Origin of the sequence: Blautia sp. MSJ-36 (assembly GCF_018917985.1) — a bacterium.
In the GTDB taxonomy this organism is placed as follows: domain Bacteria; phylum Bacillota; class Clostridia; order Lachnospirales; family Lachnospiraceae; genus Blautia_A.
Map to the genome: position 1 here is coordinate 1 of NZ_JAHLPQ010000006.1, position 115,343 is coordinate 115,343.

Genomic DNA, 115,343 nt, shown 5'->3' on the forward strand with positions numbered 1-115,343 from the left:
GACCGCTGGTGGACCGGTTGGCTTGCCAAAGCCATGGCCGGGTAGCCAAGTCCGGAAGGGATAAACGCTGAAGGCATCTAAGCGTGAAGCCCCCCTCAAGATGAGATATCCCATTCTTATGAAGTAAACCCCCTTGAAGACGACGAGGTAGATAGGGCAGAGGTGGAAGTGTGGTAACACATGGAGCTGACTGTTACTAATCGGGTGAGGGCTTGACCAAGAAACGCAGGTTAAGAATTGATTCAAAGAGTTTGATTAACCATCAACAAGCATGTATGTAGTTTTTAAGGTACAAACCTTAAATTAAGTATTCCTCCTTAGCTCAGTCGGTAGAGCATGCGGCTGTTAACCGCAGTGTCGTTGGTTCGAGTCCAACAGGGGGAGCTTTTTTATTGCCTGTAAACGTGAAGTTTATGGGATTTTTTTATTTTATAAAAGAAATTGTAGATATATAAACAACGCCTGCGTATACAGAAAAATATTTGTATACACAGGCGTTACTTTTTTGGACAAGTTTCCGCTCAGTATTTGCTACTTTTGTACTTATACAGGAGCTTTACTTGTTGTAATCAAAGGAAAATGAGATCGCAATTTATCGAATGAAGTTTGTCATGATCTTCTGCTCTGTCTCAGGAGCCTCGATACCGGCCTTTTTACCGGCTTCAATGCATTTTAAGAGCCATGCCATATTATTGCCTACTGTACGCATGATCTGAAGGCCCTCGGCGTCTTTTCTGACGTCATCCGGAGTGTTGCCGTGAACCATTGGCCAGTAGTTTCCGGATACAACTGGCATCTGATGGTAGGTAAAGTATTTGATCAGTACATCCAGAGTTGCAGTAGTACCGGCACGTCTTGCGGAAGCAACTGCTGCAGCTGGTTTGTGGATCATGTCTTTTCCGGCTTTGGAAGCGAATTTATCCATAAATTCAATGATCTGGCCGGAAGGAGAAGCCCAGTAAACAGGAGAGCCAACAACAAGGGCATCAGCCTCTTTCATAATGGCAGCTGCGGCAGCAACGTTCTCAGGGTCAGGGTCGCCAGCCTGGAAGATCTCAGCCTCCACACCATTCTTCTTTAAGGTTTCTGCGATTTCTGTAAGTGCTGTATAAGTGCAGCCTTCTTTTCTCGGACTGCCGTTCAGTAATAAAACTTTCATTATTGAGTGTCATCCTTTCATATGAATTTTCGGCGACTGACTATGATAGAAGTCGCTGTATTTTCAATTATATACAGGGAAAAAATAATGTCAATGTTGGAAAAAAACAGAAAAAATTTTTTAGGATGATGCTTCGAAGAGTAACGGAGAACCCTCGAAAAGCCTTATTTTATAAGGGTTTTCGGCCTGTTTTACAGCTTTGTAAAAAAAATTGAAATTTTTCAAAAAAAAGCTTGCAATTATGAAAAAGGTATGGTATTATTTAACTCGTCGCTGAGGGAAATACGAAACAGCGAAAAACAAATACGAAATATGGCTCCATGGTCAAGCGGTTAAGACACCGCCCTTTCACGGCGGTAACAGGGGTTCAAATCCCCTTGGAGTCACTTAAAACTAAATTGGATATTCATTGACTCGATTCAACATTTGGTGTTAATACGCCGATGTGGCTCAATTGGCAGAGCAGCTGATTTGTAATCAGCAGGTTATCGGTTCGAGTCCGATCATCGGCTTTTTGGACCTTTAGCTCAGTTGGTTAGAGCAACCGGCTCATAACCGGTCGGTCCTGGGTTCGAGTCCCCGAAGGTCCATTTTATAAGTTTTATATTTTGCATGGCCCAGTGGCTCAGTTGGTTAGAGCGCCGCCCTGTCACGGCGGAGGTCGAGAGTTCGAGTCTCTTCTGGGTCGTTCATATTTGGGGTCTTAGCTCAGCTGGGAGAGCATCTGCCTTACAAGCAGAGGGTCATAGGTTCGAGCCCTATAGGCCCCATTTTTGAACAATTTAATTGAATATGCGGGTATGGTGGAATAGGCAGACACAAGAGACTTAAAATCTCTCGGGGGCAACTCCGTGCCGGTTCAAGTCCGGCTACCCGCAGTATCAGTAAGATTCCTTTTCAGGAATCTTTTTTTGTGTCATAAGATTTGTTTGCAGAAATAGGAAAATATTCCTAGTGTGTTGGTAGGGATATTGACAAGGTTATTTTCCCATGATAGAATCCTGACAGTTATAAAACGAATCAGACAGACATGGATAAAATCAGTCTGTTAACTGCAGAAATATATATGGAAAGAATATAAGGAGAAATCAGAAAATGCTGAATCAGTTTTCAAGAACAGAATTATTAATTGGAAAAGAAGGAATGGAAAAGCTGAAAAATTCCAGAGTTGCAGTATTCGGAATTGGCGGCGTTGGCGGATATACAGTGGAAGCACTGGTGAGAAGTGGTGTGGGAACCCTGGATCTGATCGATGATGACAAAGTATGCCTTACCAATATCAACCGCCAGATTTATGCAACAAGAAAAACGGTAGGAAAATATAAAGTTGATGTGGCCAGAGACCGTATCCTTGAAATCAATCCAGATGCAGTTGTAAATATCCATAAGACATTTTATGTGCCGGAGACAGCAGATTCCTTTGATTTCTCCCAGTATGATTATGTGGTCGATGCCATTGACACGGTAACTGGAAAACTGATGCTTGTAGAGCAGGCAAAAGCTTCAGGAACACCAATCATCAGCTCCATGGGCGCCGGAAATAAGATGGACCCTACCGGCTTTATGGTGACAGATATTTATAAGACATCTGTCTGCCCGCTGGCAAAGGTCATGCGTCGTGAGCTGAAAAAACGAGGGATCAAAAAACTGAAAGTTGTTTATTCACAGGAGAAACCGATGACTCCCATTGATGACATGGCGATCAGCTGCAAATCTCACTGCATCTGTCCTCCGGGAACGAAAAGAAAATGTACCCAGCGCCGTCAGGTACCGGGAAGCAACGCTTTTGTGCCATCAGTAGTGGGTCTGATTATTGCCGGCGAAGTTGTAAAAGATCTGATCAAATAAAATCTAAAATTTGGATATTCCGCAAGAACAGATATTGCAAGTTACTTATACTGTGCAGTATCTGTTTTTAATTGTCTCCGCAAAAACAGTTCTTTTTATAGAATGTTCAGATTTTTTATGATAAAATATTTTCTATAGATAATTCTGTAAATAAAAGAGAAGGACAGATAAAGTATGGGGATCGTTGAAAAATTTATAAAAGAGGGACAGCTGACAAAGGAAGAATATCCGGAACTTCTGCGGTTATATCAGGATGTAGATGCGGTTCGTCTGCTTCGGGAAGAAGCTGTCCGTATTCAGAAGAAATATTTTGGAAATAAAATCTATACAAGAGGTCTGATCGAATTTACCAATTATTGCAGAAATGACTGTTATTACTGCGGAATTCGCCGTTCTAACAAAAATGCCATCCGTTACCGTCTTACAAAGGAAGAAATCCTTAAGTGCTGTGAGAATGGTTATGAGTTGGGATTTCGGACATTTGTGCTCCAGGGCGGAGAAGATCCATGGTTTAACGATGACCGAATGGTGGATATCATCCAGTCCATCAAACAGGGATATCCGGACTGTGCCATTACGTTGTCCATTGGGGAGAAATCAAAAGAAAGTTATCAGAAGTTCAAAGAAGCCGGCGCAGACCGTTATTTACTCCGCCATGAGACAGCCAATGAGGAACATTACCGCTATCTCCATCCGGAGAATTTAAGCCTTACAAACCGGAAACAGTGTCTTTATGATCTGAAGGATCTTGGATATCAGATCGGAGCAGGTTTTATGGTAGGGGCCCCGGGACAGACCATGGAGCATCTGGCGGAGGATCTTGTTTTTCTGAAAGAGCTGAACCCGCATATGGTGGGGATCGGACCGTTTATCCCACATCATGATACGAAATTTGCAGAGGAACCTGCGGGAAGTGTGGATCTGACGCTGTTCCTTTTGTCTGTGATCCGGATTATGCTGCCACAGGTACTTCTTCCGGCGACCACAGCACTTGGAACCCTGGATCCCAGAGGTCGGGAAAAAGGTTTCCAGTCAGGCGCCAATGTGGTAATGCCAAATCTTTCTCCTGTGAAGAACCGGAAACAGTACGAACTTTATGATAACAAAATCTGTACGGGAGAGGAAGCGGCAGAGTGCAGAGGATGTCTTTCCAGACGTGTGGAGTCGGTAGGATATGAGATCGTCACAGACCGTGGAGATTCCCCGATGATGGCCTGATACTTCCCTGATTCGGTTAAATATTTTATATATCAATACTTTCTTTTTTGGGTAATTTACGGTAAAATACCAGTAAGATCAGATTGCTAAAAAATTAACAGCTGATCAGAAACAAGCGGAATTTTCCTGTATGCGGATAAAACAGGAAAAATTATGGAGTGCGTACAATATGGAAAAAACAGAAAATGCTGTGCGGAGCAGACTTCTGGAAGCTGGAATGGAAGAATTCAGAGACAGGGGATTTCTGAAGGCTTCTCTTCGGGCGATCTGCAAAAAAGCAGATGTGACTACGGGAGCGCTATATTTCTTTTTTGAAAGCAAGTCGGCTCTTTTTGAGGAGATCGTGGAAGAAACGGTGGAAAAGCTCAAAGAGATTACCGGGGATTTTTCCAATCAGGAAAAACAGTTGCAGCCAGAAGAAAATGACAGGATTCTTATGGAATTTATCTGGGAAAACCGGGATATCGCAAGAATCCTTATAGATGGGGCGGAAGGAACCAGATATGATAATTTCCGGGAAGATACCTGCACCAAAATGGAGCAGTTTCTTCAGGAAAATTTCAGGGAAAAATGTGGAAAAGAAGCAGATGGTGATCTGGTACATATTCTGGCAGAAACGAAATTGCAGGGATACAGTGAATTGCTCAGAGGTGATTATTCGAGAGAAAAGTTCCTGGAGATTTTCAGAATGTTAAAGATCTGTTCCAGCCAGAGTTTCCTTGCAGTTGCAGCGGAAATAAACAGGAATCAGTAAAGACCTGGCAGCTTTGGGCTGTCAGGCTTTTTTTCTGTGAAAACCATTGCTCATTTTCCGGAAGTATGCTATGATTAACTTGGTTAGTTTTAACAAACCGAGGGAGGTGTAAACAGCATGAGATCAAATGAATCATCGGAAGATTATCTGGAGACGATCCTGATTCTGGGAAATAAGAGTTCGCTTGTAAGAGCTGTGGATATTGCATCAGAAATGGGCTTTAAGAAACCAAGTGTCAGCGTTGCCATGAAGAATCTTCGCCAGAAAAATCTCATCACAGTAGCAGACAACGGAGATATCCGTCTGACAGAAGAAGGGCATAAGATCGCGGACAAGGTATACGAACGTCACCAGCTGATCTCTTCCTGGCTGATGATGCTGGGAGTACAGGAAAAGACAGCACTTCATGATGCCTGCAGGATTGAGCACATTATCAGTGAAGAGAGTTTCCAGGCACTGAAGAGAGCGGTACATGAGCTGAGAGAACAGCAGGAATCTGCAAAAGAGGATGCTGCAGATCAGGCTTAAGAGGATCTTTCACAGTGTCACAGAGTATATCAGGAATTGACAACTGAAAAAATAAGAATATAATGGAAATCCAGGTTATAAAATGGAGGATACCAAAAGATGAAATTACTTTTTATACGACATGGCGACCCGGATTACACAATAGATTCCCTGACCGAAAAGGGCTGGAAAGAGGCGGAATTCCTTTCCGAGAAGATCGCTGCTCTTGATGTCAGGGATTTTTATGTCTCACCACTTGGAAGAGCAAAGGATACTGCATCCTGCACATTGAAGAAAACCGGAAGAACAGCCACAGAATGTAAGTGGCTCAGAGAATTTGACGTAAAGATCAAAAGACCGGATATGAACGGGGAGAAGATCATTCCCTGGGACTGGCTCCCCCAGGACTGGACGAAGATTGAGAACTTCTACAGTTTTGACCGTTGGTGGGATAATGATATCCTGAGAGAAGGAAAAATGAAAGAAGAGTATGACTGGGTTACACAGAATTTTGATAAAGTTCTGGCAGAACATGGTTATGTGCGTGAGGGACATTACTACAGAGCGGAGAAAGCCAACGAGGATACCCTTGTGTTCTTCTGCCATTTCGGAGTAAGCTGTGTGTTGATCAGTTATCTTCTCAGCATTTCTCCACTGGTCATGCTGCAGAATTTCTGTGCGGCGCCGTCATCGGTGAGCACCATCGTAACGGAGGAGAGAAGAAAAGGAATCGCATCCTTCCGTATGAGTTCTTTTGGGGATATCTCACATCTGTATGCCCATCAGGAGCCACCGGCCTTTGCTGCCAGATTCTGTGAGACCTATGATAATAAAGAGCAGAGACATGATTAAAGAGAGAAAGAAAAGGCCGTAATATCCCGGGAATTTTCCGGAATACAACAGAAAATAAAGGTCAACAGGATTATTTTGGGAAATGGTTAGACTTCGTTAATAAAATTTATAAATTTATTAGAAATTGTACAAATTTCTCTCACATTTATCCTGTATGATATAAACATCTTAAGAGAACAGAAGCTCTTAAGAAAAACTCTTTCCTTTCCCTAAAATATGTATGAAGATAAACCACCGTTCCGTTGGCAAGACAGAGCCGACAGGACGGTGGTTTTGATTTACGGTCTTCTGTAACGGTTGAAACAGGAATAGATCTCCTGGATCCTTGGCATGGCATAACCACATGGAATATAGCTTCCCTCAGAGAAGAAATCCAGGCCCTGTTTTTTCAGCTGGGAATCCAGATAAGTGACGATCTCCGGCAGAGTACGTTTTCCGTCAATGAGATGTTCACAGGCATACTTCAGAAGCAATGCCAGAGAAGCTGTCTGCTCGGAGTCGATCAGTTGCTCCACATAGCGGAGGTCCACTTCCGTTTTTCCAATAGAGAAGCCGTCTTTGCCGTGAACTTTGGTTTTCAGTCTTTCCGGCTGGCCCGGGCGGCTGTGGCGGGATGGAGCTGCTTTGGCTCTGGTCATGACACGATGGCTTTCCGGCAGGCAAAACGCTGGTGTTTCAACGTCTGAGAGCGGATATTCCTGACAGAGTTTTCTGGTAACTGCTGTGATATCTACAGGATGATAATTATCCATCTGGATCACAGTATCCGCAATGTGGAAAAATGCTCCGGAGCTTCCGGCAACCAGAATGGTGGAGATCCCAGCCTTTTCATAGAGATCCCGTGCACGTTCCAGAAATGGAGTGATGGGCTCTTTTTCCCGGCAGATCACGCGCTGCATGAAGGAATCCCGCACCATAAAATTGGTGGCAGAAGTATCCTCGTCAAGAAGAAAAACTTTACTTCCGGCTTCCATACTTTCCACGATCCCGGCAGCCTGGGAAGTGCTGCCGCTGGCATCCTCTGTAGAAAAGCAGAGGGTGTCTTTTTTGTTTGGAAGATCGTTGATAAAAAGAGAAATATCTACATCTTTGATAAAACGGCCATCTTCAGAGCGGAGTTTCTGGGCAGAGGAATCGGTAATAACATATTCACGGCCATCACCGGAAATATGGTTGTAAATACCCAGTTCCAGTGCGTTAAGCAAGGTAGACTTGCCGTGGTAGCCGCCGCCTACGATCAATGTGATGCCGCAAGGAATGCCCATGCCTGTGATGGTTCCTCTGCGGGGCAGATCCATGGAAATCCGCAGGTTTTCCGGAGAAATAAAAGGAACGGAATTTTTCATCGGGCGGGAAGAGATGCCGCTTTCCCTGGGAAGGATGGCTCCATCGTTTACAAAAGCAGCCAGGGAACGCTTCGCAAGTTCCTGGCGGATATATTCCTGGTCTTCGGCGAGTTCGATGGCTTCTTTCAGACGGCTGGCGTCAAGGTTCCGGTAAAAGAACGCTTTATGCACGCAGACCGGGAGAAAATCGAAGAGGATTTTTTCCAGTTCGGGGGAGTTGATGGTTCTGCCATTGGCCGGGAAACCGATAAAAAACCGGGCAGTGATGCCTTTTTCCGTAATCTCGCAGGCAGTACGCGCAAGAACTTCCTGACCACAGTGACTGACGGAGATAAGGCCACTTTTTCCGGAGCCTTTTGCACGGAAGGTATAATGATTTACCTGCTGTTCAAACTGTCGGTTCAGGAAATCTCCCAGTGTGATACGGGTCAGGGAATCCTTGTAATATTCTCCCGGAAATCCGGTGTCACGGTGGGAAAGTTTCACGCTGATATGAGACGGAGATGCAAAAGGATCTCCCTGTACGTGGTCAATAGACAAAATGTAACGGTCAAACTGGTATGCACCCCGCAGGGACTTGTATGCGGGATAACTTTTGCGGTTGATGCTGTGAAGAAGCTCTTTTAACTGAGCAGATGATTGCATGTTGATTCCTCCTTTGCCCTGGTAAAGTCAGACAGGGCTAATTCTTAAGAACTACTATAACGAATCATAAAGATTTTGTAAAGAATGTCAATTGCGGTGGAAATTCATAAGTGTTTGACCTATAATAGTAGACAGATTGCAGATAATATGATGAGAAACGGTATCTGTCAGAAGTTATAAAGAAAGGTGGAACATGAAGATGGAAAGAAGAAATGCGTGGCTCTCCTACAAGGAAGCAGAAGAGACAGAAATGGAGAATCTTGCAAAAGCCTACAGAGAATTTCTGGATAAAGGAAAAACAGAGCGTGAATGCGTTACAGAGATCGTGAAGGAAGCAGAAGCTGCCGGATACGAATCCCTTGAGTCCAAGATCGAAAAAGGCGAGAAGATCAAAGCCGGTGACAAGGTTTATGCAGTAGGAATGAAGAAGATCGTTGCCCTGTTCCATGTAGGATGCGAAGAACTTTCCAGAGGCATGAGTATCCTCTGTGCACATATTGACTCACCGAGGCTGGATGTGAAGCAGAATCCACTGTATGAGGATACAGACCTTGCTTATCTGGATACCCATTATTACGGCGGTGTGAAAAAATATCAGTGGGTGACACTTCCACTTGCCATGCATGGTGTTGTTGCAAAGAAGGACGGCAGTGTTGTGGAGGTCAGCATTGGTGAGGATGAGGAAGATCCGGTACTTTACATCACAGATCTTCTGATCCACCTTTCCGGAAAACAGCTCCAGAAAAAGGCTGCTGAGGTTATTGAGGGTGAGAAGCTGGATATCCTGATCGGCAGCAGACCTCTTGCGGACCTTCCGGATGATAAGAAAAAAGATGCTGTAAAACAAAACGTTCTGAATATCCTGAATGAAAAATATGGTATTGAAGAGGAAGATTTTCTTTCCGCAGAGCTGGAGATCGTTCCGGCAGGAAAAGCCAGAGACTGTGGACTTGACCGCAGCATGATCGCGGCATATGGACAGGATGACCGTGTATGCGCCTATACTTCTCTTGCGGCAATGCTGGAGATGAAAGAGACACCGAAACGTACCGGATGCTGTCTCCTTGTAGATAAGGAAGAGATCGGAAGCGTTGGTGCCACCGGTATGCAGTCCAGATTTTTTGAGAACAGTGTGGCAGAGCTTCTGGATGGAATGGGTTGCTATTCCGAGCTTGCCTTAAGACGTGCACTTCGCAATTCCAGCATGCTTTCTTCTGACGTAAGCGCAGGTTATGATCCGGCTTATGCAGAGGCTTTTGAGAAAAAGAATGCGGCATATCTGGGACGCGGCATTGTTCTTAACAAGTTCACCGGAGCAAGAGGAAAATCCGGTTCCAACGATGCCAACGCAGAGTATGTGGCAAGAGTACGCAGGATCTTTGATGATCATGATGTTGCTTTCCAGACAGCGGAGCTTGGAAAAGTCGATTTTGGTGGCGGCGGAACCATCGCTTATATTGCGGCACTTTACGGAATGGAAGTCATTGACAGCGGTGTGGCTGTGCTGAGTATGCATGCTCCGTGGGAAGTTACCAGCAAGGCGGATGTGTATGAGGCATACAAAGCATATAAAGCATTTTTACTTGATGCATAAAAATGTGTCAGTTCTGAAGACATTCAGGTGATCTTTTCGTTACAGATTAATGAGCGGGGTTTTCCCGGAAATGACAGAGCAGTCTGCCTGCTGCTGCTTTGGTGCGGATTGTTCCGACCATAAACAGCAGTATCCCTTGCAGACTTCGCTCTGTATTTTTTAACCAAATCAAGTAAGTCCCCTGCGGGGTTGCGAAAAGTAATAAGCAGTGAGTGTGGCTTTCCTGAGTCTGGTTTACTTTAGAAGGAGTACTTTAATTATGGAAGAAGCATTGGTACGGGTAGTGGATCTGTGCAAGGTCTACAATCCCGGAGAAAATGAGGTGCGGGCGCTGGATCATGTGAACCTGGAGATCCATAAAGGTGAATTTGTGGCTATCATCGGACAGTCCGGATCCGGAAAATCTACATTTATGAACATGCTGGGCTGTCTGGATGTTCCCACCTCCGGGAAATATTATCTGAATGGAACAGACGTATCCACAATGAAAGATAATGATCTTTCGGTGGTACGAAATAAGGAGATCGGTTTTATCTTTCAGGGTTTTAACCTGATTGCAAATCTTACTGCAATAGAAAATGTGGAGCTTCCTCTGATCTATCGTGGGATTGACCGGAAAACAAGAAGAAAACTTGCTGTGGAATCCCTCAAAAAAGTCGGACTTGAGAAGCGTATGGATCATAAACCAAACGAAATGTCAGGAGGACAGCAGCAGCGTGTGGCCATTGCAAGAGCCATTGCTGCCAAGCCGCCGGTGATTCTGGCGGATGAACCAACCGGAAATCTGGACTCTGCATCCAGCCGGGAAATTATGGAAATTCTGAAGGGAATGCACAGATCCGGAGAAACTTTGATTCTGATCACCCATGATAATGGAATTGCGGCTCAGGCCAAACGAGTGGTCCGGATCATGGATGGAAAAATTGAATCAGATATGATTAATGAGGAATTCATCGAGGAGGCTTAACAGAAATGAAAAAAGGGAAGAAGATTGTAATTGGTGTGGCGGCAGTGGCTGTTGTAGCAGGTGGCGTTTACGCAGTAGCAGGAGGAAGCCGCGGTGAGGCACAGCTTCCTCAGGTTTCAGTTACAAAGGCAGAGACCGGAGATGTGGAAGAAATCGTAGATGCAACTGGAACGGTGGTCAGTGATGAACAGAAAACTTTTTATTCACCGGTAAACGCGCAGATAAAAAACGTATCTTTTGCAGAAGGTGATTCTGTCTCAAAGGGCACAAAACTTGTGGAATTTGAGTTGAAAGATCTGGAGAGAGATAATCAGAAGGCAGAACTGAATGTGAAATCCGGAGAGTATGATTACAAAAATTCCATCAATAAATCCGATGAGGCACAGCAGAAACAGAATGACGCCAAATCAAAAGTTTCCAGTCTGGAACAGCAGGTGAAAGATAAGCAGAACTATCTGGCATCACTGAAATCTCAGCTGGCATCTGTACAGGCGCAGGCAGCAGCAGACGCACAGGCCCAGGCTCAGGCGGAAGCCCAGGCAAAAGCCGATGCTCAGGCAGCCCAGGAGGCAGAAATCCAGAGAGCATATGCGGCAGCGCTTACTACATATCAGAATGAAACGCTTCCCCAGTATCAGAAAGAACTGGGCGAGCTGAATGCTTCCTATATTAAGGCTCAGGGCGAGTATAACCAGGCAGATAATAATTATCAGATGGCTTTTGCCCAGTGGCAGGCAGACCAGAGTGATGAGAACGCGCAGGCACTGGACGAAGCGGAGAACACAAGAAGCCAGGCCGAGATCAATTGCCAGGAGGCAAAAGAAGCTTACGAGGATAAAAAGGCGGCTCAGCCGAAAATGCCGGAATATTCGGATTACAGCAGTGCCGGAGGGGAAGATTTTGTTACAGACGGAACACAGGACGATGGACAGGATCTGACAGACCAGGGAAGTGCATCCGCTGCTTCCACAGGTGCATCTGTGGATACTTCAGGAATTGAGAATGCCATTGATCAGGCAAGTTCTGATCTGGCAGATCTTCAGTCCGATCTTGCCACACAGAAATCCATTGCAGAGGCAGATTCTACCAGCCTTACAAAGGAAGAAAAAGAGAAGCTGAGAGTCAGCAATAATCTTACAGAACTGGATGCCAAATCTGCAAAAGAACTTGTTGCGGAAGGAAAAAAAGGTATCACGGCAGATTTTAACGGCGTTATTTCCAAGTCTGCAGTGCAGCAGGGAGCAGCAGTGACACAGGGAATGGAGCTTTTTACCCTGCAGAACACAGATAAAGTCAGTGTGGACATCAATGTATCCAAGTATGATTATGCAAAGGTAAAAGAAGGCCAGACTGCGGATATTACCATCGGTGATAAGAAATATACCGGCAAGGTAACGAAGATCAGCCATATTGCTACAACAAACGAGAAGGGATCTACTCTGATCGCAGCTACTGTCAGTATTGATAAACCGGATAAAGATATTTTCCTCGGCGTTGACGCAAAGGTGAAGATCTATGCGGAAAAGGCTGAAAATGTAGTAACACTTCCGGCAGGAGTGGTAAATATTGGTAAAGATGGCTCTTTCTGTTATGTACTGAAAGACGGCATGATCACAAGAGCGGACATCACTACAGGAATCAGTTCTGAGGATTCTGTTGAGATCACAGATGGAATCAAAGCAGGCGATGAGGTCATCGAGGATCTGGGTTCTCTGGAAGAGGGAATGACGGCAGAAGCAGCACCTGCAGATGGTGACAGTGCAGCAGAGACAGGGGAGACTGCCAATGAGTAATATTTATGAATACATCAAAATGGCGATCCACAACATCATGGCAAATAAGGGAAGATCGTTTCTTACCATGCTGGGTATCATTATCGGTATTGCATCGGTGATCGCCATTGTTTCCATCGGTGAAGGAACCAAGAATCAGATGAACAGTGAGATCGATGATATCGGCGGCGGCCAGATTGCGGTGTACTGCAGCGATGATGCCACCGCAGATGATGTCTGGATCCAGCCTGAGGATATTGATGCGGTCCGGGATCTGGATGGTGTGGAAGGTGTTAATGTTTCAGATTCCTATACAGGAGAGACAGTAACCGGAAAAGGCGATTTTAATCTTACAGTAACCGGTGAGGCGCAGGACGCCAAACTGGTGGACAATGCTTCTGTGAAGTATGGAAGTTACTTCGGACAGAAAGAGGTTGAAGAGGGAAAAAATGTCTGTGTGATCTCAGATGCCGACGCGAAGCGGCTTTTTGGAACGGATGATGTCGTGGGAATGACACTGGATGTCACCTGTTATGATCTGACCAAGACATTTCGTATCTGCGGAGTTACCACGCAGAAGGAGAACGGTACTTTTGTCAGCTACACTTATGACGGTATGCCTGTGTCCATTAACGTGCCTTATACGGCCATGGACGATTTTACAGGAAGTACCGGTGAGTTCTATCAGATCACAGTTCAGGCAGACAAAAATCTGGATTCCCAGGTGGTGGCAGACCGGATCGTAAATCTTCTGGAAAGACGCCATCATTGTGCCGGAGACGATTATTTCCAGGTACAGAGTTTCCAAGATATCATGAAATCCATGAACCAGATGCTTGGAATGGTCACCGCATTTATTTCTTTTGTTGCGGGAATTTCCCTTCTGGTAGGCGGTATTGGTGTTATGAATATCATGCTGGTGTCCGTCACAGAGCGTACTAGGGAGATCGGCATCCGTAAATCCCTTGGGGCAAAGACTTCTTCCATTATGCTTCAGTTCCTTGCTGAGGCAGCGATCCTGACCATCATGGGTGGCCTGATCGGCATTGTGCTTGGCATCGCAGGGGGTCATGTGATCTGTGCGGTGATCGGAAACAGTATGGGAACCACCATCACACCAGGGATCAGTCTGGGAACTATCCTGGCGGCAACATTGTTCTCCTGTGCAGTAGGTGTATTCTTCGGAATCTACCCGGCAAAAAAAGCAGCCAAACTCAGCCCCATCGAGGCACTGAGAAGAAACTAGAAAACTGTTGCTTTTGCATCAAAAATAGCAATAAAAAATATTTTTGAAAAAAAATAAAAAAACTTTCAAAAAACCCTTGACATTTTATAGGTCTTAGAGTATCATACATATTGTTGCAGCGGTGATACGAAATATCACAAAGGAAAAGCAACAAAGATGTGCGTTTAGCTCAGCTGGATAGAGCGTTTGGCTACGGACCAAAAGGTCGGGGGTTCGAATCCTCTAACGCACGCTACGGTGAAAGGCTGGAAACCTTGAGAAATCAATGGCTTCCAGCTTTTTTTGTGCTTGTTAATTTGAGTTCGAACCTGCGACTTGGAAATTTCGGGTGAAATTAATTGGAAAATTATTGATACGGATTGAGGTGTAAAATTATACAGTTGGAAGATAATATATGATATACTGATATAAATTGTAAATTAGCAAAATATCAGCATTTGAAATAATATGCCAGATTATCCAAAGATTGGAGCAAAGACGAAACTGAGAGTGAACATAGAAGGGTAGTGAGGTATTATCATGACCATAGAAGAAATTCTTGCAGGAGAATCTAAGAATGTGGAGTTTAAGGAGAATCTGCCGGAGAAAAGCATTAAATATATGAAGTCGGTGGTTGCCTTTGCGAATGGAACCGGAGGGAAAATTATTTTTGGAATTGCTGATAAAACCAGAGAAGTTGTGGGTTTTGACAAGGAAGATGTGTTCAAGAAAATGGATGCGATCGCCAATGCTGTGTCGGACAGCTGTGAACCGGCGATTATTCCGGATATCAGCTTACAGACAATTGATGGCAAAACAGTCATTGTGGCGGAAATTTCTGAGGGAAGACAGCGGCCATATTATATCAAGGCTCTTGGCAGAGAAGGCGGTGTATATGTTCGAGTTGCGGGAACAACACGTCTGGCTGACGAGTATATGGTAAGAGAGCTGATGTTTGAGGGCAGCAATCGTTACTTTGACCAGGCTTTGTGCAGTGGTTTGACTATTACAGATGAAGAAGTCGATGCACTTTGCAAAGCCATGAAAGAACAGGCAGTCAAAAATGCACATACTGAAGGTCAGAAAGTATCTATCAAAGATGTTGGCAGGCAGCAGCTTCGTTCCTGGGGGATTTTAATTGAGTGTGATGGAAAAGATTATCCGTCCAATGCTTATGCCATTTTAACAGGGCATGGAGGACTTCATGTTGCAACGCAATGCGGTGTGTTCAAAGGAACAACGAAAGCGGTTTTTGTTGATCGACGGGAGTACACCGGACCGCTTTGGGAGCAAATAGAGGAAGCATTTCAGTTTGTTCTGCGGAATATTCATCTGGGTGCAACTATTGTCGGTATTTACCGTCAGGATATTTATGAGATTCCACCGGACGCGATACGTGAGTTGATCATAAATGCAATGGTGCATCGCAGCTATCTGGATCATGGTATGATTCAGGTTGCAGTGTATGATAACAGGTTGGAGATCACATCACCGGGAAAACTGCCGATGGGACAGACTTTGGAGCGTATGAAGGAAGGCTATTCCAAAATCAGAAATGAAGCACTTGCACATGCGTTTTCATATATGAATCTGATTGAACATTGGGGCAGTGGTATTCCTAGGATTATCGAGAAAGTAAAAGCTGCCGGACTGCGGGAACCGGAGTTTATTGGCGGCGAGGTTGATCTGCGTATCAATATCTATAGAGGTCAGGTTACTACAAAGGCGCCTAATGGCATTAATGATGCTGATAAAATGCCAGATAGTGCTGGTAAAGAACCGGATAGTGTCGATGAAGCGCCGGATACTACAGACAAAATGCCGGATAATGCCGATAAAATGCCGGATAATGGACAGGAGCATCAGATTTATAAATATGTATTGGAAAATGGCTTCATTACAACAGCTAAGGCAGTTGAGCTTTTAGGGGTAAAACACCGTAGAGCAAGGGCTGTTTTGTTGAATATGGTTGAAAGTGATTGGCTGAAAAAAGAAGGTGCGGCACGAAGTACAATTTATGTAAGAAATACGGAAGAGAGATAATGTAGTATAGCTATAGACAAAATAATACAAATCGTCCCCAACTTGGAGAAGATTTTAGACTGTAGACAAATTTGGTGTTGGGTGTTATGCCCAGCACCATTTTAATATAAGAAAAGCCCACAGCATCGCCATGGGCTTTGTCGAAAGTTTTATGCAGAGGTGTTGCCCCTGCATAAGTTGTTTGAAAAAATTACATTCTGTCTTGTGCAAGAATATTTTGTATTTTCTCTTTATTATAAAAAGGAAGAACATTTTTTAAAGTTCCGTCAAACATTGCAGCATTCTCAACAGAAAATAAATTTTTTGTTACCATCGGCTGTTTTTTACGATATATAGTATGAGTAGGAAATTTCCTTTCAAAATACATAAAACTTTGGAGGATAACTTGTAAATGAAAGACAATGAGATCATATCCTTATTTGAGCTAAGGGATGAGTATGCGATCCAGGCGTTAAGTGATAAATATCATCTTTACTGTTACAAGATTGCCTGGAATCTGCTTGCAAATAAAGAAGATTCGGAAGAATGCTTGAATGATACCTGGTTTTCGGTCTGGTCGGTGATCCCGCCGAAGAAACCGTCTGTGTTATCACATTTTTGCGGCAGGATTACGAGGAACTTAAGCATTGACCGTCTGCGTAAAAAATATGCCGACAGGCGACCAGATGTACATATGGTAGATGTTTTAGGTGAAATGGATCGTTTAAGTATTACTTATACCATTGAAGACCAGCTGGCAGAAAAAGAACTGCTGGAGATCATCAATGATTATCTGGGAAAAATGGATGCGGAAGACAGAGATATTTTTGTTAGAAGATACTGGTTTTTTGATTCGGTTTCGGTTATTGCCAAAAGACATGGCATGTCTGCCGGAAGTGTGAAAATGAACCTGTACCGGAGCAGAAAAAAATTGTTAAAGCTGTTGAAAAAGGAAGGAAAGCACTTATGAAAAAATTCGATTTTTCAAAAGAATTCGGCAATATTGATTCGAAATATATCAGTGAAGCAGAGGGCGAATGGAAAGGTAAGAAGAATATCCGGATATTATCTTTTGGGAGGAAACTGGCAGCTGCCTGTGTGGGATTGGCTTTGATCTCAGCTGTTTTATCAAATCCGAAAGTACAGGCTGCAATCAAAAATTTTGCTTTATCAATAGGAGAAACGTTAGGTTTTCAAAAAGAAATCGAGTCTTATACGGAGGGTTTAAACGTATCCCAAACGAATCAGGGGATCACTGCGAATTTAAAAGAAGTTGTTTTAGATGAGGGAGTTTTACTGTTTGAGGTACATGCAGAAATCGATAATGTGGAAGGGAATCAGCAGGGGAAAGCTGCTCATAGTTTATCGTTTGACAACATGGGGATCGATCTTGACAGGGAGAAAACTACAATAAATGGTGAAAAACTGGATATCTATGCTAATGGGGATTATCTTCCCTATTCCATAGAAGATATATTAGATGTAGATACAAGTGACAGGGAATATGACCGTGTACAGGAGTGCCGTTTTCATGCACCGACAGATCTCGGAGAAGCCCCGGAGATACACCTTGTACTCGAGGCTTTTGACTACGATGACTGGGAAAAATCAGTAGCGGAATTTACATTTGATTTTACGATTTCCCGTGAGAAAATCCTGAAACAGACAACTCATAAAAAGCTTGAGAATATTTCTGTCCGGACAGAAGACGGAAAAGTGGTACTGAAAGAACTATACATGAATAAGCTTCAGAGTATTATTTCAGCAGAAGTACCGCAAAAACTGTTCCAAAATTATGATGTTGAATTACGTGGAACGGACAGTAAGGGGAACAAAGTGCGATATCAACTGACAGATGATGCAAAAACGGAAGATACCATCAATAACTGGAAATTTAAGACAGATTTCTGGGTACTCTATCAGAAGGATGGAAATAAAGAAAGACTGGAACTGCCAGATCCGGACAGTAAATATCTGGATATGCAGCTTTATCTGAAATCCAATAATTTACCGGAAGATTCGACTGAAAGCAGCATTGTGAAGAAAACAGATACAGATGGTGACGTTTATATTGAAGAAGAAGGAAAAGCTTACGATATGAATGATGATTTTGGCTGGGAGGCTGTTGGAGAAAAGATACGGATTGATATCAGATAGGAAAATTGAATGACAGAAAACCGGGAGAAGGATATAGACGAACATAGTCAGGACGGTTATACTGTAGGAAAAAGATAAATGTGTAGGATGGAGGGAAGTGAACAGATGAAAAAAGTATTTACGTTTGTCTTGGCAATGGCAATATCCATAACAGTGCCAACTCAGACAATGGCGGGAACGGCTTCGCAAATGGATGGTAAAATGCAACCATCAGAACAGAATATTGAGCAGATCATTGAAAATATCACTTTAACACCTCATCCGATAAACTCAGATACAATCCAGAATGTAAAAGAATATATTATAAGATATTTCGATGATCTGGGATATGATGATATGGAATGTCAGAAGTTTGAATATAACGATGAAAATAACGAGAACGCAATACGGCGTTCATCTCAGGCGGAGATATTTCTGGCACCAACAGCTGAGAATGCAGTAGTTGACGGCACTGGTGAAAATATTATTGTGACAAAAAAGTCATCTACTGATACTTTGAAAAATCTGATCATAAGTGCCCATTATGACAGTGCAGAGGATTCTGAGGGGGCCAATGATAACGGTTCTGGAGTGACAGCAGTGCTGGAGCTGGCACGGATCTTAAAGGATGCAGAAATGCCATATAATATAAAATTTATCATGTTTTCCGGTGAAGAAAAATATATGCTGGGTTCAAGATGGTACGTTGGAAATCTGACGGAGGACGAACGGAATCAGATTATCGGAGTGATAAATATTGACACCATTGCCGAGAAAAGTGATCTTGGTTATATGGCGATGATCGAAGGAAATAAAAGACCAGAGGATGCGAAATATGATGATGAAGGCCTGAAAGAACTGGCTGAGTTAAATAAAAACAGTATGTCAGAGCTGTTTACATCCAGTGACAGATTTTACCTGACAATGGCATCCAACAGCGATCATTATCCGTTTGCGTTACTGGATATTCCGGCAGTGTCCATTGTTCAGGACTGGCAGGAAGGATTAAATGTAAATGACAGTTCCGATGTAAAAGAGAACCTGGACCTGAACAGGATTGTGGAAGTGATCGATCAGATTAAGAGCGTGCTTCCGGATATTGCTTGATTTTCTTGTATTGGGAAGCTGATTTTAGTGAGTTAAGGTCACAAAAATTGTGTTGACACAGGTAGTGGGCCAGAGTAGAATAAAAAAACAGAAAAGGAAAATTTTTGTAAAGCTGTTTGTTTGATACAAGCAGCTTTTTTTACCAAATCAAGTAAGTCCCCTGCGGGGTTGCGAAAAGCAATAAGCAGTGGGGGCTTGCTTGTATCAGGAGGAGAGCAAGCTCCTCCTGATAAACTACGGAGCAGTTATTTGGTGTAGAGCTACGTAGCGAAGCGGATTGCGAATATCCGCTTGACAAGGAAAAGTGAACAATAACAGAAATACAGAACACCTGAAACACAGGAGAATTTAGCAGGAGGAAAAAACAATGCCAGGATATCTGATCAAAGATACAACAAAAGAGGAACGTAAACAGATTGTGGAGGAATCTCTGGGAAATATTTCTGCGAACTGTGATGGATGTATGGCCAGACTTGCGGATATGTACCAGGATTATATTGACGGGAAGAAGGAAATCCGTGAGATCAATATGGAATTCAATGCCAGATATGTCCGTGGAGATATGGACAAAGAGGAGAAAAAAAGCTGCCCGATGTAGGAAATGGAGATTGACAGTACCATGGACCAAAATGAAGTAAAATATGATAAGCTGCTGAAGATCAAAACCACCGGTCGTGACGATTCCAGATCGGATCAGTACTGTTATCCATACGAGCCAACGCCGTACGGGGTGCTGGAACGGCTGGCTTATTGTGGATATCTGGGGAAAAAGAATCATCTGATCGACTATGGATGTGGAAAAGGCAGGGTGGATTTTTTTCTGGCATGGCAGGTCAGGTGCCGGACTACAGGTGTGGAGTACGATGAACGCATGATAAAAGCCGCAGAAGAAAACAGGCAGCGGGCTGTTTCCGGGGCAAAAACCACTTTTATACTGGAAAATGCAGCCCTTTTTCAGGTGCCGGAATCTGCTGATAGATTTTATTTTTTTAATCCGTTTTCTGTGGAAATACTGAGAAGTGTCATCGGACGCATCCGGGAATCCTGGTATGAAAAAACAAGAGAAATGCTGCTGTTTTTCTATTATCCATCTGACGAATATATTTCCTATCTGATGACTGTGGATGAACTGGAATTCCTGGACGAGATCGACTGCCAGGATCTTTTTGACGGAAAAAATCCTAGGGAGAGGATATTGGTATTTCAGATGGGAGAGGAGTAAAACAACATGATAAAACTAATCGCAACCGACGTAGACGGAACTCTGGTAAAAGATGGAACCATGACCATCAATCCGGAATATATGACGGTGATCCGGAAGCTGACCGAGATGGGCATTACCTTTGTAGTATGTTCGGGGCGGCAGTATGACAGTGAGAGGAAGCTGTTTGAACCGTTGAAGGATCTGGTGTATTTTGTTTCGGATGGAGGTACGGTGATCCGGAAGAATGATAAGATCCTGAAGGTGCACACACTTCCAGACGAGACCTGGAAAAGCATGCATCGCATGGTAAAAGAAAAAATGCCGGAATGTGACTGCTTTATTGCCACACCGGAGTGCTGTTATGCGGAGAATGAAAATGGAAGGATGTTCCGATGGCTCAGGGATTCCTATGGTTATGATATGAGAAAAGTGGACGATCTTTCTTCTCTTGAGGGAAAACAGGTGCTGAAGTTTTCCGTCTATCATCCGGAACGGTGTGAGGAACTTTGTGCCCCATATTTTACACCGGCGTGGAAAGATAAGGTGACACTGGCAGCTGCCGGAAAAGAATGGATGGACAGTACACCGCCGGAGGGCGAAAAAAGTACAGCTGTCGAATTTATCCAGCAACAGTTAGGAATTTCTCCGGAGGAAACCTGTACATTCGGAGATAACCTCAACGATATTGCCATGCTTCAGAAAGCGGGAAGGAGTTATGCGGTAGCTAACGCCAGAGCGGAAGTGCAGGCAGCAGCCAGGGAAGTATGTCCGTCATACAGTGAAGATGGAGTTTTACAGATCCTGAAAGGGATTGTTTCTGAAAGCGGAAAATAATAAAGATACATAAAATATGTGCTTTCGATAAAGAAAAGTCACCGGCCAGGGGTTGACTTTTAAAAACAATTCTGTTAAATTGAAAAAAATTGAAAATTTTAATTCCATGAGGGAGTAGTTCGCACGTAAGTGTGATTTGTCAACAGACCCGGTTTTTTCTGAAAAACCTGGCAAATCTTAAAGAATGAGACTCATGTATGCTTTGTTATATTTTATTGCAGCAGGGCATACATGGGTCTTTTTTATGTAACAAAAGAATGCCGGAAAGAAATTTTTCAGCAGGGCGGGCGACAATGAATCTCCAGGTTGTGGGAAATAAAAACAGAAAGTGAGAAGAAAAATGGAAAATCTGGTAAACAGTTCACCACTGATCCTTGTGTTAGTTTTTCTTGTGATCGGCTTTGTGTTCCTGATGAAGGGTGCGGATTTCTTTGTAGAAGGAAGCTCCAGTATCGCAAAAAGGCTGAAGGTGCCGCCGATCATCATCGGCCTTACTATTGTGGCAATGGGAACATCTCTTCCGGAAACCGCAGTCAGCGTTACAGCGTCACTGGTCAATAACAATGAGCTTGCGGTCAGCAATGTGGTAGGTTCCAATATTTTTAACCTGATGGTGGTTGTTGGAGTCTGTTCCATCCTGACACCGATCCTGGTACAGAAGGAAACCATCCGGAGGGATATTCCGTTTTCCATGATCTGTGCGCTCCTTCTTCTGGGGCTTGGGATCCTGGCAGCAGGAGATACGATCGGAATGAGACTTGGTCATCTGGATGGAATGATCCTGCTGGGATTTTTTGCAGGCTATATTGTGGTAATGATCCAAAGTGCCATGAAGGCCAGGGCAGCAGGAAAAAATGTGGACATGGAAGGAATGGAAGAACTGGAAGAAGAAATCGGCATCCTTTCCTGGCCGAAGAGCATCCTCTTTATTGTGGGAGGCGCACTTGCCATTGCCTTTGGCGGAGATCTTACGGTGGATGCTGCCAGCCGCATTGCCATTGATCTTGGAATGAGCCAGACACTGGTGGGACTGACCATTGTTTCTATCGGAACTTCCCTTCCGGAGCTGGTGACTTCCGTGGTTGCAGCCAGAAAGAACGAAGTGGATATGGCTGTGGGAAATGCGGTAGGCTCCAATATTTTTAATATCCTGATGGTTCTCGGAGTTGCATCTGCCATCAATCCGGTGGTACTGATCCGGGAAAATATTATTGATATTGTCATACTTATCGTGTTCTCGCTGATCGTGTGGATCTATGCGGCCACAAAGCAGAGAATCAGCCGGAAAGAGGGAATCTCCATGGTGTGTATGTACCTGATCTATGCGGGGTATATTATCTGGAGATAAAATACCGGAACGAGGATAAGAGAGAAAGACTGTACGGGAATTTTACAGAGGGTACAGAAGATAAGAATACACAAAATATAGAAAATACAGAAAAAGGAAGCTCTTTTTATCCGGAAGAGCTTCCTTTTTTGCGGGTATATTTATTTAATAGGAAGTCCATGCAAAGTGTTATGTGTGGAAGATGCGGTATAAAGGAGAACTTTTATGTGGAAAGTAACAGGTTATACAAAAACAGGAGAACGAAATCGAAAGAGCGGACTTAAGTGTCAGGACTGTGCGTGCTACATGGAAAATGAGGAGGAAGGAATCCATGTGATCACAACGATCCAGGGGGAACTTTACGATCTGTGTGAGAAATACAATGTAGGACTTGAAAAGCTCCATTCCACACTTATGGGACTTGCAGTAGATGCATAATTTTCTGCCAGGATTTGAGGACATTATTTATAACGGGACAAGTTACAGATGGGCGATGCAGCTGTGTATCATCAATATACTGAAAGAAGGGATGGGAGATCAATATGATTGACGGGTATGAATTTCTATGTCAGAATAAGTAAAAAAGCAGAGAGTACGTTTGGAAGGTGATATTGAAATGAATCAAAAAATCCTGGAAGTTTGTGTGGATTCTGTGGAGTCTGCACTTGCGGCAGAAAGAGGCGGAGCAGACCGGCTGGAACTTTGCCAGAATCTGGTGATCGGAGGAACAACGCCCAGCCCGAAATTATTTGAAACGATCCGGAGATACAGTAAAATTCCAATTCATGTTCTGCTGCGGCCGCGTTTCGGAGATTTCTGTTATACACAATATGAATTTGAAATGCTCCGTGAGGAAGTTACCATGTACCGGAAACTGGGAGCGGAAGGTGTGGTAATCGGTATGCTTTTGCCGGAGGGAACTCTTGATATCCGGCGTATGGAAAAACTGATGGAAGCGGCAGAAGGAATGTCAGTTACTCTTCACCGGGCATTTGATGTTTGCAAAGATCCGAAAGCGGCTCTTGAACAGGCCACGGAACTTGGTATTCAGACCATTCTTACATCCGGACAGCAGAACAGTGCGTTAAAAGGTGCGCCCTTGTTAAAAGAACTGAAAGAGCAGGCAGCCGGAAGAATTCAGATTCAGGCAGGCGGAGGAATCTGTGCGGAAGTAATCGAAAAACTTTATCCGCTCTGTGGAGTAACCGCATATCATATGTCCGGAAAAACAGAACTGGACAGCAAAATGGAGTACCGGAAAGAAGGAGTCAACATGGGGTTGCCTTCTCTCAGTGAATATACCATTTACAGAACCAGTGAAGCGGCTGTGCGGGCAGCAAGAAATGTTTTGGACAGATAATTTTGGGCAAAATCATTTCCCTCTGTGTTCCTTCCGGTATTCTCCGGGTGTCATACCATAAGTTTTCTTAAACAATCGCATAAAATGTTCCGGATTTTCGTATCCGGTCAGTTCGCAGATGGAGTTGATACTGAGCGAGGTCTCCCGCAGGGCGCGGCTGGCCTGGCTTAGTTTCAGCTCTTTTATGATGGTAAGGAAAGTACGGCCGGTGCCTTCCTTAATCAGGGTGCTGAAGTGCGAGGTACTGTATCCGAAATGGGCAGCGGTATCATGAAGGGTAGCGGTACGGTAATTCTGGCTGAGATAATTCAGGATTTCCGGAATACTGCTGTTGCCTGCGGTTTTGGTGAGGATGGATTCGATATCATTCTCGTGATAACGGAGCAGCTGTGCCCAGAGCATCATCAGTTCCGCATTGAGAAAGGCGGAACGATACCTGGCATGAAGCATATATTCAATGTAGAGATCTTCCAGGGTAGAAAGAATCCGTTTATCTTCACCGGCATGAAAGATCAGAAAATTTCCTTCTGTTTTCTGATACAGCACATGGGAGAAAAATTTCGCCAGAGCGCTGTCTGCGGCCATTGACTGAAAGAAAGTACTCTGGAAAGTGGAAGACCGGACAATAATATTAAAGGCCAGGCTGTCATCAAAAACGCCCAGGCTGTGGCGGGTATTTGGAGGGATAATACAGATATCTCCGGTGTGCAGGGTATGATGGATTCCCTGAATCTGATTGCTGACAGTTCCGTCATAGACACAGAGAATCTCAAAGAAGTCATGCTTATGAGTAAACTCCGGTGTGTAGCGGAAATGTTTGCTGATCACAATATTTTCCGGAATATTGGCAAAAACATCATTCTCACCCATAGATGGAAACCAGGGTTCCTCCCGGAGCTCCGGTACATACAGACGCCGGTTCTGAATATAAGCAGGGTCAAGATTTTTCAGATATTCCCGGAATGTTTCCGGATGTTCTGTTCTTTGAAGGTATGTATTTCTGTAAAAAATTTCATCTTCCGTATATTCTGAGAGATACCGATGAAAATCTTTTTTGGAGATCTGCATAAGGGTTTCCTTTCCAGTTAAAAAGTCTTTCCTTCAGTATATCATATCCAAATCCTGAGAACGAAAAAAATGTCAGTATTTTTCCGTAAAAATGACACTTGAAGAACAGGTGTCCGAAACGTTAAGATAAAAAGCAGAAAGAAACAAAGGCCCGATAACAGGGGGCTGAAAGAAATAGAAAACAGCAGATTATCAATGTGTGAGAGGAGAAAAAACATGGCAGAAGTAAGTATCGATTTAAATATGGTACGTGTTTCCAATGAAGAGTTTCTGAAAAAAGCAGCAGACTGTGCGCCACAGTTAAAAGAAACTCTGGTACGCCCGGTTGAAATTGTGGATATCCGTGAGACTGACGGTGTATATCCGGAGGTGTTTCACAGAGATTCTGTGGATAACCTGAAAAATTATCATATGAAAAAAGGCGATAAGCTTTGCCTGGATTTTGGAGATCATCAGGTTGGATATGTGACACTGAAACTTGCCTCTGTGGGAAGCCCGCAGGATGCACCGGCATTTTTTAAACTGAAATTCGGCGAGATCGCAAAAGAGATGACTGAGAAATCCGAGGATTATGATGGCTGGATCAGCCGTGGCTGGATTCAGGAGGAATGGTTCCACATTGATGTACTTCCTGCAACACTGGTACTTCCAAGAAGATATGCTTTCCGTTATCTGGAGATTGAAACCATTGATACTTCCATGAAATGGCAGCTGGTAGTAGAGGATGTTGTATGCCGCAGCGTTTCCTCTGTAAGCATGTCTGATGTAAAACCGGTTGAGACTGAGGATGAGATGGTGAAGAAACTGGACCGTGTCAGCCTTCGTACCCTTCATAACTGCATGCAGGATGTTTTTGAGGACGGACCGAAGAGAGATCGCCGTCTGTGGCTTGGAGATCTGAGACTGCAGGCTCTGGCAAACTATGAAACATTCAAAAACTATGACCTTGTAAAACGCTGCCTGTATCTGTTTGCAGGTCAGACAAAAGATAACGGACAGGTAAGCGCCTGCTTGTTTACAGAGCCAGAGGTCATTGCGGATGATACGTTCCTTCTGGATTATTCCATGTTCTTCGGAGCAACTCTGTATGACTATTATCAGGCATCCAAAGATATGGAAACGCTGAAAGAACTCAGCAGATGTGCGTATCGTCAGATGGAAGTTGCCGCAGAGCAGTTTGATGAGAAACACATTCTGAAAGAGCAGGATGGCTTCTGGGGATTCATCGACTGGACAGAAGGACTGGACAAACAGTGTGGAGTTCAGGGTGTTTATATTTACTGTGCAAAACGTGTAAAGAAAATTGCCGAGATCCTTGGAGATGAGGAAGAGGTATCCAGACTTTCCGAGGAAATCCGTCTGAAAACAGAAGCTTCCTGGAAGTATCTCTATGATGAGAAACAGGGACTTTTTGTAAGCGGAAAAGAGCGCCAGGTCAACTATGCAAATCAGGTATGGATGATCCTTGCCGAGGTTGCGGATGTGGATACATGCAGTGAAATTCTGGACAGAGTCATTGCGCTGAAGCCGGAAAAAGGCATGGTTTCTCCGTATATGAACCATCATTTTGTAGAAGCGCTTCTTCTTACAGGAAAGAAAGATCAGGCAATGGATTACATGAAATATTACTGGGGAGGAATGATCGGCCACGGTGCAGATACATTCTGGGAACTTTACAATCCGGAAAATCCGGCAGAGTCCCCATATGGTTCCAGCATTGTAAACAGTTACTGCCATGCATGGAGCTGTACACCGACTTATCTTCTGAGAAAATATTTCTGAGAACGAATCGTACCATAAATATATAGAAATAAAAAAGAAAGAAGTCCGTACCGGAACATCAGTGAAATGTCTGGTACGAACTTCTTTTATTTTTCTGAATTATCTGTGGAATGGTGTTTCGGGGACATATCATCGCTGTCTGTCATGAGATATTTCCGGACTGCAAAAAGAATGGCAATACCGAGAATACCGATCAGGGTCTGGGTGGGCTGAAGATGTTCTACTACCATCTGTCTTGCCGTGGCGAAAAGGAGAACTTCCACAACTGTCTGGGCGGAATGGCGGCAGAGCATTTTTACAAACTCAACACCGACTACAAGGGACAGTGCCTGGGCAAGAAAGTTTGTAAAAAAATCGGTGTCCATATGCATGACAGAAGTGCCGGCGGTTGTAAGAATCAGCCGGAGACCAGACAGGGCGATAACGATAAGAATTACAATGGACAAAACAACCTCAGTGTAACGAGCTACGTTATAGATCAGTTCATTAAAATGTTTGCGGATTTTATGGTTGACTGCGGATCGGTTATTCATGTGAGATTATCCTTTCTTTGGATGGTCGATAAAACGGGTTGAAAAATAGCCAAATGTACAGGCGATCACAAGCATACAGGGCAGGAACAGCCAGAAGCGCTGCTGACTTAAGGCATTGAACCATGGAGAACCAGCCTGAAGAGTCATGATAACGGGCATATGCCACAGATAGATTCCATACTGGTTTCTGGCCACAAAATACAGTGGACGGAAAAGCGGAAAGTCCATTTCCGGAAGTATGGAAAACCCGACAAGCAGAACAGAAAGGAGAACCGCCAGGATGGAATGGGAGGGATATCCCACTGCACTGGCACCATAAAGCCTGTGATTGCTGTAGTAAAAAATCCATATCAGAATCAGCACGATGCTGATAATGGAAGTAGGAAGACCAAGCTTCAGACGGTGTTCCTGGATCTTTTTTCCGGCATGCTTCCAAAATGCGGCAGCAGCCATTCCCAGGACAAAATTATCCAGAGAGGAGAATACCTGCCGTTCGTATACAAAATATATGGAAGTATCAGAAATCCCTCCTGCGCGGAGATACCGGACAATTAAGATTCTGCAGAAAACGGTAAACAGAATCGCCGCAATGGAAGAGATAAGCCAGTTTTTTTTGACTGCACGGTAGAGAAGCGGGGCAATCAGGTAAAACTGGAAGATTACGCCCATAGTCCATAGGGCACCGTTAATGGAACCATGTGTAACCGGGGAGAGATTTTCTGTAAAAGTATAGTAGGCAAAGAGATGCCGGAATCCATCACTGCCAATCAGACGGGTTGACATAAAGATCAGCAGCACGGTAACACAGACGTAATACTGGGGCATAATGCGGCGGCATCTTTTTTTCATAAAAGAACCCCAGTTTGGGAGGTGCCCTCTTTCCTCGGCAGAAGCCAGGGAAAGATAGATTCCATATCCACTGAGAAGGAAAAACAGAGTTACACCAACTTCTCCGCCAAAGGAAAGAAATGTATGGATGGCAGTGTGTGCATGCCAGGGCTTCCCGGACAGCGTATAACAGTGATACAGCATAATGTAGAGAATTGCTCCGGCCCGAAGCAGATCAATATTTTTGATTCGTTTCATGGTAATTCCTTTCAAAATAAATACGTCTGCCCCGCAATCTGACAGGACAGACAGAGATAAATTCAGTATATCATGAACCGGTGGGAATGCAAAGGGAAAACACCGGGTGGAAAGCAATTACGGCAAGGTTGCGGATATTTTTTTGGACTGATATAATCAGGTGGGAGGAAAAAACAATGATAAACTGTTTATTTGTGGGAATGGGAGGCTTTATAGGTTCTGTATGCAGATATCTTCTGGGATTACTGCCAGTGGAAAACAGTCAGGGCTTTCCGGTAAAAACATTGATTATAAATGTAACAGGCGCATTTGTAATTGGGATTATCGCTGCATCTGCGGCAAAAAATACATCGCTGAATCCAGGGCTTGTACTGTTTCTTAAAGTAGGAATCTGTGGCGGGTTTACCACATTTTCTACTTTTGCATATGAGACAGGGGCGATGATGGAAAAAGGCCAGATTGGATTGGCACTTCTTTATGTGATTTTAAGTGCTGTTTTCGGTGTGCTGGCTGTTTTTGCCGGACAGATGCTTGTGAGATAAGGATAAGATAAAAGTGTGAAATGAAAGATCAGGAGGAAAGGGAAAATATGGGAGAACCAAGAATTGACAAAACTATCTATACAGGAAGACCGGAAAATCCAGCGGGCCGTCTGGAGAAGGAGATCGCAGTGTACGATTTTCTGGACAGTCTGGGAGTGGAATATAAAAGGGCGGATCATGAGGCATTGATGACAATGGAGGCATGTGAGGCTGTGGATCAGCTTCTGGGAGCTCAGATATGCAAAAATCTGTTTCTCTGTAACCGTCAGAAAACGGATTTTTATCTTCTGCTGATGCCGGGGGAGAAACCGTTTAAAACGAAATTTCTGTCTAAGCAGATTGGAACAGCCAGGCTTTCCTTTGCAGAGGGAGAACAGATGGAGGACTATCTGAATATTACGCCAGGATCCTTAAGTCTGATGGGACTGATCTTTGACAAAGATAAGAAAGTACATCTGGTGATCGACAGAGAAGTTCTGGATGAAGAATACTTCGGATGCCATCCGTGTATCAATACTTCCACTTTGTTAATGAAAACCAGTGATGTAAAAGAAAAAATTCTGCCGGCGCTGGGCCACGAATATCAGGTGGTAGAGCTGCCGACAGAGTAAATAAAATTAACGGATGGGATTAAAGTCCTTTTTATTGGACTCTGATATAATGTAATGGGGACGGTGCTTGACTTCCATATAGGTTTTTGCTATGTACTGTCCCATGATGCCAAGGCAGAAAAGCTGCAGGCCGCCGATGAAAATAATCACGCAGATAGTGGAGGCCCATCCGTCGACCGGATCATCAAAGATCAGCTTACGCAGTACGATAACGATCAGGACTAGGAAGGAAACACCAGTCATGCTGGTTCCAAACCAGGAAGCAATGGTCAGTGGAGCCTGGGAGAAATTAATGATTCCGCTGATGGCATATTTAAACAGCTTCCAGAAATTCCACTTGGTTTCACCGGCAACACGTTCGATGTTTTTGTAGGGAAGCCAGAGGGTTTTGAAACCGATCCATCCGAAGATTCCCTTGGAGAAACGGTTGTATTCGCTCATAGAGATGATAGCGTCTACCATACTGCGTTTCATCAGACGGAAATCTCTGGCTCCGTCTACGATATCCGCATCGGAAATTCTGTTAATCAGCTGGTAAAATTTCCGGGCAAAAAAGCTGCGGATGGGAGGCTCCCCATCACGGCTGACACGTCTGGTGGCAACACTGTCATATTCTCCGGATTCCAGTTTCTGAAGCATTTCCGGAAGAAGGGCCGGCGGGTCCTGAAGATCAGCATCCATGACCGCAACATAGTCACCACGGGCATTACAGAAACCGGCATACATGGCTGCTTCCTTTCCGAAATTTCTGGAAAAGGAAAGATAGATGACGTGGGGATCTTTTTCTGAAAGTTCTTTTAAAATCTCAAGGGTTCTGTCTCTGGAACCGTCATTCACAAAAATCAGTTCATAATCGCAGTTCATTTCCTGGAGGACAGAAGTAACTTCCGGATAAAAAAGCGGAAGGGATTCTTCCTCATTGAAGCATGGTATAATTAAAGAAATCATTTTTTACCTCGTTTTCTAAGTACACGGTCATAAGGAGGACCGTTCAGGCAGAGAAGAAATTCCGCCTTGTCTTTATGTTACCTAAGGATAGGTATTATCATATCATATCTGACGGAAATCGGCTATAAAACCGCTTATATTTTTCTTGCAAGGGGAAGTTTTTGTGTTAAACTGATAGAAAGAATTGAAAAAAGAAGGATAAGAGGTGGAATATGCTGGGGAAATTTAACAGTTTTATTGAAAAATGGATGGCATTTGTAACGCCTGCCTGCCTCCTTATGGGCGTGCTGTTTCCGGATATCGCAAAACATGGCGTGCCTTATGTAACTTATGCGTTTGCTTTTATGACCTTTATAGGTGCGCTGAAATCCAGGTTCCGGGATGTTGCGGACGTATTTAAGAAGCCGCTTCCGCTGATTCTGATGCTGCTGGTTCTCCATGTACTGGTGCCGGTGATTGCCTGTGGCCTGGGACATCTTTTATTTCCACAGAATATGAATTATATCACAGGGATGGTTCTGGAATTTTCTGTGCCTACCGCAGTGATCAGTCTGATGTGGGTGTCTATTTATAATGGAAACAGCCCACTGTCACTTTCACTGGTTGTTATCGACACAATTCTGGCTCCGTTTCTGATTCCGGTGGCTCTGAAAATTCTGGTTGGTTCCAGCGTGAAGATGGATACCATGGGAATGATGAAAGAACTGGTTTTTATGATTGCACTTCCGGCAGTTCTGGCGATGTGTCTTAATGAGTTCAGTCATGGAAAAGTCATGGAGACCTGGCCAAAAAAACTCGCACCTTTTTCAAAGATATGTCTGATCTTCGTGGTGACCTCCAATTCTTCCAAGGTTTCTCCCTATATGAAACATCTTAACGGGGAGCGGCTGGAAGTAGCTGCGGTAATTCTGCTTCTGGCAGCAGGGGGATATGCCATTGGCTGGGTAATTGCCATTCTTACAAAGCAGAATAAGGAGGCTACGGTTTCCATGATTTACGGATCGGGAATGCGTAATATCAGTGCAGGAGCCGTAATTGCGGGAGCATATTTTCCGGCGGAGGTATTGTTTCCGGTTATGATCGGAACTTTGTTCCAGCAGATTCTGGCAGCTTTTTACGGCAGTATGGTCCGCCGTGTGCAGACGGCCCAGCGAAAGAGGGAAAAGGAGGAAAATTATGGAGTTTCAGCATGAACTGATCATTCCAAATGAGGGACTTCCCTTCAAACTTTTTCTCTTTGAAGGAAGAAACGGGAATTATGTCAGGGAAAAACACTGGCATACATCTATAGAGATCTTTACGGTAATGGAAGGAAGCCTTTTCTTCTATATTGATGAGGTAGAGTATCCTTTGAAGGCAGGAGAGTTTCTGATTATCAATTCCAATGAAGTTCATTCCATTCAGGCACCTGTGCGGAATGAGACTATTGTCTTACAGATCCCTCTGAAACAGTTTACAGATTATTTTACCGCACAGCGGTTTATTCGGTTTCACGGCAGAAATGCAAGGCAGAGAGAAGACGTTTATGCTCCTGTGGTATCAGAACCATCAGAGACGGATAAAAGAATGGTTTCTCTGATTCAGGATCTGTACAGGATTTATCTGTCGAAGGAGACTGGATATGAATTTCGGATCCGGGCTGTGTTTTATGAGATCCTTTATCTTATGGTTTCCACATACCGTGAGACGGAAGTGGAGGAGAGCGAACTGAAAAATAGCCGGAGATTGGATGCTTTGTCAAAAATCACCACTTATATGAGGGAACATTACAGGGAGGATCTGAAGCTTTCCGGCCTTGCAGCCATGTTTGGATATTCGGACGCCTATCTCTCCAGAATGTTCCGGAAGTACGCAAAGGTCAATTTTAAGACATATTTACAGGATATCCGCATGGCATACGCCTACAAGGAACTTCTGAATACAGACCATACCATCAGTTCCATTGCCCTTGATAACGGGTTTGCAAGCAGCAGGGCTTTTTCCAAGGAATTTGTGAAACGATATGGGATCCTGCCTGGGAAAGTAGAACGGCAGATAAAATAAAATGTCAAAAAAGTGCTATGAATGAGACAAGAAAAACGGCGAAAAGCATACCGCGATATGGTATGCTTTTTTCAATTCAAAACGAAGAAGTAAAGAAGCTGTGAAACAGAAATTCTGTAAGGAGGTTCAAAACGTGAAAATTCAGAAAGTAACAGATCCGGCTTTCCGAAAATACGGAAAAGTCCTGGAAGGATACAATTTCGGGCCGCTTCTGAAAGAAATGAAGCATACGCCGGTTCCGGAAGATGTGGTATATGTTCCGTCTGTTGAGGAACTGGAAGCTCTTGATGTGGAAAAAGATCTGAAAAACAGAGCGTTCGGTGGATTACCTATTGAGATCGGATACTGCAATGGCCACAATAAGAAGCTCAATGCTGTGGAGTATCATCGCAATTCCGAGATCAATGTGGCTGTGACAGATCTGGTTCTGCTCATTGGACATCAGCAGGATATTGAAGCCGATTTTACATACGACACAGCGAATATCGAAGCATTCCTTGTACCGGCAGGAACAGGAATTGAGGTTTATGCAACAACGCTTCACTATGCACCATGTCATGTGAATGAGAGTGGATTCCAGTGTGTGGTTGTTCTTCCAAGAGGAACTAACACGGAGATCGACTTCCCGATGCCAAAAGATGGCGAGGATGGACTGATGACGGCTAAAAATAAATGGCTCATCGCTCATGAGGATGCAAAGATCGAGGGCGCATTCAACGGCCTGAAAGGTGAGAACATCACACTTGACTGAGAAACATTCAGAGATGAGATCAGATAGAAGCAGATAACGGTCTGCCCGTTTGGAGCGCAGAAGATATTTTTTCAGAAAAGGAGAATAAGATTATGAACAACATGCCAGAAGTTAAAGTCGGAATCGTTGCAGTCAGCAGAGACTGTTTCCCGGAAAGCCTTTCCGTAAACAGAAGAAAAGCGCTTGTAGAAGCTTACACAAAGAAATACGATGCAAAAGATATCTATGAGTGTCCGGTCTGTATCGTAGAGAGCGAGATCCATATGGTCCAGGCTCTTGAAGATATCAAAAAAGCAGGATGTAATGCACTTTGCGTATATCTTGGAAACTTCGGACCGGAGATTTCCGAGACACTTCTTGCAAAACATTTCGAAGGACCGAAGATGTTCATCGCAGCAGCAGAGGAAACACAGGATAATCTTTGCCAGGGACGTGGAGATGCTTACTGCGGTATGCTGAACGCAAGCTACAACCTGCAGCTTCGTAACGTAAAAGCATATATTCCGGAGTATCCGGTAGGTGATGCAGAGGACTGTGCAGATATGATCCACGATTTCCTTCCGATCGCAAGAGCTATCGAGGGATTAAGCAACCTGAAGATCATCAGCTTCGGACCACGTCCTACAAACTTCCTTGCATGCAACGCACCGATCAAACAGCTTTACAATCTTGGAGTTGAGATTGAAGAGAACTCTGAACTGGATCTTTTTGAGGCGTTCAATAATCATGCAGGGGATGAGAGAATCCCTGAGATCGTAAAAGAGATGGAAGAAGAGCTTGGTGCAGGAAACAAGAAACCGGAGATCCTTCCGAAACTTGCACAGTATGAACTGACTCTGAAAGACTGGGTAAGAGATCACAAAGGATATCGTAAATATGTAACACTGACAGGAAAATGCTGGCCTGCATTCCAGACACAGTTCGGATTTGTTCCATGTTATGTAAATAGCCGTCTTACTGCACAGGGAATTCCGGTATCCTGCGAAGTTGATATCTACGGTACATTAAGTGAGTTTATCGGACAGGTAGTAAGTGATGATATCGTTACACTGCTGGATATCAACAACTCCGTACCGAAGGATATGTACAAAGAGTCCATCGAGGGCAAATTCAACTACACACTGAAAGATACTTTCATGGGATTCCACTGTGGAAACACAGCATCCAGCAAGCTGTCCTTCTGTGAGATGAAATACCAGATGATCATGGCAAGATCCCTTCCAATCGAAGTTACAAACGGAACTCTTGAGGGAGATATCAAACCAGGAGATATCACATTCTACCGTCTGCAGAGTACCGCGGACAACAAACTTCGTGCATACATCGCACACGGTGAAGTTCTTCCGGTTGCAACACGTTCCTTCGGAGCCATTGGTGTATTCGCAATTCCGGAAATGGGACGTTTTTACCGTCACGTGCTGATCGAGGGAGGATTCCCGCATCATGGTGCAGTAGCGTTCGGACATCACGGAAAAGCTCTCTTCGAGGTATTTAAATATATCGGTGTACCGGTTGAGGAGATCGGCTACAACCAGCCAGCAGGCGTAAGATATCCGACTGAGAATCCGTGGGGATGATTCGGTAACAGGTAAATAAATATGATTTGGAAACCGCGAGCTCTCAGGCGTGCAGACGCTGCGAACTGAGAGCCGCGGTTTTCCCGTTTACAGACATTTACAGGAGGAAAATTATTATGTATTATATTGGCGTTGATCTTGGAACTTCCGCTGTAAAACTTCTTCTTATGGAAGAATCCGGAAAGATCTGCAACATCGTATCCAAAGAATATCCGCTGTTCTTCCCCCATCCGGGCTGGTCTGAGCAGAACCCGGAAGACTGGTTTACTAAAAGCATGGAAGGCATCAAAGAACTCACAGAGGGAATCGACCGCAAGGAAGTAGCTGGAATCGGTTTTGGCGGCCAGATGCACGGCCTTGTAACCCTGGACAAAGATGATAACGTGATCCGTCCAGCGATCCTCTGGAATGACGGACGTACCGGTGAGGAGACGGAATATCTCAACACAGTTATCGGAAAAGACAAACTTTCTCAGTATACTGCAAACATCGCATTTGCAGGATTCACGGCACCGAAGATCCTCTGGATGCAGAAAAATGAGCCTGAGAATTTCAAAAAAGTTGTAAAGATCATGCTCCCGAAAGATTATCTTGCTTATCGCTTAAGCGGATCTTTCTGCACGGATGTATCCGATGCTTCCGGTATGCTTCTTCTGGATGTGAAGAACCGCTGCTGGTCAAAAGAAATGCTTGAAATCTGCCATATTACAGAAGAGCAGCTTCCGAAGCTGTATGAGAGCTGGCAGGTGGTCGGAACTCTGAAACCGGAGGTGGCAAATGAGCTTGGTTTCTCAGAGGATGTGAAAGTTGTGGCTGGTGCAGGTGACAATGCGGCAGCAGCTGTGGGAACCGGAACCGTTGGTGACGGACAGTGCAATATTTCCCTTGGAACATCCGGAACCATCTTTATCTCCAGCAAAGAGTTCGGCGTAGATGAGAACAATGCCCTTCATTCTTTTGACCATGCAGACGGAAGCTATCACCTTATGGGCTGTATGTTGAGTGCGGCTTCCTGCAACAAATGGTGGTCAGAAGAGATCCTTCAGACAAAAGATTTCGTGGCAGAGCAGGCGCCGATCCAGAAACTTGGTGAAAATCAGGTATTCTTCCTTCCGTATCTGATGGGAGAAAGATCTCCGCATAACAATCCGGATGCAAGAGGTGTATTCTTCGGAATGTCTATGGATACCACAAGAGCAGATATGACACAGGCAGTTCTGGAGGGTGTTGCTTTTGGTCTGCGTGATTCCCTGGAGGTTGCAAGAAGCCTTGGAATCAGTATTGAGCGCACCAAGATCTGCGGCGGCGGTGCCAAGAGCCCTCTCTGGAAAAAGATCATTGCCAATGTAATGAACCTGAAAGTGGATGTACCGGAGAACGAAGAAGGCCCGTCCATGGGTGGTGCCATGCTGGCAGCCGTAGGATGCGGTGCATATCCGGATGTGGAGACCATCTGCAAAAAAATGGTTAAAGTCGTAGATACCGTAGAACCGGATCCGAAGCTGGTTGCAAAATATGAAGAGAAGTATCAGAAATTCCGTAAGCTGTATCCGACGATGAAAGAGCTGTTCTGAATTTTATGAAATAAGAGTGATATTAAAAACAGGGGCATGTGAGAAAAAATCACAGCTCCTGTTTTTTTCTGTATTGTCTGGGCGTACAGCCTTTTATTTTTGTGAAAACTTTTGTGTAATAATTAGAGTCCGAAAAACCGGACAGTAATCCTGCTTCTGTAATGGAACAGGAAGAATTTTCCAGATAATCCAGACTTCTCTCGATCCGGTATTCCTGAATGTAGCCGAACAGTGTAATATTCATGCACTTTTTGAAAAGACGGCTGCATTCGCTGGGACTTAAGTGAATCAGGTTCGCAATGTCATCCAGGAGGATTTTTTCGGAATAATGATCTGCAATATAGGACATAATCCGGCGAATTCTGCGGTAATTTTCTTCATCCTGTACAGAAGGGGCAGCTGCCTGAGCAAGCGTATTGGAGCACAAAACTTTCCAGAAATGCTGCAGGCGGGCGATGATTTCAAATTCATACATAGGAGGATGCTGGCTGTCCAGACGGATCATCTGCCGGATATCTTCCACAGCGTCCTGGTGCCAGTCACAGGAAAAATCCAGGGGTACGGCAGAGAGAGAAAAACTGCGGAGTATGGGTTCCGTGTATTTCTGGAAGAGGGCACTTCCGGAAAACCCGTAGATCAGCTTCGGGTCAAAGGTTACGGGAATGTACTGGCAGTCCTGATTCTGGTACATATAACCTGCATGAAGGGCATTGGCATTGCCAAAAAGCGCCTGGCCTTCTTTCAGGTGAAAGGTGTTCTGATTGACCTTGTAAAGCATTTCGCCTTTTTTTACATAGGTAAGTTCGATTTCGGGATGCCAGTGCCACAGAAAGGAGCCGGTTTCATAGCCGGAAAGACGTTCATAACTTACCAGAAAAGGAAAGGCGTTGTCTCCGTGCTTTTTCAGTTCTTTGCCTGCGTTGTTGGTAATAATCTGCATGAAATATCTCCTTTCTTCCTTTTGAAATTTATTTTACCAGAAAGTGATTCATAAATCCATGCAGTGTGATGATTTGTGCATGGACAGTCGATGATAAATGGGATAAGATGATCCACGGTAAGAACAAAAAACAATATATGAGAATCATAATAAAGGAGAAATATATGAATCGATCACATTGGATCTGGTATCCTGGAGATTTTGAAATTTATCATGGAATGATGCAGAACTTCAGCAGAGAAGAGAGAGGCTTTATCTGGCCGGCTTATTACCATCTGGATGACTGCAGAAAACATGTACGTTTTACAAGAGAATATAATCTGGAAAAAGAAGAGACGGTTACGGTGTATGCCAACTGCCTTGGTTATTACCGCATCAATGATGTAAAAAAACGTTTCGGGGAACCAGTTGTGTGCGGACCTGGAAAACAGAAATTTGAGATTTACGCAGGGATGCCGTCCGGTGTACCATCTGTGCGGATTGAGGGAGAAACCATCACTTCCAATCGGGGATGGCTTGCAGATGATTTTGTCAGCGATCCGGTACCGGTGGGATACAATGAGATCTACACAGCAAGGGAACAGGATCCGTCCATATGGGTATACGATGAAAAAGAATATTTTCCATCTGAGATCCGTGAGGATGAATCCGGAGTCCTGTTTGTATTTGAGACAGAGCTTACAGCTATTCTGAAGGCAGAATTTCCAAAAGGATTCCGTGAAATGACACTGTGCTATGGCGAGTCTGAGACAGAAGCCAGAGATACGGTGAACTGTTATTACAGCCAGACGCTGCATACGCCGGAAGATGAGATTATCCGCAGGGCGTTTCGCTATGTGTTCATACCGGGCGTACATAAAGATGAGATCAGCATAAAGGCAGTTCACCAGTATGTGGATATTCCGGTTCGGGCGTCCTTTTCTTCTTCCGATGAGCTGGTGAATAAGATCTGGGACGTGGCAGTATGGACTTTCCAACTCTGCAGCGGAATCTTCTTTATTGATGGTGTGAAACGTGACCGCTGGATCTGGTCCGGGGATGCATATCAGAGTTATTTTGTGAATCAGTATCTGATGTTTGATGAGGATATCAACCGCAGAACGCTCTGGGCTCTGATCGGAAACAGCCCGATCCGCCAGCATATCAATACCATTGTGGATTATTCCATGTATTGGGTGATCGGAATCCTGAACCATTACCGCATGACCGGCGATGAGGAATTTGTAAAAGCGATTTATCCGAGAATGACTGCAATGATGGAGTTTCTGGGCGGACAGCTGGATGAGAACGGATTTATCGTAGGGCGCGAAGGCGACTGGATCTTTGTAGACTGGGCAGATATGGATAAAGAAGGAGCGATCTGTGCAGAGCAGATGCTTCTTGCCATGTGTTATCAGACGATGGCCCAGGCAGATGAGCTGGTTCTGGGAGATGGTTCTGCATGGGAGAAAAAATATCAGGCTCTTGCTTCTAAGATTGAGAAATTCTACTGGAATGAGGAGAAAGGTGCCTATATCGACAGCTTTTCATCCGGCAAAAACAATGTGACACGTCATGCCAATATTTTTGCCATTCTCTTTGGATTTGCGGATGATGCGAGAAAAGAACTTCTTATGAAGAATGTGATTGAAAATGACAAAATTCCACAGATCACAACGCCATACTTCAAATTTTATGAGCTTGAGGCCATGTGTGCAATGGGCCGGTTTGAGGATGTGAAAAAAATGATGGAAAGTTACTGGGGTGGTATGCTCTCCCAGGGCGCAGTAACATTCTGGGAGGAATTTGATCCGGAGAAAAAACCGGAAGAACAGTACGAAATGTACGGAGATCCCTTTGGAAAGAGTTTCTGCCATGCGTGGGCTGCAAGCCCGATTTATCTTCTTGGAAGATATTTTGCGGGAATTCAGCTTACAGATACTGCATATAAGAGTTTTACTGTGAAACCAGAGACAGATACTTTTGAGTCTGTGGACTGTACATTCCCGGTAAAAGGCGGAACGGTTCATGTAAAATGGGATGAAAAAATTCTGTCCGTAGAAAGTTCTGTTTCCGGCGGAACGCTGATCTACTGTGGAAAAGAATATCTCCTGGAGCCAGGAAAAACTGTGACGACCACAAAATAATACTGTTTTTACGCAAAATCTTTATGGACAGAAAAAAAAGAGCTGTTATAATAAAATTAAAGGATCAAGCATCCAGAAAATGTACGGAAATTTTGCAAAAACAGGAGGAAATGAAAATGGGAACAATTAAAATTCCGGCAGCAGATGTGCTGAAAAAAATCTACGGTGAGACAGAGGAGAGCAGTGCACGTTATACCAATCTTGCAGTAAATTTTGAGAAGAAATATCATCATGACAAGGCAGAATTCTTTACCGCTCCGGGACGTACCGAAATTATCGGCAATCATGTTGACCACAATGGTGGACAGATTATCGCCGCAAGTATCGACCTGGATACCATCGGTGCAGCTTACCCGAACGGCACCAATGTGATTCATATGATCAGTGAGGGCTACAGACAGGAAGTGGTTGTAGATCTCGACAAGCTGAGTACAGAGACCTATACCAAGGGTACCGATGCTCTTGTGGCAGGTATCATGGAATATATGAAGAAAAAAGGCTATGCAACTGGCGGTTTTGATGCATATGTTTCTACCAAGGTTATTGCGGCAGCCGGTGTAAGTTCTTCTGCTTCTTTTGAGATGCTTGTATGTGCGATCACCAATTACTTCTTTAATGAAGGAAAACTGGAGTACGGCGAGTATGCAAGAGCAGGACAGTACGCAGAGAATGTATACTGGAAAAAAGCTTCCGGCCTGATGGACCAGATGGCATGTGCTGCCGGCGGCCCGATCCTTCTGGATTTCTCTGATAAAGAGAATATCAGCTGTGAAAAGATTGCATTTTCTTTTGAAGAGATGGGATGCAGACTTGTGATTGTAAACACTGGCAAGGGCCATGCTGATCTCAGTGAAGAATATTCTTCCATTCCTATGGAGATGCGTGAGGCTGCAAAAGCTATGGGCGTGGAGCTTCTTTGTGAGTCCAATATGGAGAACCTTCTTGCTCATGTTAAGGATATCCCAAATGACCGTGCGGTTCTTCGTGCAATGCATTTCTATGAAGAAAACAGACGTGTTGCAGATGCTGTGAAGGCTGTTGAGAACAAAGATGGAGAGGGATTCTTACGTCTTCTTGAAGAATCCGGAAACTCTTCCTGGGAGTGGCTGCAGAACTGCTATTCTCTGCAGAACTGCAAGGAGCAGAAGATCACGTTGAGTCTGGCACTTACCAAGCTGTTCCTGAATAAGATCGGTGCTGGTATCTGCAGAGTTCATGGTGGTGGTTTTGCAGGGGTTATCATGTGCGTGCTTCCGATCGAGAATGCAGATGAGTATGTGGACTATATGGCTCAGTATGTTGGACGTGAAAATGTTTATCCGATGAATATCAGAAGCACAGGAGCTGTTCATGTTGGGTAATCTTTGATATTACGAACGGACACAAGTATAAAAAAGTTCGGAACCTGCGGCTGCGGCCGCATGGTCAGCCGAACTTTTTTTTAATCAAAATTTTATGGTTTGTTTCTGATTTGAGTTTGAGGGATATGGTATAATGGGGAAAATCTGATTATTTGTTTTCATTATACTTTATAAAGAGAGGTTTGATTATAGTTATGAGCAGAAGAGAATTTCTTGAGATTTTGCGGGGGCAGTTGTCTGGGCAGATGGCTCAGGGGAAGGCTGCGGCTCATGTGCGCTATTATGAAGATTATATTCAGTCGCAGGTCCGAAGTGGCCGCAGTGAGGCAGAAGTTCTGGCAGAGCTGGGAGATCCGAGGCTGATTGCCAAGACGTTGATTGATACGGATGACAGTACAGACGTTTATGATGAGTCTGGCTATACAGAGGAAAGCTATGGCTCAGATGAGTATGCTGGTAGTGGCAGCACAGGAAATACAACCGGTAAGACAAGAAGCTTCCGACTTGATTTAAGTACCTGGTATGGGAAGGCAATTGTAATTGCCATTGCAGTAATAATTGTGATACTTTTAGCAACAGTTTTGGTAGCAGTTGCTCCTTTTGTGATAACTTTTGGTATAGTTTTGTATTTGATATCATGGTTTAAGAAAAGAAGAGTATAAGCGTTCCATAACATTACAGTGTAAATATGAAAAACGAAATAATGGCATCGTGAGATTGTGAAAAAAATATTTATCTAATTTTGCTATAAAAATGCTTAAATGCACTTGAAATATGGTGAAAATTACGGTATAATGCTCGATAACAAGTAAAGAGTGTGTCTGAATTGTATAATCAGACGATGCCAATGAGAAGAGAGAACGGCAGAAAAAATGCATCAGTCGATGTATTATTTTCTGGCGTTTTTTTATTTGGCTTTACCAGGGAGGTGATCGATTTCAGATCGCCTTGTTAAAGCGTTTGCGATTATGAAAAATAAATAAAAAACAACGTAGATAGCAATGAATAATTATCAAAAAGTAATAAAAAAATATCAAAAAATCAAATTTAACTGTTGATTATATGTAAAAAATGTGGTATCATTTGGCTAAAAGTTGGTGAAGATGACAAGCGCAATAAAATGGAGGAGGGTAGAAAGAGGGCATTTTGAGCACAAACTATTAAAAGGTTTGGGTTCATGTATTGGGTGATGTACGGAGAGTATAACGGAAGTACTTTCCGGCAGAACGTGTAATGGGCAACATGGTCGGAGGAGCTGTAGATGTTTGAGAAGAGCGGGCGGCACTGAAGATCAGAAGACACAAATTTATGAAAAGCAGGTGATATACAATGAAAAGTAAAAAATCTTTTTTCAGGACAGTGGAGCCTTATCTCTATCTGGTTCCTGTAATGATCCTTTTTATACTGTTTGTATTCTGGCCGTTCGTTAAGACGATCCAGCTGAGCTTTGCCAGAACCACACCTCTTGGTCAGGTGGCACAGTATGTAGGACTTGACAACTATACGAATATTTTCACAGACGGAACGTTCCTTAACAGCTTGGTGACAACACTGAAGTTTTCTGTTATGCGAGTTATCCTTTCTATTGTGATCGGTTTTATACTGGCGATCATCAGTACAGAGAAGATCAGGGCAAAGGGATTTTTCCGTACTGTATATGCACTTCCGATGGCTATTTCCGCAGCTGCGGCATCTGTAGTGTTCATGTTTATCTTCCACAGTTCTCTGGGTATTCTGAATAAGGCTCTCGGAACTCATATCGGATGGCTGACAGATAAGAAATATGCACTGATCGCAGTTACGATCGTTAGTGTATGGATGGCGATCGGTATGAACTTCATTTACCTTACTGCAGCGATCCAGAGTGTACCGTCTGAGCTTTACGAGAGCGTTGCCCTGGATGGAGCGAATTTCTTCCAGAAGCACCGCCATGTAACGATTCCGTCAATCTCTCCGACACTGTTCTTCCTTCTCATCATCAATGTTATCAACTCCGTACAGGCATACGCAGAGTTCAAGATGATGACCCAGGGTGGACCGGCAGAGAGTACCAACGTTATCGTGTATGAGATTTACCAGGAGGCATTTATCAACAGCCGTTTCGGTGTGGCCTGTTCAGAATCCGTAATTCTGTTTGTTATTTTGATCATCCTGACTGCACTGCAGTTTAGACTGGAAAAGAAGGTGACCTACTGATGAAAGAAAAACCATATGTAAAAGTGGCGATGTATGCGCTGAATATTATTTTTGCAATTATTATTATCGTTCCTGTTATCTACTGTTTCAATGTTAGTATGATGGATCTGAAAGAGATCTACGGCGGAAAGTTCTGGCCGTCCCATCTGACCATTGAGAACTACACAAGAGCATTCCAGCTGGCACCGTTCTTTACTTTCATTAAGAACTCACTGATTGTATCCGGTGTTATCACATTTGCTCAGGTTGTTACAGGCGCTCTTGCAGCTTATGCTTTTGCCATGATGGAGTTCAAGGGCAAAAAAGTCCTGTTCTATATCATGCTGGCAACCATGATGATTCCGAGCCAGGCGATCATCATCGCAAACTACCTGACAATCGCTGACTGGGGTATCCGTAATACATACGCAGCTCTGATCCTTCCGAACGCAGCAGCAGCGTTTGCGGTATTTAACATGCGTCAGGCATTCCTGACACTGCCGAAAGAGATTCATGAGGCAGCTGAAATTGATGGATGTACAAACTTCAAGTTCTTATATACCATTGGTGTTCCGCTTATCAAACCATCACTTGGTGCTCTGATTATCTACGTATTCCTTCAGAGCTGGAACTACTATCTGTGGCCACTGCTTGTAACAGACAGTGTAAATATGAGAACGGTTCAGATCGGTCTTGGTATGCTTCAGGGTGCTGAGGCAACAGACTTCCGACCGGTTATGGCTGGCGCCATGGTTATCCTGATTCCTTCAATTCTTGTATTCATCATTGGTCAGAAACAGATGATCAGTGGTCTGACAGCTGGTGCTGTTAAGGGTTGATCCAATTATATAAGAGTAAATAGTAAAAACGTTAATTTATCCGGCCTGTATTGGGGCAGGCCGGACCAATATAAAAGGAGGGTTTCTATATGAAAAACAAAAAATGGATGGCGATTCTTTTAGGAGGAATCATGGCTGCATCTCTCGCAGCTCCGTGCTCAGTAAGTGCGGCTGACAAAACTACCATCACATTCTGGCATGCAATGGGTGGTACAAACGGTGAAGTGCTTCAGCAGATCGTAGATGATTTCAACGCATCTCAGGATGAGATTGAAGTTAAAGCTGAGTATCAGGGAACTTATGATGACACCATCACAAAACTGAAAGCAGCTATGCAGAGTGATTCTGGTCTTCCGGATGTCTGCCAGATGTATGATGTTGGAACAAAATTCATGTATGACAGTGGTTCTGTCATCCCTGTAGAGGACAAATTCGAGTCCACAGGTTATGATAAGAGTTCCGTTATGGACGTTATCAGCAGCTACTATACAGTAGATGGCAAACAGTATGCAATGCCATTCAACGTATCCACACCTATGCTGTATTACAACAAAGATGTATTTGAGGCAGCAGGTCTTGATCCTGAGACACCGCCTACAACTTATGATGAGGTTCTTGAAGATTCCAAGAAGATCGTAGAGAGCGGAGCAGCTCCGGTTGGTTATTCACAGGCTATTTACGGATGGTTCTTTGAGCAGCAGCTTGCAGGACTTGGATTAACATATGGAAACAATGACAATGGACGTACAGAGGCAGTTACAGCTGTTGATTTTGATTCCAACGGCGGCGGCCTGAAAGTATTTGATATGTGGAAAAAACTGTATGATTCCGGATATTTCGAAGATTACGGAACAACAACAGCAGATACCCAGACAGCGTTCTTCTCCGGACAGGTTGGTATGATCATCGAGTCTACTGCTATCCTGAAAAATGCAGTTGATTCTTCTCCGTTCGAAGTTGGTACAGGATATCTTCCGAGGATCGAGCAGAATGATGAAGGCGGCGTTATCATCGGTGGTGGTTCCCTGTGGCTTACAGATACAGGCAACGAGACAAACGAGGATGCAGCTTGGAAATTCATCGAGTACATCACAACTCCTGACGTACAGGCTAAATGGTCCATGGGTACAGGATACTTCGCAATCAACGAGAAAGCTTATGAGACAGATGATATGAAAGCTTACCTTGAAGAGAATCCGAACTTCGAGACAGCTATCAACCAGCTGAAAGATTCTCCTGTAAACGCAAATACAGCAGGTGTTCTCTCTGGTGTACAGACAGAAGCCCGTCTTACATTCAACGAGATCATGCCTCAGGTATATGATGGCAAGCTCACAACTCAGGACGCTGTTGATCAGCTTGCAGCTTCTGTAAACAAAGCGATCGAGAACTATAACGAGTCTATTAAATAATCAGAATGCCCTCTGATCAGTAGATAGAGCAACAGATAGGGATACCGCCGCCAGGCGTCGGTATCCCTGCTGTTTTACATGCTGTGAGGTTACGGGTAATATATCCGGGCACAGGATCATATGAAAAACTGCGTAGTGAGACGGACGGAGCGAGTCCGGCTGACTAGACAGCTTTCAAGTGCAGGGAGTGTGGCCTGCGGCGTTCATGCAGGGCAAAATGGAATGATACGTTGTTGGCGTTATCACCGGCAGAAAATAATGATACAACAGGAAAGGGGCAGATTTATGGGAGGAATTCTCGGAGCATGTAATGCAATATCGGATTATTTGCACACTTTAAATATGGGATCGACGCTGTTTCGGCTGATCCTTGCGATGTTTCTTGGATGTCTGATCGGTATTGACCGTGGAATGAAGAAGCGTGTGGCAGGTGTAAAAACACATATGATCGTCTGTATGGGGGCAACTCTGGTTATGATGACGGGCGATTTTATCCATGTATATTCTAATGGGGCAGGAATCGGAGATACTGCACGACTTGGTGCACAGGTTGTCAGCGGAATCGGTTTTCTTGGAGTGGGAACCATCATCGTGACCGGACAGAGACATGTATCCGGTCTTACGACAGCAGCCAGTCTTTGGACTTCCGCGTGCATCGGACTTGCTGTGGGGATCGGCTTTTACAGCGGTGCGATCTTTACCACGCTGGGGCTTATTCTGGTGTTCAAATATGCGAAATATATAGAGGTTTATGTGGAAGAGCATTCCAATACCTATGACGTATATATGGAGTTTGAAAATGAAGATAAGATGAGTATGGCCATAAAGAAGCTTCGGGAAGAGGACATCCTGATCTCCAACGTAGTTATCATCAAAAAGAGATCCAAAACACAGAGTGTGGTGATCCAGGCAACAATGGAGGCTGCCAAATGGAAAGCGCGCCATACTGTATTTCGCGAGGTAAGGCAGCAGGAAGGAGTTATTTCTGTAGAGGAAATATGATCGGGAATCGGGAATACAATGAAACTTATCATGTTTTTGGGAAAGTTAAGAGTATGTTAAAGAAAAAACGATGTATTTTACGAGAAATGTACTTGAAATATGAAAAACAGTCTGATACAATGAATACAAAGTGAAGAAGGAATCTGATTCAGCTTGCTGAATACAGAGAATGCCATTGAGAACAGAGACCGGCATGAAGACACATGGATAAGTGTGTTTTTATGTCGGCTATTTTTATGCACAAATGTTAATATTTCAAAAGGATTACAAGGGTTACAAAGGGTTACAGCATAAAATAACGGCATATTCACTTGAAAGATTGCTGTTCGTAAGCAGTACTCCTCGCAGAATATTTACCTGCGGACGGCAATGCTTGTGTTGCAACGGATATTCTGCTGTTTCCGGCGCAGAGAAAGCCGGGGACAGTTCAGAAGATCCGCAAACAGGAAAGGAGAAACAAATCTATGTATGATGTGATCATTATCGGAGCAGGAGTTTCCGGAGCGGCAGCGGCGAGAGAGCTTTCAAGATATCGGCTGAAAATCTGCGTTCTGGAGCGAGAAGAGGATGTATGCTGTGGAACTTCCAAGGCAAACAGCGGAATCGCTCATTCCGGTTATGATGCAGAACCGGGAAGCCTTATGGCGGAACTGAATGTGAAGGGCAGCAATATGATGGGACAGCTTTCGAAGGAACTGGATTTTCCTTTTAAACAGACTGGTTCACTGACTGTCTGTACAACTGAGAATGGAATTGCCATGCTGCATAAGCTGCGTGAAAGAGGAATAAAAAACGGAGTAGAGGGACTGAGGATCCTTGACAGAGAAGAGGCACTTGCCATGGAGCCGAATCTGTCTGATCAGGTGCTGGCAGCACTGTATGCACCGACAGCCGGAATTGTCTGTCCCTTTGAGCTGAACATTGCAATGGCAGAAAATGCATATAATAATGGCGTGGAATTTAAATTTGACACAGAAGTAAAGAACATCCGAAAACAGGAAAAAGGTTTTGTTGTGGAAACCTCAAAAGGTGATTTTGAGACAGGCTGTATCGTCAATGCTGCCGGTGTCTATGCGGATGTTTTTCATAATATGGTAAGTGAGAAAAAACTGCATATCACTCCTCGTAAGGGAGAGTATATGCTTCTTGATAAAAGTGCAGGAGCACATGTGAATCATACGATCTTTGCACTTCCAAATAAGAGCGGAAAAGGAGTTCTGATAACACAGACTGTTCACGGTAATCTTCTTGTCGGCCCTACTGCTACGGATCTGGAGGACCGGGAGGGAACAGCCACTACTGCAGAGGGTCTGGAGGCTGTAAGCGTCAAATCCGGCAGAACAGTAAAGGATATTCCTCTGCGAAAGGTGATCACGAGCTTTGCGGGACTTCGTGCTATCGAGGACGGTATGGATTTTGTGATCGAAGAGGTGGAGGATGCACCCGGATTTATTGATTGTGCAGGAATCGCATCACCGGGACTTACCAGCTCGCCGGCAATCGGCTGTATGGTCGCTGACATCGTAAAAGAAAAATTACATCCGGAAGTAAATCCGGATTTTGATCCGGTGAGAAAAGGGATTCTGGATCCGTCAGAGCTTTCTCTGGAAGAAAGAAATGAGCTGATCAAAAGATCACCGGAATATGGAAATATCATCTGCAGATGTGAGATGATCTCTGAGGGAGAGATCCTGGATGCGATCCGAAGACCTCTGGGAGCGAAATCCCTGGACGGAGTAAAGCGCCGTACAAGAGCGGGAATGGGAAGATGCCAGTCAGGTTTCTGTTCTCCAAGAACAATGGAGATCCTCAGCCGAGAGCTTGGTATTTCCATGGAGGAGATCACAAAAACAGGCGGAGCTTCCAGACTGATCGAAGGAACCAACAAGAAAATTGCAGAGGAGGGCGAGAACCATGAATGATAAGATTATGGTGAAGAGAGATATCGTGATCATAGGCGGAGGCCCTGCAGGACTGGCAGCAGCCCTGGCTGCAAAGAAAGAGGGAGCAGAGAGTATCCTGATCCTGGAACGTGACAAGGAACTGGGTGGGATCCTGAATCAGTGTATCCATAATGGATTTGGCCTTCATACATTTCAGGAGGAACTGACAGGACCGGAATATGCGGCACGCTTTATCCGGATGGTAAAAGAACAGCGGATCGAGTACCGGCTGAATACCATGGTCATGGATATCAGTCAGGATAAGGTGATCACTGCCATGAGCCGTCAGGATGGAATGTATCAGATCCGGGCGAAAGCCGTGATCCTTGCCATGGGCTGCAGAGAGAGACCGCGAGGCGCACTGAACATTCCGGGATATCGTCCGGCAGGCATTTATTCAGCAGGAACAGCACAGCGTCTTGTAAACATGGAAGGCTTTATGCCGGGAAAAAAGGTAGTGATCCTGGGATCCGGTGATATCGGACTGATCATGGCCAGACGTATGACTTTGGAAGGTGCGGAGGTTAAGGCTGTGGCAGAGCTGATGCCATATTCCGGAGGCCTGAAGCGAAATATCGTGCAGTGCCTGGATGACTTCGGAATCCCGTTGAAGCTTAGCCATACAGTGGTTGACATAAAAGGAAAAGAACGTGTGGAAGGAATCACTCTTGCAGAGGTAGATGAAAACAGACGTCCGATTCCTGGCACAGAGGAATTTTTTGAATGCGATACGCTTCTTCTTTCTGTTGGCCTGATCCCGGAGAATGAGCTTTCCGGACAGGCAGGCGTGGAGCTGAGCAATGTGACTTCCGGACCGGTGGTAAACGAAAGTCTGGAGACAAACATAGAGGGTATTTTTGCCTGCGGAAATGTTCTTCATGTTCATGATCTGGTGGATTTTGTTTCAGAGGAAGCAGGTAATGCAGGAAGAAATGCGGCTCTCTATATACACAACAATGGCGAGGAAGAAATACCGGAAGAGATAAAGATCACACTTTCTCCCAAAAACGGAGTCCGCTATACAGTGCCGTCTGAGATTCGTATCGGTCATATGGCGGAGGAGCAGCTGGTCCGCTTCCGTGTGGGAAATGTATATAAAAATTGTTATATCCGGGCATATCTGGATGGAGAACGGATCTTTTCCAGAAAAAAACAGGTGGCAGCGCCTGGAGAGATGGAACAGATCAAACTGAAAAAAGAGCAGCTTCTTTCCATTCTGGAAGGAAAACAGAAACAGGATAAACATGAACTTGTGATCCAGGTGGAGGAGTGATGAAAATGGAAAAAAGGAATCTTACTTGTATCGGATGCCCCATGGGATGCGCCCTTCTGGTGGAAATGGACGGAAAAGAGATCGTTTCCGTCACAGGAAATACCTGTAAAAAAGGTGCGGAATATGCAGTGAAGGAAGTGACAGATCCAACCAGGATCGTGACAACGACTGTGCGTGTGAAAAATGGAAGTATGCCGGTGGTGTCAGTAAAGACAGCGCGGGATATTCCGAAAGGAAAGATTTTTAACTGTGTGGATGCATTGAGGGACGTATGTGTGGAAGCACCGGTTCAGATCGGAGATGTGATCCTGGAGAATGCAGCAGGTACAGGCGTGGATATCGTGGCTACAGGAAATGTGAAGCAGATCATACAGTGATCTGCAAAGGATATATATGGCAAACTGTATGCTTATAATATGTCAGCCCTCCGGCAGACAAAGCGAATAAAATAAACCTAAAAAGGCTTTTTTATCGCTTTGTTTGCTATGAAATAAAATATACAAAATGCACAAAAAATAATAACGAGAAAAAGAGTAATTAATTAAAAAATAACAAAAAATATAAAAAATACAGACGGAAAATGTTGAAAATAAATAAAAGCTATGATATAATCTGAAATATGAATTAGCAAAAATGCTCACAACGATGTAATGCATTGAATGGAGGATGATTAGAATGAAAGTATTTGGACATCGTGGTTTCAGCGGAGAATATCCGGAGAATACAATGCTGGCGTTTCAGAAAGCCGTGGAGGCTGGATGCGAGGGAATTGAGCTTGATGTACAGCTGACCAAGGATCTGGTTCCGGTGATCATGCACGATGAGAAGGTTGACCGTACCACGGATGGAAGCGGATATATCTATGATCTTACATATGCTGAGCTGTGTAAACTGGATTGCAGCTATCCGGATAAATTTGCCGGAAAATTCGGCAGACTTCAGATCCCGACTCTGAGAGAGTATTTGGAATGGATGGCTGAGGAAGAAGATCTGATCACCAACATTGAACTGAAGAACAGTGTTTATTATTATGGTGGTATGGAAGAGAAAGTGATCGACATGATCTGTGAATACGGACTGGAGGATCGGATAATTCTTTCTTCCTTTAATAATGCTTCCATCGTACTGTGCAGACAGAGCGATGAAACCATTGCAGGTGGTTTTCTGGTAGATAAATATGTGGACAATGCAGGCGTTTATGCAAGAACCTGTGATGTGCAGTATTATCATCCGAATCTGGAATACCTGAAGGAAGAACATGTACGCAGCTGTTCCCAGAACGGGATTGGGGTGAATGTCTGGACTGTAAACGAGGAAGAGGATATGAGAAGGATGAAGAAATGGGGAGTAAACTCCATCATTACCAATTATCCGGACAGAGGAAGAGCAGTGGCAGACGAGGATTGAAACTGTAATGCAAAGACGCTTTCTGTAAGGTACATACAGGAGGCAGGCTAAATTTGAAATCTCCGGCAGGAGGGGGTCCTGCTGCAGATCTATATAAGTAAAATAAAAAAAACTATAATAATGTATATGGAGGATTTTTACAATGGAGAAAGAAACAAGACCTTTTATTCCCTGGCAGCTCGCAGATGATTTTATGACAGCTGTATTTGAAAAAGTAGGAGTTCCGGAAGCAGACGCAAGACTTTGCTCTGATGTACTTCTTGAGAGTGACAGACGTGGAATTGAGAGCCATGGTTGCAACCGTTTCAAACCGATCTACATTGATCGTATCAAAGCCGGAATCTTAAACCCGGTAACCAAGATCGATATTATCAAAGAGACACCAACAACTGCAGTTATTGATGCCAACGATGGTATGGGAATGGTAGCCAGCAAGAAAGCTATGGATATGTGTATTGAGAAAGCACATAAGTATGGCATGGGTATGGTTGCAGTTCGTAATTCTTCTCACTATGGAATCGCAGGATACTGGACAGGTCTCGCAACAAAAGAGAACATGATCGGTATCAGTGGTACAAACGCAAGACCGTCCGTTGCACCTACATTTGGTGTTGAGAATATGCTCGGAACAAACCCGCTGACATTCAGCATGCCTACAGATGAGCCATTCCCGTTCATGCTGGACTGTGCAACATCTGTTATCCAGAACGGCAAGATCGAATACTACGCACGTATCGGACACGATACTCCTAAAGGTCTTGTTATTTCCAGAGAAGGTGAGGAGCTTACAGACAGCGTTGAGATCCTCAAGAAGATCCGCAGCAAACAGGCTGCACTTGCTCCTCTCGGCGGATTTGGCGAGACAAACGGAGGATATAAAGGATATGGATACTCCACAGTTGTTGAGATCCTTTCCGCAGCACTTCAGTCCGGTATCTTCTTAAGAGCACTGGAAGGAAAGAATGAGGATGGAAGCATCCGTCCATATCATCTTGGACATTTCTTCATCGCAATCGATACAGAAGCATTCATGGGTGCTGAAGCATTCAAGAAAACATGTGGCGATATCTTAAGAGACCTGAGAGGATCTGAGAAAGCTCCTGGACAGGAACGTATCTATACAGCAGGCGAGAAAGAGTACGATGTATGGATGTATCGTAAAGACAAGGGAGTTCCGGTAACAGAGGCAGTTCAGAAAGAGTTTATCGGACTTCGTGATGAATTCGGACTTACACAGTTCAAATTCCCATTTGAAAAATAATATTGCTGAGTCAGGCAAGTCGTTAAGACTTGCCTGATTTTGGTGAAAATATCGACATATCTTACAAATCTGTCTGGCCTTTGCAGTAAGAAACTGTTACAATAGAGTTAATGTCTTCGGATAATATGAGAAGATATGACTATATTGTGCGAATATTGCGGAGGAAAAGCAGATGAACAGAGAATTTCTGGATGCGATCGAGGCAAACCCGATCATAGCGGCGGTGAAAGACGAGCAGGGACTCTCCAACTGCCTGAGCAAAGAAGAACTTACGGTGATTTTTATTCTGTATGGCGATATTCGTTCTATCGGGGAAATCGTGGAACGGATTCATCAGGCAGGAAAGATTGCTATGGTACATATTGATCTTGTGACAGGCCTGAGTTCAAAAGAGGTTTCTGTCGATTATATTTGCAAAGATATTCATGCAGATGGAATTATTTCCACAAAAGCATCAATGATCAGCAGGGCAAAAAAGCTCGGGATGTATACTGTCCTGCGCTTTTTTCTCATTGATTCCATGGCGATTAAAAATATTGAAAATCTGGGAAATCAGCATGAGCAGCTGCCGGATGTGGTGGAAGTGCTGCCTGGTCTGATGCCGAAGATTCTCAAGAAAATATGTAAAACAAGCAGAGTACCAGTGATTGCAGGGGGACTGATCTCTGATAAAGAGGACGTAATGGGAGCGCTGGGGGCGGGGGCTGCGGCGGTTTCCACTACGAATCAGGAGGTATGGGAGCTTTAAAACTGCATAGATACAGCTATGTGGTTAAGTAATGTATTGGAGGATTTTTATATGGCAAAATATGTTATGGCGCTGGATTCCGGAACAACCAGCAACCGTTGTATTCTTTTCGATGAAAACGGAAGGATCCGCAGTGTGGCGCAGAAGGAGTTTATCCAGCATTTTCCGAAACCGGGATGGGTAGAGCATGATGCAGGTGAGATCTGGTCCACACAGCTTTCTGTTGCCAGAGAGGCTATGAACCAGATTGAGGCAACGGCAGAGGATATTGCAGCGATCGGTATCACCAATCAGAGAGAGACCACTATTGTCTGGGATAAGAATACGGGACAGCCGGTTTATCATGCCATCGTATGGCAGTGCAGAAGAACTTCAGAATACTGCGACAGCCTGAAAGCGAGGGGACTGGAAGAGAAAATTCGTCAGAAAACAGGTCTTGTTATTGATGCGTATTTTTCCGCAACCAAGGTAAAATGGATTCTGGATAATGTGGAAGGTGCCCGTGAAAGAGCTGAGAAAGGTGAGCTTCTGTTCGGTACGGTGGAAACCTGGCTGATCTGGAAACTGACCAAGGGTGCTGTCCATGTAACCGATTATTCCAATGCATCCAGAACCATGATGTTCAATATCAACACATTGGAGTGGGATGATGAAATTCTGGAGGAGCTTAATATTCCGAAGTGTATGCTTCCACAGGTAAAAGAGTCCAGCGAAATCTATGGGGAAACCGATCCATCCTTCTTTGGTGGAAGGATTCCGGTGGCCGGTGCAGCCGGTGACCAGCAGGCAGCATTGTTCGGACAGGCCTGCTTTGAGAAAGGGGAAACCAAGAATACATATGGAACCGGTGGTTTCCTTCTGATGAATGCAGGAGATAAACCGGTATTTTCAAACAACGGACTTGTCACCACTATCGGATGGGGCCTCAATGGAAAAGTTACCTACGTTCTGGAAGGATCCGTATTCGTTGCCGGTGCCGCAATCCAGTGGCTCCGTGATGAACTTCATCTGGTGGATTCCGCTTCAGATACGGAATATTTTGCGGGAAAAGTGCCGGATGCAAACGGATGTTATGTAGTGCCTGCATTTACGGGACTTGGAGCTCCTTACTGGGATCAGTATGCACGTGGTACAATTGTAGGACTGACCCGTGGTGTGAATAAATATCATATTATACGTGCAACTCTGGAATCTCTTGCATATCAGGTTAATGATGTGCTGGAAGTTATGAAAGCAGATGCCGGAAGTGATCTTGCAGTTCTCCGTGTAGACGGCGGAGCAAGTGCCAACAACCTTCTTCTGCAGATTCAGTCCAATATCAGCAATGTGGCTGTAGAACGTCCGGAATGTATTGAGACAACTGCTCTTGGTGCCGCATATCTTGCAGGTCTCGCTGTAGGATTCTGGGAAAGCAAGGAAGCAGTACTGGAAAGCCGCAGCGTGGAGCGTATTTTCCGTACAGAGATTGATGATGAGAAGCGCAGTGCGATGGTAAAAGGATGGAGAGCGGCAGTAGGCTGTTCCAGAGACTGGATTAAAAAAATCCAGTAAAAGATAAAAAAAGAAAAGTCATGCAGCGGGACGAAAATGAAAATGTCCTGTGCATGGCTTTTTTGCGCTTCCGGAACTGCCATGGGCAGACCGGCGTAGTATTTCGGTTGCGGAACTGATCCGTCCGAACTTACAGAGTGGTCAGATCGATCTTGTAATCGTCGGAACCTTCTCCGTCAGCAGTGTAGTAAGCTGCTCTTTCTTCTGCATTTACATAGATGTGGAGCTCTTTGCCCTTAAGGCCTTTCGCCTCTGCATCTTTCTTAACAGCTGCTTCAAGGTCTGCAACTGTGATGGATGTCTCAAAAATTTCAAGTGTGATGCCGCTGATCTTATGATTTTTTACAGTGTTTTTAACTTCTTCTACTACTTCTGGTGCCTTGGCTGCTACAGTCTCTGTTGCTTTTTTTACTGCTTTTACAGTTTTCTCAGCTGCAGGTGTTTTCTCGATTTTTTCTACAGTTGATTTCACAGTAGCCTTGGCTTTTGTGGTTGCGCTCTTCAGGTTACTTGTTGCTTTGCTGGTTCTTTTTTTCTCCATAATGGAACACTCCCTTCCACATATTTCGCTGGCAGAACGGCTCTGCCGGAATATGTACCCGTCTACAGTATCATGAATTTGCCGGAAAGTCAAATTTTTACCGGAGTATGTTGCATTTCTGGCGGTTGTCGTATAAACTGAGATACATAGAAAAAGTCCCCCGGGTTATTGCGGGAATACGATTCAGACAGGAGTACAGATATTGAAAAATATTCAGGAAGACATCAAATCAGGAAAATTTAAGCAGGCATATCTGCTCTACGGAGAAGAAGCGTATCTGAAACAGCAGTATAAGAGAAATCTGGTGAAAGCGTTGAATCCGGATGATGATACGATGAATTTTGCCAGATATGAGGGAAAAGGAATCGATGTGAGAGAACTTCTGAGCCTTTTTGATACGATGCCCTTTTTTGCGGAGCGCAGGGTGGTTCTTCTGGAGGATACCGGATTTTTTAAGAATAAATGTGAGGAACTGGCAGATTATATGAAAAATCTTCCGGATTATCTGTATCTGGTATTCTGTGAATCCGAGGTAGATAAACGAAGCCGTATGTATAAGGCAGTGAAAGCCTGTGGAAGTATCGGAGAATTTAAACAGCAGGATGAAAAAACGCTGATGCGGTGGGCGGCAGGAATTCTCGGGAAAAACGGGCGTAAGATTACCCAGCGGGATGTGGAGCTGCTTCTGTCCATGACGGGGACAGATATGGGAAATTTAAGGATGGAGCTGGAAAAACTGATTTCCTATACAGAAGGCAGAGAGGTTGTGACTGGAGAAGATATCCGTGCTGTCTGTACCACACAGACAACCAACAAAATTTTTGATATGGTCCGCGCCGTGACAGAGAAAAATCAGAAACGTGCACTGGATCTGTATTACGATCTTCTGACGCTGCGGGAGCCACCGATGAGAATTCTGTTTCTCCTTGCAAAGCAGTTCCGGCAGATCTGTCTTACGAAGAAATTATCAGAGGAGGGACTTTCCCAGACAGAGATTGCATCCAAACTTGGCGTGCCATCCTTTGTTGTGCGAAATCTGGAATCCTGCGCCAGGGCTTACACAGTAGAAGAACTTGAAAATGCGGTGCGAGACTTTGTGGATGCGGAAGAAGCTGTGAAGACAGGTACGTTAGGGGATGTGCTCAGCGTGGAACTTCTGATTGTGAAATACAGTTCGGCGCGGAAGAGGAGCGCATAGGAAAGAATCGTGAAATATCTGCCTAAAAGCCTGGAAATTCAGGGATTCTGCCACAGAGTCTTTCCGTTATCCCGGAGCCATTTTTCGTAAATTTTATATTCCGGCATCACAGACGCCACCACTGCGTAGAAGGCAGGAGAATGGTTCATTTCCTTCCGGTGGGCAAGTTCGTGGACAACAACATAATCGAGAACCTTTTCCGGTGCGAAAATCAGCCGCCAGTTGAAGTTTAAGTTTCCCTCACTGGTGCAGCTTCCCCAGCGTGTTTTCTGTTCCCGGATAGTGATACGGCCGTAAGTTACGCTCATTTTTTTGGCGTAGGCTGCGGTTTTTCTTTTGAATATTTTTCGGGCAGATTCCATATAATAACTGCGGCGGAAATCGGAGAGCGGGTGGTTTTCTCCAGGAGACGGAACCGGTTCGGATGCAGCGTGGGAGAGGTGCTTCAGAATCCAGCTTTCTTTTTGCGTGAGGAAATTTTCGATGGTGGTATCTGACATTGTGCGTGGAGCACGGACAGTCACCTGGCCGGAAGCGCTGACCTGGATTGCCAGTGTTTTCCGGTTACTGCGAATGAGACGATAAGGGAATGGATGAGTGCCCATAGAAAACTCCTTTCTTGTAAAAGTGAGAGCAGAATATAAAAAAAGACAGTCGCTGACGGTTCGACTGTCTTTCCTTTTACTTATAAGCTTATAACTAAAATATTCCGTGGTCTATTACGCAATGCTGTTGACAGCTTTGGAAAGACGGGAAATTTTTCTGGCGCAGTTATTTTTGTGGTAAACGCCCTTGGATGTAGCTTTGCTGATTGTGGAGATTGCGTCCTTAAGAGCAACCTCTGCAGCTGCCTTATCCTTATTCTCAACTGCTGTCTCAACTTTCTTGATGGAAGTCTTAACTGCAGAACGGATTGCTTTGTTTCTTGCAGCCTTAGTGCTGTTAACTAAGATTCTCTTCTTTGCGGATTTAATGTTAGCCAATTCGTACACCTCCGATTCCTAAAAAATATAATATAAATTACATTCACAGGAACAGACACGGGCGCTCCTATGAAACATGCTTATATATATTATTATACATGGAGTGTAATGTCAAGATGTTTTTCGGAAAAATTCCAAAAAAATATGCAAAAACTACCAGATGCTGTGGATGAAAGGGGAAATGGTACATATTTATGGGAAAATGGGGAATAATGAAAGGGAAAACATCGGAAAAGCTGTTTTCATGTGGATGACAGAGGAAAATGGCTGGCAATTTTACAGAAAAAGAGGATGAGAGTATGGCTGGAAGGAGCAGAATCAGAACTGACCTGGCGCTGGAGGCAACGGAACGCTTTCAGGAGGAAAATGTAGAAGTACATGGAGTGGAGATCAGGGAAAAATACGATGAGGAAAAAGACGTGCGGACTACCGTAGTACGGATCACAACAGAAAACGGGGCCAGGACCATGGGAAAACCGCAGGGAACCTACATTACCATTGAGGCGCCGGACCTTTCCGTTCCGGATGAAGATTATCACAGGGAAATCTCGGAAGAAGTGGCGCATCATTTAAGGGAGCTGATTGATCTTGGACGGCAGCAGTCGATCCTGGTGGTAGGACTTGGAAATCAGGAGATCACTGCGGATTCCCTTGGCCCCCGTGCAGTTTCCGGTCTTCATATGACAAGGCATGTAATCCGGGAATACGGACTGAAGGCAAACACACATATGAAAATGCATCAGATCAGCGGGATTGCGCCTGGGGTAATGGCGCAGACCGGAATGGAAACCCTGGAAATTATTCAGGGTATTGTTTCTGAGACAAAGCCGGATGTGGTAATTGCCATTGATGCGCTGGCAGCCAGGAATACAGCAAGGTTGAACCGTACCATTCAGATTACAGATACCGGGATCAATCCGGGGTCCGGTGTGGGAAACCACAGGGAAGGGCTCAATGAAGAGAATCTTTCCGTGCGGGTGATCGGAATCGGTGTGCCGACAGTGGTAGATGCCGCAACCATTGTTCATGATTCCATGGCAAGCCTGCTGGATGCACTGGAGGAAGAAGAGCAGAAAGAGTTTCTGGAAGAAATGATTTCACCCAAACTTTATACCATGTTTGTAACACCGAAAGATGTGGATGAAACTGTGCGGTATTTAAGCTTTACGATTTCCGAGGGGCTTAATCTGGCATTTTCCGATAGTCTAATCGAAGAGGACAGGTCATAAAATACCATAAGAGGTGATCGTGGGTGACGAATATCCAGAGGGCATTCTGCGTGTTTTTGAGTCTGATCTTTCTGTGCGTTGTGGCTGCGCTTACGGGAGATTTTTTTAAGCATGGTGAGATATACAGACAGCTGCCGCTGTATTGCTTTCTGGAAAAGAAAGCTCTGCAGGAAGAGACTGGAAGGGATCGGGAAACGGAGATGCTTTTGAAGGAAAAAAATGCGGAGCATCTGGGCGAGGAAGTGGAAGCGGAGAACCGGAAAGAGCAGGAGGCACTATTGATGGCTGAGGCGGAAGTGGCAGAGAAGAAAGAAGAAAAGCAAAAAAAGGAAGTGCAGAAGTCAGAGGAGAAATCTGCTGACAGTACAGAAAATAAGAAGGATACCGGTGTGGAAAATAAAGAACCGGAAATTACGAAACCGGAAATTACCCAGATGGAGATCACTCCGGCGGGCTCTGATGCGGCAGAAAAGAAAGCTTCCGTCGAAAAAACGGTGAAAGAACAGGAAACAGTGGCAGTTCCGCATCCGCAGATTGACTTATCTCCTGCAAAACTGGCAGATTTTGATTATGTGATGAATCAGTTTTTTATTCTGGATTCTAATACGGAGACCAATGCACAGCAGATCAGCGGAACACGATTTCTGGGAGAAGATCTGTCCATTAAACAGGACAGTAAAGTGCCACAGATTTTGATTTACCATACCCATTCCCAGGAAACATTTGTGGATTCCAGGGAAGGAAAGGAAGAGGATACCATTGTGGGAGTGGGGAATTACCTTACGGACCTTCTGGAGGAAAAATATGGTTATCAGGTAATTCATGTGACGGATGCTTTTGATATGATGGGTGGAACCCTGGATCGGAGCAAAGCTTATGATTATGCGAGAACATCCATAGAAAAAGTTCTGGAAGAAAATCCCACAGTCGAAGTTGTGATTGACCTTCACAGGGACGGAGTACCGGATGACCGCCGCCTGGTAACAGAGGTCAACGGGAAATCTACCGCTCAGCTGCTTTTTTATAATGGATTAAGCTATACCGTTAATCAGGGGGCAGTAAGCTATCTGCCCAATCCTTACATAGAAGAAAATCTGGCATTTTCCTTCCAGCTGGAATACCAGGCAGCACAATATTATCCGGATCTTTACCGGGGAATTTATCTGGCAGGTCTTCGCTATAATCTGCACCTTAAACCACGTGCGCTGCTTCTGGAAGCCGGAGCACAGACCAATACCGTGGAGGAAGTCCGAAATGCAATGGAACCTTTTGCAGATATCTTAAACAGAGTCCTGAAAGGCAGTGACAAAGAAGGCTAAAATATGATATGATAAAGAGCAGTATGGAAAAATATGCGTTCCCAACGCTTTATACGAGAGAAATTTAAGGAGGACTTCCTGAATGATAGACCAGAGTAAAATTCGAAATTTTTGTATCATTGCACATATTGACCACGGTAAATCAACACTTGCTGACCGTATTATTGAGATGACGGGACTTCTCACAGAAAGAGAAATGCAGGCCCAGGTTCTGGATAACATGGAACTTGAGAGAGAGAGGGGAATTACTATTAAATCCCAGGCCGTTCGTATTGTATACAAAGCCAAGGATGGAAATGAGTATATTTTTAACCTGATTGATACCCCCGGACATGTAGACTTTAACTATGAGGTTTCTCGAAGCCTTGCGGCCTGTGACGGAGCCATTCTTGTTGTGGATGCTGCCCAGGGAATTGAGGCGCAGACGCTTGCCAATGTATACATGGCACTGGATCATGACCTGGATGTGGTTCCGGTGATCAACAAGATCGACCTTCCAAGTGCGGATCCGGAGCGTGTTATTAATGAAATTGAGGATGTAATCGGAATTGAAGCCCAGGATGCACCACAGATTTCCGCAAAAACAGGATTAAATGTAGACCAGGTTCTGGAGCAGATCGTCAATAAGGTTCCGGCTCCGGAAGGAGATGTGGACGCACCGCTGAAAGCCCTGATTTTTGACTCCGTTTATGATCCTTATAAGGGCGTTATCGTATTTTGCAGAGTGAAAGACGGCCGTGTAAAAAAAGGCACGAAAATCCATATGATGGCGACCGGATTTACCACAGAAGTTGTAGAAGTGGGATATTTTGGTGCAGGTCAGTTTATTCCGTGTGATGAGCTGACCGCGGGTATGGTTGGATATATCACAGCCAGTATCAAGAATGTCCGTGATACCCGTGTGGGTGATACGGTAACGGATGCGGACAACCCCTGTGCGGAGGCACTTCCGGGATATAAGAAAGTTAATCCTATGGTTTACTGTGGACTTTATCCGGCAGATGGAGCCAAGTATGGCGATCTCCGTGATGCACTGGAGAAACTTCAGCTCAATGATGCTTCTCTTTATTATGAACCGGAGACATCGGTTGCCCTTGGATTTGGATTCCGCTGCGGATTCCTGGGACTTCTTCATCTGGAGATTATTCAGGAGCGTCTGGAGAGAGAATATAACCTGGATCTTGTAACCACAGCACCAAGTGTTATCTATAAAGTTTACAAAACCAATGGCGAGATCATTGAGCTGACCAATCCGACCAATCTTCCGGATCCTTCTGAGATCGAGTACATGGAAGAGCCAATGGTGAAGGCTGAGATTATGGTAACCACCGAGTTCATCGGTGCGATTATGGATCTCTGTCAGGAGAGACGAGGCCAGTACGAAGGCATGGAATATATGGAAGAAACCCGTGCACTTCTGAAATACAGATTGCCCCTCAACGAGATCATCTACGATTTCTTTGATGCGCTGAAATCACGTTCCAGAGGTTATGCATCCCTGGATTACGAGCTGGACGGATATGAGAGAAGTGAGCTTGTGAAGCTGGATATCCTTGTAAATAAGGAAGAAGTGGATGCACTTTCCTTTATTGTCCATGCGGACACTGCTTATGAGCGTGGCAGAAAGATGTGTGAGAAGCTGAAAGATGAAATCCCGAGACAGCTCTTTGAGATCCCGATCCAGGCAGCCATCGGAAGCAAGGTTATCGCCAGAGAGACAGTAAGAGCCATGCGTAAAGACGTTCTTGCCAAGTGTTACGGAGGTGATATTTCCCGTAAGAAGAAACTTCTGGAGAAACAGAAGGAAGGTAAGAAGCGTATGCGCCAGGTAGGAAATGTGGAGATTCCGCAGAAGGCCTTTATGAGTGTTCTGAAGCTGGATGATAAATAGGAGATGACTTTTTGAAAAAAAATATAAAACGGCTGTTTCTGGCAGCAGGACTTCTGACGATGACAGGAGTTCTGCTTACAGGATGTGGCTCAAAGAAGAAAAATGCGGAAGATGAGAGCGTGATCAAAATCAGTACAGTGCCGGAGCCTACTGTTACGGTGGCGCCCCAGGAGATAGATCCGTCTGCGGTAACTACCAATGGAAGTCTTAAGATGGTAAATGAATATCTTGCAGAGAATGGCGGGGAGGCGCTTGGCATAACTGATGTGACACCAACACCGGCAGCTTCTGACGGAAGTGCAGACAGTACAGGTGCTTCTGGTTCAGATACTTCCGATAATGAGGAAGGAGCAGCAGATGGAGAATAAGGCAAAAAAGCCTCTGGAACTCTATGTTCATATTCCTTTCTGTGTGAAAAAATGCGATTACTGTGATTTCCTTTCGGGACCTGCAGGAAAAGAGCGGCAGGCGGAATATTTTCGTGCTCTTGAAAAAGAATTGGCGGCTGTTTCGGATTTTCCGGATCGGGAGATTACCACAGTTTTTATCGGAGGAGGAACGCCTTCCGTACCGGAATCTGCGTTTATTGCAGGTTTAATGGATCAGATCAGAAATAAGTTTTTTATGGCCCCGGATGCTGAGATTACCATCGAAGCGAATCCGGGGACTTTATATAAGGAAAAACTTCAGGAGTATCTGGAACACGGAATTAACCGGCTGAGCCTGGGTCTGCAGTCACCACAGAACCGGGAGCTGAAGATTCTGGGACGGATTCATACCTGGGAAGAATTTCTGGAAAGTTTTTTCATGGCAGAAGAAGCAGGATTTACGAACATCAATATAGATCTCATGAGTGCGATTCCGGAGCAGACATATGAAGCCTGGGAAAAAAATCTCCGCACAGTGGCAGAACTTTCACCGGAGCATATTTCCGCATACAGCCTGATTGTGGAGGAGGGAACGCCTTTCTGGGAACGGGAGCTGAAACTTCCGGATGAGGACACCGAATATCGCATGTATGAGGATACTGCCGCAATTCTGGGGGAATACGGATTTCATCAGTATGAAATTTCCAATTATGCAAAAAAAGGCCGGGAATGCAGGCACAATAAGGGATACTGGCAGAGAACCGATTATCTGGGATTTGGACTTGGCGCATCTTCACTTCTGAATCATGTGCGTTTTTCCAACACAGATAATATGGAAGAATATCTCAGAAACAGCGCATTTCCGGAAAAAATTCGCCGGAATGTGGAAGCCCTCACCAGGGAAGATGAGATGGCAGAATTTATGTTTCTGGGGCTTCGTATGACAGAAGGGGTATCACTGCGTGGATTCAAGGAATATTTCGGGGAAAATATGGAGAATATTTACGGCGAGGTTCTGAAAAAGCACCGGAATCTTGGTCTGCTGGAACAAAAAGACGGCAGGATCTTTCTGACCAGACGGGGAATTCACGTGAGCAACGGGGTGATGGCAGATTTTCTCCTGTAGCGGATTTTGTCGATTTTTTCACCTTGACGAACGAATGTTCTGATTGTATACTGTAAAAAACAAACAGAAATTTTACAGCAGAATGAGAGACAGATATTCTGCTATAGAAGAAAATACCGGAAGATTTTTATATGGCCGGGCAGAGTAGGAGGCTTTCATGTCAGCAGAAGTGAACGATAAGAAGCGTTTTATCAGAATACGTGGAGCGAATGAGAATAATCTTAAGAATCTCAGCGTGGATATTCCCAGAGACCAGTTTGTGGTACTTACCGGGCTCAGTGGATCCGGTAAGTCATCCCTTGCGTTTGATACGATCTATGCGGAAGGACAGAGGCGTTATATGGAATCTCTTTCTTCCTATGCAAGACAGTTCCTCGGGCAGATGGAGAAGCCGGATGTGGAGAGTATTGAGGGACTTCCTCCTGCGATTTCCATTGATCAGAAGTCAACGAACCGGAATCCCCGTTCTACTGTGGGAACTGTAACGGAGATCTATGATTATTTCCGTCTTCTGTATGCCCGTGTGGGAATTCCACACTGCCCGAAATGTGGAAGAGAGATCCGCAAGCAGACCGTAGACCAGATGGTAGATCAGATTATGACGCTTCCGGAGCGGCAGAAGATTCAGCTTCTTGCACCGGTAGTCCGTGGTCGGAAGGGAACACATGCCAAGCTTCTGGATCAGGCCAGAAGAAGCGGATATGTAAGAGTACAGATTGATGGAAGTCTGTATGAACTTTCAGAAGAGATCAAGCTGGATAAGAACATTAAGCATAATATTGAGATTGTTGTGGACCGTCTCATTGTGAAACCAGGAATTGAGAAACGTCTTTCCGATTCCATTGAGACAGTACTGGAACTGGCAGACGGCCTTCTCGTAGTAGATACCATGGACGGGAAACTTCTGAACTTCAGCCAGAGTTTTTCCTGCCCGGACTGCGGAATCAGCATTGATGAGATCGAACCGAGAAGCTTTTCTTTCAATAATCCCTTCGGTGCCTGCCCCCAGTGTCTGGGACTTGGTTATAAGATGGAATTTGATATTGACCTGATGATTCCGGATAAGAAGCTGAGCATCAATGAGGGAGCAATTGCAGTTCTCGGATGGCAGTCCTGTACAACACAGGGAAGTTTTTCCAGGGCGATTCTGGATGCCCTTTCCAGAGAATATGATTTTTCCCTGGATACACCGTTCTGTGAATACCCGAAGAAAATTCAGGATATTCTCATCAACGGTACTGGTGGCCATTCGGTGAAAGTTTATTATAAAGGCCAGCGTGGGGAAGGAGTCTATGATGTGGCATTTCCGGGACTGATCCGGAACGTGGAACAGAGATACCGGGAGACCGGTTCTGAGACCATGAAGCAGGAATATGAGAGTTTTATGCGTATCACTCCATGTAATGCCTGCAAGGGCCAGCGACTGAAAAAGGAATCTCTGGCAGTGACTGTGGCAGATAAGAATATCTATGAAGTGACCAATATGCCGGTGGAGAAACTACAGGGCTTTCTCCATGACCTGAAGCTTTCCAGCCAGCAGGAGCTGATCGGGAAGCAGATCCTGAAGGAAATCCGTGCCAGAGTAGGATTTCTGGCAGAAGTTGGGCTGGAATATCTTTCTCTTGGAAGGGCTACCGGAACCCTTTCCGGAGGCGAGGCGCAGAGAATCCGTCTTGCAACACAGATTGGTTCCGGCCTTGTGGGAGTTGCCTATATTCTGGATGAGCCAAGCATCGGACTTCATCAGAGAGATAATGACAAGCTTCTCGGAGCACTGATGAGGCTTCGGGATCTTGGTAACAGTCTGATTGTGGTGGAACATGATGAAGATACCATGCGTGCGGCGGACTGTGTGATTGACATTGGCCCGGGTGCCGGAGAACATGGCGGACAGCTGGTTGCCATGGGTACGGCCGAGGATCTGATGAAGAATGAGAATTCTGTAACCGGTGCCTATTTAAGTGGAAGACGGAAGATCCCGGTACCGGAAGTGCGGAAGGAACCAACCGGATTTCTGACAATCAAAGGAGCATCCGAGAACAACCTGAAGCACATTGATGTGGATATTCCACTGGGAGTCATGACCTGTATCACCGGTGTTTCCGGGTCCGGTAAGAGTTCCCTGATTAATGAGATTCTCTATAAGAGACTGGCGAGAGATCTGAACCGTGCCAGGGTGATTCCCGGAAAGCATGATGATATCCTGGGAATTGATCAGCTGGATAAGGTAATTGATATTGATCAGTCTCCGATTGGAAGAACACCACGTTCCAACCCTGCAACTTACACCGGCGTTTTTGACCAGATCCGTGATCTTTTTGCGGCAACTGCAGATGCCAAGGCCAAGGGTTACAAGAAAGGACGTTTCAGCTTTAATGTCAAGGGTGGACGGTGCGAAGCCTGCAGTGGAGACGGAATCATCAAGATTGAGATGCATTTTCTGCCGGATGTGTATGTGCCTTGTGAAGTCTGCAAGGGAAAGCGTTATAACCGAGAGACACTGGAAGTGAAATATAAGGGCAAGAGTATTTATGATGTGCTGAATATGACGGTGGAAGAGGCGCTGACATTTTTTGAAAATGTTCCTTCGATCCGCAGAAAGATTGAGACGCTGTACGATGTCGGCCTTTCGTATATCCGTCTGGGACAGCCGTCCACAACTCTTTCCGGAGGTGAGGCACAGCGTATCAAGCTTGCCACGGAGCTCAGTAAGCGAAGTACAGGAAAAACAATCTATATTCTGGATGAGCCGACTACAGGGCTGCATTTTGCAGATGTGCACAAGCTGATTGAGATTCTGCGCCGCCTGTCCGAAGGTGGAAATACGGTTGTGGTTATTGAACATAATCTGGATGTGATCAAGACGGCTGATTATATTATTGATATCGGCCCGGAGGGCGGTGACAGAGGCGGAACGGTAATTGCCAGAGGAACACCGGAAGAAGTGGCGGCAAGCCCGGTTTCCTACACCGGTAAATATGTGAAAAAATACCTGGAGCAGAAATAACCGGTAAAAGTCCTTTTCAATTCCGATGGTTTTGTATATAATGAAGTGCGGGAACTTTCCGGCAGATGCTGTGAGATTATGCAATATCTGCGGGAGAAAGATATAGAAGAGAGAACAGAACAAGTCAGAAGATGCGTTGGCAGAAGAACAGTGCAGACGCAGGCGGGAGGATTTATGCCGGCAAAAGATATCGGAATCGATCTGGGAACCAGAAACAGTCTGGTGTTTTCCACAGGCAGGGGAATCGTTTTGAGAGAGCCTTCTGTGGTTATTTATGATAAAGATACAGAGAAAATCAGAGCTATCGGAGAAGAGGCCAGACAGATGGCGGGACATCTGTCATCCAACATGGAAGTCATATGGCCGATCCGCAGAGGCGTGATTGTAGATTATAATGTAATGGAAAAGATGCTGAAATATTTTATTTCTCAGGCCATGGGACGGAGAGCTTTTCGGAAACCGAGGGTCAGCATCAGCGTGCCAAGCGGCATTACGGAAATTGAGCGTAAGGCTATGGAAGAAGCTGCATATCAGTCCGGAGCCAGGGCGGTTTTTCTTGTGGAAGAACCGATTGCTGCCGCAATTGGAGCAGGTGTGGATATCACCAAACCTTTTGGAAATCTGATTGTGGATATTGGGGCGGGAACTACGGATGTTGCGGTTATATCTGTAGGAGGCGTGGTAGTTTCTGCATCTGTGAAGGTTGCGGGAGATAATTTTAACCACGCAATTATGAATTATGTAAGAGAGAAGCACAGCCTTTTTATCGGAGAGGATGCTGCGGAGAACATTAAAATCAAAATCGGGACGGCCAGCGAAGAGGCAGATCTTAGGACTATGGAAGTAAAAGGCAGAAACATTATCACAGGACTTCCCAAAGTTGCCACACTGACTTCGGAAGAAATCCGTACTGCCCTGAGGGAAGCTACCGGACAGATTGTGGAAGCAGTTCATGGTGTCCTCGAAAAGACACCACCAGAACTGGCTGCAGATATTATGGACAGAGGAATTGTTCTTACAGGTGGTGGAGCTATGCTTCATGGCATGGATGCACTGATTGAACAGAAGACAGGTGTAAGCACGCTGACTGTGCAGGATGCCATGCTTGTGGTGGCTGCCGGAACAGGGAAATATGCGGAAATCATGTCGAGAATGTAAAGGTTAAGGCGCTGCAGCAGCAGTGCCTTTTGCTTATAAAGGAGAAGAAAATGAGCGAAACAGTTACAGGATATATAGATCATGTGATTTTCCGGAATGATGATAATGGATATACGGTTATGGTGCTGAAGGGGATGGAAGAGGAACAGGAGCTTACCTGTGTGGGAACATTTCCTGCAATTACGCAGGGAGCGTCCATTGAGGCGACGGGAAATTATATCACCCATCCGGTATATGGCAAGCAGTTTCAGATTTCCTCCTATACAGAAAAAATGCCGGAAGATGCGCTGGCAATGGAGAGATATCTGGGATCCGGAGCAATCAAGGGAATTGGTGCGGCACTTGCGGCAAGGATCGTGCGACGCTTCGGGAATGATACCATGCGGATTGTGGAGGAAGAACCGGAGCGGCTGGCGGAGATTAAAGGCATCAGTGAGAAGAAGGCACTGGAGATCGCCGAACAGATGACAGAAAAGGCAGATATGCGCCGGGCCATGGTTTTTCTGCAGAAATATGGAATATCACTGAATCTGGGAGCGAAGATTTACCAGAAATACGGCCAGTCTGTATATGGAGTTCTTCAGGAAAATCCATATCGCCTTGCAGAGGATATCAGCGGTGTGGGATTTCGAATTGCAGATGAGATTGCTTCCAGAATCGGCATCCATACAGATTCAGATTACAGAATCCGAAGTGGAATGTTGTATACTCTCCTACAGGCTTCCGGGGAAGGACATATTTACCTTCCAAAAGAGGAGCTTTTTTCCAGGGCATCCAAACTTCTGGGGGTGGACGTTTCCTACATGGAGAAACATCTCATGGATATGGTTGTGGACCGGAAACTGATTCTGAAGGAAACCGAAGAAGGGATAGTGGTTTATCCTACACAATATTATTATCTGGAACTGAATTCTGCAAAAATGTTATGTGAACTGAACATTCTCTGTCCGGAAGATGAGCAGATGATGAAAAAACGGATCTCCAGAATTGAAAAAGAGACAGGGACAGAACTGGACGAGATGCAGAAACAGGCGGTAGCATCTGCTGCCCAGCATGGATTGTTTATTCTTACAGGAGGCCCCGGAACCGGAAAAACAACCACAATCAATGCAATTATCCGGTATTTTGAAGAAGAAGGGGCAGAGTTGCGTCTTGCGGCACCTACCGGCCGTGCTGCAAAAAGAATGACCGAAGCCACCGGCTATGAGGCGCAGACCATTCACCGTCTTTTGGAACTGAATGGACTTCCCGAAGGAGAACAGGAGGGAAGAGCGGTTCATTTTGACCGTAATTCTGAGAATCCTTTGGAAGCAGATGTTATTATTATTGATGAAATGTCCATGGTGGATATTTCTTTGATGTATTCGCTTCTTCTTGCGGTAACTGCAGGAACCAGGCTGATTTTGGTAGGGGATGAGAATCAGCTGCCAAGCGTGGGACCAGGAAATGTGCTGAGGGATATTATACGCAGCGGGTGTTTTCCGGTGGTTGAGCTGAAGAAGATTTTCCGGCAGGCATCAGAGAGCGATATCGTAGTAAATGCTCACAAAATTAACCGCGGTGAACAGGTCACCATCAACAACAAAAGCCGGGATTTCTTTTTCCTGAAACGGTATGACGCAGATATTATTATCCGGGTAGTAATTGCTCTGATTCAGGAAAAACTTCCCCGCTATGTGGATGCCAAACCTTACGAAATTCAGGTCCTGACCCCTATGCGGAAAGGCCTTCTGGGAGTGGAAAGGCTGAATCAGATTCTTCAGAGATATCTGAATCCGCCGGATGAGAAGAAAAAAGAAAAAGAAATCGGGCAGCGCCTTTTCCGCGAAGGTGACAAGGTAATGCAGGTGAAGAACAACTATCAGCTGGAATGGGAGATTCTCGGAAGATATAAGATACCGGTTGACAAAGGTGTCGGGGTATTTAACGGAGATACCGGTATCATGACAGAAATCAATGAGTTTGCGGAAACCGCAACGGTGGAATTTGAGGATGGACGTCAGGCACAGTATTCATTCAAACAGCTGGAAGAACTGGAACTTGCCTATGCGGTTACCATACATAAGTCCCAGGGTTCAGAATATCCGGCAGTGATTCTTCCGATACTTTCCGGACCGAGAATGCTGATGAACAGGAACCTTCTGTATACAGCAGTAACCAGAGCGCGGAAATGTGTTACAGTGGTTGGAAGTGAGAATACCTTTGCGGAGATGATCCGTAACGAGAAACAGCAGCAGAGATATAGTTCCCTGGATAAGAGAATCCGGGAACTGGACGAATTGGAAGCTTAAGCAGGAGAGCGCCATCGGGGAGAAAGGACTTTCTTGAAAAAAACAGCAGAAATTCTACTGGATATGCTTTATCCGAAAAAGTGTCCTCTGTGTCATCAGATACTGAAAGAAAAGAACAGTCTGGTCTGTCCGGACTGCTTCCAAAAAGCCATACCAATGAAGGAACCTCTGTGCATGAAATGCGGAAGACCGGTAAGGATGGAAGAAGAATACTGCCAGGACTGCAGAAGCGGGGTTCATCATTTTACAGAAGGAAGAAGTATTTTTCCCTATGGGGAAATCTGGCGTCAGTCACTGGTACGGTTCAAGTATTATGGATGTCGGGAATACGGAGACTTCTACGCAAAAGCCATAAGTATTTATGGAAGAAAATATCTGGAACGCTGGAAACCGCAGCTGATTGTGCCTGTACCCCTGCATTCCAGAAAGAAACGGATGAGAGGGTTCAACCAGGCGGCATATCTTGCAGAGAGGGTCAGCCGTTTTACGGGAATTCCGTGGAGTGACAATCTGGTAATTAAGATCCGGAACACGAAATCCCAGAAAAAACTCAATGCGTCCCAGAGGAAGAAAAACCTCAGAAACGCATATCTGGTAACCCGGAAAATTACCGGTTTTTCTGTACTGGTGGTGGATGATGTTTATACAACAGGAAGCACAATGGATGCCATGGCAATGTGTCTTCAGGAGGCAGGAGCAAAGGATGTTTATTTCCTTACAGTATGCGCTGGAAGGGCGTGAAAGAGCCGAAAAAACACTTTTCATAGGTAGGGAACTATGCTACAATAAATTTGATTGCAGTTAAATAAGAAAGCTTATGAGGAGTTATTTATGGTAAATGAAGAAAAGGTGAAGATCATGAATCGTCTTGCCATGTATGAGCATGGAGAAGGCAGGAAATATCTTCCGGTAAGCAGGTTTTACCGGAGTGATTATATTGGTCTTGCACTGATCAAAAATTTCTTTCTGGTAACCATCGGTTATGTGCTGCTGCTTGCCGGAATTGCTGCGTATTTCAGTGAATATCTTATGGACAATGTGAATAAGATTAATCTGGTTGCAGTAGGAATTTATGTGATAGTCGGTTACCTGATCGTACTTATTGCGTATTCAGTACTGACCTACATCCAGTATTCTGTGAAATATTACCGTGCCAAGAAGAGCGTAAAGGAATATTATCAGGATCTTACCAGACTGGAAAAAATCTACGGACGGGAAGAGAAAAGAACTCCTGCCCGGAGAAATGCAGGAGGACACAGAAAATGACAGCTTTACTTGAAATGAAACAGAATATCAAGAGATTTTATGGACAATATGAAGTATATATACTGCCGGTTCTGAAGTTTGCCCTGGCATTTGTCTATTTTCTCTGGATTAACAGCAACATGGGCTATATGAAACAGCTGGATAATATTTTTGTAATCCTGATTCTGGCACTGGTTTGTTCAATCCTTCCCACATCAGTAATGATGTTTATCGGATTTGCGATGATGATCGGACACTGTTATGCAGTAAGTGTTGAAGTTGCGGGATTTATGCTGGTGCTGATTCTTTTTATGATGATTTTGTTCCTGAGATTCAGCAAATCACAGAATCTGGTGCTGATTCTGACACCACTTTCCTTTGGGTTCAGCGTTCCGGCCCTTCTTCCGTTAAGTGCAGGTTTGCTTGGCAGCGCTGTTTCAGCACTTCCGGCAGGATGTGGAGTGGTGATTTATTATTTTATCCGTTTTGTTCATGCACAGTCTGCGGCGCTTAGTGATCAGGGAACGGAGATTGCAGAGAAATTGAAACTGCTTTCTGACGGACTTGTCCAGAACTGGGCAATGTGGATTACCGTAATTGCATTTGTTGTAGTTGTTCTGTTGGTGAACCTTCTCAGAACGAGGGCTTTTGACTATGCATGGAGAATCGCAATCATTGCCGGAGGCGTGACATATATTCTGATTATCCTTGCCGGAGATTTTTGCCTTGATGTGACCGTATCCATGATACCGATGATCGTTTCCACCGTGGCTTCGGTTCTTGTTGGATTTGTGCTGGAATTTTTTGTATTTGGCGGAGATTACAGCAGAACAGAACGGCTGGAATATGAAGATGACGAATATTATTACTACGTAAAGGCTGTTCCGAAGGCTTCCGTATCAACTTCTGAGAGAAGTATCAAGAAGATTAACGCAGAGCCTGTACGGGAAGAAAAGAAGAAAGAAGACAGGGTAGTTTTCAGGGATGAGGATTTTTCAGAACGTAAAGATCCCAGAACCGTATCAAGAATGGAAAATTTTGAAAATACAGTAAGTGAGAAACCACAGGAAATTGATGAGATTGATTTCGAAAAACAGCTGGAAGAATCACTGAAAGACCTTTAAAAATTTTAGGAAGATCAGAAAGAAAGGAGGAGACTTATGCAGAATACACTGTCAGTTCTGGCCGGATATCTTGGGAAAATTTCACTTCCGGGGCTTGGTGTGATTGATATTATTGAGATTGGACTGATTTCTTTCTTTGTATATCAGTTTATGGCTTGGATTAAATTTACACGGGCATATACGCTTCTTAAGGGTATTCTGATAGTCCTTGGTTTTATTCTGATCGCCTACATTTTCAAAATGAATACAATCCTGTGGATTTTCCGGAACCTGGCCAATGTGCTGGTGATTGGTGTAATTGTAATTTTTCAGCCGGAGCTGCGGCGTGCCCTGGAACAGCTGGGACAGAAAAAAATTGTTTCCACAATTATTCCCTTTGATACCGGAAAAGAAGTACAGGAACGTTTTAACGATAAGACCATTAACGAGCTGGTTAAGGCATGCTTTGATATGGGTGAAGTTAAGACCGGTGCACTGATTGTTATTGAGGAAGAAATACGTCTGGATGAATATGTGCGTACAGGTATTAATATTGACGGTATTCTTACCAGTCAGCTTCTGATCAATATTTTTGAGCATAATACTCCGCTTCACGATGGTGCCGTAATTGTCCGTGGCAACCGTGTGGTTGCGGCAACCTGTTATCTGCCTCTTTCTGATAATATGGAACTGAGTAAACAGCTGGGAACAAGACACAGAGCTGGTGTGGGAATCAGTGAGGCTACAGATTCCCTTACAATCATTGTTTCAGAGGAAACCGGACAGGTTTCCGTTGCACAGGGAGGAGAACTCTCCAGGGGGCTTAACAGCAAACAGCTTCGTGGAGTTCTGGTTGCAGCTCAGAATAAGAAAGTGGTTGACAACAGCAAACTGCGAAATCTGCTGAAAGGGAGAGTGAAACATGAAGAAAAATCTGACTAAAAACATCCCTTTGAAAATTATGTCCGTCATTGTGGGCATTCTTGTATGGCTGATCGTGGTAAATGTTGATGATCCTATTGTCACAAAAGGTTTTGTGATTTCCGATGTACAGATTATCAATGAGGCTTATGTAGATCAGCTTGGTGAAATGGTTATGCAGGATGACAGCGAAAATACCGTACGTGTATATATTACGGGATCCCGTAAGACTGTAAACCGTATTACCTCAAGTGATATTAAGGCAGTTGCAGATCTGCAGCAGGCACAGTCTACAGATACCGATCCGGTGATGATTCCCATTACAGCCACCTGTTCCGGAATTCTTGCGGAAAATATCCGGGTGTCACCACAGAATCTCAGCGTACATCTCGAAAAAAAGGTGACCAAGGAGTTTGCGATCAATGTAAGCAGTGGAGACAGTAAGCCGGCACAGGGACTGGAAATTGCTTCACTTACAGCTAACCCGGAAAAAGTCAGGGTTACAGGACCGGAGTCACTTGTTGGTAAAATAGATAGTGTGAGCGTAGACGTGAGCTCCAAAGTTGATGGAATTGATCAGGATACAACGATCACCAACGCGGAGTTGACGATTACGGATAAGAATCAGGATACCCTTTCATCCAATTCCATGAGTTATCTGAAATTTGACAACAACGGAAAAGTGAATGTCACCGCAAAACTTTGGAAGGTGCGTTCCGATATTCGCATCAGTGCAGGATATACCGGAGAACCGGCAGAAGGTTATGTGGTGGACAGTGTTACGACTGTGCCGGAGACGTTCAGCGTAGCCGGAAGCGAGGAGGCTCTGAATAATCTGAAACTTCAGGGAAATACCATCTATCTCGACAGCGAGAATGTGGATATTTCAGGAAAAAGTAATGATGTAGAGAAAAAAGTTAATCTGTCAGAGCTCCTTCCAGATGGACTGAAACTGACATCAGGCTCCAGCGCCGATCTCTGGATTACCGTGAATATCCTGCCGGAAGGCAGTAAGATATACAGTTTCCCGACGGAGGATATTAAAGTAAAAGGTCTGTCGGATAATCTTCAGCTGGCGTTTGAAGTTGCGGATATAGAGCTGAAGGTTCAGGCAGAAGACGGAGATCTGTCGAAGTTTGATCTGAAATCGGTGGGTGCGGTTCTTTCCATGGACGACTGGGAAGAAGGAAGCTATGAAGTGCCGATTAAGATCAGTCTTCCGGATGGATATAAGCTTCTGGAAGATGTAACCGCAGAGATCAAGATCTCCAAAGTTTCCAATGTGGACAGTGGAAACAGTCAGTAACAGATAAGAAACACTATACAAGGGAGACATTCGTAATGTTAAGTTATCAGGTAACGGTCAGAAACCCATCAGGGCTTCATCTCCGCCCCGCAGGGCTCTTATGCGGCGAGGCAATAAAATATAAATCTTCCATAACATTTCAGCATGACGGTGGCACGGCGAATGCCAAGAGTGTGCTGAGTGTACTGGGAGCCTGTGTAAAAAGGGGAGATGAGATTACCCTGATCTGCGATGGTGAGGATGAGCAGGCGGCGCTTGATGCGCTTGTGGCTCTTATTGAGAGCGGATTGGGCGAATGATACGGTAACAATATCAATCATTAACAGCAGCATGAGTAGGAGGGATTATTGTGAAGAGAAGAGTTGTGGCAATCGTGCTCAGCCTTACGTTGTGCATGGGTGGTACACTGGAAGCCGGAGCTGCAGCTTTGGGCAGCGCACAGGTGCAGGCGGCAGAGACTGGCACAGACGTGACAGCGGACAGTTTTGGTGATGAAGCAGAAACTGTACAGCAGCCTCAGACAGAAGAGGAACAGACAGATACGGCAGAGGAAGATGGAACTGCAGATATATCAGGGGACACAGTAGAGACCCCGGATATTACAGAGACTCCGGATGTGACAGAAACACCGGATATCACAGAGACTCCGGATATTACAGAAACACCGGAAGCAGATACAACAACTCCGGCGGATGAATTCAGTGCAGGAGAAGTGCAGGAACTGGAAGATCCGTCTGTAAAAGATACAAAAACACAGAATACCGATGACGGAGCTACAGCGGCAGTCGTTTCGGAGGGTGCAGAGCTTGTAGATGGTGTGGTTATTGCCAAGAGCAGTGACTGGGAATCTGACAGCATGGGATTCAGACTTCTCAAAAAGACAGCTTCTGATGAGGTGGTACCGGCAACAGAATCCGGAAATCAGACAGAAGAACAGACGGACAGCAGCACGGAAGAAACTCCGGCAGCCGTTTCCGAGGATGCAGCTGACAGCAGTGATACAACAGATTCAGCAGAAACAACAGAAACAACAGAAACAGAAAATACACAGGAGGCTGTACAGCCGGAAGTTTCAACAGAAACAGCTGAAGAGACCGAAAATGCTTCAGTTGAAAATCTGGCTCTGGATAATGGTGAAGCAACAGAGGCAGCAGAATCTGATTCAACCGTTGCAACTACGGAAAAGAGTTATTTTACATCAGCAGATGGTCTTCTGAAAATCAATACCGATGGCCATGTCGGATATTATCTTTTCAATGAAAAAGGATATCTGATGACAGGACGTGTAACACGGGAGCCAGGCGTAGATGGTTACACCGGAACCAAGAAAGTAGAATGGTACCTTCTTGAGAAGGATAAAGCAACTCTGTATGCAGGATGTGAAGACCAGGCGATCACACCATGGACCTCCAATCTTGGACAGCAGCAGAGAAAATACTGGCTGTGGACAGGAACAACTTTCCGCTATTACAGTTCAGCCGGCAATTATATGACGGTAGAAGAATGTAATATTTACGGAAAAGTCTATAAAATTGGAAGTGCCTATTATACACTTGCAAAAAATGGTGCGCCGCGTGTTGGTATCATTAAACTGACAACCGGTTCTACGACTTATGAATATTACTTTAAACCGGCATCCAAGAGTGGAGAGATTCCAGGAAAACTTTTCTACGGCGGATGGACCTATGTGCTGAACAGTAAGAAGGAAAAACGTTTCATTTACTGCAGCCCGAAGTCATCCACACGTGGACAGATCATGAAACATGGTGTTTATGTATCCAAGGTAATGTCCAAGAAATATCTGTATATGCTGAATTCCAGCGGCTATGTTATGAAGAGCACAATGGCAAAGGCCGCAAACAAGAATAATGCATATTATATTACAGACAGCAAAGGCCGTGTAATCAAACAGAAACTCGTCAAATATAAAAATGGATACAGATATTACTTCGGAAGTGATGGAAAGAGAGTTACCTGGAAAAACTGCTGGCACAGCTGTCCGGGAGCTTCCAACAAGATTTATTATTTTGGAAGTACTCCGGGAAGAGTTGTTGAAAAGCACGGATGGCAGAAAGTGACCGATACAAAGGGTAAATTCTTCGGCTGGTTCTACTTTGACAGCAAGGGAAATCATTATAAGAGTCAGATGCTGACAGCAAAGAGCTCCGGAAAGAGCTATTACTTTAACAGCACAGGACAGCTGGTAGGTGGTAAAACCAAAATTGGCAGCAAATATTACTTCTTTGCTACTTCAGATTCCAAGAACCATCGTGGATGGATGTACAAGAATACACTGATCCGTTATCAGAATAAGTGGTACTATGCAGACAAGAACGGTGTCCTGAAAAAGAGCGGATGGCAGAAATCCGGAAAATACTGGTATTATTTCAGCAATTATACAGCAGTAACCAATAAATCCATGAAACGTGGTTCTGTAAACGGTTATCTGGACAGCCAGGGACGTTTTTCAACAGGATGGGTAATTTTCAGCGATTACTATGATCAGGTAAAATATATCGATCCGGATACAGGTTCCAAATATCTGACCAATACAAAACGCTGGATTGATGGTAAACTCTATTACTTTGATAAGAACGGATACCGTCGTAACGACCTTACTTCTATTTATAAGGGACCGTATTATCTGGAAGTAGATAAGACCAATGGTGTTATGACTGTTTATACAGATTCCAGCAAGAAGATTCCGGTTAAGACAATCCGTGTTTCTGTAGGTCTTGCCGCAACACCGACATGGGATGGTACATACAGACTGAGCCGTAGCCTGAGATGGCAGCCGCTGATGGGACCGTCCTGGGGACAGTATGGAACACATGTTGACGGATGCGGACAGGGTGGTATTTTCATTCATTCTGTAGCTGGTGCAACAAAGAGTGTTTACAATCTTCCGGCAGGAGAATATCTGAAACTTGGTCAGCCGGCATCTCATGGATGCATCCGTACCTGTGTTGCAGATGCAAAATGGGTATATGAGAATTGTAATGGTTCTACAATCCATATTTACAGCAGTGGTAAATACAGCAGCAACGAATCCTTCAAGGGACCGTTAGGCCGCAGACCACTTGCCACATTCCGCGGAGATGGAAGTTTTGACCCGACCGACCCGGAAGTGCCGTGATTTTGAATATCTATTAAGTAAATAACAGAAGGCCGGTGATCAGCCAGTGAGCTGACACCGGCCTTCTTTATGCCATCAGAAAATACTTGGCAATAAGTCTTTACTTTCCATTTTATGGCGGTATAATAAATTCATCTGACAACTGATTATGATGATGGGAAAGGAACGAAGATGAAAAACTGGAAAAGATGGCTGGCAGCAGGGTGTATGGCAGCATTGTTAGGGATCGGAACAATGGGGACTACAGCGATGGCAATGGGTGGCGGTGGAGTGGACCGCAGTGATGCCGTTGCTGAGGAAGAACGAATTGAGAAAGTTCCCAGTGGAAAAGCAACACAGAATTCCACAACCAGTTCCAAAGCATGGAAGAAAATCAACGGTGTTTGCTATAATGGAAGCGGGCAGAAGCTGGAAGGAGCAATTACAAGAGGCATCGATGTTTCTGAATGGCAGGACACCATTAACTGGAGTAAGGTGAAAAATGATAATGTGGACTTTGCGTTTGTAAGGATTTCCTACGGATTAAATCATCTGGATAAGACCTACGATTATAATATGAAACAGACAGAAAAAGTAGGGCTTCCAGTGGGAACTTATGTATATAGCCTTGCAACTACCACACAGCAGGCGATGAAAGAAGCACAGCTTGCGATTAAAAAAATGGACGGATATAAAGTTTCTTATCCGGTAGTGTTTGATATTGAGTATGAAAAAATGCGAAGCCTTTCTGCATCCCAGATTGCAAGTATTGCCAGAGCATTTTGCAATGAGATCAAAAAAGCAGGATATTATCCGATGATCTACTGCAACACAGACTGGTATGACAATAAGCTTGACTGGAGTAAAATGACCGGTTATGATGTCTGGCTTGCGAGATATGGCGACAAGATTCTTGCACCAGACAAGAAAAAATACAAATACACAATCTGGCAGGCAACGGATGGTGATGGTGGCGGATATCTGAAGACAACCAAGGGACTGATCAGTGGAATTCCAAGTTATTCTACGGTAGATGTTGATTTCGGATATGTGGATTACACAAAAAAAATTACTCCAAGATGGCATGCACAGAGCAGCTATAAAGCCTCTACAAAACCGGATACTTCCTCCGGAAAAACCGGATGGTACACAGAAAACGGAAAAAAATTCTATTATCTGAACGGTGTTAAGAAAACCGGCTGGGTTACCGTAAGTGAAAAAACCTATTATATCAATAAAACAAATGGAATGTACAAAAGTAAAAAAATTACGGATTCCAAAAATGTGGTGAGATATGTAGACAAATACGGTGTGATGGTAAAGAGCAGGTGGATAACCGTAAGTGGTAAGAAATACTACTTTGACAAAACCGGAAAAGCGTTAAAAGGCATGAAAAAAGTAGGCAAGAATTACTACTATTTCCAGACAAAATATGGTTATATGATGAAATATGTAAGGTATATGAACAGCAATGATGATGTCTATTATTTTGGGGGGGATGGCATCATGGTTAAGAGTGTATTTTATACATGGAGCGGAAATAATGAAAAACATACTTATTATTTCATGTCGGATGGAAAAATGTGCAGATCCTGGCTGACACTTAATGGAAAGAGCTATTATTTTGATCCGGATACAGGAATTATGTATAGAGACTGTACTCTGAAGATAAAAGGCAAGAACTATACCTTCAATTCCAAAGGTGTATGCACAACGAAATAAAAAACAGCAGTAAAAAAAATGGCAGTGCAATCCGCAACTGCCATTTTTTTGTCTGTCATGGAAAATTATAAGGTATAAACCAGAATTCCTACAATAATAATCAGATTTCCGATGATTTTTCCGCGGGTAATTTTTTCCTTCAGGATGCGCCAGGAAAAAATCAGTACAAAGACATAAGCGGCCGTATCAATCACAGGCCCGAACTTCATGTCGACTTTGGTATAACACCAGGTATTTAAAAGAAGGACCCCGAAAAAAATGCCATAGGCCAGGATGACTCTCCAGTTCAGGTATTCCCTGAGAGGATTTTTGTAAGTGATATTGGCGCTCTGTTTCAGAAGAACCTGTGAAATTGCGGAAAAAAAGGTTCCTGCCAACATAATCAGCATAAAAGTTCTATTCATATCTCTGCACCGTCCAGACTCCGATTAGAACAATCAGGATACCGATAATGTTCTGAATCGACAGATTTTCGTGAAAAATGATCACAGCCCATACCTGGGACCACAGGAGATAGACGCTTTTGTTTGCGTAGGCTGTGGAAAGGGAAAATTTTTTGATTACCTGCTGCCATGCAATGGCGTAAATTCCACAGTTTGCAATCATAAGAAAAAGAAATACATAGAGAAGCGGGCTGGTAAGCCCTTCTTTATTATAATAAACCGATGCAAATTTGGAAAAAACGCTGGTAAGAGAAAACAGCAGGATATTCAGATGAAGCTGAATATAATCTTTGAGTTTTGTCATGTTTCCTCCATATAAAATAAGTTTTGGAATGCGATAGCTGATAATCAATATAGCGCATTCGCCTGCTTTATGCAAGAAAATGTTTGAGCAATGTAACGGTTTACAACAGGAATTGAAAATGATAAGATTAAACGATAAGTGTCAACTGATACAAAAGAGAGGGAAAAAACTATGTGTCTATATTCAGTGGTTGTTCCTGTATACAATTCAGAACATACGCTGCAGGAACTGTACACTCGCCTGGAAAAAGTTTTCCGGGAAACAATAAAAGAAGAATTTGAACTGATTCTGGTAGATGACGGATCGAAGGATCGTTCTTTTGAGGTGATGAAAGAACTTCGTGATAAGGATTCCCGTGTGAAAATCATCCAGATGGCAAGGAATTTTGGTCAGCATCCGGCACTTCTGTGCGGATTTGCCCATGCAAAAGGGGAGTTCATTGTAACCATGGATGATGACCTTCAGCATCAGCCGGAAGAACTTCCGAAGATGATCAATGTCATGAACGAGCGGGATGATGTGGATGTGATCATTGCAAGTTATGAAGGCCGGAAACATAACCTGATCCGTAAGCTTGGAACCAAATTATCTGTCTGGGCTACTTCCAAAATGCTTGGAAAAGACCCGGATCTTCAGATCACCAGCTACCGCCTGATCCGCCGCTTTCTGGTAGAAGCCATGCTGAAGACCAATACATATCTTCCGCAGATCGGCAATCTTCTGGTTTTAAGCTCCAATCGAATTATCAATGTGCCGGTACAGCATGCAGCCCGTGCCTATGGAAAGAGCGGATATTCTTTCCGCCGTCTTGTGAAAGACCTGATTTATGATATCACAGCCCATACGGCATTTCCGCTTCTTATGGTGCGGAATATCGGAATCGCAAGTTTTCTGGTAAGCCTTTGCCTGGCGATTTACTATCTGGTTCGCTATTTTATGTTCGGAATCTCTGTGGAAGGATGGACATCCCTGATGCTGGTAATGCTGGCATTCTTTGGGCTGACGCTGCTTTCCATCGGAATTATCGGAATTTATCTTATGAATATCCTCAATGAGGCGAAGAAGATGCCACATTATGTAATCCGTCAGGAGGAAACAGACTGATGAAAAAAGAAATCGGCGGTTACTTGGAGCTGGAGGAATCTACAGGCCAGGGATATTATCCGGGACTTTTGGGAGTAAACCTTGGAAGAACCGCACTTCTCTGGCTGATGGAAGCCCGAAACTGTAAAAAAATTTATCTTCCCACGTATCTTTGTGATTCTGTAACCGGAGCCTGTGAGAAAACAGAAGCGGAAATTGAATTTTATCATATGGATGAAAAATTACGTCCGCTTCTTCCAGAAAAAAAGCTTCCGGAGGGCGAATATCTCTACCTTGTAAATTACTACGGACAGCTTAAAGATGACAGAATCCGGGAATATAAGGAAATTTACGGAAACATTATCGTGGATCATACCCATGCGTTTTTTCAGAAACCGCTGCCAGGGGTGGATACTTTGTACTCCTGCCGGAAATTTCTGGGAGTCAGCGACGGGGCGTATCTGTCAACAGATGCGAGAATGAATCTGGAAGAGAAACCGCTGGATCATTCTATGAAAAGGCTTGAGCACATTTTGGGCCGATATGAGTATGATGCCGGTACTTTTTACCAGAAGATGCTGGACAATGCGGCAGACTATCATGAAATGGAAATCCGCCGCATGTCACGGCTGACCGGAAATCTTCTCCGCTCCATGGATTATCCTTATATAAAAGCAAAAAGAGAAGAAAATTATCATCTGCTGGCAGAACTTCTTCCGTCAGAAAGTATTTTTAATGAAAAGGTTCCGGAAGGGCCTTTTGCCTATCCCTATTATCATAAGGATGGACTGGCACTTCGAAAATGGCTGGCCGGACGGAAGATTTTTGTGCCGATTTACTGGCGGAATATTATTGATCATTTTGGTGAAGATACCATGGAATATGACTGGGCCGCCAATGTCCTTCCGCTGCCCTGCGATCAGAGATACGGAGAGGAAGAAATGCGTTACATTGCAGATTCCATAAGAGAATGGGAGGAAACAAAAGCATGAAACACCGACTGCTGATACTGGGAACTCTGGGTGAGTTTGTACAGCTTGTACGTAAAGCCAGGGAAAAAGGATACTATACCATTGTCTGTGACGGATATCCGGATGGCCCTGCAAGAGAATTTGCGGACGAAGCGTATCAGATTCCGGTAACAGACACGGAAAAAATTGCGGAACTTTGCCGGGAAAAAGAGATTGACGGGATCATTACGTCTTTTTCTGACCTGCTTCTGGAATGTATGGTAAAAATTGCAGACAGGGCAGGGCTTCACTGCTATCTGAAACCGGAACAGTTGCCATGGTACCGTGATAAATCCCGGACAAGGGAACTTCTTCAGGAACTGGGACTGCCAACCCCCGGATTTCAGAAAATCCCTACGGCAGTGCTGAAAGATCCGGACAGAAAGTTAAGGCTTAAGGAGCTGCTTAAGGGACTTCGCTACCCGGTAGTCAGCAAGCCTCTGGATAAATACGGTTCCCGTGGAATTTATATATCTGAAAATCTGGAAGAACTTATAAAAGCAGCAGAAAAAACAGCGGAATTTTCTGATATGCCGGAGATTCTTGTGGAAGAATATAATGACGGCTATGAATTTAATATGATGACCTGGGTCAGAAATGGAAAGGTGCATGTAATCAGCATTGCAGACCGCGAAAAAACATCCGTCGCAAAAGGGGAAATTCCTATCAGTACAAGAAATGTTTATCCATCCAGACTGATGTCAGAAGTGGAAAAACCTGCAACGGAACTTCTCCAGGCATATGTGGAAAAAACAGGCCAGAAAGAAGGCGCACTTTCCATGCAGTTTTTCTGGAAACCGGGAGAGGGGATTCAGGTCTGTGAGATTGCGGCCCGTTTTTTCGGATACGAACATGAACTTACCGATATGGTATACGGATTTAATATGGAAGAATTTCTTCTGGCTTCGCTGTATGACCAGGAAAAACTTGATCATATGCTGACAGAACATAATGTTCATAAGCCGCAATGCTGCGGAGCCGTGATCTATTTTCAGGGAAGGCTGCTGACAATTGCAGATCAGTCTGCGGCTGTCCAGCTGGGACAGAAAAAAGAAGTGCAGAAGCCGTGGATTTTTTATGAAGAAGGGGAAACCGTGATTGAACATGGCCCCAACCCATATCTGGCTCTGTACTATGTAAAAACAGAAAACAGACAGGAAATGGACCGTCTGACACAGGAATTTTACCGGGATATGCATATTTTGGATTCTTACGGAAAAGAAGTTGCATATCAGAACCAGATTCCCGATTATACACCGGCAGAAAAATAGGCATTGAATTTGCAACATGAGTGTGAGAAAATGGAATGTACAGTTAATGTAGAAAAATAGAAAATAAAGAGGAAATACATGATTGATTTTAACAGACCTGCGTTTACAGGCAAGGAATTCGAGTATATCCAGGATGCGGTGAACCGAGGAATGCTCTGCGGTGACGGAATCTATACCAAGAAATGTTCCGCATGGATGGAAGAACGTTTTCATGTGGGTCATGTGATGCTTACGACCTCCTGTACCCATGCACTGGAAATGGCGGCGTTTCTTGCGGACATCCATCCGGGAGATGAAGTAATCATGCCGTCTTACACTTTTGTGTCAACAGCAGATGCTTTTGTACTGCGCGGAGCGAAGATTGTGTTTGTGGATATCCGTCCGGATACCATGAACATTGATGAAAAACTGATCGAACAGGCGATCACAGAAAAAACCAGAGCAATTGTTCCAGTTCACTATGCGGGAGTTGCCTGTGAGATGGATACAATTATGGATATTGCCAGACGGCATAATCTGAAGGTTGTGGAAGATGCAGCTCAGGGTGTGGACGCCTACTATAAAGGAAAAGCACTGGGAACCATCGGAGATTTTGGCTGCTACAGCTTCCATGAGACGAAGAATTACACAATGGGAGAGGGCGGTGCAATTCTGTTCAATGGGGATCAGTATCAGGAAAAAGCTGAGATTCTCAGAGAAAAAGGAACAGACCGCAGCAAATTTTTCCGCGGGCAGGTGGATAAATACCGCTGGATGGATTATGGGTCTTCGTATCTGCCCAGTGAACTGAATGCTGCATATCTTTATGCTCAGCTGGAACAGCACAAAAAAATCAGTGATAAGAGAATGCAGATTTATAACTTCTATAATGAAAATCTGAAATTTCTTGCGGAGGAAGGCAAGATCGAACAGCCCTACGTTCCGGAAGAATGCACGCACAATGCACATATGTATTATATTAAAGTACAGGATATCAAGGTGCGTACCAGACTTCTGAAATATCTCCGTGAAAAAGAAATCTGCAGCGTGTTCCATTATGTGCCCCTTCATTCCGCACCTGCGGGAAAAAAATTCGGAAGATTTTCCGGGGAGGATGTTTATACAACAAAAGAAAGTGAACGTCTGATGCGCCTTCCCATGTTCTATAACCTGGATATGGAGGATGCGAAGAAAGTCGTTGATGCCATTGCTTCTTTTGATGGCTTCTGATAAGAGAAGGGATAAATTATGAAAAAAATAAAAAAACTGTTTGTGGTTCTGGCAGCAGGGATGGCGTTGATGCTGCCGGTACAGGCCATGGCTGCGGTAGATCTCAATGCAAAATATGAGATCAGTACCAACCAGATTCAGGGATGGCCTGCAGGACCGGAAATTATTTCAGATACCGGTATTCTGATGGATGCAGATACCGGAGTGGTTCTTTACAACAAAGGTGCGGATGAGCAGAGATATCCGGCAAGTATTACCAAGATTATGACATTGCTGGTGGCAGTAGAGAATTCCACCATGGACGAGCAGGTGACCTTTACAGAAACCGGAGTGCGTAACGTAAATGCGGATTCCAGCAATATCGGTACGCAGGTGGGAGAGATTCTTTCCATGAAGGATTGTCTGTATGCACTGATTATCCAGTCTGCCAATGATGTTGCCGCACAGATCGCGGAACATATCGGCGGCACAGAGCAGGCGTTTATTGATATGATGAATCAGCGCGCACAGGAGATCGGATGTACCAATACGCATTTTGCCAACTCCAGCGGACTTCCGGATGACAACCATTATTCTTCCGCAAAGGATATGGCACTGATTATGCGAGAAGGCCTCAAAAATGAGGATTTCCGTACGGTAATCGGCACTGCAGATTATGTTATCGAACCCACCAATATGAATACCCAGCAGAGAATTCTGCATACCCATCATCCGATGTTTGCTCCGGAAAGCGGATTTTATTATGATGGTTGTATCGGAGGAAAGACGGGAACTACGGTTGCGGCCGGACATACACTTGTCACTGCGGCAAAAAAAGACAATACCACGTATATTGCGGTAACCATGCGTGCCGCAGATCTGGCGAATTCCTGTATGGATACTACGGCTATGTTTAACTACGGTTTTGAGAACTTTACAAAAACAGAAGTGGATGGCGGAAGTGTACTTCTTCCAAAGGGAACAGAACTTGCTTCCCTGACCACGAAGGCGGAGAATATTGACGGAAAAACAGAAACCAGTTATTATTTTGGAGATTATCTGATTGGAAGTGCCAGTGTGGCGCAGGCGACACCGTCACCAACACCGGAGCCGACTACTGAGGCAGAAGACAGTACAGAAGCCGACAGTACCGGAACAGATATTTCGACAGAGGATGAAAGCGGACAGACGGAAGCAGAGAATACGACGGAAAAAAAAAGCGTGCCTGCCATGCGTAAAATCCTTCTTATGATTATGGGTGCTATGATTCTGATTCTGATAGCCCTTCTTGCGGCTCTCGGAGTGAAAGAAAAGAAACATAAAAAGAAACACAAAAACAAACATAAATAGAAAAGGAGAAAGAAAAATGGGAAAAATAAAAGTAACACAGTGCGGAGATATTGAAGGACTGAAAGTGATCGAGCCAACTGTTTTTGGGGATTCCAGAGGATATTTCATGGAAACTTACAATTACAACGATTTCAAGGAAGCCGGAATTGATGTGGAGTTTGTTCAGGATAACCAGTCCAGCTCCCGTTACGGTGTTCTCCGCGGACTTCATTTCCAGATCAACTATCCGCAGGACAAACTGGTACGTGTGGTAAACGGAGAAGTGTTTGACGTTGCAGTTGACCTTCGTGAGGGTTCCAAGACTTTCGGAAAATGGTACGGAGTTGTTCTTTCTGCTGAGAACAAGAAACAGTTCTTTATCCCGAAGGGATTTGCTCATGGATTCCTGGTACTTTCTGAGAATGCGGAGTTCACCTACAAATGCTCTGATTTCTATCATCCAAACGATGAGGGCGGACTGATCTGGAATGACAAGGACATCAATGTAGAGTGGCCGATCCCGGAAGGCATGGAGCTTATTTTCTCCGACAAGGATCAGAAGTGGGGAAGCTTCCAGGAATATAAGAATCGATAAGGAATTACAGAATGAAGAAAATATTAGCTTTGCCGGCAGAGCTGTATCAGAACCGTAAGCTCGTTTTAAGCCTTGCAAAAAATGATTTCAAAACAAAATATGCAGGATCTTATCTTGGTATTGTCTGGGCGTTTATCCAGCCGATCGTAACGATCCTGGTCTACTGGTTTGTATTTTCCGTAGGATTGAAAGCCGGAACGGTGTCGGATTATCCGTTTGTACTTTATCTGGTATCCGGTATTGTGCCGTGGTTTTTCTTCCAGGATGCGTTAAACGGCGGAACCAATGCTCTGCTGGAATATAATTACCTTGTCAAAAAAGTTGTATTCAAGATCAGTATTCTTCCTATTGTAAAGATCATTTCCGCACTTTTTGTGCATGTATTCTTTGTGGTGTTTGCACTGATCTTATGTGCGTGCTACGGATACACACCAAGCCTTTACACACTGCAGATCATTTACTATTCTGTCTGCACCTTCCTGTTTGTGCTTGGACTTGTATACGCAACCAGTGCGATTGTGATCTTTTTCCGTGACCTGACCCAGATCATCAATATTTTTCTTCAGGTCGGTGTATGGCTTACACCGATCATGTGGGATGTCAACATGCTTGCGTCTCATCCGTGGCTGATCAAGGTGTTCAAGCTGAACCCTATGTATTATGTGGTCACAGGATACCGTGATTCCATGCTTGGCCATGTTGGAATCTGGCACCATAGCGCATGGACCATTTATTTCTGGGTAGTGACGATCCTGCTTTTCGGATTGGGATCTGTAATATTCAAGCGTCTGAAGCCGCACTTCGCAGATGTGCTCTGATTCAGACGGCAAAAGATGACACGCCGTCAGACTGCCGGCTGTGAGTTGAAACAAAGTGAGGTTAAAAATGGCAGAAGATATTGCGATTTCAGTAAATGATGTCAGTAAAATGTACAAACTTTACGATAATCCCATGGACCGCCTCAAGGAGTCCCTGGGATTATCCAGAAAAAAGAAATATAAAGAGCATTACGCTCTGAACCATGTGTCTTTTCAGGTGCATAGAGGAGAGACAGTGGGAATTATCGGAACAAATGGTTCCGGTAAATCCACCATCCTGAAGATCATTACAGGCGTACTTTCTCCCACAGCAGGAGAGGTTGCCGTAAACGGCAGAATTTCAGCTCTTCTGGAGCTGGGAGCCGGATTTAACGGAGAATATTCCGGACTTGAGAATGTATATCTCAACGGCAGCATGATCGGTTTTTCCAGAGAAGAGATTGATGCCAAACTGCAGTCCATTCTGGACTTTGCAGATATCGGTGATTTTGTTTACCAGCCGGTAAAAACATACTCCAGTGGTATGTTCGTGCGTCTGGCTTTTGCGGTAGCCATCAATATTGATCCGGAGATCCTGATCGTCGATGAAGCGCTTTCCGTAGGTGACGTATTTTTCCAGGCAAAATGTTACCGGAAATTCGAAGAGTTCAAGGAAATGGGCAAGACCATCCTGTTCGTAAGCCATGACTTAAGCAGCATCGGAAAATACTGCGACCGTGTTGTACTTCTAAACAAAGGCGAGAAGCTTGCAGAGGGCGGTGCCAAGGAGATGGTCAATCTCTACCGCCGTGTGCTGGTCAATCAGTATGAGGATGCAGATCAGTCTGAGAACAAAGAGGGCAGCACCGCAGAAAACGGACAGAGCGGAAATAACGCTTCCGGTGAAAACGGCCATGACGGCCAGGGCAGCCAGAAGCTTATGAAAGACAGCCTGAATCTGAATCCGCAGGTTCTGGAATATGGAAGCAAGCTTGGCGAAATCGTGGATTTTGCGATCCGGGATGATACCGGAATGATCACCAATGTGATCGAAAAAGGCAAGGAATTTTCCGTTCAGATGAAAGTGAATTTCCAGGCAGATGTCAGTGACCCGATCTTTGCGTTTACTCTGAAAGACCTGAAGGGTACCGAGATCACAGGTACTAATACCATGTATGAACATACGCCTCTGAAACCGCAGAAAGCAGGCGATGTCCGTGAGATCACCTTTAAACAGGTGATGCCTCTGGAAGCAGGGGAATATATGCTGTGTCTGGGATGCACCGGATATAAAGACGGCGATTTTACCGTATTTCACCGGCTTTACGATGTGTGCAACCTGACCGTGATCACAGATAAGAAAGCAGTGGGATATTTTGACCTGTTTTCCAAAGTATCTGTGAAATAAGTGGAGGAACGACTATGGCGGAGTTGAATTTAGATTATTATACGGCGAAGGACCATTATTCCGACGGGGATATCGAGGAAACACTTCTGAAAATGGCACAGGAAGGGAAATCTTTTGAAGATCTGCCGGAGGATGAGGTGAGCTTTCCTATGGTTTACCATTTTTCGGGGCTGAGAGAAAATATCTTAAGCTGGTATCCTCTGAAAAAGACGGATTCTGTTCTTGAGATCGGAGCCGGATGTGGAGCCATCACAGGAATGCTTTGCCGCAAGGCCGGTCATGTGACTTCTGTGGAGCTTTCCAAACGTCGTGCAGACATTAATTTTGCAAGAAACAAAGAGAAAGAAAATCTCACGATCATGGTTGGAAACCTCAACGACATGACGTTTCCGGAGAAATTCGACTATGTGGTAGTAAACGGTGTGCTGGAGTATGCCATGAGTTTTACCGAAGGAAAAACTCCTTATGAGACATTTCTTCAGCGCATGGGTGCTTATCTGAAGCCGGAGGGAAGGCTTCTGATCGCCATTGAGAACAGACTGGGACTGAAGTATTTTGCCGGGGCACCGGAAGATCATACAGATCTTCACTTTTTCGGAATCAACGGATATCCGGGAAATCAGTCTGTACGCACCTTTTCCAAGAATGAACTGGGAGAGCTGCTGGAAAACAGCGGCTTTCCTTTTCTGCGCTTTTACTACCCGTATCCGGATTATAAATTTCCGACAGAGATTTTTACAGATGAGAGCCTTTACACCAATTCCTATGGAAGAAATTATCCTGTATACACAGATAAGACCGCAGATCTTTTTGCAGAAAGTGAAGGGGTAAAAGCCTTCGAAAAAGAGAAGATCCTGAACAGTTTTGTGAATTCTTTTCTTGTGGAAGCAGGCCGCACGGAGAACCAGGATCCGGAGGAAATTCTCTATGTGAAACTGAACCAGGGACGGAAAGAGAAATTCCGCCTTTTGACCAGGATCGTCCGTGAGAACGAAGAGGTCCGCGCGGAAAAAGAGGCCATGGTGCCACAGGCGGAGGAGTTTGTGGAGAAGCTGGAGAAACTTGGAACAGAAAGTACTGGCTCTGACAAATACAGAAACCTTCCCTGCAAAGCGGAAAGCGGAAAAATCTCCTATCCTCTTCTTACAGGAAAAACCCTTCATCAGGAAATCGCGGAGCTTGCCCATAAAGGAGAAATCGAAGAGATCAAAATACTTCTTAAAAAATTCTATCAGGAATTTTTCGGGGCGCGTAAGGTCATGGACTACAGAACCGAAGAGTTCTGTGAGGTATTTGGGGAGTATCCGGGAAGAAGTGATTATGAATGTGTCTGCCCGGCCAATGTGGATCTGATCTGCAGCAACATCTTTATGGGAGAAAACGGAAATCAGATCATTGATTATGAGTGGATGTTTGACTTCCCTGTGCCTGTGAACTTTATCATGTGGCGTCTGATCCATGAGCTGTATACACACATTTCAGAACTTCCCCAGCTGTGTCACGAAGATGAGATGATGGCGGAGTTTGAGATCGGTTATACAGATTATGAGATCTTTATGAAGTGGACCATGCATTTTGTCTATGAGTACGTGGGCTGTGATACCCTGATGCCTTTTGAGCAGAAGAGAATGCCGGTTTCCGTTACAGATATCATCAACCGTGAAAAAGAGAAACATCAGATGCACAGCAAGGTTTATTACGATCTTGGCGGCGGATTCTGTGAGGAACATACCCTCCATGTGGAGGGAAAACTTACAGGCAGCCGTTTCCGTGTGGAATTTGATCTTTCCGGAATTGAGGGCATTCAGAACATCCGCTGGAACCCGGCAAACGGCCATTTCCTGAAAGTGAAGGTAGAGCGTCTAGACTGTGGATGCAGTGCAAGACTGGTACCACAGGGCGTGCATATGACCGTAGATGGCAGTACTACCGCATTCTTTACCACAGATGGTTTTTACCTGATCCAGGTTATGCACCCGGAAAAAGTGGATAAGATCGTGATCGAGGGAAAACTGGAAACTCTGGAGCTTTCCGATGTGGAAAAACTTCTGGCGCAGCAGAAAGCAGACGAAGAGCGAAAAGCACAGGAGAAGGCGAAAAAAGCAGCACAGAAAGCAGCAGAAGAAGCAGCCGAGGAGGCACTGCGCCATCCTGGAAAAAAAGCGCAGGTAAAACGCCTCATCAAAAAAGTTCTCCGCTATAACAGTGCACCGGCAGCCGTTCAGAGCGTGGAAGCAACACCGACCTGCATGGGAAGCGTGGATTTCTTCCATTATGAAGACTGTATTCTGAACACTGTGGGCTGGGCTTTTGACCCGACTTTCCAGGAGATGGGACAGCCGAGGATTGTCTTTTATGAGGACACCAGGAAGTTTCAGGAGAGCGCCCTGACTACCATTTATCGTACAGATGTGGCCCAGGCCATTGGAAATCCGGATGCGGAAAGTGCGGGATTTTCCTTCCAGGCAACCGTTCTGGCTCCAAAAGAAACAACTGTATTTCTGGAATATGGTAAAAACGGAGATACCGGACGATTCCTTCTTGGCAAGGTACCGGCAACACAGGGACAGGAGGAATTCCTGGTTTCTGCTATCGAAGATCCGAAGAGCATCGGAAATCTCCGCCATTTCAAACAGCGTCATGTCCGCAGTGCCCGAAAGGATTATCCACAGGCTGTTTACCAGCAGAAGGTGGATGTAATCGTGCCGGTTTACAATGGACTGGAGTATTTTGACGCCCTGTTTTCCGGAATTGAGAAGACAAAGGTTCCGTACCGTCTGATCATTGTAAATGACAAGAGTCCGGACCCGGAAGTGGGAAAATATCTGGAAAAATATGCCGCAGAGCATGACAATGTGGTACTTCTTAACAATGAGACCAATATGGGCTTCCTTCCGTCTGTAAACCGTGCGTTAAAGATGGCGGAAAATCACGTTGCCCTTGTAAATACAGATGTGGAGGTTCCGGAAGAATGGTTGGAGCGCCTGATGCTTCCGATCTTCGCAAAGGAAAAGATCGCCACCACCACACCGTTTACCACCTGCGGAACCATCTGCAGTTTCCCGGATTTCTGCCGGGATAACAAACTGTTTGAGGGAATGCCGCTGTGGGAGATCGATGATGAATTCCGCATGATCCGCCCGCAGTATCCATCCATGCCTACAGGTGTGGGATTCTGCATGGGTATGAACCTGAAAGCCATCAGAGAAGTCGGACTTCTGGATGAGGAGAACTTCGGAAAAGGCTACGGAGAGGAAAACGACTGGTGCCAGCGTGCCATAGCTGCAGGTTATGAGAACGTACATGTGGATAACCTGTTCGTATATCACAAACACGGTGGAAGCTTCCCGTCCGAGGAGAAACAACGCCTTCTGAAAGAGCACAGCGACGCACTGCTCCGCAAACATCCGGATTACAACAAGGATACCGCAGACTACTGCAGAAGAGATCCGCTCCGTCCGGTAAGACTTTATGTGGAGATGAAACTTCTCAATAAGAAGCTGGATGTGCCTACCATTGTGGCCTTTGACCATGATCTGGGCGGCGGAGCTACGGCTTATCTTGTGGAGAAAAGGCGTCTGGCACTGCGGGAAGGATACCGTTTTGTGACCATCCGCTATAATATCGTAAGCAATCGTTTTTACTTTACTTATCAGTATAAGCAGTACGAGATGGAATTTTTTGCCAATGATCTGGAAACTGCACTTGGCGAGCTGATGCGTGTGGACGAGATCTGGATCAACGAGCTTGTAACTTACCAGAATCTCTACGAAACCCTGGAGCGTATCCTGCGTCTTAAGAGAGAGCAGGGGGCGAAGATCCTCATGCTTCTTCATGACTTTTTCGCCCTTTGTCCGGCAGTGAACCTGATCGATGCTAAGGGAAAATACTGCGGCGTGCCATCCTGTGAGGTCTGTGACAAATGCGTTCCGGACAACCGCAGCAATGCGTGCACAGAGTACGGAAGTGGAACTCTTTGGCGTACAAAATTCCGGGAATTCCTGTTAAACTGTGACGAGATCCGTGCGTTTTCCGATGATACGGCGAAGCTGTTCAAGCGTGCTTATCCGGATGTATACAATCTTCATGTGATCCCGCATGCACCTCATTATCTTCCGGCAGTGAAGAAAACCAGAAAAACCACAGAGACCTTTAACATCGGCCTCATCGGTGTGCTCTGCTACAAAAAAGGCTTGGAAGTTGTGAAGGCACTTGTAAAATATATCGAAGAGAATGATCTGAATATCCGTCTGAGACTGATCGGTACTTCCGACGAAGAGATCGAAAGCCCGGTATTTTCCCAGACTGGAAGATATACAAGAGAAGAGATCCCGAGACTTACCCTGGAGCAGGATATTGATATGTTCCTGATCCCGTCCGTATGGCCGGAGACTTTCTCCTACACAACTTCCGAGATCATTTCCATGGGATTCCCGGTAGCCGTACTTCCGGTAGGTGCACCTGTGGAACGTGTGAAACGTTATGAGAAAGGCCTTGTCCTTAAGAATGAGCAGCCGGAAAATATTGTGGAAGAGATGATTTCCCTGTGGAAAACTCTTGGAGGAAATGAACTTCCTGTGGAAAACCGCAAGATTCTTTTCGTCGGGGAGGAAATTTCTTTTGCATCCAGATATCGTGTGGAACATTTCCGGGAACAGCTGATCCTTAACGGATATGCATCGAAATTTATCCAGATGGACCAGACAGAGCAGGAGAACATCGAGGAATATACGGCAGTTGTGATGTACCGCTGTAGCAAACTTATGGAAGCGGAGATGCTGGTCAACCGGGCGAAAGCAGCCGGAATCCCTGTTTACTATGATGTGGATGACCTGGTATTTGATTACGAAAAAATCTCCGGGCTGCATTTCCTGAAGGGAAGCGAGTACAGCGATTTCCGCACAACCACAGACCGTATCCACGGATGTATGGAATTCTGCGACGGATATTTTACATCTACAGAAACCCTGGCTGGTGAGATCCGGGAAGAATTTCCGGGAAAACCGGTGGTCATCAACCGTAACTGCATGAGCATGGAGATGGAGGTTCTGTCCCACGAAGCAGTGGAGCAGACAGACAAAGATAAAGACCGGATCTATATCGGATATTTAAGCGGTTCCAAGACCCATGACCAGGATTTTGCCCAGGTGGAAGCCGCACTTCTGGAAGTGATGCAGCGCCACCCGGAGGTTTATCTGAAACTGGTGGGCGTGCTGGATGAATCCGGAATGGAGCCGGTACAGAACCGTATTGAGAAACTTCCGTTTATGGACTGGAGACAGCTGCCTGGCGTGATCGCAGGGCTAGACATCAATTTGATGCCGCTGGAGAACAGCCTGTTCCACTGTTGCAAGTCCGAAAACAAGTGGACGGAGGCAGCACTTGTAAAAGTTCCAAGTGTCATGAGCCGCAACCGTGAGATGGAATATGTGATCGAAAACGGAAAAGACGGCTGGATGTGCGCCACGAAAGAAGAATGGGTCAGTGCCCTGGAATCTCTGGTAACGGATGAGAAGGCCAGAAAAGCCATGGGAGAGGCGGCACATGAGAAAGTCATGGAACATTACCTGACAGAGAATACCGGAAAGGACGCAATGGAGGAATTGTTATGCAGCGAGAGCTATACGAAGTAGAAAAAGACAGGTTTGACCTGAAGGACAGTTCCCTGTATCACCTTCAGGGAACCTGGCCGAAAGACCATAAGCCGGAAGCCGTTCTTGACGGGGAAAAACTTCCGGCAGCCATCAGTGCCCAGGAGCGTGTCAGCGCCCTGGAGCGCTTTAAAGATCTGGATCTGGTGAACGGAGAACGTGTACAGATGGAGATCTGCCTGCCGGATCTGGAAGGCAAAAAGAAGCTTGTTGTTTATGCAGTAAAAGGCGGAAAACGCATCCAGTGGTTTTCTGTTTCTGCAGCGCAGCTTTACAAAAAGCAGGGAAAACCGCAGTACTTTATCGAAAGTATTGAGGTGGAATCCGGGGAAAAAATCTGCCGTGTCCGTGGATGGGCAGCTTTTAACCGACCCTTGACCATCCGCCTGGAAGATCGCAGCCGGAAGGAGATCCCCTGCGAGATCACCAGACTGAAACGTGTGGACGTGCAGAACCAGTACCAGGAAACAGAAATTGATGAGAAGAGCGGATTTTTCTTTGAATTCCATTATGACAGTGTGAAGGAATTCTATATTGTATTTGAGGCCGGCAATGTGCGAACACTTCGTCTGGTACATCTGCAGCCACAGAAGCGCCTTGCGGAGAAAGCGGCCGTATATTTCCGGAAAGGAAGCCGCTACATGAAACTTCACGGGGCAGCAGCCCTCACCGGAAAAGTTTTCGGAAAAGTGATGAACCGGAAAAATCGTCCTGTGGATTATTCCAAATGGATCGTGAAGCACCTGCCGGACAAGGCCGAACTTGCGGAAGAAAGAAAAACAAAATTTTCCTGGAATCCGAAGTTCAGCATTGTGATCCCGCTTTACAAGACACCGGAGAAATATCTCCAGCAGCTGGTGGACTCTATTGAGGCTCAGACTTACGGAAACTGGGAGCTTTGTCTTTCTGACGGAAGCGGAGCAGATTCCCCACTTACTGACTATCTTACAGGACTTGAAAAAAGCGATGAGAGAATCCGTGTGATCCGTAATGAACAGGCACTTCAGATCGCGGAGAATACCAATGCGGCTATGGAAGCGGCAACCGGAGATTTTATCGTATTTGCAGATCATGATGATGAGATGACACCGGACGCCCTGTTCCAGTGTGTGAAAGCACTGAATGAGAATCCGGAGATCGAGGTTTTGTATTCCGACGAAGATAAGATGTCCATGGATGGTCATAAATTCTTCCAGCCTCATTTCAAACCGGACTTCAATATCGACCTTCTGTGTACAGTAAACTACATCTGCCATCTTTTTGTTGTGAAAAAAGAGATCGTGGATCAGATCGGAATGCTGAAAAAAGAATTCGACGGTGCACAGGATTACGATTTTGTATTCCGCTGTGTGGAAGCTGCGGGAAGAGAGAAGATCCATCATATCCCGAGGATCCTTTACCACTGGAGATGCCATGAGGATTCCACAGCCGAGAATCCGGAGAGCAAGATGTACGCTTTTGATGCAGGCGCACGTGCCATTAAGGCTCATTATGACAGGATCGGCGTTCCGGTAGAGATCGAAAAGGGCGAATATCTTGGTCTTTACCGCACGAAATTCCTACGGGAAGAAAAACCGCTGATATCCATCATCATTCCTAATAAAGATCATATTGATGATCTGAAAAGATGTATTGATTCCATTGAAGAAAAGGCGACTTACCGCAATTATGAGTATGTGATCGTGGAAAATAACAGTACGGAAGAGGAGACTTTTGCTTATTATAAAGAGCTGGAAGCCTCCAATCCGAAGGCTCATGTGGTGTACTGGGATGGTATTTTCAACTATTCTGCTATCAACAATTTCGGTGCGGCCCATGCCAAAGGTGAGTACCTGCTTCTTCTCAACAACGACACGGAGATCATCAGTCCGGACTGTCTGGAACAGCTTCTGGGATACTGTATGAGACCAGATGTGGGAGCTGTGGGAGCACGTCTCTATTATGAGGATGATACCGTGCAGCACGCAGGTGTAGTCATTGGTTTCGGCGGCATTGCCGGACACTGCTTTGTGCAGCAGAAGAGGGATGCTACCGGATACTGTCACAGAATCATCTGTGCCCAGGACTACAGTGCAGTAACAGCAGCCTGCATGATGGTAAAACGTGAGGCTTTTGAAAAGGTTCATGGATTAAGCGAAGAATTCCAGGTTGCCTTTAATGACATTGATTTTTGTCTCCGCCTTGGAAAAGCCGGATATCTGGTTGTATACAATCCTTACGCGGAGCTTTATCACTATGAGTCCAAATCCAGAGGTCTTGAGGATACACCGGAGAAGGTGGCAAGATTTAACCGTGAGATTGCTTCCTTCGAAAAACACTGGCCGGAAATCCTCCGTGACGGAGATCCTTACTATAACCCGAACCTTACACTGGAGAGCCAGGATTTCTCTCTGAAGCGGATATAGGAGGAGCTGATCTTGGAAATGAAAAAAATCTGGAAAGAAGAACGGTTTCAGGTGCTGGTCCTTGTCCTGGCGGCATTTGCGCTTCTGACTGCATGGGCGTTCATGCAGCCGCTGGGAGCGGGCCCTGATGAAAAAATGCGCTACATGGTGGCACAGTATCTTCATAAACATCCGGGCAAACTGCCTCTTGGAGATGAGCCAACCATCCGTGATGCTACCTGGGGAATTTCCTATGCTTATTATCCCATTCTTTCCTATATGGTATCTGCTGTATTTATGGGGATCGCAGGACTGTTCCATGCCTCTGCCGACGGACTTCTCCATGCAGCAAGAATGGCAGATGTGCTTTTTGTGACGGGATCTGTGTATTTCGTTGTGAAAGCTTCCGGAAAGCTTTTTCCGAAAGAGGGAAGATGGCTGTTTGCGGCGCTGGCAGGTTTTATGCCGCAGGCACTGTTCCTGGGAACTTATGTAAATACAGATTCCCTGGCCCTTTTGTCCATGGGAATCATTCTGTATTCCTGGTCCTGCTATCTGGAAGAAGGAGACTGGAGTCTCAAAAACTCAATCCTGCTGGCTGTTGGAATGGCGGTCTGTGCACTGTCCTACTATAATGCTTACGGCTGGATCTTATGCAGCTTCCTGTTTTTCTGCCTGACAGTCCTTCTGTGCAGGGAAGAACCGGTGAAACAGAGGATTGCCTTTCTGTTTCGAAGGGGAATCGTGATCGCAGTCGTAACCCTTGCCTTATGTGGATGGTGGTTTGTGCGAAATGCCATTCTTTATGACGGAGATTTTATCGGAAGAAAAGCCTGCGCCGAATGTGCGGAGAAATATGCAGCCATTGATTACCGGCCGTCCAGGTATCCCACACCGGAGAAACTGAAATGGACATGGAAAGATATCCTTCTTTATCAGGACCCGGGCTGGCAGCATAACTGGCTTCTCACAGTTCTGGTGAGTTTTATCGGAACTTTCGGACTGATGCAGATTTATATGCCTTATGGTGTGAGCAAGGTGTATTTTCTGTTCTTCGGACTTGGTGGAGTTGGGATTTTGTCCATGCTGGGAATGTTTTATCCGAAGAAGCGTACCGTTGTAAAAGAACGAAAAACATCGGGCAGTGAAAAACTGAAGATAAAAACAGTAACTGTGTCCGATAAATGGGATAGAAAAGGAATCTTCCATCTGTTGATGATCCTTCTGATCCTGATTCCTGTGGGACTATTTATGTATTATGTATATTACAGTGATAACCAGGCACAGGGACGTTATATTATCCCTGCTCTGTATCCGGCTATGTATTTTGTGACAGCCGGCTGGAAACGTCTGCTGGAACGTTTTGTAAAAAAAGAAAAGATCAGAATGTGGATCTACCGGGTTTTGAGTGTACTTCTGGTGGCTTCACCGTTTCTGTGCTATATTTTTCTGGTGGTTCCGTTTTATCACTAAGTTTCTGACAGGAAAATTGAGTAAAAAAAGATCCCTTCTATGTATCTGAAAATGATCGATACATAGGAGGGATTTTTTAACGGAATGTGAATTTCGAATATCCGTTGGATTTCTGTAAGACTGCAAAATAAAATCCAACGTAAAGCGAGATCAGGCGCGGATAATCTTTATCATACGCCACAGAAGCAGGAGCAGAAGCAGAACGCCAACGCCACCGATTACAAAATAAGGAATGGGGGAGCGGGATTCGGAATAAGCTTTTGCTGCATCCATGTTGTCGTCATTTTCCTGAACCTCTGTGGTGGTACTTTCTTCGGAAGTATCTTCCACTACGGCAGTTCCAACCTGAGCTCCGCCAAAGGAATAGGTGCGGAGAAGCTGTCCATCGGATGGCGTATCTTCTGTAGTCAGGTCATCGGAAGTTGCACCAGCCGGAACCATTACAGTACCTCCGGACAGGATGTGGAAATCTTCTTCCGCAAGATCCAGAAGCTGGAAATTGGCGAAGCCGTAGTCCATCAGAGTGATGGCTTCGTTGGCTGTCTGTCCGGTTGCTCCGTTCATAACAACGCAGATCAGGGTAGTGCTGTTGCGCTCGGCAGCAGTTACAAGAACGCTTCCGGAAGCTGTGGTAGTACTCTCACGTCCGCCGATGCAGCCCTGATAATAAGTGGCGGAAGTCGGAGTTGTCATGGAGAAGGAACTGGTAAGGTTTCTGGCACCGCCGGAAACATTGGTAGCCGGTATCGTATAGGAAGTGGCACCGGAAATTGTGCGGAAACTATCATTGCTGATAGCTGCCTTCATAATCAGGGCCAGGTCGTGGGCGGTGGTGTGCTGATTATCATCCGGAAGACCGGTAGGATTGGTAAATACGGTATTGGTACATCCAAGTTCCTGGGCGCGGTCATTCATTTTCTGGACAAAAGCATCTACAGAGCCGCCGATCTGTTCCGCAACCTGAAGGGCAATATCATTGGCAGAAGCCAGCATGATTGCATAGAGACACTGCTCCATGGTAAAAACTTCTCCAAGCTGTGAAGAAATATGGGCGCCGCCATCTGTGACACCGGAAACACCGGTTTCTGTCATGGTAATCTGATCGGTTAACTGGCTGTTCTCCAGTGCCAGAAGGCAGGTCATGATCTTAACTGCGCCGGCAGGGGAGAGAGCGGTATCCATATCTTTGGCGTAGAGAATGGTATTGGAAGAATCTTCCATGACTACGGCGGATGCGGAAATGATCTCAGGCCCCTGTGGCCATCCGCTGATGGAGTTGGTTGTAATACCGGATGATACAGCAACAGCGGTTTCTTCTGTGGCGAAAACTGGAGTCTGGAACACCATGGAAGCTGAGATTCCAAAGGCCAGAAGCGCCGCGGTTATTCTTGATTTTTTCATAATATATGGTACTCCTGTATAAAAAATAATTCTTATGTAAGCAATACATACGTAAGCTCAGTATAACACACTTTCTCTCTTCCTTGCAAAAAAAATGCGGTAATGTTAAAATACGTTTATCAAATTGAGTAATACGGAGAAAATATATGAGTAAAGATGATTCCACAGGAAAGATTCAATGGGACAGGCTTTTGAAGAAGCTTTCTCCCTATACAGTACAGAAAGGCCTGAGATATCTGAAACATTACGGTCTGAAAGAATTCTGGATCAGGCTTCATGAGCGTTTTGAGCCGGAAGAAGTTCCCTACGGACCCTGGTATGAGGCATACAGGCCAACGGAGGAGAAACTGGAGAAGCAGCGAAAGAGGAAGTTTCGTAACGGTCCGCTGATCAGTATTGTAGTGCCGGCATATCTGACGCCGGAGCGGTTCTTAAGACAGATGCTGGATTCCCTGCTTGCCCAGACTTATCAGAACTGGGAACTCTGTCTCGCAAATGGAAGCCCGGAAGATCCGGATATGCAGACCGTGCTGAAATCCTACGCAGAGATGGATAAGAGGATCCGCTATGAAGATCTGAAGGAAAATCTGGGCATTGCCGAGAATACCAATGCAGCTTTTGCCATGGCGAAAGGGGATTTTATTGCACTTCTGGATCATGATGATCTGCTTGCTCCAAATGCGCTGTATGAGATTGCAATTGCACTGGAGGAACATCCGGAGGCAGATGTGATCTATACAGATGAAGACAAGGTCACAACAGATCTGTCCGAGCATTTTCAGCCTCATCTGAAACCGGATTTTAACCTGGATCTCTTAAGATCCAACAATTATATCTGTCATTTTCTGGTTGTGAGACGTTCGGTTGTACAGAAAGCCGGAGGTTTCCGCAGAGAATTTGACGGAGCGCAGGACTATGATTTTATTTTCCGCTGTGTGGAACAGGCACGTGAGGTCATTCATGTACCGGAGATTCTTTATCACTGGAGAACCCACAAATCATCCACAGCAGATAATCCGGCAAGTAAAATGTATGCTTTCGAAGCAGGAAAGCGTGCCATTGAGGGAAACCTTGCACGTACCGGAACCCCGGGAACTGTGGAGCATACCCCGGATTTCGGATTTTACCGTGTGAAATATCCGGTGCAGGGAGAACCGCTGGTGTCTATTATCATCCCCAACCGGGAAGAAAAAGAGACTCTTAAGGCCTGTGTGGAATCTATTTTTGAAAAAACTACCTATAAGAATTATGAGATCATTATTGTGGAGAACAACAGCAGTTCCGACGAGATATTCCGTTACTACCGGAAACTTTCCCAAGACCCGAGAATCCGTCTGCTTCGCTGGAAAAAGGAATTCAATTATTCCGCAATCAATAATTTTGGAGTACGTCATGCGAAAGGAGATTATCTCCTTTTCCTGAATAATGATGTAAAAGTAATCAATCCGGACTGGCTTTCAGAAATGCTTGGCGTCTGCCAGCGGCCGGAGGTGGGAGCCGTCGGTGCCAAATTAATTTATCCGGACAACACTATCCAGCATGCGGGATGTGTCATCGGAATGGGCGGCATTGCGGGACATATGTTTGTAAATATGCCGGCGGAACGTACCGGATATCTGCATAAGGCATCCCTTCTGCAGGATATGAGTTGTGTGACAGCGGCCTGCATGATGATGAAGAAAAATGTTTTTCTGGAAGCCGGCGGCTTTACAGAAGAACTTGCGGTGGCGTTTAATGATGTGGATCTCTGCCTGAAGGTGAGAAGTCATGGACATCTGATTGTTTATGATCCGTACGTGAAACTTTACCATTACGAGTCCAAATCCAGAGGAGCAGAGGACAGTGAGGAAAAAGTCCGCCGCTTCCAGTCGGAAATCGAATATATCCGTTCTCACTGGATGGAGATCCTCAAAAACGGAGATCCGTACTATAACAAAAATCTTTCTCTGTCAAAATGGAATTATTCCCTGAAGCCTCTTCCGGGAATGGGAAAGAAGAAGGGATGAACCAATGCAGGAAGTATCAGTAGTCATACCGAATTTTAACGGAATGGCATATCTGGATGGCGTACTCTCAAGCCTTGAGAGGCAGACCATCCGCAATTTTGAAGTTATACTGGTGGACAATGGCTCCACAGATGGCAGCTGTGCTTTTGTTTCCGCGGAATATCCGTGGGTTCACATGATCCAGCTTCCGGAAAACTACGGATTCAGCAGAGCTGTGAATGAGGGAATTCATGCGGCACGTTCACCGTATGTTCTGCTTTTGAATAATGATACGGAAGCAGAACCGGATTTTCTGGAAGAAATGGTAGCGGCTCTCAGAAGACATAAAAAAGCTTTTTCCTGCCAGGCAAAAATGATCCAGCTTCACGACCATGACAAGATGGATGATGCGGGTAATTATTATTGTGCGCTGGGATGGGCGTTTGCCAGAGGAAAAGACAAGGACATTAACCATTACGATAAAGAGCAGAAGATTTTTTCCGCCTGTGCGGGAGCTGCCATTTACAGAAAAAAAATCATCGACCGGATCGGGGATTTTGATGAAGAGCATTTTGCCTATCTGGAGGATCTGGATATCGGATACCGCGCCCGGATTTTTGGGTACCAGAACTGGTATGCTCCAAAAGCGAAAGTTTATCATGTGGGAAGCGGAACGAGCGGTTCCAGATACAATCAGTTTAAGATCCGGTATTCGTCCAGAAATAATATTTACCTTATTTACAAGAACATGCCGTTTCTTCAGATCATACTGAATCTTCCGCTTCTGATTGTCGGATTTGGGGCAAAAATTCTGTTCTTTGCGTCAAAAGGTTTTGGACGGGAGTATCTGGCGGGAATCAAAAATGGTTTCCAGATCAGCCGAAAAGGAAAAAAAGTGAAGTTTTCCATGAGAAATTTTCCACGTTATATCCAGCTTCAGATTGAGCTCTGGATCAACATTTTTAGGCGTTTTGCCGGTTAAAACACCATATTTTCACAGAAATTTTATATTTCAGAGGGAAGATTTTGTTGCTTTTGGGATTCATCTATTATAAGATAAAGGCAATGAACTTAAATGAGGTGGCGGAAATTGATTAAAGATAACCAGAAAAATTTCAGTCGTCTCCATATGCTGATCGATGTATTTGTGATTGCGGCCTCCTATGCGCTGGCATGGCTGATCCGTTTTCAGGGAATTTTTGAGCATTCTGCGGTTCAGTCCAAGACTGTCCAGGAATATATGTTCATGCTGATTTTTATTATTCCAGGCTACGTGCTTCTTTACCAGGCTTTTGATCTTTATACACCGATGCGAATGCAGGGGCGTCGTCTCGTGCTTGCCGGAATTGTGAAGGCAAACGCGTTAGGGCTCCTTATCATCATGTTTGCACTTTATAATTTTAAAGAGTTGGATTATTCCCGTCTTACACTGGTTTCTTTCTGTGTGATCAACATTGTTCTGGAATGGTGTGTGCGTATGTTCATATTCTACATTCTCCGGGACATGCGAAAAAAGGGAATGAATCAGAAGCAGGTGCTGCTGGTAGGATACAGCCGCGCTGCCGAGGAATATGTAGACAGGATCCTGCAGAATCCGCAATGGGGATACGTGATCAGGGGTATACTGGATGACAATGTGCCGGCAGGCACTACCTACAAAGGGGTTAAGGTAATCGGCAGAATCGCCAATCTTATGATCATCCTTCCATCCAGCCGTCTGGATGAGATAGCCATTACCCTGGGCTTAAGTGAGTATTATCGTCTGGAAGAGATCGTTGCACTCTGTGAGAAATCCGGTGTGCACACGAAATTTATTCCGGATTATAATAATATTATTCCGACCAAACCATATACAGAAGATATTCTCGGGCTTCCGGTGATCAATATCCGGTATGTACCGCTGAGTAACACGTTTAATGCACTGATAAAAAGGACGATGGATATTATCGGTTCTTCGATCGCAATCATTGTTTCATCACCGGTGATGCTGATTCTGTGCATTCTGATCAAGCTTACCTCTCCGGGACCGCTGATCTATAAACAGGAACGTGTCGGACTGCATAATCAGACTTTCCGAATGTATAAATTCCGTTCCATGGAAATTCAGAAGGAGTCTGAAGAAAAAAAAGCATGGACTGTAAAAAACGATCCAAGAGTTACCGGTATCGGGAAGTTTATGCGTCATACCAGTCTTGATGAACTTCCACAGCTTTTTAACATCCTGAAAGGGGAAATGAGTCTTGTGGGGCCAAGACCGGAGCGGCCGTTTTTTGTAGAAAAGTTTCGGGAGGAAATACCACGGTATATGGTAAAACATCAGGTGCGTCCGGGCCTTACCGGATGGGCACAGGTAAATGGTTACCGTGGTGACACTTCTATCAGGAAGAGGATCGAATGTGATCTGTACTATATCGAAAACTGGTCTGTAGGATTCGATATCAAGATCATGTTCCTCACCATATTCAAGGGCTTTATCAACAAGAATGCATACTAAAAAGGGGAAAAGGAAAAGATGTCAAAACCTCGGAAAAAAAGGAAAAAAGTTCTGTTTATCCTGGAAATTATCGTACTGCTCCTGTTTATAGGTGGTCTGTACGTTTACGGACAGATTTCAGCCAAACTGGATAAGATTGATATTCAGGAGACAGATCTTCAGGAGCAGGATATCGTAACCAATGATCAGGCACCGCAGATGACAGGATATACCACATATGCACTGTTCGGACTGGATCACAGAAGCAAAAATGAGAAGCTGAATACAGAGAACAGTGATACTATCATCATTGCAAGTATCAACAATGACACAAAAGCAGTCAAGCTTGTGTCTGTCTATCGAGATACACTTCTGAATGTGAAAGATGATACCTATTCCAAAGCAAACGCAGCCTATGCGCTGGGCGGTCCGACACAGGCTGTCAATATGCTGAATACCAATCTGGATCTGAATATTACAGATTATGTGGCAATTGATTTTGATGCTTTGGTAACGGTAATAGACTGTCTTGGCGGCCTTGATATCCCGTTGTCCTATGCAGAGATTGTGCATATGAATAACTACAGCGTGGAAACTTCTGAAGAGACAGGCAAGAGTTACACCCCTGTTGAACTGCCGGATCCGAAACCGGAAGATCAGGAAGCAATTGTGGGAACTTACCATCTGAATGGTGTACAGGCTACTTCTTACTGCCGTATCCGTTATACTGCAAGTCTGGATATGGGACGTACAGAAAGACAGAGAAGGGTAATCCAGATGATTGTAGATAAGGCAAAAAAAGCCGGACTTTCCACAATCTTTGATATTATGGACCAGGTATTCCCGATGGTTAAGACTTCTGTTTCCAAAACAGAAATCCTGAAAATGATTCCGGCAATGATCGGATATGGAATTGACGAAACCACAGGATTCCCGCAGGATTACAAATTTGCTACAGTTAAGGGCAGCGTAATTGTACCGACAACTCTGGAATCCAATGTTCTGAAACTGCACCAGTTCCTGTATGGAAATACAAATTATGCACCGACAGAAGATGTACTGAACAAGAGTGCACAGATTACCACAATTGCAGGCGGCGGTGAGGCACAGAGCACATCTCCGGCAGCGACGGAGGCTCCGGGTACCACAACGGATGATTCATATACATGGCAGGGGGATACGGATACTTCATATTCCTATGATTACAGCAGCGACGACAGTGATTACAGCGACAATACGGATTACAGCGGCGGTGATAATACCGATTACGGTGATAACACGGATTACTCCGGTGGTGGAGACAATACGGATTATTCCGGTGGTGGAGACGACACGGACTATTCCGGTGGTGGAGATGATGCTGGAAGTGATTATTCCGCAGAAGATTCCGGTGGCGATTCCGGCGGCGGTGAGGATCTTTCAGACGGAGAATAAAAAAGAAATAATCAATCAGAAGAAGGACCATCCAGTAACGGGTGGTCCTTTCTGGACAGGAGAAAATTATGAATACAGTGAAAACAGATGTAATCATTCCGGCATACCGTCCGGGGGAGGAATTTGAGAAACTTCTGGAACGTCTCAGTGCTCAGAAATATCCGGTTAACAGAATTATTGTTATGAATACAGAAGAAAAATTCTGGAAAAAAACATGGGAGGAAAAATATCCTCTTGTGGAAGTGCACCATCTTACAAAGGAAGAGTTTGATCACGGGGCAACAAGAAGACGAGGCGCAGAGCTGTCCGATGCAGAAATTCTGGTTTTTATGACACAGGATGCCCTGCCGGCAGACAGGGAACTGATCGGCAGTCTTGTTACAGCGATACAGGAAAATGAGAAGGTCGGTGCTGCCTATGCCAGACAGCTTCCAAAAAGTGATTGTGGTTTCCTGGAAAAATATACCCGTTCTTTTAATTATCCGTCAGAGTCCTGCCTGAAAACAGAGAAGGATCTGGCAACACGGGGAATTAAAACCTATTTCTGTTCCAATGTCTGTGCTGCCTATGATCACAAAATTTATAACGAAATCGGTGGATTTCTGGAACATGCGATTTTTAATGAAGATATGATTTATGCAGGATGGATGGTAAAAAAAGGATACGGAGTTGCCTATGTGGCAGAGGCAAGAGTTTACCATTCCCATAATTACAGCTGCGCGCAGCAGTTTCACAGAAATTTTGACCTTGGTGTTTCCCAGGCGGAGCATCCGGAGATATTTGAGGGAGTTCCATCTGAAGGGGAGGGAATCCGGCTGGTGAAAAAAAGTATGGCATATCTGACAAAAACAGGACACATCTGGATGATACCGGGACTGTTTTTTCAGAGCGCTTCCAAATATGCGGGATATTTTCTCGGAAAGCGATATAAAAAACTTCCTGAAAAGCTGATTCTATCCTGCACCATGAGTCCGGAATACTGGAAGAAAAAGAAATAAACAAACCGGATCAGAGGGTCACTCTTTTTTAAAAGATATATCACAGTTTGAACACAATTGCCTGTTAAACTGTGTCTTATAAAGCGATGGCAGAAGAAAAAATAAAGAAGGGAGCACCAGAATCATGAGTGAAGAAAACAGATGGGGTGAAAACCTGCCGGAAACAGGCGGCAACGCTCCTAAAGAGGGTAATGCTCTGAATACTTATGGAAATACAGACACTGGCAGTGCAACAGGCAGTGGCATGGATCATATAGAGACCGTACAGGAAGAGAAAACAGATTCTGACAGAAGAACATCTGAAGTGAATTTCACAATGGAAAAACCACTGACACATCCATATTCAGCAGGTAGACGGATGCAGGAGGGCAATGCCGGAAACACACAGAATGGCGGTATGGCTCAGGAAAAACCGAAATACGGACATTATGAAGTACATCAGCCTCAGGCCGGAAATTATGCAGGAGGAAGCATTCCACCCAAAAAACCACAAAAACCAAAAACATCCGGTGGAAATGGGAATAACGGTTTTGGCAAAAAAGCAGCGACAGCAGTGGCTCTGGCTGTGATTTTCGGACTGGTTGCGGGTGCAGTATTCCAGGGAGTGAATATTGCAGCTGATAAATTCATAAAAGATGGCAGCAGTACACAGATTGAAAAAACAGAAACCATTGACGGAACAGACAACAGCAGTGCAGATAATAGTTCCACAGATTCCAGCGTACAGGATATTGTGGCAGAAAGCGGTACGGTAGCAGGCGTTGCACAGGCAACGATGCCATCTATTGTGGCAATTACTTCCGTCAGTGTTCAGGAGATCCCGAGCTTTTTCGGATATGGAACACGTCAGTATCAGAGTGCGGGAAGCGGATCCGGAATCATTGTAGGTGAAAATGACAGTGAGCTTCTGATTGCAACCAACAATCACGTAGTATCCGGTGCAACAACACTTACCGTATGTTTCGCGGATGGTGATGTTGTCGGTGCGGAAGAAGAAACACAGGCAATGGCCAGCGGTGACAATTCCGGAAACGATGTGGATGTTGATAATGCGGTTTCAGCCAAGATCAAAGGTACCGATGAAGAAAATGACCTGGCAGTGATCGCAGTGGAGAAATCAGACATTCCGGAAGCAACTATGAGTAAGATCAAGATTGCACAGCTTGGAAGCTCCGATGATCTGGTTGTAGGAGAGCAGGTAGTTGCGATTGGTAATGCACTTGGATATGGTCAGTCTGTAACTTCCGGATGGGTAAGTGCCCTGAACCGCAGCATCAGTACAGAAGAAGGAGAGACATCCGGACTCATTCAGACAGATGCGGCAATCAATCCAGGAAACAGTGGCGGCGCACTTCTTAATATGAAGGGTGAAGTAATTGGAATTAATGCTGCCAAATATGCGGACAGCCAGGTAGAAGGCATGGGATATGCGATTCCGATTTCCAAGGCAGAGCCAATTCTGGAGGAGCTGATGAACCGCCAGACACGTGATAAGGTGGAGGATTCTTCCAAGGTTGGTTATCTGGGAATTAAGGCGGCTGATCTTACAACAGAAGCGATCCAGATGTATAATATGCCGGCAGGTGCTTTCCTTACACAGGTAACAGAAGGCGGTGCGGCCGACAATGCCGGAATAAAAAAAGGCGATATTATCGTGAAGCTGGATGGACAGAAAGTAAGTGGTAAGGATGATCTGGTAAGCAAGCTTCAGTATTACGAGTCCGGAGAAACCATTGAAGTGGTAATTGCCAGAGCAGAAAGCGGAGAATATAAGGAACAGACCGTGGAAGTTACACTGGGAAGCAAGCCATCTTCTGATAACTAGAAGAAAACAGCGAATAGAATTTATACAGGGAGCTGCAGGAAAAATGCAGCTCCCTGGTTTTATAAAAAGTTAATTTGATACCTGAGGATTATGTGCTATAATATGCATAATAAAAACGAGAAAGGAAACGTTATGGCAGAGTTTGATAATAATAAAGACAATGATCAGGAGCAGAAATATGAAAAATTCTGCTTTTTATGCCGCAGACCGGAGAGTCAGGCAGGGAAGATGATTGACCTTCCCAATAATATACATATCTGTGCAGACTGCATGCAGAAGAGCTTCGATACTATGAATACACAGATGAGTAACGGAAATTATTCCGATCTTTTTAACATGCCGAATGTGAGTATGATCGACCTCAGCAGTCTTCAGAATCCGGGAAATCAGGCGAAGAAAATCAAGAAGAAATCCGAAACCCCGAAGCCGGTGATCAATCTTAAAGATATTCCGGCACCGCATAAAATCAAGGCAACATTGGACGAATACGTGATCGGACAGGAATATGCCAAGAAAGTAATGTCTGTAGGTGTCTATAATCATTATAAGAGAGTTGCCACAGACACCATGGATGATATTGAGATCGAGAAATCCAATATGCTGATGATCGGACCGACAGGCTGTGGTAAGACTTATCTGGTGAAGATGCTTGCCAAACTTCTTGAGGTGCCGCTTGCTATTGCAGATGCCACATCTCTTACAGAGGCAGGATATATCGGCGATGACATCGAGAGCGTAGTATCCAAGCTTCTTGCAGCGGCAGATAATGACGTGGAGAAAGCAGAGCATGGAATTATCTTTATCGATGAGATCGACAAGATTGCCAAGAAGAAGAACACCAACCAGAGAGATGTCAGCGGTGAGGCTGTTCAGCAGGGACTTCTGAAACTTCTGGAAGGAAGTGAGGTTGAGGTGCCGGTAGGTGCCACCAGCAAGAACGCAATGGTCCCGATGGTAACGGTAAATACAAGAAATATCCTATTTATCTGTGGCGGTGCGTTCCCAGATCTTGAGAACATCATCAAGGAGAGGCTGAATAAGCAGGCGTCCATCGGATTTTATGCAGATCTGAAGGATAAATATGACAATGATCCACATGTCCTGGAGAAAGTTACCGTAGATGATCTCCGTGCGTTTGGAATGATCCCGGAGTTTATCGGACGTCTTCCGATTATCTTTACACTGAACGGACTGACAGAGGACATGCTTGTGAAGATTCTTAAGGAGCCGAAGAATGCTATTCTCAAGCAGTACCAGAAACTTCTGGCTCTGGATGAGGTAAAACTTGAGTTTGAGGACGGAGCCCTTCATGCCATCGCACGTAAAGCGCTGGAGCGTCACACAGGGGCCAGAGCGCTTCGTGCGATCCTGGAAGAGTATATGCTGGATATCATGTACGAGATCCCGAAGGACGACAATATCGGTGAAGTAGTGATCACAGAAGGTTATATCCAGGGAAATGGCGGACCGAAGATTCTGATGCGTGGTCAGGAAACTCCGCTCATTGAAGGGTGAAAACGTGTTTTATAAAAGAAAAGGAGCGTGACAGATATGGCGAATTTTTGGGATGATCTTGGAAATACACTGACACGGAAGGCGAAGGGGCTCAGCTCCAGAGCAGAAAATCTTTATGAGATTCAGAAAATCCGGAATAAGCTTTCTGCACAGGAGCGTATGACAGAGAAGTTGATGATGGATATCGGAAAACTGATCTATACCCGTTATGAGCACGGGGAGGCAGTGGATGGTGAAGTAGGAGCAATCTGTGAAGAGATCAGTCAGCATATGCTGGAGGCGGATCACTTCCGGGATGCCATTGCAGCCAGCAAAGGTGAAAAATTCTGCCCGGCCTGCCATAAGGCAGTTATGCGGGAAGCAAGTTTCTGCCCTTACTGTGGAGCCGCGTGTCCTACTGCAGAGCTGGAAGAAAAAGCCACAGACGTAATCGAGCAGGCAGAGGAAGAGCTGAAAGACGCAGCAGAGGCAGAAGTTGCGGAAGCAGAGGAAGTAACAGAAACTGTGAAAACTGAAGAAGCCGCTCCGGAAGCAGAGGTTTCGGAAGAGACAGATACACAGGAAGTGGTGGAAGAAGCAGAAAAAACTGCAACAGAATCCGAAGAGAAAACAGAATAAATATTTGAAGATGTGGCAGGCTCCTGAGAGAAAGGGAGCCTGTTGCTGTATTTTTTACAGGGAAAGGAAATAAAAACATATGGAAAATACAGGCCTTCAATATGAGAACAGTCTCACAAGACAGGCAGAAGAAGCAATGGATATGTGGACGAAAGAACTGGCGGATATGAGTGAAGAACTGATGAACGACCCCATGGCTGTTGTCAGGAGCCTGAATGATGCCAGAAATCTCTGCACGGCCGGATTTTTGATGAGAAGGCAGATACAGGTCTCTTTTCCGGAGCTTCTGGGTGGTGTTTCCGAAGAAACAGGGGAATCTTATGAAGATCTGACCGTAAACAACAATGTCCCATGGCCGGAGAAATTTCTTAAAGTTCTGAGCTCCAGGCTGGAAAAATATATGTTAAAGGAACAGGACGAGGTAGTAAAGGCAACCGAATGGTTTCAGTGGCTCAGTGACAAAAAATATCCCAGAAAAAGGGAACTTGCGGTAAAACTGTCTTTTCTTTTAAATATGGATGATTATACTACGACAAAATTTCTCCTTGCCTGTGGACATGAACCGTTCAGCGTAAGAAATCCGCTGGACTGTATCTGCCTGTTCTGCAAAATGCTGCGTCCCCGGGGAGACTGGACCAAAGTAAAAAGCATACTCAAAAAATATGAACAGAACAGGCCACGGTATGATGAAGAAGATGCCGGAAAAATACAGTCTGTAGGTAATATGGGTATGACCAGAATGATCAGCAACCAGATACCGGAACTGGCCGGTATCAGTGTCCCGGAATCCGAACGGGAAGATATGGAAGATAAGCTGATCGAATACATGTATTCCGTAGATTCAGAGTTTACCAGACGAAAAAACCTCGTGAAGAAAGATAAAAAAACGAAAAAAGTGATATCGGATAATCTTTCTGTTTATTATTCCGGATACTCCCTGCAGCGAAGAAAAGACCTGATGGAACTGACACGCTATCTTGTAAAACTCTATCCAACTTACGATTACTGGGCATATCACAAAGGTGACCGCAGAAGCGACGCAGTCGGAAAGGTCTCAAATTCCGGAGACAATCAGGTTAAGGTGGAGATCGCAGAAGATGGTTATCCGGATATGGGAAGCCTGGCCAAGGCATTTATGTGTGCTCATGGCTGGCAGTTTGCGGAACCCGGGGAGCTTGGCCTGCCATCTCATGGAAGTCTGAAGACGAAACATGATAATATACCATTTAATAAAGAGATTTATCTTGTGTGTAAAGCTTATGAGAGAAGCAACCGTCTGGGTGCCATCAGACGTTTTGTGGAAAAACCGGACAATGCGGCCATTGTTGAACGTAAAGATATATTGCTGCTCGCATATCTGTTTATTTCCGGATATTCAAGAAATGAAAATGAAGATTTGCGGGATGAACTTTATGAAATGGCAGAAGCAAACGAAGAAAAACATTTTTCTGAAAATCTGGAAAACATTCTCGGGCAGCTGGAAGATGCGGTTGAATGCTGGGATGAATACGAAAAAATAGAAGGTTATATCAGCTGTATTAACGGATTTCTGATGATGTTTTCTTTTGACCCTCTTTATCCGCCATTTCCTCTGGACCGTTTTGTTCTTTATGCGCTTGTGGCGGAAGAGATAGGAACACCGGCTCTGTCATGGGATGGAAAAACAGAGAATTTAAGTGATATGTGGCTGGAATCCGGATACGGAAATATGGAAGAAGTGTGAATAAGAAAGGGATAAAAATAATGCGAAAAGTACTGCGGGAGGGAACATGGATCCGTTTATCCCAGGGTGAACTGTATAAAATTACCGGAACGCCTGTCGGAGAAGGCGGCGGAAGTATCGTATACCCGTGTAAAAAAATATCTCATTTTAATGGGAAAATTACAGTCAGTGAAATTGACTATGCGTTAAAAGAGTGTTTTCCACTGTCATCTGCCTTTGTTTTTGAGCGCAGGGAAGATGGTGAGATCGTATCTGCAACAGAAAATCCGGCAGCAGTCCGTTATCTTAATTCTGTCAGAAAAATGCAGATGCAGGAGCAGGAAATAACAGGAAAAATTTACAATACCGCGGCTAGAACGATTCCTGTCATTAGTGCTTCCTGGGAAGTTGAGCTCTCTTTTGATGAGGGACATACCTTTCATCTGGTAAATAATACACTTACAGTCATGACATCACTGGAATCCAAAGGAAAAGCACTGAAATCTTATCTTTCCCGGGGAGAAAAACTTTCGGTTGTCCAGGCATTTCAGATCATAAAACAGGTATTATTTGCGGTAAAGGAAGTCCATGAAGCAGGTTTTCTCCATCTGGATATCCAAGACGGAAATGTTTTTATAAAAGGAAGCCTTTCGGCGGAAGATAATCTGGTTTCTCTGGTGGATTTTGGAGCGGCGAGACCTGTCTGCGAGGACGGGTTATGTCCTGTGATTCGTGACAGAGCATTATTTTCCACAATGGGATTCGAGTCGCCGGAGATTGTCGGGCACAATGATGGAACTCTGAGGCTGGGAGCAGAGGCAGATCTGTACAGTGTGGGATACCTGCTTCTTCTGATGCTGACCGGAAAGAGATACACCCAGAGGGAACTTGACTCTGCGAATATCGGCCTGTATCTTTCAAAAAGAAAACTGAAAAAGCTGAACTGTCCGGCTCATATGGCGGATAAAGTCCATCAGATCATTTCGAAAGCGTTAAAGAAAACGCCGGAGGAGCGATATCATTCCTGTGAAGAAATGCTGGCAGATGTATCGGATCTTATTCATGCGCTGCAGCCGTATAAAAGCGATCTTTCCCAGGTTGTATATGATGCGTTTATCTGCTATCGTCATGGGGAAACGGACAGCCAGGCTGCAAAAATACTTCAGCAGAAACTGGAACATTTCCACATTCCGTGGATGCGTAAAAATAAAATAAAAAAGATCAGACGGGTTTTTATGGACGAAGGGGAACTGTCATCCTGTTCTGATTTTGGGCTTCAGATCCGGGAAGCGCTGAAAAATTCAGGATGGCTGATCGTGATCTGCTCTTCTGAAACTAAAGATTCCCCCTGGGTTAATCTGGAAATAAAAACATTTCTTGAATTTCATGACCGATCCAGAATACTTGCCGTAGTAACAGATGGAGAACCGGAAGAAGTTTTTCCAAAGGAACTGCTGGGCAGTGACAGGACCGCAGAGGTTCTTGCTGCCGATGCAAGAGGGGAAACACCAGAACAGGTGATACGAAATGTAAAGAAAGATGTACTGTTAAAGATTGCTGCTCCCATCTTAGGAACCACATATGATTCTCTGAAACAGAGACAGAGAAATTATATCATAAAGAAATATGCAGTCATTGGCTCCCTGGCTGTGCTGATGGCAAATGCTTTTTTTCTGTTTGCCATGGACAGAAACCGCAGGATTGAAGAACAGAACCGGCGGATCCTGGAAAACAGGGCAGAGGATCAGGTGGCTCTGTCTGGGGAACTTTTGAAGGAAGGAAACCGGGAAGAAGCACTGCAGGCTGCTCTGGAGGCACAGGAAGACGGGGATACTCCAGTGATTCCGGAAGAGATCTATGCATTGAATTCTGCCCTGTACAGTTATCATCATGAAGGAAATGTAGAAGGCTTCCGACCGGACAGACAGGTGGAACTGGAAAATAATACAACGGATATCGGTGAAAGCAGTCCGGATGGAAAGGTGTTTTTCTGTCTGGATGAATCCGGAATCGCGTATTTTTACAATATGGAAGACTGGTCTTTGCAGTGGAAGTGTAAACTGGAAGAAGAAACTTCTATATTTATAGATGGAAAATTTGTTTCCGAAGGAAAAATATTGTTGTTTTCACAGAACACAGCGTACTACATGGACATTGAACAGCAGAAATGTATAAAAAGGATTTCGTTAAAAGAAGACGACAACATGCTGGAAACTCCGGTCTGGGCACTTCATGATGGGATGCTTGTATTTGGCTGCGAGTCTCTGGATGGAGTTTATGTGTATCGGTATGATCTGAACCATGGCAGCATGAAAAAGATCAGACTGACTGTGGACGCAATGGATCATATAACTTCCATCGCAATTTCTCCGGACGGAAATATGCTGGCAGTCAGCTGGCTTGATTATGCTTCCGGAGATATCTGGGACGGAGGTATTCAGACGGTTGATCTGAATACAGGAAAACAGACAACACTGGAAGCCAATCATGTTTCTACGATCCGTTTTATCAGTAATTCGGAATTTCTTACCATAGAATGTGAGAACGTGCCTTTTGGAAACAGTGGAATCGATGATAAAAAAAGATACCGCGAGGTAATATATCAGCTGGAAAAGGGAAAAGTGTGGGAAAATACGACCCATTACCTGCGGACACAGTATGAAGATTCGCTGTATGCAGATGCGGCAGTATATGAAGATTTTCAGTTTGACAGTGAAAAAAAGGCAGATGTGATCTTCGTCAACCTGGGTACACATCTGATGCTCATTGACAGGAATACATACAATATATTATGCGAAGAAGATTTTGCATATCCAATCGTAAAAATGGCAGTGTATGATGAAAGTACAGTGCTGCTTGGTCTTGCGGACGGAAGTGTGGAACGGTTCTGGATGGATAATCATCAGAAGATTTTTTCCGTGGAAGACCGTTCTGTTGGCGGTTTTTTATATGATTCGAATAAAAAAGTGATCATTCAGATGAAGGACGGGACGCCGTTTCTGGTTATTTCTCAGATCGCGCAGGATGCATCCATGAAACCGGCAGAGGCGCAGGATATAAAAAAGAAAATTCAGACAGAAGAAACTGTGGAGGAAACGACGGAAGAGACGCAAGTTCAGGGAACGTCAACGAAGCGTTTTGCAGTTGTAGGTGATACATCCATTGATGTGTATGACGGAGGGAAGAAAGAGCCGTTTTTCACAATTCCCCGTAATGGGGCAGAGGAACCGCTGGTGGCATTTTTTAAAAGAGATGAACAGTTGGTAGTATACTGCAACAAAAAAGTTACAATCTGGGATCTTGCTTCCGGAAAAAACATTGCGACACAGGTGGTGGATACGGATTCTGCACAGAAAACAGATATTTTGACAGATCCGAAAGGAAGATATCTGGCGCTGTATACAAAAGAGGGCCAGGTAAGCATCAGTTCCCTTGACGGATGGCTGGAAAGAGTACTGAATATCTATTCTGTGGATGAAAATTCTCAGCTGCACCCGTATGCG

The 115,343-nt window shown here is 44.8% G+C and carries 92 protein-coding genes, 8 tRNA genes and 1 rRNA gene (1 of these 101 running past the window's edge); 88 read left to right on the forward strand and 13 right to left on the reverse strand.

All coding sequences use genetic code 11. The features are described from left to right. Nucleotides 1–220, forward strand: a 23S ribosomal RNA gene (locus KQI39_RS06195); the annotation flags it as partial. 91 nt (nucleotides 221–311) lie between these two features. Further along, a tRNA-Asn gene (locus KQI39_RS06200) sits at nucleotides 312–384 on the forward strand. A 208-nt stretch (nucleotides 385–592) separates the two neighbouring features. On the opposite strand, the gene KQI39_RS06205 is transcribed toward KQI39_RS06200, so the two are convergent. Further along, nucleotides 593–1,159: a flavodoxin family protein gene (locus KQI39_RS06205; RefSeq protein WP_216417248.1), complete on the reverse strand. Its 567-nt coding sequence runs from the start codon at nucleotides 1,157–1,159 to the stop codon at nucleotides 593–595. Nucleotides 1,160–1,473: 314 nt separating this feature from the next. Here KQI39_RS06205 and KQI39_RS06210 point away from each other — a divergent pair. The 11 genes from KQI39_RS06210 to KQI39_RS06260 all read left to right on the forward strand — a co-directional run bounded on the left by KQI39_RS06210 (nucleotide 1,474) and on the right by KQI39_RS06260 (nucleotide 6,338). Next, a tRNA-Glu gene (locus tag KQI39_RS06210) sits at nucleotides 1,474–1,545 on the forward strand. A 53-nt stretch (nucleotides 1,546–1,598) separates the two neighbouring features. Beyond that, nucleotides 1,599–1,671, forward strand: a tRNA-Thr gene (locus KQI39_RS06215). Between the two features lie 4 nt (nucleotides 1,672–1,675). Then, a tRNA-Ile gene (locus KQI39_RS06220) sits at nucleotides 1,676–1,749 on the forward strand. Between the two features lie 24 nt (nucleotides 1,750–1,773). Next, nucleotides 1,774–1,847: transfer RNA gene (locus tag KQI39_RS06225), tRNA-Asp, on the forward strand. A 9-nt stretch (nucleotides 1,848–1,856) separates the two neighbouring features. Beyond that, a tRNA-Val gene (locus tag KQI39_RS06230) sits at nucleotides 1,857–1,929 on the forward strand. A gap of 24 nt (nucleotides 1,930–1,953) precedes the next feature. Next, nucleotides 1,954–2,037: transfer RNA gene (locus KQI39_RS06235), tRNA-Leu, on the forward strand. Nucleotides 2,038–2,254: 217 nt separating this feature from the next. Then, complete coding sequence (locus tag KQI39_RS06240) at nucleotides 2,255–3,007, forward strand: tRNA threonylcarbamoyladenosine dehydratase (RefSeq protein ID WP_118062057.1); 753 nt, start codon at nucleotides 2,255–2,257, stop codon at nucleotides 3,005–3,007. 174 nt (nucleotides 3,008–3,181) lie between these two features. After that, nucleotides 3,182–4,225 carry a [FeFe] hydrogenase H-cluster radical SAM maturase HydE gene (hydE, locus tag KQI39_RS06245; RefSeq protein ID WP_216417250.1) on the forward strand — a complete coding sequence of 348 codons (1,044 nt, stop codon included), beginning with the start codon at nucleotides 3,182–3,184 and terminating at the stop codon, nucleotides 4,223–4,225. Between the two features lie 169 nt (nucleotides 4,226–4,394). After that, nucleotides 4,395–4,979: a TetR/AcrR family transcriptional regulator gene (locus tag KQI39_RS06250; RefSeq protein ID WP_195567697.1), complete on the forward strand. Its 585-nt coding sequence runs from the start codon at nucleotides 4,395–4,397 to the stop codon at nucleotides 4,977–4,979. Between the two features lie 117 nt (nucleotides 4,980–5,096). After that, complete coding sequence (locus tag KQI39_RS06255; protein WP_148445141.1) at nucleotides 5,097–5,507, forward strand: metal-dependent transcriptional regulator; 411 nt, start codon at nucleotides 5,097–5,099, stop codon at nucleotides 5,505–5,507. A 99-nt stretch (nucleotides 5,508–5,606) separates the two neighbouring features. Beyond that, the gene (locus tag KQI39_RS06260; RefSeq protein ID WP_148445140.1) at nucleotides 5,607–6,338 is read left to right on the forward strand and encodes a histidine phosphatase family protein; all 732 of its coding nucleotides are present in this window, start codon (nucleotides 5,607–5,609) and stop codon (nucleotides 6,336–6,338) included. A gap of 278 nt (nucleotides 6,339–6,616) precedes the next feature. Here the strand turns inward: KQI39_RS06260 and KQI39_RS06265 are convergent, their stop codons facing one another. Beyond that, nucleotides 6,617–8,329 (reverse strand): ABC-ATPase domain-containing protein, encoded by a 1,713-nt coding sequence (locus tag KQI39_RS06265; protein WP_216417252.1) that lies wholly within the window; start codon nucleotides 8,327–8,329, stop codon nucleotides 6,617–6,619. Between the two features lie 199 nt (nucleotides 8,330–8,528). Here KQI39_RS06265 and KQI39_RS06270 point away from each other — a divergent pair, with 199 nt between their 5' ends. The 15 genes from KQI39_RS06270 to KQI39_RS06340 all read left to right on the forward strand — a co-directional run bounded on the left by KQI39_RS06270 (nucleotide 8,529) and on the right by KQI39_RS06340 (nucleotide 23,877). Next, nucleotides 8,529–9,923: an aminopeptidase gene (locus KQI39_RS06270; protein WP_195567699.1), complete on the forward strand. Its 1,395-nt coding sequence runs from the start codon at nucleotides 8,529–8,531 to the stop codon at nucleotides 9,921–9,923. Nucleotides 9,924–10,182: 259 nt separating this feature from the next. After that, nucleotides 10,183–10,890 carry an ABC transporter ATP-binding protein gene (locus KQI39_RS06275; protein ID WP_148445137.1) on the forward strand — a complete coding sequence of 236 codons (708 nt, stop codon included), beginning with the start codon at nucleotides 10,183–10,185 and terminating at the stop codon, nucleotides 10,888–10,890. Nucleotides 10,891–10,895: 5 nt separating this feature from the next. After that, on the forward strand, nucleotides 10,896–12,683 hold the full coding sequence (locus KQI39_RS06280; RefSeq protein WP_216417254.1) for an efflux RND transporter periplasmic adaptor subunit: 1,788 nt from the start codon (nucleotides 10,896–10,898) through the stop codon (nucleotides 12,681–12,683). After that, nucleotides 12,676–13,908: an ABC transporter permease gene (locus KQI39_RS06285; RefSeq protein ID WP_216417255.1), complete on the forward strand. Its 1,233-nt coding sequence runs from the start codon at nucleotides 12,676–12,678 to the stop codon at nucleotides 13,906–13,908. The genes KQI39_RS06280 and KQI39_RS06285 overlap by 8 nt, the downstream gene beginning before the upstream one ends. Nucleotides 13,909–14,066: 158 nt before the next feature. Continuing rightward, nucleotides 14,067–14,140, forward strand: a tRNA-Arg gene (locus KQI39_RS06290). Between the two features lie 287 nt (nucleotides 14,141–14,427). Then, nucleotides 14,428–15,930 carry an RNA-binding domain-containing protein gene (locus KQI39_RS06295; RefSeq protein ID WP_216417257.1) on the forward strand — a complete coding sequence of 501 codons (1,503 nt, stop codon included), beginning with the start codon at nucleotides 14,428–14,430 and terminating at the stop codon, nucleotides 15,928–15,930. 391 nt (nucleotides 15,931–16,321) lie between these two features. Then, on the forward strand, nucleotides 16,322–16,879 hold the full coding sequence (locus tag KQI39_RS06300; RefSeq protein ID WP_216417259.1) for an RNA polymerase sigma factor: 558 nt from the start codon (nucleotides 16,322–16,324) through the stop codon (nucleotides 16,877–16,879). Beyond that, on the forward strand, nucleotides 16,876–18,066 hold the full coding sequence (locus KQI39_RS06305) for a DUF4179 domain-containing protein (protein WP_216417261.1): 1,191 nt from the start codon (nucleotides 16,876–16,878) through the stop codon (nucleotides 18,064–18,066). The genes KQI39_RS06300 and KQI39_RS06305 overlap by 4 nt, the downstream gene beginning before the upstream one ends. Before the next feature lie 105 nt (nucleotides 18,067–18,171). Continuing rightward, nucleotides 18,172–19,152, forward strand: a complete 981-nt coding sequence (locus KQI39_RS06310; RefSeq protein WP_216417263.1) for a M28 family metallopeptidase — start codon at nucleotides 18,172–18,174, stop codon at nucleotides 19,150–19,152. A gap of 367 nt (nucleotides 19,153–19,519) precedes the next feature. After that, nucleotides 19,520–19,750, forward strand: a complete 231-nt coding sequence (locus KQI39_RS06315) for a purine biosynthesis protein PurH (protein WP_118062052.1) — start codon at nucleotides 19,520–19,522, stop codon at nucleotides 19,748–19,750. A 21-nt stretch (nucleotides 19,751–19,771) separates the two neighbouring features. Beyond that, nucleotides 19,772–20,374, forward strand: a complete 603-nt coding sequence (locus tag KQI39_RS06320) for a class I SAM-dependent methyltransferase (RefSeq protein ID WP_216417265.1) — start codon at nucleotides 19,772–19,774, stop codon at nucleotides 20,372–20,374. Between the two features lie 6 nt (nucleotides 20,375–20,380). Beyond that, nucleotides 20,381–21,190: a Cof-type HAD-IIB family hydrolase gene (locus KQI39_RS06325; RefSeq protein WP_216417267.1), complete on the forward strand. Its 810-nt coding sequence runs from the start codon at nucleotides 20,381–20,383 to the stop codon at nucleotides 21,188–21,190. A 340-nt stretch (nucleotides 21,191–21,530) separates the two neighbouring features. Then, a complete protein-coding gene (locus tag KQI39_RS06330; protein WP_216417269.1) occupies nucleotides 21,531–22,538 on the forward strand; it encodes a calcium/sodium antiporter in 1,008 nt (335 codons plus the stop codon). A 204-nt stretch (nucleotides 22,539–22,742) separates the two neighbouring features. After that, nucleotides 22,743–22,955: a hypothetical protein gene (locus tag KQI39_RS06335; protein WP_148445070.1), complete on the forward strand. Its 213-nt coding sequence runs from the start codon at nucleotides 22,743–22,745 to the stop codon at nucleotides 22,953–22,955. A 178-nt stretch (nucleotides 22,956–23,133) separates the two neighbouring features. Further along, nucleotides 23,134–23,877: a copper homeostasis protein CutC gene (locus KQI39_RS06340; protein ID WP_174095525.1), complete on the forward strand. Its 744-nt coding sequence runs from the start codon at nucleotides 23,134–23,136 to the stop codon at nucleotides 23,875–23,877. Nucleotides 23,878–23,889: 12 nt separating this feature from the next. On the opposite strand, the gene KQI39_RS06345 is transcribed toward KQI39_RS06340, so the two are convergent. Next, nucleotides 23,890–24,945, reverse strand: coding sequence for an AraC family transcriptional regulator (locus KQI39_RS06345; RefSeq protein ID WP_216417271.1), 1,056 nt, complete (start codon nucleotides 24,943–24,945; stop codon nucleotides 23,890–23,892). Between the two features lie 216 nt (nucleotides 24,946–25,161). Here KQI39_RS06345 and KQI39_RS06350 point away from each other — a divergent pair, with 216 nt between their 5' ends. Further along, nucleotides 25,162–26,727, forward strand: coding sequence for an alpha-L-rhamnosidase-related protein (locus KQI39_RS06350; RefSeq protein WP_216417273.1), 1,566 nt, complete (start codon nucleotides 25,162–25,164; stop codon nucleotides 26,725–26,727). Between the two features lie 86 nt (nucleotides 26,728–26,813). Here the strand turns inward: KQI39_RS06350 and KQI39_RS06355 are convergent, their stop codons facing one another. After that, complete coding sequence (locus KQI39_RS06355) at nucleotides 26,814–27,260, reverse strand: transporter (RefSeq protein WP_173762698.1); 447 nt, start codon at nucleotides 27,258–27,260, stop codon at nucleotides 26,814–26,816. 6 nt (nucleotides 27,261–27,266) lie between these two features. Then, complete coding sequence (locus KQI39_RS06360) at nucleotides 27,267–28,346, reverse strand: acyltransferase family protein (protein WP_216417275.1); 1,080 nt, start codon at nucleotides 28,344–28,346, stop codon at nucleotides 27,267–27,269. Between the two features lie 176 nt (nucleotides 28,347–28,522). Between KQI39_RS06360 and crcB the strand changes: the two genes are divergently transcribed. Both crcB and KQI39_RS06370 read left to right on the forward strand, forming a co-directional pair. Further along, a complete protein-coding gene (gene crcB, locus KQI39_RS06365; RefSeq protein WP_148445064.1) occupies nucleotides 28,523–28,888 on the forward strand; it encodes a fluoride efflux transporter CrcB in 366 nt (121 codons plus the stop codon). A 47-nt stretch (nucleotides 28,889–28,935) separates the two neighbouring features. Further along, nucleotides 28,936–29,499, forward strand: a complete 564-nt coding sequence (locus KQI39_RS06370; RefSeq protein ID WP_173771097.1) for a prolyl-tRNA synthetase associated domain-containing protein — start codon at nucleotides 28,936–28,938, stop codon at nucleotides 29,497–29,499. Between the two features lie 6 nt (nucleotides 29,500–29,505). On the opposite strand, the gene KQI39_RS06375 is transcribed toward KQI39_RS06370, so the two are convergent. Continuing rightward, nucleotides 29,506–30,447 (reverse strand): glycosyltransferase family 2 protein, encoded by a 942-nt coding sequence (locus KQI39_RS06375; protein WP_173771098.1) that lies wholly within the window; start codon nucleotides 30,445–30,447, stop codon nucleotides 29,506–29,508. A 212-nt stretch (nucleotides 30,448–30,659) separates the two neighbouring features. On the opposite strand from KQI39_RS06375, the gene KQI39_RS06380 reads away from it, so the two are divergent. The 5 genes from KQI39_RS06380 to xylB all read left to right on the forward strand — a co-directional run bounded on the left by KQI39_RS06380 (nucleotide 30,660) and on the right by xylB (nucleotide 36,392). Beyond that, nucleotides 30,660–31,640, forward strand: a complete 981-nt coding sequence (locus tag KQI39_RS06380) for a bile acid:sodium symporter family protein (RefSeq protein ID WP_148445061.1) — start codon at nucleotides 30,660–30,662, stop codon at nucleotides 31,638–31,640. Continuing rightward, nucleotides 31,624–32,490, forward strand: coding sequence for an AraC family transcriptional regulator (locus KQI39_RS06385; RefSeq protein ID WP_173762702.1), 867 nt, complete (start codon nucleotides 31,624–31,626; stop codon nucleotides 32,488–32,490). Before KQI39_RS06380 ends, KQI39_RS06385 begins: the two co-directional genes overlap by 17 nt. 133 nt (nucleotides 32,491–32,623) lie before the next feature. Beyond that, entirely contained in the window at nucleotides 32,624–33,241 is a 618-nt protein-coding gene (locus KQI39_RS06390) for a DUF4867 family protein (RefSeq protein ID WP_216417277.1), read from the forward strand. Nucleotides 33,242–33,333: 92 nt separating this feature from the next. Next, nucleotides 33,334–34,818 carry an L-fucose/L-arabinose isomerase family protein gene (locus KQI39_RS06395; RefSeq protein WP_148445058.1) on the forward strand — a complete coding sequence of 495 codons (1,485 nt, stop codon included), beginning with the start codon at nucleotides 33,334–33,336 and terminating at the stop codon, nucleotides 34,816–34,818. Nucleotides 34,819–34,934: 116 nt separating this feature from the next. Further along, nucleotides 34,935–36,392, forward strand: coding sequence for a xylulokinase (gene xylB, locus KQI39_RS06400; RefSeq protein ID WP_216417279.1), 1,458 nt, complete (start codon nucleotides 34,935–34,937; stop codon nucleotides 36,390–36,392). Nucleotides 36,393–36,441: 49 nt separating this feature from the next. Here the strand turns inward: xylB and KQI39_RS06405 are convergent, their stop codons facing one another. Beyond that, nucleotides 36,442–37,332, reverse strand: a complete 891-nt coding sequence (locus KQI39_RS06405) for a helix-turn-helix domain-containing protein (RefSeq protein ID WP_173762705.1) — start codon at nucleotides 37,330–37,332, stop codon at nucleotides 36,442–36,444. A gap of 164 nt (nucleotides 37,333–37,496) precedes the next feature. Here KQI39_RS06405 and KQI39_RS06410 point away from each other — a divergent pair, with 164 nt between their 5' ends. The 14 genes from KQI39_RS06410 (at nucleotide 37,497) to glpK (ending at nucleotide 54,430) form a co-directional block, all read left to right on the forward strand. Then, the gene (locus KQI39_RS06410; RefSeq protein WP_174095530.1) at nucleotides 37,497–39,458 is read left to right on the forward strand and encodes an alpha-L-rhamnosidase-related protein; all 1,962 of its coding nucleotides are present in this window, start codon (nucleotides 37,497–37,499) and stop codon (nucleotides 39,456–39,458) included. Nucleotides 39,459–39,583: 125 nt separating this feature from the next. Beyond that, the gene (locus KQI39_RS06415; protein ID WP_442860756.1) at nucleotides 39,584–40,819 is read left to right on the forward strand and encodes a galactokinase; all 1,236 of its coding nucleotides are present in this window, start codon (nucleotides 39,584–39,586) and stop codon (nucleotides 40,817–40,819) included. A 194-nt stretch (nucleotides 40,820–41,013) separates the two neighbouring features. Further along, the gene (locus KQI39_RS06420; RefSeq protein WP_216417283.1) at nucleotides 41,014–41,481 is read left to right on the forward strand and encodes a DUF1700 domain-containing protein; all 468 of its coding nucleotides are present in this window, start codon (nucleotides 41,014–41,016) and stop codon (nucleotides 41,479–41,481) included. Between the two features lie 667 nt (nucleotides 41,482–42,148). Further along, a complete protein-coding gene (locus KQI39_RS06425) occupies nucleotides 42,149–43,015 on the forward strand; it encodes a carbohydrate ABC transporter permease (RefSeq protein ID WP_253293090.1) in 867 nt (288 codons plus the stop codon). Further along, nucleotides 43,015–43,833, forward strand: coding sequence for a carbohydrate ABC transporter permease (locus KQI39_RS06430; protein WP_021651865.1), 819 nt, complete (start codon nucleotides 43,015–43,017; stop codon nucleotides 43,831–43,833). The genes KQI39_RS06425 and KQI39_RS06430 overlap by 1 nt, the downstream gene beginning before the upstream one ends. A gap of 89 nt (nucleotides 43,834–43,922) precedes the next feature. Further along, nucleotides 43,923–45,245 carry an ABC transporter substrate-binding protein gene (locus tag KQI39_RS06435; RefSeq protein WP_216417285.1) on the forward strand — a complete coding sequence of 441 codons (1,323 nt, stop codon included), beginning with the start codon at nucleotides 43,923–43,925 and terminating at the stop codon, nucleotides 45,243–45,245. Between the two features lie 285 nt (nucleotides 45,246–45,530). Further along, on the forward strand, nucleotides 45,531–46,247 hold the full coding sequence (locus KQI39_RS06440; RefSeq protein ID WP_216417287.1) for an MgtC/SapB family protein: 717 nt from the start codon (nucleotides 45,531–45,533) through the stop codon (nucleotides 46,245–46,247). 464 nt (nucleotides 46,248–46,711) lie between these two features. Then, nucleotides 46,712–48,169 (forward strand): NAD(P)/FAD-dependent oxidoreductase, encoded by a 1,458-nt coding sequence (locus KQI39_RS06445; RefSeq protein ID WP_216417289.1) that lies wholly within the window; start codon nucleotides 46,712–46,714, stop codon nucleotides 48,167–48,169. A 7-nt stretch (nucleotides 48,170–48,176) separates the two neighbouring features. Further along, complete coding sequence (locus tag KQI39_RS06450) at nucleotides 48,177–49,463, forward strand: NAD(P)/FAD-dependent oxidoreductase (protein ID WP_174095569.1); 1,287 nt, start codon at nucleotides 48,177–48,179, stop codon at nucleotides 49,461–49,463. Nucleotides 49,464–49,468: 5 nt separating this feature from the next. Further along, nucleotides 49,469–49,840: a DUF1667 domain-containing protein gene (locus tag KQI39_RS06455; protein ID WP_216417291.1), complete on the forward strand. Its 372-nt coding sequence runs from the start codon at nucleotides 49,469–49,471 to the stop codon at nucleotides 49,838–49,840. A 298-nt stretch (nucleotides 49,841–50,138) separates the two neighbouring features. Further along, nucleotides 50,139–50,870, forward strand: a complete 732-nt coding sequence (locus tag KQI39_RS06460; protein ID WP_216417293.1) for a glycerophosphodiester phosphodiesterase — start codon at nucleotides 50,139–50,141, stop codon at nucleotides 50,868–50,870. Between the two features lie 142 nt (nucleotides 50,871–51,012). Beyond that, nucleotides 51,013–52,131, forward strand: a complete 1,119-nt coding sequence (locus KQI39_RS06465) for an Ldh family oxidoreductase (RefSeq protein ID WP_021976754.1) — start codon at nucleotides 51,013–51,015, stop codon at nucleotides 52,129–52,131. A gap of 172 nt (nucleotides 52,132–52,303) precedes the next feature. Further along, a complete protein-coding gene (locus KQI39_RS06470; RefSeq protein ID WP_216417295.1) occupies nucleotides 52,304–52,879 on the forward strand; it encodes a glycerol-3-phosphate responsive antiterminator in 576 nt (191 codons plus the stop codon). 51 nt (nucleotides 52,880–52,930) lie between these two features. After that, nucleotides 52,931–54,430: a glycerol kinase GlpK gene (glpK, locus tag KQI39_RS06475; protein WP_148445047.1), complete on the forward strand. Its 1,500-nt coding sequence runs from the start codon at nucleotides 52,931–52,933 to the stop codon at nucleotides 54,428–54,430. A 130-nt stretch (nucleotides 54,431–54,560) separates the two neighbouring features. Here the strand turns inward: glpK and KQI39_RS06480 are convergent, their stop codons facing one another. Beyond that, on the reverse strand, nucleotides 54,561–54,971 hold the full coding sequence (locus KQI39_RS06480; RefSeq protein ID WP_148445046.1) for a DUF6465 family protein: 411 nt from the start codon (nucleotides 54,969–54,971) through the stop codon (nucleotides 54,561–54,563). Between the two features lie 202 nt (nucleotides 54,972–55,173). Here KQI39_RS06480 and holA point away from each other — a divergent pair, with 202 nt between their 5' ends. Then, nucleotides 55,174–56,169 (forward strand): DNA polymerase III subunit delta, encoded by a 996-nt coding sequence (gene holA, locus KQI39_RS06485; RefSeq protein WP_148445045.1) that lies wholly within the window; start codon nucleotides 55,174–55,176, stop codon nucleotides 56,167–56,169. Nucleotides 56,170–56,207: 38 nt separating this feature from the next. Here holA and KQI39_RS06490 read toward each other — a convergent pair whose 3' ends face one another. Next, a complete protein-coding gene (locus KQI39_RS06490) occupies nucleotides 56,208–56,774 on the reverse strand; it encodes a M48 family metallopeptidase (RefSeq protein ID WP_216417297.1) in 567 nt (188 codons plus the stop codon). Between the two features lie 114 nt (nucleotides 56,775–56,888). Then, nucleotides 56,889–57,152, reverse strand: a complete 264-nt coding sequence (gene rpsT / locus KQI39_RS06495) for a 30S ribosomal protein S20 (protein WP_022426951.1) — start codon at nucleotides 57,150–57,152, stop codon at nucleotides 56,889–56,891. Nucleotides 57,153–57,451: 299 nt separating this feature from the next. On the opposite strand from rpsT, the gene gpr reads away from it, so the two are divergent. The 16 genes from gpr to KQI39_RS06575 all read left to right on the forward strand — a co-directional run bounded on the left by gpr (nucleotide 57,452) and on the right by KQI39_RS06575 (nucleotide 78,953). Continuing rightward, on the forward strand, nucleotides 57,452–58,381 hold the full coding sequence (gene gpr / locus KQI39_RS06500; RefSeq protein WP_148445043.1) for a GPR endopeptidase: 930 nt from the start codon (nucleotides 57,452–57,454) through the stop codon (nucleotides 58,379–58,381). A 23-nt stretch (nucleotides 58,382–58,404) separates the two neighbouring features. Next, nucleotides 58,405–59,700, forward strand: a complete 1,296-nt coding sequence (locus KQI39_RS06505; protein WP_330653962.1) for a stage II sporulation protein P — start codon at nucleotides 58,405–58,407, stop codon at nucleotides 59,698–59,700. 82 nt (nucleotides 59,701–59,782) lie between these two features. Continuing rightward, the gene (gene lepA / locus KQI39_RS06510) at nucleotides 59,783–61,591 is read left to right on the forward strand and encodes a translation elongation factor 4 (protein ID WP_173761770.1); all 1,809 of its coding nucleotides are present in this window, start codon (nucleotides 59,783–59,785) and stop codon (nucleotides 61,589–61,591) included. An 11-nt stretch (nucleotides 61,592–61,602) separates the two neighbouring features. Continuing rightward, nucleotides 61,603–61,959 carry a hypothetical protein gene (locus tag KQI39_RS06515; RefSeq protein WP_216417299.1) on the forward strand — a complete coding sequence of 119 codons (357 nt, stop codon included), beginning with the start codon at nucleotides 61,603–61,605 and terminating at the stop codon, nucleotides 61,957–61,959. Next, nucleotides 61,949–63,085 carry a radical SAM family heme chaperone HemW gene (gene hemW / locus KQI39_RS06520; RefSeq protein WP_216417300.1) on the forward strand — a complete coding sequence of 379 codons (1,137 nt, stop codon included), beginning with the start codon at nucleotides 61,949–61,951 and terminating at the stop codon, nucleotides 63,083–63,085. The genes KQI39_RS06515 and hemW overlap by 11 nt, the downstream gene beginning before the upstream one ends. A 157-nt stretch (nucleotides 63,086–63,242) precedes the next feature. Further along, nucleotides 63,243–66,092: an excinuclease ABC subunit UvrA gene (gene uvrA, locus KQI39_RS06525; RefSeq protein WP_216417303.1), complete on the forward strand. Its 2,850-nt coding sequence runs from the start codon at nucleotides 63,243–63,245 to the stop codon at nucleotides 66,090–66,092. Between the two features lie 174 nt (nucleotides 66,093–66,266). Then, nucleotides 66,267–67,250: a rod shape-determining protein gene (locus tag KQI39_RS06530; RefSeq protein ID WP_216417305.1), complete on the forward strand. Its 984-nt coding sequence runs from the start codon at nucleotides 66,267–66,269 to the stop codon at nucleotides 67,248–67,250. 50 nt (nucleotides 67,251–67,300) lie between these two features. Continuing rightward, nucleotides 67,301–69,541 carry an SF1B family DNA helicase RecD2 gene (gene recD2, locus KQI39_RS06535; protein ID WP_216417307.1) on the forward strand — a complete coding sequence of 747 codons (2,241 nt, stop codon included), beginning with the start codon at nucleotides 67,301–67,303 and terminating at the stop codon, nucleotides 69,539–69,541. Between the two features lie 33 nt (nucleotides 69,542–69,574). After that, nucleotides 69,575–70,282 carry a ComF family protein gene (locus KQI39_RS06540; protein WP_253293091.1) on the forward strand — a complete coding sequence of 236 codons (708 nt, stop codon included), beginning with the start codon at nucleotides 69,575–69,577 and terminating at the stop codon, nucleotides 70,280–70,282. Nucleotides 70,283–70,372: 90 nt separating this feature from the next. Then, complete coding sequence (locus KQI39_RS06545) at nucleotides 70,373–70,807, forward strand: hypothetical protein (RefSeq protein ID WP_148445036.1); 435 nt, start codon at nucleotides 70,373–70,375, stop codon at nucleotides 70,805–70,807. Then, the gene (locus KQI39_RS06550; protein WP_148445035.1) at nucleotides 70,804–71,910 is read left to right on the forward strand and encodes a hypothetical protein; all 1,107 of its coding nucleotides are present in this window, start codon (nucleotides 70,804–70,806) and stop codon (nucleotides 71,908–71,910) included. Before KQI39_RS06545 ends, KQI39_RS06550 begins: the two co-directional genes overlap by 4 nt. 36 nt (nucleotides 71,911–71,946) lie before the next feature. Next, nucleotides 71,947–72,831, forward strand: coding sequence for a diadenylate cyclase CdaA (gene cdaA, locus KQI39_RS06555; RefSeq protein ID WP_216417309.1), 885 nt, complete (start codon nucleotides 71,947–71,949; stop codon nucleotides 72,829–72,831). Then, complete coding sequence (locus KQI39_RS06560; RefSeq protein ID WP_216417311.1) at nucleotides 72,812–74,116, forward strand: CdaR family protein; 1,305 nt, start codon at nucleotides 72,812–72,814, stop codon at nucleotides 74,114–74,116. The genes cdaA and KQI39_RS06560 overlap by 20 nt, the downstream gene beginning before the upstream one ends. Nucleotides 74,117–74,151: 35 nt before the next feature. Next, a complete protein-coding gene (locus tag KQI39_RS06565) occupies nucleotides 74,152–74,415 on the forward strand; it encodes an HPr family phosphocarrier protein (protein ID WP_148445032.1) in 264 nt (87 codons plus the stop codon). A 50-nt stretch (nucleotides 74,416–74,465) separates the two neighbouring features. Continuing rightward, nucleotides 74,466–77,252 carry a L,D-transpeptidase family protein gene (locus KQI39_RS17665; RefSeq protein ID WP_216417313.1) on the forward strand — a complete coding sequence of 929 codons (2,787 nt, stop codon included), beginning with the start codon at nucleotides 74,466–74,468 and terminating at the stop codon, nucleotides 77,250–77,252. A gap of 171 nt (nucleotides 77,253–77,423) precedes the next feature. Further along, complete coding sequence (locus KQI39_RS06575) at nucleotides 77,424–78,953, forward strand: GH25 family lysozyme (protein WP_216417315.1); 1,530 nt, start codon at nucleotides 77,424–77,426, stop codon at nucleotides 78,951–78,953. A gap of 65 nt (nucleotides 78,954–79,018) precedes the next feature. Here KQI39_RS06575 and KQI39_RS06580 read toward each other — a convergent pair whose 3' ends face one another. Beyond that, entirely contained in the window at nucleotides 79,019–79,357 is a 339-nt protein-coding gene (locus tag KQI39_RS06580; protein ID WP_148445029.1) for an EamA family transporter, read from the reverse strand. Next, complete coding sequence (locus KQI39_RS06585) at nucleotides 79,350–79,700, reverse strand: EamA-like transporter family protein (RefSeq protein WP_173761778.1); 351 nt, start codon at nucleotides 79,698–79,700, stop codon at nucleotides 79,350–79,352. Before KQI39_RS06585 ends, KQI39_RS06580 begins: the two co-directional genes overlap by 8 nt. A 171-nt stretch (nucleotides 79,701–79,871) precedes the next feature. Here KQI39_RS06585 and KQI39_RS06590 point away from each other — a divergent pair, with 171 nt between their 5' ends. From KQI39_RS06590 to KQI39_RS06640, 11 genes are all read left to right on the forward strand, one after another. Beyond that, nucleotides 79,872–80,804, forward strand: coding sequence for a glycosyltransferase family 2 protein (locus KQI39_RS06590; RefSeq protein ID WP_148445027.1), 933 nt, complete (start codon nucleotides 79,872–79,874; stop codon nucleotides 80,802–80,804). Then, a complete protein-coding gene (locus KQI39_RS06595; protein WP_216417317.1) occupies nucleotides 80,804–81,775 on the forward strand; it encodes a hypothetical protein in 972 nt (323 codons plus the stop codon). Before KQI39_RS06590 ends, KQI39_RS06595 begins: the two co-directional genes overlap by 1 nt. Beyond that, the gene (locus KQI39_RS06600; RefSeq protein ID WP_216417319.1) at nucleotides 81,772–83,064 is read left to right on the forward strand and encodes an ATP-grasp domain-containing protein; all 1,293 of its coding nucleotides are present in this window, start codon (nucleotides 81,772–81,774) and stop codon (nucleotides 83,062–83,064) included. Before KQI39_RS06595 ends, KQI39_RS06600 begins: the two co-directional genes overlap by 4 nt. Nucleotides 83,065–83,142: 78 nt before the next feature. Beyond that, complete coding sequence (gene rffA, locus KQI39_RS06605) at nucleotides 83,143–84,273, forward strand: dTDP-4-amino-4,6-dideoxygalactose transaminase (RefSeq protein WP_216417320.1); 1,131 nt, start codon at nucleotides 83,143–83,145, stop codon at nucleotides 84,271–84,273. 18 nt (nucleotides 84,274–84,291) lie between these two features. Then, on the forward strand, nucleotides 84,292–85,602 hold the full coding sequence (locus tag KQI39_RS06610) for a D-alanyl-D-alanine carboxypeptidase family protein (RefSeq protein WP_148445024.1): 1,311 nt from the start codon (nucleotides 84,292–84,294) through the stop codon (nucleotides 85,600–85,602). A 16-nt stretch (nucleotides 85,603–85,618) separates the two neighbouring features. Beyond that, nucleotides 85,619–86,176, forward strand: a complete 558-nt coding sequence (gene rfbC, locus KQI39_RS06615; protein ID WP_148445023.1) for a dTDP-4-dehydrorhamnose 3,5-epimerase — start codon at nucleotides 85,619–85,621, stop codon at nucleotides 86,174–86,176. A gap of 11 nt (nucleotides 86,177–86,187) precedes the next feature. Next, nucleotides 86,188–86,994, forward strand: coding sequence for an ABC transporter permease (locus tag KQI39_RS06620; RefSeq protein ID WP_148445022.1), 807 nt, complete (start codon nucleotides 86,188–86,190; stop codon nucleotides 86,992–86,994). 67 nt (nucleotides 86,995–87,061) lie between these two features. Next, on the forward strand, nucleotides 87,062–88,381 hold the full coding sequence (locus KQI39_RS06625; RefSeq protein ID WP_148445021.1) for an ABC transporter ATP-binding protein: 1,320 nt from the start codon (nucleotides 87,062–87,064) through the stop codon (nucleotides 88,379–88,381). A gap of 14 nt (nucleotides 88,382–88,395) precedes the next feature. Continuing rightward, nucleotides 88,396–94,014, forward strand: a complete 5,619-nt coding sequence (locus KQI39_RS06630) for a glycosyltransferase (RefSeq protein WP_216417322.1) — start codon at nucleotides 88,396–88,398, stop codon at nucleotides 94,012–94,014. Further along, nucleotides 93,990–96,437, forward strand: a complete 2,448-nt coding sequence (locus KQI39_RS06635) for a glycosyltransferase family 2 protein (RefSeq protein ID WP_216417324.1) — start codon at nucleotides 93,990–93,992, stop codon at nucleotides 96,435–96,437. The genes KQI39_RS06630 and KQI39_RS06635 overlap by 25 nt, the downstream gene beginning before the upstream one ends. A 12-nt stretch (nucleotides 96,438–96,449) precedes the next feature. Continuing rightward, nucleotides 96,450–97,889, forward strand: coding sequence for a hypothetical protein (locus KQI39_RS06640; RefSeq protein WP_330653963.1), 1,440 nt, complete (start codon nucleotides 96,450–96,452; stop codon nucleotides 97,887–97,889). 150 nt (nucleotides 97,890–98,039) lie between these two features. Here KQI39_RS06640 and KQI39_RS06645 read toward each other — a convergent pair whose 3' ends face one another. After that, nucleotides 98,040–99,290, reverse strand: a complete 1,251-nt coding sequence (locus KQI39_RS06645) for a D-alanyl-D-alanine carboxypeptidase family protein (protein WP_216417326.1) — start codon at nucleotides 99,288–99,290, stop codon at nucleotides 98,040–98,042. A gap of 146 nt (nucleotides 99,291–99,436) precedes the next feature. On the opposite strand from KQI39_RS06645, the gene KQI39_RS06650 reads away from it, so the two are divergent. The 10 genes from KQI39_RS06650 to KQI39_RS06695 all read left to right on the forward strand — a co-directional run. Further along, a complete protein-coding gene (locus tag KQI39_RS06650; RefSeq protein WP_216417329.1) occupies nucleotides 99,437–101,296 on the forward strand; it encodes a glycosyltransferase family 2 protein in 1,860 nt (619 codons plus the stop codon). Between the two features lie 4 nt (nucleotides 101,297–101,300). Beyond that, nucleotides 101,301–102,257, forward strand: a complete 957-nt coding sequence (locus KQI39_RS06655) for a glycosyltransferase family 2 protein (RefSeq protein WP_148445016.1) — start codon at nucleotides 101,301–101,303, stop codon at nucleotides 102,255–102,257. A gap of 108 nt (nucleotides 102,258–102,365) precedes the next feature. Then, a complete protein-coding gene (locus KQI39_RS06660) occupies nucleotides 102,366–103,769 on the forward strand; it encodes an undecaprenyl-phosphate glucose phosphotransferase (RefSeq protein WP_148445015.1) in 1,404 nt (467 codons plus the stop codon). Between the two features lie 18 nt (nucleotides 103,770–103,787). Beyond that, the gene (locus tag KQI39_RS06665; RefSeq protein WP_216417331.1) at nucleotides 103,788–105,182 is read left to right on the forward strand and encodes an LCP family protein; all 1,395 of its coding nucleotides are present in this window, start codon (nucleotides 103,788–103,790) and stop codon (nucleotides 105,180–105,182) included. Between the two features lie 68 nt (nucleotides 105,183–105,250). Further along, a complete protein-coding gene (locus KQI39_RS06670) occupies nucleotides 105,251–106,180 on the forward strand; it encodes a glycosyltransferase family 2 protein (protein WP_216417333.1) in 930 nt (309 codons plus the stop codon). 124 nt (nucleotides 106,181–106,304) lie between these two features. Further along, nucleotides 106,305–108,005 (forward strand): S1C family serine protease, encoded by a 1,701-nt coding sequence (locus tag KQI39_RS06675; protein WP_253293092.1) that lies wholly within the window; start codon nucleotides 106,305–106,307, stop codon nucleotides 108,003–108,005. A gap of 132 nt (nucleotides 108,006–108,137) precedes the next feature. After that, entirely contained in the window at nucleotides 108,138–109,520 is a 1,383-nt protein-coding gene (gene clpX / locus KQI39_RS06680; protein WP_243278882.1) for an ATP-dependent Clp protease ATP-binding subunit ClpX, read from the forward strand. Nucleotides 109,521–109,556: 36 nt separating this feature from the next. After that, on the forward strand, nucleotides 109,557–110,138 hold the full coding sequence (locus tag KQI39_RS06685; RefSeq protein ID WP_216417335.1) for a zinc ribbon domain-containing protein: 582 nt from the start codon (nucleotides 109,557–109,559) through the stop codon (nucleotides 110,136–110,138). Nucleotides 110,139–110,217: 79 nt separating this feature from the next. Continuing rightward, complete coding sequence (locus tag KQI39_RS06690; protein WP_216417337.1) at nucleotides 110,218–111,861, forward strand: hypothetical protein; 1,644 nt, start codon at nucleotides 110,218–110,220, stop codon at nucleotides 111,859–111,861. Nucleotides 111,862–111,881: 20 nt separating this feature from the next. Then, on the forward strand, nucleotides 111,882–115,343 hold the 5' portion of the coding sequence (locus tag KQI39_RS06695; protein WP_216417339.1) for a protein kinase domain-containing protein. 177 nt of this gene lie beyond the right edge of the window; 3,462 of the gene's 3,639 nt are visible here — the first part of the coding sequence; it begins with the start codon at nucleotides 111,882–111,884; its stop codon lies off the right edge, out of view.

Coding starts and splice junctions, on each gene's coding strand:
- KQI39_RS06635 (WP_216417324.1), top strand. CDS start 93,990: ATGCAGCGAGAGCTATACGAAGTAGAAAAAGACAGGTTTGACCTGAAG.
- KQI39_RS06625 (WP_148445021.1), top strand. CDS start 87,062: ATGGCAGAAGATATTGCGATTTCAGTAAATGATGTCAGTAAAATGTAC.
- KQI39_RS06285 (WP_216417255.1), top strand. CDS start 12,676: ATGAGTAATATTTATGAATACATCAAAATGGCGATCCACAACATCATG.
- KQI39_RS06600 (WP_216417319.1), top strand. CDS start 81,772: ATGAAACACCGACTGCTGATACTGGGAACTCTGGGTGAGTTTGTACAG.
- KQI39_RS06650 (WP_216417329.1), top strand. CDS start 99,437: ATGAGTAAAGATGATTCCACAGGAAAGATTCAATGGGACAGGCTTTTG.
- KQI39_RS06665 (WP_216417331.1), top strand. CDS start 103,788: ATGTCAAAACCTCGGAAAAAAAGGAAAAAAGTTCTGTTTATCCTGGAA.
- KQI39_RS06375 (WP_173771098.1), bottom strand. CDS start 30,447: ATGATTTCTTTAATTATACCATGCTTCAATGAGGAAGAATCCCTTCCG.
- cdaA (WP_216417309.1), top strand. CDS start 71,947: ATGCAGAATACACTGTCAGTTCTGGCCGGATATCTTGGGAAAATTTCA.
- KQI39_RS06420 (WP_216417283.1), top strand. CDS start 41,014: ATGAGCAGAAGAGAATTTCTTGAGATTTTGCGGGGGCAGTTGTCTGGG.
- KQI39_RS06445 (WP_216417289.1), top strand. CDS start 46,712: ATGTATGATGTGATCATTATCGGAGCAGGAGTTTCCGGAGCGGCAGCG.
- KQI39_RS06360 (WP_216417275.1), bottom strand. CDS start 28,346: ATGAAACGAATCAAAAATATTGATCTGCTTCGGGCCGGAGCAATTCTC.
- KQI39_RS06645 (WP_216417326.1), bottom strand. CDS start 99,290: ATGAAAAAATCAAGAATAACCGCGGCGCTTCTGGCCTTTGGAATCTCA.
- KQI39_RS06280 (WP_216417254.1), top strand. CDS start 10,896: ATGAAAAAAGGGAAGAAGATTGTAATTGGTGTGGCGGCAGTGGCTGTT.
- crcB (WP_148445064.1), top strand. CDS start 28,523: ATGATAAACTGTTTATTTGTGGGAATGGGAGGCTTTATAGGTTCTGTA.
- KQI39_RS06250 (WP_195567697.1), top strand. CDS start 4,395: ATGGAAAAAACAGAAAATGCTGTGCGGAGCAGACTTCTGGAAGCTGGA.
- KQI39_RS06335 (WP_148445070.1), top strand. CDS start 22,743: ATGTGGAAAGTAACAGGTTATACAAAAACAGGAGAACGAAATCGAAAG.
- KQI39_RS06630 (WP_216417322.1), top strand. CDS start 88,396: ATGGCGGAGTTGAATTTAGATTATTATACGGCGAAGGACCATTATTCC.
- KQI39_RS06350 (WP_216417273.1), top strand. CDS start 25,162: ATGGCAGAAGTAAGTATCGATTTAAATATGGTACGTGTTTCCAATGAA.
- KQI39_RS06330 (WP_216417269.1), top strand. CDS start 21,531: ATGGAAAATCTGGTAAACAGTTCACCACTGATCCTTGTGTTAGTTTTT.
- uvrA (WP_216417303.1), top strand. CDS start 63,243: ATGTCAGCAGAAGTGAACGATAAGAAGCGTTTTATCAGAATACGTGGA.
- KQI39_RS06410 (WP_174095530.1), top strand. CDS start 37,497: ATGAATCGATCACATTGGATCTGGTATCCTGGAGATTTTGAAATTTAT.
- KQI39_RS06670 (WP_216417333.1), top strand. CDS start 105,251: ATGAATACAGTGAAAACAGATGTAATCATTCCGGCATACCGTCCGGGG.
- lepA (WP_173761770.1), top strand. CDS start 59,783: ATGATAGACCAGAGTAAAATTCGAAATTTTTGTATCATTGCACATATT.
- KQI39_RS06575 (WP_216417315.1), top strand. CDS start 77,424: ATGAAAAACTGGAAAAGATGGCTGGCAGCAGGGTGTATGGCAGCATTG.
- KQI39_RS06430 (WP_021651865.1), top strand. CDS start 43,015: ATGAAAGAAAAACCATATGTAAAAGTGGCGATGTATGCGCTGAATATT.
- KQI39_RS06340 (WP_174095525.1), top strand. CDS start 23,134: ATGAATCAAAAAATCCTGGAAGTTTGTGTGGATTCTGTGGAGTCTGCA.
- recD2 (WP_216417307.1), top strand. CDS start 67,301: ATGAGCGAAACAGTTACAGGATATATAGATCATGTGATTTTCCGGAAT.
- KQI39_RS06440 (WP_216417287.1), top strand. CDS start 45,531: ATGGGAGGAATTCTCGGAGCATGTAATGCAATATCGGATTATTTGCAC.
- KQI39_RS06595 (WP_216417317.1), top strand. CDS start 80,804: ATGAAAAAAGAAATCGGCGGTTACTTGGAGCTGGAGGAATCTACAGGC.
- KQI39_RS06315 (WP_118062052.1), top strand. CDS start 19,520: ATGCCAGGATATCTGATCAAAGATACAACAAAAGAGGAACGTAAACAG.
- KQI39_RS06310 (WP_216417263.1), top strand. CDS start 18,172: ATGAAAAAAGTATTTACGTTTGTCTTGGCAATGGCAATATCCATAACA.
- KQI39_RS06385 (WP_173762702.1), top strand. CDS start 31,624: ATGGAGTTTCAGCATGAACTGATCATTCCAAATGAGGGACTTCCCTTC.
- hydE (WP_216417250.1), top strand. CDS start 3,182: ATGGGGATCGTTGAAAAATTTATAAAAGAGGGACAGCTGACAAAGGAA.
- KQI39_RS06490 (WP_216417297.1), bottom strand. CDS start 56,774: ATGGGCACTCATCCATTCCCTTATCGTCTCATTCGCAGTAACCGGAAA.
- KQI39_RS06370 (WP_173771097.1), top strand. CDS start 28,936: ATGGGAGAACCAAGAATTGACAAAACTATCTATACAGGAAGACCGGAA.
- KQI39_RS06380 (WP_148445061.1), top strand. CDS start 30,660: ATGCTGGGGAAATTTAACAGTTTTATTGAAAAATGGATGGCATTTGTA.
- KQI39_RS06590 (WP_148445027.1), top strand. CDS start 79,872: ATGTGTCTATATTCAGTGGTTGTTCCTGTATACAATTCAGAACATACG.
- KQI39_RS06295 (WP_216417257.1), top strand. CDS start 14,428: ATGACCATAGAAGAAATTCTTGCAGGAGAATCTAAGAATGTGGAGTTT.
- KQI39_RS06560 (WP_216417311.1), top strand. CDS start 72,812: ATGAAGAAAAATCTGACTAAAAACATCCCTTTGAAAATTATGTCCGTC.
- gpr (WP_148445043.1), top strand. CDS start 57,452: ATGGCTGGAAGGAGCAGAATCAGAACTGACCTGGCGCTGGAGGCAACG.
- KQI39_RS06455 (WP_216417291.1), top strand. CDS start 49,469: ATGGAAAAAAGGAATCTTACTTGTATCGGATGCCCCATGGGATGCGCC.
- KQI39_RS06565 (WP_148445032.1), top strand. CDS start 74,152: ATGTTAAGTTATCAGGTAACGGTCAGAAACCCATCAGGGCTTCATCTC.
- KQI39_RS06425 (WP_253293090.1), top strand. CDS start 42,149: ATGAAAAGTAAAAAATCTTTTTTCAGGACAGTGGAGCCTTATCTCTAT.
- KQI39_RS06300 (WP_216417259.1), top strand. CDS start 16,322: ATGAAAGACAATGAGATCATATCCTTATTTGAGCTAAGGGATGAGTAT.
- glpK (WP_148445047.1), top strand. CDS start 52,931: ATGGCAAAATATGTTATGGCGCTGGATTCCGGAACAACCAGCAACCGT.
- KQI39_RS06325 (WP_216417267.1), top strand. CDS start 20,381: ATGATAAAACTAATCGCAACCGACGTAGACGGAACTCTGGTAAAAGAT.
- KQI39_RS06465 (WP_021976754.1), top strand. CDS start 51,013: ATGGAGAAAGAAACAAGACCTTTTATTCCCTGGCAGCTCGCAGATGAT.
- KQI39_RS06405 (WP_173762705.1), bottom strand. CDS start 37,332: ATGCAGATTATTACCAACAACGCAGGCAAAGAACTGAAAAAGCACGGA.
- KQI39_RS06275 (WP_148445137.1), top strand. CDS start 10,183: ATGGAAGAAGCATTGGTACGGGTAGTGGATCTGTGCAAGGTCTACAAT.
- KQI39_RS06480 (WP_148445046.1), bottom strand. CDS start 54,971: ATGGAGAAAAAAAGAACCAGCAAAGCAACAAGTAACCTGAAGAGCGCA.
- KQI39_RS06685 (WP_216417335.1), top strand. CDS start 109,557: ATGGCGAATTTTTGGGATGATCTTGGAAATACACTGACACGGAAGGCG.
- KQI39_RS06355 (WP_173762698.1), bottom strand. CDS start 27,260: ATGAATAACCGATCCGCAGTCAACCATAAAATCCGCAAACATTTTAAT.
- KQI39_RS06530 (WP_216417305.1), top strand. CDS start 66,267: ATGCCGGCAAAAGATATCGGAATCGATCTGGGAACCAGAAACAGTCTG.
- KQI39_RS06690 (WP_216417337.1), top strand. CDS start 110,218: ATGGAAAATACAGGCCTTCAATATGAGAACAGTCTCACAAGACAGGCA.
- KQI39_RS06470 (WP_216417295.1), top strand. CDS start 52,304: ATGAACAGAGAATTTCTGGATGCGATCGAGGCAAACCCGATCATAGCG.
- KQI39_RS06255 (WP_148445141.1), top strand. CDS start 5,097: ATGAGATCAAATGAATCATCGGAAGATTATCTGGAGACGATCCTGATT.
- KQI39_RS06580 (WP_148445029.1), bottom strand. CDS start 79,357: ATGAATAGAACTTTTATGCTGATTATGTTGGCAGGAACCTTTTTTTCC.
- KQI39_RS06320 (WP_216417265.1), top strand. CDS start 19,772: ATGGACCAAAATGAAGTAAAATATGATAAGCTGCTGAAGATCAAAACC.
- KQI39_RS06460 (WP_216417293.1), top strand. CDS start 50,139: ATGAAAGTATTTGGACATCGTGGTTTCAGCGGAGAATATCCGGAGAAT.
- KQI39_RS06270 (WP_195567699.1), top strand. CDS start 8,529: ATGGAAAGAAGAAATGCGTGGCTCTCCTACAAGGAAGCAGAAGAGACA.
- KQI39_RS06450 (WP_174095569.1), top strand. CDS start 48,177: ATGGTGAAGAGAGATATCGTGATCATAGGCGGAGGCCCTGCAGGACTG.
- xylB (WP_216417279.1), top strand. CDS start 34,935: ATGTATTATATTGGCGTTGATCTTGGAACTTCCGCTGTAAAACTTCTT.
- KQI39_RS06240 (WP_118062057.1), top strand. CDS start 2,255: ATGCTGAATCAGTTTTCAAGAACAGAATTATTAATTGGAAAAGAAGGA.
- KQI39_RS06265 (WP_216417252.1), bottom strand. CDS start 8,329: ATGCAATCATCTGCTCAGTTAAAAGAGCTTCTTCACAGCATCAACCGC.
- KQI39_RS06655 (WP_148445016.1), top strand. CDS start 101,301: ATGCAGGAAGTATCAGTAGTCATACCGAATTTTAACGGAATGGCATAT.
- KQI39_RS06545 (WP_148445036.1), top strand. CDS start 70,373: ATGGTAAATGAAGAAAAGGTGAAGATCATGAATCGTCTTGCCATGTAT.
- KQI39_RS06550 (WP_148445035.1), top strand. CDS start 70,804: ATGACAGCTTTACTTGAAATGAAACAGAATATCAAGAGATTTTATGGA.
- rffA (WP_216417320.1), top strand. CDS start 83,143: ATGATTGATTTTAACAGACCTGCGTTTACAGGCAAGGAATTCGAGTAT.
- KQI39_RS06675 (WP_253293092.1), top strand. CDS start 106,305: ATGAGTGAAGAAAACAGATGGGGTGAAAACCTGCCGGAAACAGGCGGC.
- hemW (WP_216417300.1), top strand. CDS start 61,949: ATGGAGAATAAGGCAAAAAAGCCTCTGGAACTCTATGTTCATATTCCT.
- KQI39_RS06205 (WP_216417248.1), bottom strand. CDS start 1,159: ATGAAAGTTTTATTACTGAACGGCAGTCCGAGAAAAGAAGGCTGCACT.
- KQI39_RS06260 (WP_148445140.1), top strand. CDS start 5,607: ATGAAATTACTTTTTATACGACATGGCGACCCGGATTACACAATAGAT.
- KQI39_RS06435 (WP_216417285.1), top strand. CDS start 43,923: ATGAAAAACAAAAAATGGATGGCGATTCTTTTAGGAGGAATCATGGCT.
- KQI39_RS06585 (WP_173761778.1), bottom strand. CDS start 79,700: ATGACAAAACTCAAAGATTATATTCAGCTTCATCTGAATATCCTGCTG.
- KQI39_RS06345 (WP_216417271.1), bottom strand. CDS start 24,945: ATGCAGATCTCCAAAAAAGATTTTCATCGGTATCTCTCAGAATATACG.
- KQI39_RS06610 (WP_148445024.1), top strand. CDS start 84,292: ATGAAAAAAATAAAAAAACTGTTTGTGGTTCTGGCAGCAGGGATGGCG.
- rfbC (WP_148445023.1), top strand. CDS start 85,619: ATGGGAAAAATAAAAGTAACACAGTGCGGAGATATTGAAGGACTGAAA.
- clpX (WP_243278882.1), top strand. CDS start 108,138: ATGGCAGAGTTTGATAATAATAAAGACAATGATCAGGAGCAGAAATAT.
- KQI39_RS06305 (WP_216417261.1), top strand. CDS start 16,876: ATGAAAAAATTCGATTTTTCAAAAGAATTCGGCAATATTGATTCGAAA.
- KQI39_RS06620 (WP_148445022.1), top strand. CDS start 86,188: ATGAAGAAAATATTAGCTTTGCCGGCAGAGCTGTATCAGAACCGTAAG.
- KQI39_RS06395 (WP_148445058.1), top strand. CDS start 33,334: ATGAACAACATGCCAGAAGTTAAAGTCGGAATCGTTGCAGTCAGCAGA.